Here is a 110,306-nt window from a genome sequence, read left to right on the forward strand (position 1 = left end):
CCGAAAACCCGCCGGGGGCGGGATCATGAGCCTGGCGAACGAACCCCGGCTGATGCCCCTGCCGGGGGCGGGATCATCAGCCTGGCGAACGAACCCCGGCTGATGCCCTTACCCACGGTAGGTGTGGATGTCGGAGGGGTGCGTGGCCAGCGGCGTGACCTCGACCGTCATGTACGCGAACAGCGGGAGGTTCCACAGGATCTCGTGGAGCCGCTCGTTGCTCTCGACGTCGAAGACCGAGATGTTGGAGTACTGGCCAGCACACCGCCAGATGTGCCGCCACTCACCACCGCGCTGCAGGTCCTGGGAGTACGCCTTCTCGCGGGCGAGGGTGGCGTCCCGCTCGGCCGGATCCAGGTCGTGGGGGATCGCGACGTCCATCTTCACGGCGTACAGCATGGTGTGCTCCTTGGTGCAGGTGGTGGGTGGTGGCAGGGTCGAGGCTGGCTCAGGCGCGGACGGGGTCGATCACGAAGTCGTAGTCCACGACCTTGCCCTGGCCGTCGGCGGCCGGCCTGGGGTCGAGCATGAGCTCGGGCTTGACGGACGTGGCGATGTCGTCCTCGTTGTGGGGGTCGCCGGGGAAGTAGAGCTGCGCGGTGAGCAGCTCGTGGTCGGGCGCCGAGACCTTGAGGTGCATGTGGGCGGGGCGCCAGGCGTGCCAGCCCGCGGCGGCGATCAGCTTGCCGCAGGCGCCGTCGGTGGGGATCTGGTAGGGAGCGGGGATGATCGAGTGGATCTCGAAGCGGCCCTCGTCGTCGGTGGTGAAGGTGCCTCGGAGGTTCCACTCGGGCAGGCCGGGAGCATACTGGCTGTAGTAGCCGCCCGCGTCCGCGTGCCACAGCTCGACCTTGGCGTGGGGGAGGGCGGAGCCGTCGGTGGTGCGCACCTGACCTTGGAAGGTCAGGGCCTCGCCGGGCTCGTCGTCGCGCATCGGGATGGTGCCGTGCGAGCCCTGCTCCGGGGAGTCCGGGACGTAGTACGGACCCTCGATGGAGCCCTTGTTGCCCTGGCGGTGATCGGTGTTGACGTCCTCGACGACGTGCTCGAACCACACGTCGAGAAAGAGCGGCCACTCGCCGTCCTCGCCGACCTGGATCAGCCAGGACTTGAGGACGTCGTACTCCTCGTAGGTGAGGCGGTGCTTGCGGATGACCTCGTGGAGGGCCTCGATGGCCTCGGTGGCGATCGCGTCGACGCGCTCCTGCGGCACCTCGAGGGTGCGCTGCTTCTTGCGGAAGGCGGCGGTGGCGTTGGCGCCGGAGTCGGCGGCGCGCGCCTCGAGCGTGGTCGGGGTGGGCTGGGTGGTGTCGGTGCTCATGATCTCTCCTTGGGGTGGCATCGGTGCCACCGGTCTGTGGTGTGCGGTGCGGGTCGTGCTGGCGGGTGGCGGCGGGGCGGTGGTGCCGTGCGGTCAGAGGCCGTATGGCGCCCCGCCGTCAGAGGTCGACGCGGTAGTGCTGGAGCTTGTCCTCGTCGACGGTGACCCCGATGCCGGGGCGGCCGCTGACGGCGAGGGTGCCGTCGTGGATCTGCAGGGGCTCGGCGAGCAGGTCGTCGCTCATGTCGAGGAAGTTGGACAGCTCGCCCGCGCGGCGGGTCGTCGCGTCGTAGGCCGAGCCGAAGGCGACCGCGCACGCGGTGCCCAGCTGCCCGTCGATCTGGTTGCCGATCACGACCTCGACCCCGAGGCCCTGGCACTGGTGCAGGACGCGGCGGGAGTCGGTGAAGCCGGTACGGGCGGTCTTGATGCTGATGGCGTTCGCGGAGCCGCCGAGCAGCTCGCGCGTCACCTCTCCGGGGGTGGTGGCGCTCTCGTCGGCGACGGTGGGGATGGTGGTGCGGGACGCCAGCCAGCGGCGACCGAGCACGTCGTCGGCGGGGCACAGCTCCTCGGCCAGGGTGAGGTCGAGGTCGGCCATCGCGTCCAGGGCGCGGGCGGCCTCGGACGGGGTCCATCCGCGGTTGCCGTCGACGTAGAGCTCCACCGCGTCGCCGAAGTGCTTGCGCAGGGCCCGGCACACGTCGACGTCCAGGCGGAAGGGGCGACGCCCGACCTTGACCTTGAAGGTCGTGATGCCGTACGTCGAGCGCATGCGCTCGGCCTCGTCGACCATGGCCGCCGGGTCGGCGAAGCCCAGCATATGACTCACCCGCATGCGGTCGGCGTAGCCGCCGAGCAGCTCGGTGACCGGGCGCCCGAAGGCCTGGCCCACGACGTCCCACAGGGCCATGTCCAGGGCTGCCTTGGCCGTGGGGTTGCCGACGGTCCGGCGCAGCCGGGCGTGGATCCGCTCGCGGTGCAGCGCGTCGGTCCCGACGACGGCCGGGGCAAAGATCTGGGAGATGACGGCGACGATCGAGGCCTGGGTCTCGCCATACGTGAACGGACGAGATGGAGCCTCGGCCACGCCCACGAGGCCGCCCGCGGTGCGCACCCGGACGAGCACGTGCTCGGCGACGCTCACCGACCCGCTGGCAAAGGCCAGGGGCTTGCGGTAGGGGATGGCGAAGGGAATGGTCTCGACCTCGGTGATGGTGAGGTCGGCGCTGCTGGCGCCGGGCGCAGTGGACGCAGTGGCCGGGAGGGCGGTCATCGGGGGTCCTTCCGATCGGGGGCGGCCTGCAGGAGGTCGTGCTCCTCGAGGGTCTGCACGAAGGCCTCCACCAGGGGGTTGGGCTGGTCGGCGCGCCACGCGAGCGCCAGGTCGACGGTCGCGGTGCCGGGCAGGTCGGCAAAGGTCACGCCCTCCAGGCCGGAGGCGCGGGTCGAGGCCGGGACCAGGGCGATGCCGAGGCCGCCGGCCACGAGGGACAGCAGGGTCGACATCTCGGTGACCTCGTGCTCGATGGTGGGGTAGAAGCCGGCGTCCAGGCAGGTGCGGACCACGGCGTCGGTCACCACGGAGCGTGCGCTCGGCGCCAGGACGACGAAGGACTCCTCGACCAGGGCGTCGACGGTGACCTCCGGGTCGTCGACGAGGCGGTGGCCCGACGGCAGAGCGAGCACGAGGGGCTCGCGGGCGACCAGGCGAGTGGTCAGGCGGTCGTCGCGGACGGGCAGGCGCAGGACACCGACGTCGATGCGACCCGCGTCGAGGTCGTGCACCTGCTGCGGCGTGAGGCGGTCGGTCTGGAGCTGCAGGCCGACCCCCGGCATACGGGCCTTGACCAGGGCAGCCATGCGGGGGAGGTAGCCGTAGGTCGCCGACCCGGTCAGCGCGATCCGCAGGACCCCCACCTGGCCGCGGGCGATGCGGCGGGTGCGCTCCACGGTGTCGTCGAGCGCCGCGAGGATGCGCCGGGCGTCGGCCACGAAGACCTCGCCGGCCGGCGTCAGCGCGACGGTGCGGGTGGTCCGCTCGAACAGCTCGACCTGGAGCTCGTCCTCGAGCTGGCGGACGGCCTGGGACAGCGGCGGCTGGGAGATGTGCAGCGAGCGCGCGGCGCGGCCGAAGTGACGTTGCTCGGCCACGGCGACGACGTAGCGCAGGTGACGCAGCTCCATCGGTGACCTCCTCGTCGGTGAGGGCAGTGCGTTCGCTCCCTCGCCACGGTAGGGCGGCCCGATTGATCTACACAAATACCCGTTCACGCCTCATTGATAGGCCGCAGGTTTCAATAGCACCCTGGGTCAACCCTGAGCAGATGACCGGGGCGAGGCCCCCGGACAACGGCGGCAGTGGTGGAACGCCCCGAGGAGGGCGTCTACCCCGCGAACCGGGCGATCTCCACCGGCGAGGAGCTGTTCGAGCTCGAGATGAAGCACTTCTTCGAGGGCGGCTGGATCTACCTCGCCCACGACTCGCAGGTGGCCAACCCCGGCGACTACTTCACTACCTACAGGGGTAGGGGAGGAGGGGACAGGGGTAGGAGGGGCGCTCAGACCAAGGAGGCGGTGCGCGAGGCCGCCGCGGCAGCGAGCTCCGCGGCGTGCGCAGCGGCCACGGCACCCTCGTCGCGCTGCTCGCGCCACCAGCGCTGCCCGCTCTCGGGGAGGGTGTAGATCGGGTCGTAGTAGGCGTAGTCCGTGCTGGTGACGTCGACCTCCTCGCCCTCGATCGACGTGCGGTAGTTCTTGCGCCACAAGGAGATCCCGCGCTCGCGGTCGTACTCCTCGACCTGGTGCACCCACCGCTTGCCGACGAACGGCACGTCGCAGACGATGCGCGGCGTCGCGAAGCCGGGCAGGTATCCCATGACCGCGTGCTGCAGCTGCTGGGCCTCGGCGAGCGACAGCCGCCAGTGCTCGCTGAACGGGATCATGTCGCACATGTAGAAGTAGTAGGGGTTGATCGCCGCCTCGTCGCGCATCGTGAAGCACAGGTCGAGCAGGGCCTCGGGCGAGTCGTTGATGCCGCGCATCAGCACGCCCTGGTTGCGGATCGACCGCACCCCGGCCTCGTGCATCAGCCGGGTGGCGTGGGCCACCGAGGGCGTGAGGGACTGGGCGTTGTTGATGTGCGTGTGGACGGCGAGCCCGACGCCGCGGCAGGCGGCGGTCCACGACACCCGTCCGAGGCCCTCGACCACGTCGGGCGCCGACCAGTGCTGGGGCAGGCCCATGAGCGCCTTGGTGGCGAGGCGGATGTCGCGGATGTTGTCGATCTCCAGCAGGCGCATGAGGAAGGACTCGAGGTTCTTCCACGGCATGTTGGCGACGTCGCCGCCCGAGACCACGACGTCGCGGACCTGCGGGGACCCCTTGAGGTAGTCGATCATCGCGTCGAGCCGGTCGACGGGCTTGCCGGCGAGCTTGAGCTTGGTGACCTGCGCCGTGGAGTTGCCGACGAGGTCCATGCGCGTGCAGTGGCCGCAGTACTGCGGGCAGGTGGGCAGCAGCTCGGCGAGCACCTTGGTGGGGTAGCGGTGGGTGAGGCCCTCCGCCACCCACATGTCGGCCTCGTGCAGGGAGTCCCGCGAGGCGTGGGGGTGGCTCGCCCAGTCCGTGCGCCGGTCGGAGTACACCGGGAGCATGTAGCGGCGGACCGGGTCTGCGAGGAACGCGGCGCTGAACTCCGCTCCCGCCGCCGGCATGGGGGCGTCGACGGCCGGGACCATGGTGTTGAGCATCTGCGGCGGCACCAGCATCGACATGGTGGCCCGCTCGGCCTGGTCGCGCTCGAGGTCGGCGTAGACCTCCTCGGTGAGCAGGTCGCCCATGAGCTCACGCAGCTGCCGGACGTTCTTGACGCACCGGGTGCGCTGCCACTGGGCGCTCGCCCACTCCTTGTCGGTCACGTCGCGCCAGCCCGGCAGCCGCCTCCAGTCGGGCTCCACGAGCTCGCGCCGACGGTAGACGTATGGTTGCTCCATCGAACTCATGACCCCTACGGTAGCGGAGAGTTTGCGGCCTGCAACAGTATGGTCAACAGGTTTTGCACCATCACCCATCTCAGAGTGGAGAATCGGTATGCACAATGCGCACGTCACGCGTCCCCGCGCAGCTGCCGCCACGCCCCCTGCGACCGGCGCCTCGCCATTCGGCCTGCACCGGGTGATCCTCGGCCCCGGCGAGCGACCCGCACTGCCGCAGGCCGCCCGGCGGCTCGACGACCGGCCCGAGATCTGGCCCGACGAGGTCCGCGTGTGCGTGGAGACCCTCAACCTCGACGCCGCGAGCTATCGCCAGCTCCGGGGGTCGTATGCCGGGAGCGCCCTGCGCCAGGCGGTGCTCGACATCGTCGGCGAGCGCGGCAAGATGCAGAATCCCGTCACGGGGTCCGGCGGCATGCTGATCGGCACGGTGGACGAGGTCGGCCCAGAGAGCCCGCTCGGGCTGCGGCCGGGGGACCGCGTGGCCACCCTGGTGAGCCTGTCCCTGACGCCGCTGCGGATCACCGACGGGCTCGCCCGCTGGGACGGCGAGGACGAGCGGATCCCGGCCGAGGGCCACGCCATCCTCTTCGGCCGCTCGATCGCCGCGGTCCTGCCCGACGACCTCGACCCCGAGCTCGCGCTCATGGTCATGGACGTCTGCGGCGCCCCCGCGCTCGTGGACCGCGTGGTGCGGGAGCACCGGTCGCGCACGGGGGCGGCGCCGGACGTGCTCGTCCTCGGCGGCGCGGGCAAGTCGGGCTCCCTGTCGCTCGCCGCCGCACGCCGGGCCGGAGCAGCCCACCTCACCGCGGTCGTCCCCGTCCAGGTGGAGGCGGACCTGCTGTCGGGCACGACGCTCGCTGACGACGTCGTCCTGGCCGACGCGCGAGACCCCCTCGGGCTCCTCGATGCCGTCGAGACCGCCCACGGCCCGGCCGACGTCACGGTCGTGTGCGTGGACGTGCCGGGCTGCGAGCACCCGTCCATCCTCGTGACCCGCGACGGCGGGACGATCGTCTACTTCTCCATGGCCACCAGCTTCAGCGCCGCCGCGCTCGGCGCCGAGGGCCTGGCGGCCGACGTGCGCATGCTCGTGGGCAACGGCTACACCCCGGGGCACGCGGCCCTGGCGCTCGACCTGCTGAGGTCCGACCCGTCGGTGCGCGCGTTGTTCGAGGGGCGTCTGGCGCCCCGGGCACACTGACGCCATGCGACGACGCACCCTTTACCGCAACGGCCACGTCTACGTCCCCACCCGCGGCTTCCCCACAGCCATGCTGGTGGACGATACGCGGGTGCTCTGGGTCGGCGGCGAGGCCGACGCCGACGGCCAGGTGGACGAGGCCCACCGGGTGGTGGACCTGCACGGGTGCCTGGTGACGACGCCGTTCGTCGACCCGATCCACTTCGTGGCCGAGAGCGCCGAGTGGCGCTCGCTGACCCAGCTGACGGGGGCGCGCTCGCTGACCGAGGCGCTGGACCGGCTGGCGGCCGCCGCACGCACGTCGCAGGGCCCGGTGACGGGCTTCGGCTACGACGAGGGACGCTGGCCCGAGCAGCGCCCGCCGACGCCCGAGGAGCTGGCTCGCGCCGTGGAGGGACGACCGGCCGTCATCCTGCGGGCGGACAAGGGGGCCTGCGTCTGCTCCCCGGCGTTCACCGCCGGCGCCGCGCAGGTGGGGGTGGACACCCGCAGCCTGGCCGACATGACGCGCAGGCCGGGCCTCGGCGCGCTCCTCACGGGGGTCGTGGCGCAGCGGACGCCCGCCCAGCAGCAGGCGATCCTCGACGGCGCCCTGTCGGCCGCGGCGGCCCACGGCATCGGCTGCTTGCACGACCACATCTCCAGCCCGCGGCTCCTGGACGGCTTCACGACGACGCGCCCGCAGCTGCCGGGCCCGATCGTGCAGCGCTACCTGCGGCACGTCTGCCGCCCCGACGAGGACCCCGCCGTGCTCCTGCGGGAGCACGACCTGCACGGCTTCATGCTGCAGGTCGACGGGCCGGTCAACAGCCACCAGGCGGCCCTGCACGAGACCTACATCGACCTGCCGGGCCAGGTCGGCCCCGACCCGATGCCCGCCGAGACGATCGCCGAGCACCTCGTCGCCGCATCGCTCGCCGGGATCCGCACCAGCCTCGTCGCGATGGGGGACCGGGCGGCCGACGCCATGATCGACGGCATGCGCACCGCGGTGCGGACCGTGGGGCTGGACCGCTTCCGCTCGCTGCGCCACCGCACCATGACCCTGGCCCTGGCGGACCCGCGCGTGCTGGGCACGCTGATCGACCTCGGGGTGGTCGTGGTGCGCGTCCCCCAGGTGGACAGCCGTTGGGGAGGGCCGGAGGGGGACTTCACGCGGGCCCTCGGCACCGTCCGGGCGCGCGAGATGATGCGCTTCGGCTCGCTCGGCGTCGACGGCCTGCTCACCGCACTCGCCAGCACCTCGCCGTGGCTGGACCTCGACCCGTGGCAGACCCTGCGCTCCGCCCGCTGGCATCGGTTCGAGGAGGAGCGGGTCTCTGTGGGAGAGGCCTTCCGCGCCCACACGGTGGGCGGCTGGCACGCCTCCGGCCACGACACCCGCGGCTACCTCGGCGTCGGGCTCCCGGCCGACTTCGTGGTGTGGGAGGTGCCGCCGGGCGAGCTCGGCGAGGGCCCGCACTCCCAGCTCGAGACCCCCGGCCTGCCGCGGCTGCGCCCGGAGGCCCCCACCCCCCGAGCCCTGCTGACGGTCGTCGGCGGACGCACGATCCACGAGAGCGAAGGAGCTCTGCCATGACCCGCACACCCGCGCCGGGTGCCCGCGCCCACCTCGACCTGGACCCGCAGGTCGTACGTCGCGCGAGGAGCCTCGCCCGCCGGGCGGGACGCCCGGTCGTCCGCCTGGCGCAGGAGCACACCACGGTCTCGGTCGAGCGCGCCACGCTGCGCCTCGCGGGGCTGGCCGGCGCCGACCACGAGCGCGTCCCGTGGGTCAACCACCTGGTGGCGGGCGTGCGCGACCAGGTCGGGCTCGAGGGCGGGGTCACCACGCCGGTGCACGACGCCCTGGCGCGCGGCGAGGCCCCCGACCTGCTCACCCTGGCGCAGAAGGCCGCTGCGGGCGCCGTGACCTTCCGTGTGCCGGAGGGCAAGGACCGCACTGCCGCCCAGCGCCTCGCGAGACGTGCCGTCACCCAGGGGATGACGCGCATCGACCGCCAGCGCGCAGCCCGGGAGCGCCTGATCGCCAAGGTCGGCGACGCCCCCGCCCGCCCGTGGGTCTACCTCATCGTGGCGACCGGCGACATCTACGAGGACATGCCGCAGGCCCAGGCCGCGGCCCGCGGGGGCGCGGACGTCATCGCCGTCATCCGCTCGACCGGCCAGTCGCTGCTGGACTACGTCCCGGAGGGCGCAACCCGCGAGGGCTACGCCGGGACCTACGCGACGCAGGAGAACTTCCGCCTGATGCGGGCCGCCCTCGACGAGACCAGCAAGGAGCTGGGCCGCTACGTCCGGCTCACCAACTACGCCTCCGGGCTGTGCATGCCGGAGATCGCCACGCTGGCGGGCCTCGAGCGGCTGGACATGATGCTCAACGACTCGATGTACGGCATCCTCTTCCGCGACATCAACCCCATCCGCACCTTCGTCGACCAGCGCTTCTCCCGGCAGGTCCACGCCCGCGCCGGCATCATCATCAACACCGGCGAGGACAACTACCTGACGACCGCGGACGCCGTCGAGGCGGCGCACACGGTGACGGTCAGCCAGCTGCTCAACGAGTACTTCGCCAAGGAGGCCGGGCTCGAGGACTGGCAGCTCGGCCTCGGCCACGCCTTCGAGATCAACCCGGACCTGCCCGACTCGTTCCGCATGGAGCTGGCGCACGCCATGCTGGCCCGCGACCTGTTCCCCCGGGCGCCGCTCAAGTGGATGCCCCCCACCAAGCACATGACCGGTGACGTCTTCCGCGGCTACCTGCTCGACGGCTTCTTCAACCTCGTCGGGGGCCTCACCGACCAGGGGATCCTCTTGGTCGGGATGATGACCGAGGCGGTCGTCACGCCGTTCCTGTCCGACCGCGACCTGGCCCTGCAGAACGTCCGCTACGCCCTCGAGGCCGGGCGCGGCCTGCGCGAGGACTTCCGGCCGCCGCCCGACGGCTTCGTCCAGACCAGGGCCCGCCAGGTGCTCTCCGAGGCCGTGGACCTGCTCGACCGGATCGTCGACGACACCCTGCTGGACGCCATCGCCGACGGGACCTTCGGCCTCATGAAGCGGCCCGCCGACGCCGGCAAGGGTCTGGACGGCGTCATCCGCAAGGGCCCGGACTACGACAACCCCGCCATGACCCTGCTCGAGGAGGGTGCGACGCGATGAGCGAGATCATCAGGCCGTATGGCGACACCACCGGCGACGGCATGATCCAGGTGTCCTTCACGCTGCCGGTGCCGCACGACAAGCGCGCCGAGGGCGCGGCGCTGCAGCTCGCCGACAAGATGGGGATCAAGCCCGCCCTGCTGGTGCACGCCCGGGCGATCGGCCCGGACTTCACCTTCTTCGTCGTCTACGGCTCGGTCACCCACCTGGTGGACCTGCGGGACGTGCACGTGGTCGAGCGCGACTACCCGCTCCTGCCGGCCAAGGACGTCAACGCCGCCATCAAGCGACAGCTGCGCCGCCCGCTCGTCGTGGTCGGCGCCTGCATCGGCACCGACGCCCACACGGTCGGCATCGACGCGATCCTCAACATCAAGGGCTTCGCGGGCGAGAAGGGGCTGGAGTACTACTCCGAGATCACCGTGGTCAACCTCGGCGCCCAGGTCCTCGTGCCCGAGCTCGTCGAGCGGGCCCGCGCCGAGCAGGCCGACGCGGTCCTCGTGTCCCAGGTCGTCACCCAGCGGGACGCCCACATCACCAACACCCAGGAGATGTCGGCGGCCTTCCGCGAGGCCTATCCCGCAGGCACCGCACCGCTGCTCGTCGTCGGGGGACCCCGGTTCGACGAGTCCGCCGCCGCCGAGCTCGGCGTGGACCGGGTCTTCGGCAAGGGGACGACGCCCGGCGAGGTGGCGTCATACCTCGTCCACGCCATCTCCCACCGCCGCACCGCCGACCCCAGCACCGCCGACCCCAGCACCGCCGAGGAGCCAGCCCGATGACCATCCCAGCCACCCCGACCCTGCCGTCGTCTCCGCCCGAGGTCGGCGCCACCGTCGTCCACCGGCGCTACGTCCCCTACAGCCACGCGCACTACGCGGGCAACCTCGTCGACGGCGCCTACTCGCTGGCTGCGTTCGGCGACGTCGCGACCGAGATGTGCATCCGCACCGACGGCGACGAGGGCCTCTTCGCGTCCTACAGCGACGTGCAGTTCTGCGCGCCCGTGCGGGCGGGGGACTGCCTCGAGATCACCTGCACCCTGGTGCGGGTGGGCTCGCGGTCCCGCGAGATGGACTTCGCGGTCCGCGTCGTCGCCCGGGGCATGCCGGACCGAGGGGCGTCGGCCGCCGAGCTGCTGGACCCGCCCGTGGTCGCCACGACGGCTCGCGGAGTGGTCGTGGTGCCGGAGCGTCGCGACGTCTGACAGACGCGATCACCCTCGCCCAGGCTCAGATGGCGCACCGTCATCTGGTCCACTCGTTCGGCCGAACACGCGATCATCGTCCGGATCCTGGCGACACGCCGTAGTCACCCGACTTTTTTCGACGCAGGCTCAGGCCCCTGACCAGCGGTTCTCCCCATCGTCGCAGGTCAGAGGGTGTTTGACAGCGACTGTGGTTGAGGCTCTAGGTTGACGGAGGTTGTCCGACCACTGGAGTGGGGTCCGATTCGGGTCCCCCGTCGTGGACGGTGGTGATCACTCCCTGGGGAGCGCCCGATCGGGTGAATCCGGGTCATCGTCCGTGCTCGGCGGCGCCGCTCAGCGATCACCGCACCTCGGACAGCAGCACGACCCGCACGCCTAGTAGATAACGGCGCAGACCCGGCATCCGGTCGGGTCCGCGTCGGCCCCAACGGCCTGCGGGTCGTGCTGTGCCTCGTCCTGCGTCTCGCCCCCCTCCCACACACGGGGCTACCCGGCCGTACGGCTAGGGTGACGCCGTGCGTCGACTCCTCCTGGCCCTGCCGCTCGCGATCGGCGCCGGCCTGGCCCTGTGGCTGTCCTGGCCGGACCACGACCTGTGGTGGCTCGCGCCCCTCGGGATCGGCCTGCTCGCCGTGGCGGCGCACGGAGCCGGCGCCCGACGTGGTTTCCTCCTGGGCCTCGTGACCGGCCTCGCGGCCTACCTGCCCGCCCTGCACTGGTCGGGCATCTACGTCGGCGACCTGCCCTGGGTCGCGCTGTCCGTGCTGCAGGCGCTCTACGTCGGGATCACCGGCGCCCTCTGCGGGCTGCTGTCTCCCACCCGTACGAGCCCCCGAGGCGGACGGCTGCCTGGACCGCTGCCGGCTCGCCTGCCCTACCCCGTGGTCGTCGCCGCCGCCTGGACCGTGGGGGAGTGGCTGCGCGCCACCACCCCGTTCGGCGGCTTCCCCTGGATCAAGGTCGCCTTCGCGATGGCCGACGCCCCGATCCTGCCCCTGGTGCGGTATGTCGGGACGCCCGGGCTCACCGCCGCGGTAGCGCTCGTCGGCGGCCTCCTCGCGGTGGCCGTCCGCCATGCCGCCGGCGCCCGATCCGCCCGGCGCTCACGGCCGACGGCTCTCCGGCATACGGCCCTGTCCCTCGGCTCCCTCCTCGGGGCCGCCGCCCTCCTGTGGGGCCCGGCCCTGCTGCCCGTGCCGACCGACGGCCGCACGGTCGACGTGCTGGCCGTGCAGGGCAACGTGCCTCGGGCCGGCCTGGACTTCAACGCCGAGCGGCGCCAGGTGCTCGACAACCACGTCGGCGTCACCGTCGAGGCCGTCCGCTCGCGCGCGGCCTCCGGCGTCCCGCGTCCCGACCTGGTCGTCTGGCCGGAGAACGCCTCCGACATCGACCCCGTCCGCAACGCCGACGCCGGGCAGGCCATCACCTACGCCGCCAGGACCGCCCAGGCCCCCGTCCTGGTCGGCACCCTGCGCACCGACGACCAGGCACGCATCAAGAACACCACCCTGCTGTGGGACGCCCAGCATGGCCCGGTCGCGGCCTACGCCAAGCGACACCCTGTGCCGTTCGCGGAGTACATCCCCTACCGCTCCTTCTTCCGACACTTCAGCGACAAGGTCGACCTGCTCACCCACGACTTCACCGCGGGGGACACGGTGGGGGTGATGGACGTGCCCACCCGAGCCGGGTCGGTGCGGGTCGGGCTGGGGATCTGTTTCGAGGTGGCCTACGACGACCTCATGCGCGACGCCGTGCACCACGGAGGCCAGCTCCTCGCCGTGCAGACCAACAACGCCACCTTCGGCTATACCGACGAGTCCTACCAGCAGCTGGCCATCTCGCGCGTGCGCGCCGTCGAGCTCGGCCGCTCGGTGGTACACGTCTCGACGGTCGGGGCCTCCGCGATGATCACCCCCGACGGGGTCGCGCATGACCGGACCGGGCTGTTCACCGCGGCCGCCCTCGACGCCGCCCTGCCCCTGCGCTCCGAGCTCACCCCGGCGGCGCGGATCGGGGACCTGCCGGTGTGGGTGGGGGTGGGGCTGCTCGCACTGGGCCTCGCGCTCCGCCCTCGTCGGGGACGACGGGGACGGTGGGGTCGGCGGCAACGGCCGACGCGGGGGAGCGGCACTAGGCTGACGGAACCATCGGACCCCACGGACGGTTGACTACGACATGCGCACCCTGGTCCTGATCCCGACCTACAACGAGCGGGACAACCTCCCGCTCGTCGTCGAACGCCTGCGCCGCGCCGTGCCCGAGGCCGACCTGCTCGTCCTCGACGACAGCTCGCCGGACGGCACGGGTGCGGTGGCCGACGCGCTGGCCGCCGCCGACCCGCATGTGCGGGTCCTGCACCGGCCCGGCAAGGAGGGCCTCGGGGCGGCCTACCTGGCTGGCTTCGCGCGGGGTCTCGACGAGGGCTATGACGTGCTCGTCGAGATCGACGCCGACGGCTCGCACCCCCCGGAGACGCTCCCCGCCATGCTGGCGGCGCTGGCCGACCCGGCCGTGGACCTCGTCATCGGCTCCCGGTGGGTCCCGGGCGGCGGCATCGTCAACTGGCCGCTGCACCGCAAGGCGCTCAGCCTCGGCGGCAACCTCTACATCCGCTTCCTGCTCGGCATGCCCGTCCGTGACGCGACGGCCGGGTTCCGGGCCTATCGCGCCACGACCCTGCGCAGCATCGGCCTGCAGGACGTCGAGTCCCTCGGCTACTGCTTCCAGACCGACCTCACCTGGCGGACCGTGCACGCGGGGCTGACCATCCGGGAGGTGCCGATCACCTTCGTGGAGCGCGAGATCGGAGACTCCAAGATGAGCGGGGACATCGTCCGCGAGTCCATGCTGCGGATCACCCGGTGGGGCCTGACCTACCGGCGGGCGCAGGTCCGCGAGCGGCTCGCCGCCCGCCAGGTCGAGCGGTGGGAGTCCCTGTGAGCACCCCGACGCGACGGCGCCCGCGCTGGACGTGGATCGCGTTCGTCCTGCTCCTGGTCGTCCCCGTCGCCGAGATCGCCGTCATCATCGGGGTCGGCAAGGTGATCGGGGGTTGGCCCACCATCGCGCTGCTGCTGGTGGAGTCCGCGCTCGGCGCCTACCTCGTCAAGCGTGAGGGGCGCGCCGCGTGGACGGCCCTGCAGCGTGCACTCACCGGCGGACGCATGCCGGCGGGCGAGCTGTCCGACGCCGCGCTGGTGCTCGTCGGCGGCACGCTGCTGCTGGCGCCGGGGTTCCTGACGGACGTCGTGGGCTTCTTCTTCGTCCTGCCGTTCACCCGCCCGCTGGCCCGCCGGCTGCTGACGACGGTCATCACCCGACAGCTCCTGGCGAGCGGTCCAGGGGTCGTGCTGTGGGGAGCCGGTATGCCGCCGCCGGACCGGCAACCGGGGCCTGCACCAGGGGGCCGGACGTGGCAGCAGCAGCCTCCCCGTCGAGGTGACAAGGACGACGACGTCATCGAGGGCGAGATCCTCTGAGCCCCACCCCTCAGCATCGCCAGTGCGGGGTCCAGGACGGTTGGACGAAACCCTCCCATCATCGAGAGGGGGGCGGCGACGCGACGAGGCCCGCGTCCCCCATGAGGGGAGGCGGGCCTCGTCGTCTCGACGTCCGACGCTGCTCAGGCGCTGCGCTTGGGGCGCGGCTTCTCCCCACGTGACTGACGCAGCAGGGTGAGGCGCTCCTCGAGGAGCTCCTCCAGCTCCTTGACGGAACGGCGCTCGAGCAGCATGTCCCAGTGCGTGCGCGCTGGCTTGGCGGGCTTCTCCTCGGGGGCGTCGCCGCCCTGGAGCCGGCCCAGCTCGCCGCAGCGGCACTCCCACGTCGCAGGCACCTCGGCCTCGATGGAGAAGGGCAGCTCGGTCACGTGCCCCTGCGGGCAGGTGTAGGACACGATCTGGCGCTCGCTGGGGACGACGCCGTCATCGGTCTCCATGCTGAAGGACCCGAGTCGCGAACCGCGAAGTGAACGCTCGGCCATGTCTGATCCCCTTTCGTCGACACCGCGAGCCTCGTTGGTGACTGGCTCACGGCATACCCCCATCAACGTCGGCTGAACCGGGGGATGTTCCCGGGCGCGGTGGTCGGCGCCCAAAGACTCCATCCTAGACGACGGAGGGCGCCTCGTTGCCCGCCGCGCGGATCCCCTCCCGGACGTCGACCCGCGCGAGGAGCACGCCGCCGACGACGAAGAACGCGACCAGCGCCACGATCGACAGCCGGTAGGAGTGGGTCAGCTGGTGCACGACGCCGAAGATCAGCGTCCCGAACCAGCTGGTCCCACGCTCCATGGCCTGGTAGAGGCTGAAGAACTCCGACTCACGGCCGCGCGGCACGAGCTGGCTGTAGAGCGATCGGGTGAGTGCCTGCGTCCCGCCCATCACCAGGCCGATCAGGATCCCGAGCGCGAGGAAGGCCGCGAACACCCGGGCGGGCACGAAGTAGGCGACCCCCACGACGAGGGTCCACACCACCAGCCCGCCGAGGACGGTGCGCCAGGCGCCGAACCGGGCAGCCACGCGGCCGAAGAGCAGGGCTCCGCCCACGGCGACCAGCTGGACCACGAGGAAGGTCAGCAGCACCTGGCTCTGGGAGATGCCGAGCTCCAGGGAGCCGTAGAGGCTGGACGAGCCGATGACCGTCTGGATGCCGTCGTTGAAGAACAGGTAGGCGAGCAGGAACAGCAGCGTCTGGGGATAGCCCCGCAGCTCGGTGAAGGTGTCATGCAGCTGAGCGAAGGCCCCGCGCACCGCCCCGCGCTCTGGCGCCGCCTCGGGAGGGAGGCCCTCGGCCAGCTCCCGGGGAGGCAGGTCGCGCAGACCGACCACCGGTATGACGGTGAACAGCCCCCACCACAGGCCCGCGCTCAGCAGGCTGATCCGCACGGCGGTCTCCGTGCCGATCCCCACCCGGGGCCCGAGATTGAGCAGCGCGAAGTTGGCGGCCAGCAGCAGCCCGCCGCCCACGTAGCCCAGCGCCCACCCGCGCGACGACACGCGGTCGCGGTCGTCGGGTGGCGCGATGCGGCACAGGATCCCGTCGTAGACGACCATCGAGGCGCCGAGGCACAGCGAGGCGATCATGACCAGGACGACGCCGAGCTGCCAGGCCGTTCCCTGCACGAGGACCATCGCGCTCGCCGCCAGGGCGCCCACGCCCGCGAACCATCCGAGGAGCCGCTGAGGGCGCGGCGCGCGGTCCGCGACGGCACCGACCACGATCAACAGCAGCGCCGACAGCACCGTGGTGACGGTGGTGACGTAGGGATACAGGGAGCCCGGGGAGACCTGCAGGCCAAGCACCGACAGGTGCGCGGTGCAGCTCTGGGAGGCCGGCTGGCCCGGGCAGGCGGCGCGGTTGGCGACGGTCGTGAGGTAGGGGCCCATCAGCACGGTCGCGGTGGTGGTGACGTAGGCCGAGTTCGCCCAGTCGTACCAGTACCACGCGCGCTGGTGGCGGGTGCTGCGGCGGCGGGGCTCGACGCCGCTGGCGGGGGTCGTGGGCATGCGATCTCTCCTCGGCCTGGACCTCGCCGTCGAGGTCGCCGGGGCCGAGCCTACTGGCCGGTCGAACCCTTCACGGCGCGCCTACACGACGTGGCACCGGGGCATGATGGCCTCATGCGCCTCCTCGGACCTCATGACCTGCTCACGGCCGCCATCACCGTCAAGGACGGGGTCACCGATGCCGCGGACCTGTGGCCTCGCACCCTCGACCTGATCGACCGCGTCGAGGCCATGGTGGGCCGGGGGGAGGCGTTGCTGGAGCTGGCGGAGGACCTGCTCGCGCAGGCCGCCCTCACCCGGGCGCACGTCGACGAGGTCGCCGACGCCGCGGCCGAGACGTCGGCGCGGGCGTCGGCGCTGGTGGCCAGGGCCGAGGCCCTGACGGCGGTGGGGGAGGCGTCCCTGCCTCGGCTGCAGCCCTTGGTCGAGCCGCTCGCGCAGCTGGCGGACAAGGCCCTGCCGATCGCCTCCGAGGTGGTGGCGAGCGTCGAGCGCGACGAGGTCATGTCCCTCGTGGCCATGATCGACCGCCTCCCGGAGGCGCTCGCGCAGATCGACCGGATCGCCCCGGACGTCCACGAGATCCTCGACTCCGTGACCGATCTGGCGCACGCGGCCCAGGGGCTGCCCGGCATGGGGTCGCTCATCAGGCGGGGCGAGCGCAAGGACGACGACGGCTGATGGGTGACGGGCACCGTCGCGCCCCGTGGTGGATCGCTGCGGGTGCCGCGACCCTGCTCGCGGCCGCCTGGGGGCGGCTCAACCCCACGTGCTCCCTGCTGGTCCACGAGCTCCTCGACCACCCCGTGGTGCTGGGGCTGGCTGGCTACCTGCTGCTGGCGTGGGGGATGTCGTCGATCGCCCGCGACCCGCAGCGTCGGCTCGTGGTCCGCGTCCTGCTTGCGGCGCTCGGCGCCACGGCCTTCGGCCTGGTCGGGGTGGTCCTCAGCGTGGGGGTCAACCCCGGTCGTGACGAGCTGGTCCTCCCCGCGCCGGCTCGAGCCGGGGTCGAGGCCTACGAGGCCGACATCGTCAGTGACGGCGACCTCGTCTCACCCCTGACCACGGTGGTCGTGCGGCACCGCGGCTGGGGGCTGTCCGCGCGCTGGTGGCCGGCCGCCTGCATCAACGGTGAGTACGCCGGAGGCACCATGACCTCGGCCAGGTGGACCGGCCCCACCGAGCTGGTGGTGGTCCTCGACGGTGGTCGGGAGGTGGCCGTGTCCGTCGAGCCGGCGACGGCGGAGCCGCGCGAGGTCGTGCGGCTCGGACGTCGTTGTGGCGCCGCCTCGTCCACAGGTTGACGCGTTCCCGCCGCTGTCGTCCACAGCCTCCGACGGAGCCTTGGTCGTATGCCGTCCCGCTGCCACCGTGGTCCTCGACCCGCCATCGGCGGGAGCAGGCATCAGGTGAGGAGCGGAGATGACGCAGATGGGGCGGCTGGACGTGGAGGCGGCGGAGGGCGAGGGCGGGCACGACACGGGCGGGCACGACACGGGCGGGGGTGATGAGGTGTGCAACGAGGTCCGGCTGCGAGGGAGGGTGAGCGCCGAGCCCGAGCTCAGGGCGCTGCCGAGCGGGGTGCTCCTCGTGAGCCTGCGCGTGGTCGTGCCTCGGCCGCCGGACCCGCGGGCGGCCGAGGAGGGCCGGCGGGCGGCGACGGTGGACACCATCGACGTGGCCTGCTGGCCCGGCGACGCGCAGGAGCAGGCGGTGGACCTCGCCGCCGGCGACCACGTGGAAGTGCGCGGGGCGCTGCGGCGACGCTTCTACCAGACACCCGGCGGCGCGCAGTCCCGCTACGAGGTGCAGGTCGAGACCATCGCGCTCCTGCATCGCGACGGCGGGGTCGTCACCGATCACGAACGGGCCGGCCGGACGTAGCCTGGGCGCAAGGAGGTGCACCACGGGGACCTCGTCGAGCGGGCCCGCTGCCCCCGTCCGCAGGAGCGAGCTCACGCGGTCGGACTGGACGACAGGCGCCGCCATCGTGTGGTTCCTGGCGCTGCCGTGGGCGCGGCCCTCACCGCTGCGCGCCCTGGTTCGGGATCGAGGGCCCGGCGGTGATGGCCGGGGGGAGGCTGTCCTGCGGCGACCCTCGTGACTACAGTCATGTCATGGCGAACCGACCGGAGAAGTTCGACGTCGTCGTCTCGGCCGTGATCCGCAGCGGGCCCCGCGTGCTGCTGACCCGGCTCGAGGACCATGACTACTGGTTCCTGCCCGGCGGCCCGGTGACCCTGGGCGAGTCTGCCAAGGACGCGCTGCACAAGGACATACTCGAGGAGCTCGGGCTCGAGGCCAAGGTCGCCGACCTGATAGCCGTGGTGGAGAACGCCTTCGAGCTGGACGGTGTGGCCCACCACGAGATCAACCTCGCCTTCGAGGCCAAGGTCGACCGCACCTCCTCCGAGGCGCTCGTGCCGGGGATGGAGTTCCGGTGGTTCGACTCCGAGGCGCTCTACGACCTCGACATCCGGCCACCGAGCCTCGCGACGGTCGTCCGCTACGGCCCCGACGCTGCGCGACTTCCGTTGCAGAGCAACGGTCTCGGTCACTGACGAGCATCCCTGCAGCACCGGGCGGGGCCATCGCTGGAGGCTCAGCCGACTCGGCTCACGCGCTCGGACAGCCGGTGCAGCTCCAGGGCCAGGCCCAGCTCGAACGTCCGCCCGGGCTCGCGCCAGCGCTCGCCGAGCAGCTCGTCGATCCGGTGCAGCCGCTGGTAGAGCGTGTTGGTGTGCACGCCGAGACGCGCAGCCGTCGCGGCGTGCGACCGCCCCGAGCCGAGATAGGCCGCGAGCGTCCCGACGAGGTCGCTACCGGTGTCGGCGTCGCGGTCGAGCAACGGACCGAGCTGCCAGCGCACGTGCGCCGCGCCGGAGCCCTCGCCCGCGCTGGTGAGCACCGCCGCGAGGATGCCGAGGTCCTCGGACCGCACCACCGCGGCGGGCCTGCCCAGCGCCGCGAGGACGCCGACCCCTCGGTCAGCCCGCCGCCAGGCCGCCGCGACGGCTGACGCGACGGGTGACGCGCTCGCGGGCCCCGGTCGCCCCAACCCTCGGCCTGCCTCCACCACCGGGCGCACCGCCACCGCTCGACCGTCCCCATCGACGTCTGGCCTCTCGACGGCGGCGACGACGACGTGGTGGGCGACGGAGGGGCCGAGGGCGATGGTCGCCTCGTCGGCGGTCTGGGTGAGCAGCGCCACCGTGCGCTCGCCGACCTGGCCCGCCCAGGACCTCGGCGCCCGCGCGAGGACCCGCGCGACCACCCGCTCCGCACCTGTGGCCGTCCCCTTCCTGTTCGGCGCGGTCGCCATGGTCGTCAACGGCCACCACTCCGACCGGGTGGGGGAGCGGCGCTGGCACGTCGCCGTCCCGGCCGTGATCGCCGGGCTCTCGATCCCCGTCGCGCTCTACCAGCACTCGCCGCTCGCCGTGATGGTCGCCATCACCTTCACGGCCATCGGGTTCTGCGCCGCTCTGCCGGTCTTCTGGTCGCTGCCCAGCGCCTTCCTCACGGGCGCCGGTGCCGCCGCCGGCATCGCCCTGATCAACTCGCTCGGCAACATCTCGGGCTTCGCGGCGCCCTTCGTCACGGGCTTCAGCATCGACCTGACCGGCAGCGCCAAGCCCGCCCTGTGGATGGTCGGCGCCCTGCTGGTCGGGGCGGCCGTCGTCACCCTCAGCCTGGGTCATGCACCCCGGCGCACCGACGAGCAGGCACCCGCAGTCGAACGGACGGGGAGCACCACGCCCTGAGCCGCACCGCACCCGCGTGCCCGCGACCGGTCCCCCTTGCCGGCCGCGGGCACGCGCGTCACCCGGCCGTGCGGCGTACCCTGGGCGAACCAGCACCGACGCACCGGCGCGTGGGTGCGAGCACGAGAGTGGGTGGCAGCGATGAGGCGCGACCACGACGAGCCCGACGCCGCGAGGCAGACGGACCTGCCCTTCTCCGAGCGGCTGGCCCGGGCCTCGCACGACCAGCACGAGCCCTGGCCGGACGACGAGTACGTCCCCCACGACAAGGCCAGGGGCCGCAACGCCGCCGCCCGGGCAGCGGCGACCGGAGCGATGCTGGGCGGCGGCGTCCAGCACCTCTGAGGCGCCGATCGTCCGGACGGCGGCGCTGCGGCATACGGGCTCGGACCCGGCCAGGCGGCAGACCGCCGGACCGGTCTCGGTCCACGATGGCCCCGGCGACCTGAGGCCGCAGGCCCGACGAACGGAGACCCGATGACGCAGCACGCCACCGACCACCACGACCTGATCCGCGTGCAGGGTGCGCGGGAGAACAACCTCAAGGACATCAGCGTCGAGCTGCCCAAGCGCCGGCTGACCGTATTCACGGGGGTGTCGGGGTCGGGCAAGAGCTCGCTGGTCTTCGCGACCATCGCGGCCGAGTCGCAGCGGATGATCAACGAGACCTACAGCGCCTTCGTGCAGGGCTTCATGCCGTCGCTCGCCCGCCCGGACGTCGACCACCTCGAGGGGCTGACGACCGCCATCCTCGTCGACCAGGAGCGGATGGGCGCCAACCTGCGATCCACCGTCGGGACCGCCACGGACGCACACGCGATGCTGCGAGTCCTCTTCTCCCGCATCGGATCTCCTCACGTCGGTTCGCCGCAGGCGTTCTCCTTCAACGTGCCCTCGGTGTCGGGTGCTGGCGCCGTGACGATCCAGACGGGGGCTAACAAGGGCAAGAAGGAGAAGCGCACCTTCTCGATCACCGGCGGCATGTGCCCCGAGTGCGAGGGCACCGGCCGGGTCTCGGACTTCGATCTCGCCGCCATCGTCGACGACTCGAAGTCCTTGGCGGACGGGGCGATTCTCGTCCCGGGCTACTCGATGGACGGGTGGTACGGCCGGATCTTCTCCGGCTTCGGCTTCGACATGGACAAGCCGGTGCGGAGGTTCACCAAGGCCGAGCGGGAGGTCCTGCTCCACAAGGAGCCGACCAAGATCAAGGTCGAGGGGATCAACCTCACCTACGAGGGCATCATCCCGCGGATCCAGAAGTCGATGCTGTCCAAGGACCGCGAGGCGATGCAGCCGCACGTGCGGGCCTTCGTGGACCGGGCGGTGGTGTTCAAGCCATGCCCCGCGTGCGGTGGCACCCGGCTGGCGCCGCACGCCCTGGAGTCGCGCATCGACGGCGTCAACATCGCCGACTGCTGCGCCATGCAGATCACCGACCTCGCGGCCTGGGTGCGGGGGCTGAAGCATCCCGAGGCTGCCCCGCTGCTGACCGGGCTGCTGCACCTGCTCGACTCGTTCGTCGAGATCGGGCTGGGCTACCTGTCGCTGGACCGGCCCGCGGGCACGCTCAGCGGGGGAGAGGCCCAGCGCACCAAGATGATCCGTCACCTGGGGTCGTCGCTGACCGACGTCACCTACGTCTTCGACGAGCCGTCGATCGGGTTGCACCCGCACGACATCCAGCGCATGAACGAGCTGCTCGTGCGGCTGCGCGACAAGGGCAACACCATCCTCGTCGTGGAGCACAAGCCCGAGATGATCGCGATCGCCGACCACGTCGTCGACCTGGGACCGGGCGCCGGAGCCGCAGGAGGCGAGGTGTGCTTCGAGGGCACCGTCGCCGGGCTGCGGCGCAGCGGCACCCTCACCGGTCGCCACCTGGAGGACCGGGCGCAGCTCAAGGCGACGGTGCGCGAGGCGTCGTCGGCGTTCCCCATCCGCGGCGCGTCGACCCACAACCTGCGGGACGTCGACGTCGACGTGCCCCTCGGCGTGCTCTGCGTCGTCACCGGGGTCGCCGGGTCGGGGAAGTCGTCGCTCATCCACGGGTCGCTGCGCGGCGACGACGTCGTGGTCATCGACCAGGGCGCCATCAAGGGCTCGCGGCGGTCCAACCCGGCGACCTACACCGGGCTGCTCGAGCCGGTGCGCAAGGCCTTCGCCAAGGCGAACGGCGTCAAACCCGCTCTCTTCTCGGCGAACTCCGAGGGCGCCTGCCCGAGCTGCAAGGGCGCGGGCGTGATCTACACCGAGCTGGGCTTCATGGACACGGTGTCCACGCCGTGCGAGGTGTGCGACGCCAAGGGGTTCCAGCCCGAGGTGCTGGACCACCACCTGGGTGGCAAGGACATCGCCGAGGTGATGGCCATGTCGGTGGCGCAGGCGCGCGCGTTCTTTGGCGAGGGCGAGGCGCGGATCCCCGCCGCGCACAAGGTCCTGGAGCGGCTCGAGAACGTCGGGCTCGGCTACCTCACCATCGGGCAACCGCTGACCACGCTGTCCGGCGGCGAGCGCCAGCGCCTCAAGCTCGCCGCGCAGATGGGGGACAAGGGCACGACATACGTGCTCGACGAACCCACGACCGGCCTGCACCTGGCCGACGTGGGCAACCTGCTCGGTCTGCTCGACCGGCTCGTCGACGGCGGCAAGTCGGTCGTCGTGATCGAGCACCACCAGGCGGTCATGGCGCACGCCGACTGGATCATCGACCTCGGTCCGGGCGCAGGGCACGACGGCGGGCGCGTCGTCTTCGAGGGCACCCCAGGCGAGCTCGTGAGACGGCGGGACACGCTCACGGGCCAGCACCTCGCCGAGTACGTCGGCGCCTAGGCTCGATCCATGGACAGCCGCAGCAAGCAGCAGGTGAAGGACGACTTGCTCGCGCACCTCCAGGAGCGCCTCGCCTCCAGCACCTCGAGCACGGCGCAGCAGGGGGCGGGCGGCGCGGGCGCCCCGGACCAGCGGCGGGTCGACGACGACTCCCAGCGGGACGAGGCGGGGGACCTGCACGACATCTTCGGCCGAGCCGACGCGCAGGAGCGGCTCGACCTCAAGGAGGCCAGAGCTCTCGACGTCTCGCCCCGGGACGTCGTGGAGCCGGGGGCGATCATCGAGCTCGACGGCCGCCACTACGTCGTGGGTGTGCCCACGGACGAGTTCGTGTCGGGCGGCGTGGCCTACGAGGGCATCGCCACGGACGCGCCGATCTACGACGTGATCCACGGGTTACGCGCCGACGACACCTTCAGCTTCGGCGGCCAGGACCAGATCATCACCTCGGTCGACTGAGACGCGGTGGAGGCCGCCCTGCATGTCGGCCTAGCCAGCGGCTCACGGGGCGACGTCGGTCATGCCTCGCAACTGGGCAGGTCGACCGGGCGGCGCAGCTCATTGCGAGCGGGAAGGCGACACCCGCCACGCGCCGCAAGGGAAAGCGCCGGCCTACGCGCGTACGACGCGACACACTGTGCCGCCGCAATCGCGATCAACGACGACCACCTGGTCGCAGCCACAGGCGCCCGGCGCCTACTCGCCGCGTGGCACGCCGAGGGCCTCGCGACGTGGAACCCCAACGGGTGACCTAGCGCCGATAATCTACATTATGTCATTTATGAGTCTGCGTCGTGCATCGGATGAGTCACCAGCGCCTCCCAGACACACACCCCCCTTCCCGGTCATGCTGCCGCCAGTTCCCCTTCCCGTTCCCTGCCGTCCGCCCCGGCGCGCGGCCTACACTCGGCGCATGGGCAGGCTGCGGCTGGAGGACCTACCGGCGACCGGGACCTGCGACCTCACGACGACGGGTCGGCGCACCGGGGCTGAGCGCACGGTGGAGATCTGGTTCGTCCAGGTGGACGGTGCCGTGCACGTCGTGGGCACCCCCGGACCCCGGGGCTGGATCGCCAACCTGCGAGCCCACCCGCGAGCGTCGCTGTCGTTCGAGGGCAACGAGTTTCGCGTCATCGCGACCGAGGTGACCGCCCCCGCTGCCCGTGAGCACGTCGCGCGCAGCGCCTGGCGGGTGCAGCCCTGGTATGCCGGCCAGGGGCACAGCATCGAGGACTGGGTGGCCCGCTCCCCCATGATGCGTCTGACGCTCGCGACATGACCATCCCAGAGCCGCCCCGCGCAGGCCCACCTCGAAGAGCGGTGCTGGCGACCGGCGCGGTGACGGTGCTGGGCGTCGCTGCGGCCTGGGCGGCTCGAGATCCCTTGCAGGAGAGCGTGGATCAGCTGATGCAGGACGATCCGTCGTTGCCGTCCACCGACCCCACGGCCGTCGCGTCAGAGCAGCTTCACCGCGTCGATCGCCTTGCCGACGCGCGCCTCTACTACGAGATCTCCGGCACGCCGACCGGGTTCCGGATCGAGCCGGCCTTCGCGCAACGTCTCTCCGCGACGCTGGCCCGGCACTGGACCTACCTCGCGGCACCACCGCCGACCCAGCTCTGGTCGTATGGCGCCTGGGTCAGGCTCGAGGACCGTCCGCGCCTCTCATGGCACCACGCCGGACGCGCCTTCGACCTTGGGCGGGTCCGAGCCGGGGACGGCACGGACCGGGTGAGCTGTCGATATGACCTGTGGCAGAACAGCTCTGGCGCCCAGCGCGCTGCTCTCGAACGCGCCTACTGGCGGCTGGCCGCGAGCCTTCACCACGACTTCGCCTCGGTCCTGACCTATCTCTACGACGAGGCCCACCACAACCACATCCACGTCGACGACGGGCGCTCCGGTCCAACCGGCAGCACCTTCTCCCCCGGGTCGCGCATCCAGGTCCAGGCAGTGCAGGCGATGTGCCGACACGTGTGGGGTTTCGACATACGACCGAGCGGGTCCTGGGACGACGACACGCGATCGGCCACCCAGGAGGTGCTCGCGCGGGCGGGCGCGGGCGGGCGGCTCACGCAGGGTCGACGTCACTGGCGAGCCTTCCTGGACGCGACGGCCCGGCAACCATGATCCCGCAGGCGGTCACACCTGAGGCGGCGCGGGAGCCACTACCCGTGACGGACCACGTGATGGGAGGGTGACCACCATGGATCGGACGGACGACTTCGAGGCGCGACTGTGCCTGGACCGACTCCGGGCCCGCATTCCCCTGCCCGTCGACGCCGTCGAGCCGCCGGGCACCGCACCGGACCCGGCGAACTCGCTCCAGCCCTCGGGCCACGACGCGTCTGCCGGACTAGGGTGGCCTTGGCCAGACTCACCACGACGAACGGCACCCACCATGGCGGATCACGTCGACACCCCTCCCCTGACGTCCTTCACCCGTGACGGGCTGACCTTCGAGGTCGTCGACGGCGGGCCGCGCGCCGGCGAGGTGGTCGTGCTGCTGCACGGCTTCCCGGAGGACGCGTCCGCGTGGACAGCGGTCTCGGAACACCTGCACGACAACGGTTTCCGCACCCTCGCACCCGACCAGCGCGGCTACTCCCCCGGCGCGTCGCCGACCGGCACCGATGCCTATCGGGTCACCCAGCTCGTGCGCGACGTCCTGGCCCTCGTCGACGCCTCCGGGGCCGAGCGGGTGCACCTCGTCGGCCACGACTGGGGCGGCGCCGTCGCGTGGGCCACCGCACTGTCGTCGCCCGAGCGCCTGCTGTCCCTGACCGTCCTGTCGACACCCCACCCCACTGCGATGGCGCGCGCCCTGCGGACGCCGGACCAGGCGCGCCGCAGCTGGTACATGTTGGCCTTCCAGGTCCCGGGGCTGCCCGAGCGGGTCCTGTCCCGGTCGATGCGGCGCTTCCTGACCAGCGCGGGGCTCCCGGCGGACCATGCCGAGCGGTATGCCGCCCGCTTCGCAAGCCCGGCGAGCCTGCACGGCCCAATCGGGTGGTACCGCGCGAGCGGCCCCTGGCGGTCGCTCTCATCCCGCGGCTCCGGCAGGAGGACCGGTGGCAGTGCGCCGAAGGGTGCTGGTGCGCAACGGTCCTCGCAGGTCCGGGTCCCGACGACCTATGTGTGGGGGCGGCACGACGTGGCGCTCGGCCGCGCGGCTGCCGAGGGGACGGCCGACCTCGTCGACGCGGACTACCGGTTCGTCGAGCTCGACGCCGGGCACTGGTTGCCCGAGTGCCACCCGGACGAGGTCGCCGAGGCCATCACGGAGCGGGCCCGGAGGTCATGACGGTGACCACCTCCGGCATACGGGCTGAGACCGACTCCTGCTGATCCTCAGGGCATCTCGAGCTCACCGAGCTCGTCCCACCCCTTGCCGGGCTTCTCGAACGAGATGACCTTGGGGCGGCTGGCGGCGTACCGACCCTGCACCTTCATGGCGTCCTTGAAGTGGCCGGACTCGACGTGCTCCTTGCCGGCTTGCGCGACGGTGATCGTGATCATGGCTCCTCCACGGAAAGTCGGGTGCTGTCCGCCCCATTGTCGGGGAGACTCGCGCCCATGACGCACCACTCCCCCGCAGACCTGCTCAGGATGTATGACGCCCAGCTGCGCGACGAGGCCGAGCTCGTCTCCGCCGACAGCCGCGAACGTCACGGACCCGTCCTGTGGGGGATGTATCGCGGGGCGCGGGGATTCGTCACCTACCGAGACCTGGGCGGGCTCGACGCGGACGGGATCGACCGGCTGGTCGAGGAGACCCTCGACCACTATCGGTCAGACCCGCGGATCACCAAGGTGGAGTGGAAGACTCGCGGCCACGACGCGGCGCCGGGCTTGCACGAGGCGCTCGTCGGTCGGGGTTTCGTGCGGGGCGAGGACGAGTCCGTGATGATCGGGGAGGCAGCGGTGCTGGCCGCTGAGGTGCCCGTGCCCGAGGGCGTGGTCGTCCGGCGGGTGAGCGCCGAGGAGGACGTGCGGCGGATGTGCGCGAGCGCCGACGAGGCCTTCGGGGAGGCGGTGCCGGGGATGGCCGACGAGCTGCTCCACCGCCTGTCCCTCGGGCGAGACGACCTGGAGCTGTGGGTCGCCGAGGTGAACGGCGAGATGGTGTGCACGGGGCGACTCGAGCCGGTGGCCGGCACCGACTTCGCGGGGCTGTGGGGTGGGGCCACGCTGGAGGGCTGGCGTCGGAGGGGGATCTATCGAGCGCTGACCGCCGAGCGCGCGAGGTCCGCCGTGCGGCGCGGGATCCGGCTGCTGCAGAGCGACTCCACCGAGCACTCCCGCCCGATCCTGGAGCGCTCCGGCTTCGTGAAGGTCACGACGACGACGCCGTACGAGTGGCACCGGTCCTGACCTGGCCACTGGGGTCATGGTCCTGACGCCTCGAGGCCTGCTGATCGCAGAGTGTTGACGCGCTCTACGCTGGGTTAAATACCGGCTATCATGGTCAAACCACATGGATTTTCGAGTTTCTGTTCGATATCCTAATTGTATGTCGTACGCCGACGTACTCGCAGCCAGGGGCACCCTCGACGGGGCCCTGCAGGCGCTGCGCGTCCTCGGTGCCGGGCTGAGCTCGGTCCAGTCCATGGACCTGGCAGGTCTGGCCGTGACGGCGACCGAGGTCGCCGCCGCGGCGCGCGGTCTGGCGTGCGCCGTCACCATCGAGGCCGGCGAGCGGGGTGTCATCCGCGAGTCCGGGTCGACCAACGCGGCCGCCTGGCTGACCGACGCGGGCGCCGCGCTCACCGAGACCGATGCGCACGCCATCCGCCGGGCCATCGACACGACGACCCGGCCGGCTCTGACCGGTCTGCGCGACGCGCTCGCGACGGGCGAGGTGACGCCGAGCGACGCCGGTCGTGCCGCCTCCGTCTTCGACGAGCTGCGGACGGCCACGGACCCCGCGATGCACGGCGAGATCGCCGAGGCCGCCACGACCCTCGCCCGTCAGTGCACCAGCCGACGATCGCTGGCCCGGTTCAAGACCGAGATGCTCGCCCGCTACGGCACCCTCGACAGCGAGGAGCGCACGCGCAAGCACCACGAGGCGCAGCGTGGACTGTCCACCTGCACCGAGATGCCGGACGGTCTGTATCGCCTCGAGGGCCTGCTGGCCCCCGACGACAAGGCCACCTTGGACGCGGTCATCACCGCGTTGTCCGCGCCGGCACCCGACCCCGAGACGGGCCAGGTCGACACCCGGCTCCCGCGTGAGCGCCGCCTGGACGCCCTCATGCGCATGGCCGAGCTGGTCGGCGCCTCCACGCAGACCGGCCCCATGGGTGCCGGCACCCGGGTCAACCTCGCCATCCCGTTGGCTGCCCTCGCCCGGCCGTGCGAGCACCGAGCGCAGGACGCCTTCGGGCTCTGGCGGCCCACCGGGGAGCCCTGCGACTGCCCCACGCCCGTCGCCGCCGTCGACGACCTCGGCACGCACCTGCTCCCTGCGTACGCTCGCGAGCTGGCGTGCGACGCCGAGGTGACCCCGGTCTGGCTGGGTGAGGACGGTCAGCCCCTGGCGCTCGGGCGGACGGAGCGGCTGGCCAGCAAGGGTCAGCGACGTGCGCTCGAGGTGCGCGACGGCGGGTGCACCTTCCCGGGTTGCGGCAACCCCGCCTCGTGGTCACGCGTCCACCACATCATCCACTGGGCCGACGGGGGCGCGACCGACGCCGTCAACCTGGCGCTCCTGTGCGGGCACCACCACAGATTCGTCCATCAGCACGACATCAACGGGCGCGTCACGCCCGACGGGACACGGGTCGAGTGGGATGTCGTCAACGTCATGGGCAGCTGGCGACCGGCGCCCCGAGCATCCGACGCGTCCGGGCCACCGGAGCCGGCGCCATCGACGAGCCTGCCAGGGTCGCCCCAGCCACCGGACCCGCCAGACCCCGCGAACTCGTCGGACTTGTCGGACCCCACGGATCCCACGGACCCCACGGACCCCGCGGACCCGTCGGGACCAGCGCCCGATCCGCCAGACGACCACGGTCTGGCCGTCTAAGCGCAGACGGGGGCGGGCGGAGCCGTGCACCGGGCCCGTCTGCGCAGCCATGCGCCCTCGGATCAGACGGCCGTGCCCACGCACAGCTGCCAGGTGACGCCGTAGCGGTCACCCACCCAGCCGAAGTACGGCGTGAACCCGTAGTCACCGCGCGGCATGTAGACCTGCCCACCGTCGGCCAGGACCTCCCAGACCCGGTCGAGCTCGGCCTGGTCGGCGCAGTCCACCCACAGCGAGATGGACGGGGTGAGGCCGAACGCGTGCGGGACGCCTGAGTCCACCACCATGAGACGGTGGCCCTTGAGCTCCGCCGACGCGTGCAGGACCGGTCCGGTCGCCGGCCCCAGATCCCCGTCGCGCAGTGACACCGGGCCAGGCGCCCAGTCCTCGCCGAAGGCCCGGGCATACAGCGCCATCGCGTCCTGCGCCGCCCCCTCGAACATGATGAACGTGGCAGCGGCCTGGTTCGTCGTCATACGGCCAGGGTAGGAGGACGACCCACCCGAGGCGAGGCAAGATGGACCGGTGCCGTCCCACTCCCCCCTGCCGCCCCGCCACGGGCTGCAGGCGGCGTGGGTGCGGACCCCGGACCGCGACCCCGAGCAGCCTCCGCCCTGGGCGACGATGCGGGAGTGGCTGCGCCACAAGCTGCCTGATGAGGTCGACGTCGAGTCCATGCTGGCCGCAGGGCGGTTCGTGGACGACGCCGGCACCGCCTGGACTGGGCAGGAGCCCTACCGCCCGCACACCTTCGTGTGGTTTCATCGCGACCTGCGCGAGGAGCCCGTCGTGCCAGGGGAGCTCGCGGTCCTGCACCAGGACGAGCGGATCGTCGTGGTGGACAAGCCGCACTTCCTCTCGACCATCCCACGCGGCCGCCACGTCGCGCAGTCGGTGGTCGTGCGGGCCCGCGCCATGCTCGGGATGCCCGAGCTCGGGCCCGCCCACCGGCTCGACCGCCTGACCGCCGGCGTGCTCGTGCTGACCACCGAGCGTCGTTGGCGCACGCCCTACCAGCGCATGTTCGAGCAACGGGTCCCCGTCAAGACCTACGAGGCGATCGCCCCGCACCGGGCGGACCTCGCGCTGCCGACGACCATGCGCAGCCACATCGTCAAGGACCGCGGGGTCCTGACGGCTCGTGAGGTCCCCGGCCTGCCGGCCAATGCCGAGACCTTCGTCGAGCTGGTGGAGACACGCGGCGGCTTCGCCCGCTACCGGCTGCGTCCCCGCACGGGGCGGACGCACCAGCTGCGGCTCCACCTGGCCTCGCTCGGTGTCCCCATCGTCGGGGACCCGCTGTATCCCGTCGTCCTGCCCGACGCCGTCGACGACTTCACCGAGCCGCTGCGGCTGCTCGCCCGCACCCTGGAGTTCGTCGACCCCGTGGACGGGTCGCGGCGCCGGTTCGACAGCGGGCGGAAGCTCGCCTGGCCTGGCTGCCCGTAGCCTTGCGGCCATGCAGTGCGACTACTTCGACGCGGGGCGCTGCCGCTCGTGCACCCTCATGGGTGTCCCCTACCCCACCCAGCTCGCGGACAAGCAGCGCGCCGTCGCGGACGTCTTGGCTGACCACGTCACCGCTGACGCGTGGCTCGACCCGCAGGCGAGCCGCGAGGAGGGGTTCCGCAACAAGGCCAAGCTCGCCGTGGCGGGCACCACGAGCGCCCCGACCTTCGGCATCCTGGACGCCGGCGGGGAGGGGGTGGACCTGCGCCGTTGCGGCCTCTACGAGCCCGGCCTGCACGAGGCCGTGCTCGCGCTCGCCGAGGTCGTGCCCGCTCTCGGGCTCCAGCCGTATGACGTGCGGGCCCGTCAGGGCGAGCTCAAGCACCTGCTCGTGACCCACTCCCCCACGGGCGAGCTGATGGTGCGGTTCGTGCTGCGGTCGACCAACCAGCTGGGACGCCTGCGCCGAGGTCTCCCCACGATCCTCGCTGCCCTCCCCCGGGCCCGCGTGCTGTCGGCCAACGTCCAGCCACGGCACGCCGCGGTCCTGGAGGGCGACGACGAGGTCGTGCTCACCGACGCGGACACCCTGCCGATGCACGTGGCCGGCATGACGCTCCACCTCGGGACACGCAGCTTCTTCCAGACCAACACCTCCGTCGCGGACGCGCTCTACACGCAGGCCGGCGACTGGATCCTCGCTGCCCGACCCACCGACCTGCTCGACCTGTATTGCGGGGTGGGCGGATTCGCGTTGCACGCGGCCGTGCGCGCACGTGCGGCCCACCGATCGCTCCGGACGACGGGGGTCGAGGTGTCACCAGAGGCGATCAGCAGCGCCCGCCGCAGCGCGGACGAGCTGGGGCTCACCTCGGCACTCTTCGTCGACGGCGACGCGACGTCCCATGCCCTGCGGCCCAGCTCGGGCCCGGACCTGGTCGTGGTCAACCCACCGCGTCGGGGCATTGGCACGGGGCTGGCCGACCGGCTCGAGCGGTCCTCCGCCAGCACCGTGATCTACTCCAGCTGCAACCCCGCGACGTTGGCCCGCGACCTCGCCGACATGCCGTCGTGGCGGGTCGCCGCGGCCAGGCTGTTCGACATGTTCCCGCAGACCACCCACGCCGAGATCCTCGTGCACCTGCAGCGTCGCTGACTCACCTACGATGATCCCCTCATGACCGTCATCCGACCCCTCGAGCTGTCGGACGCCCCGGCCCTCACCGAGCTGGTCGCCGCCAGCCGCGAGCACCTGGAGCCGTGGGAGCCGGCACGGCCCGAGCGCTTCTACACCCTCGGCGGGCAGCAGGAGTTGGTGCGTCTCGCCCTGTCCGAGCGCCGGGGCGGCCGCATGGGCCCCTATGTCGTCCTGGACGAGCAGGGCTCGCCGGCCGGCCGCATCACGCTCAACAACATCGTGCGGGGTGCCGGCCAGTACGCGAGCGTGGGCTACTGGCTGGGCGCCGGGCAGACCGGGCGTGGCCTGGCGACCCGGGCCCTGGCCGAGCTCGTCGACCTCGCGTTCGGCGAGTGGGGACTGCACCGCCTGGAGGCCGGGACCCTGCTGCACAACACCGCCTCGCAAAGGGTGCTGGAGCGTAACGGTTTTCAGCCCTACGGGCTGGCCCGCAAGTACGTCATGATCGCCGGCACCTACCAGGACCACCAGCTGTGCGAGCTGCTCTCGCCCGACCTCCGCTAGTGCCGCGGGCCACCCCTGGTAGCGCCCGATCGAGCATGTATACAGTGTTCACATGATGAGCATGGACGCACCCCAGCTGATCTCCTCCTACGAGCGGGCGGTCGCCTCGATCGACGTCGACAGGCTCCTGGACCTCTACGCCGAGGACGCGCGGGTCTTCGACGGCACCTCGGCCTGGCAGTACACCTCACGCGACGAGTGGCGGGCCGCCGTCGACATGTGGTTCCGCCACCTCGCGGGCAACGGGGCGTGCGAGATCCGTGAGCCGCGGGTCGCCGGGTCCGACACCATCCTCGTCCTCTCCGGACTCGCCTGCTACGGCGCCGACGACCGCGAGGGTGGGCGCACGGAGGTCGTGTCGCGCTTCACCCAGGTGTGGGAGCCGGGCGACAACGGCCCTCGCATCACGCACGAGCACACGTCCCTCCCCCTCGACGACGCGTGCGAGCGCCCCCTGCCGCAACCGGGGTCCTGACGCAGGCCCGACAGCCGTCTCCCGACAACCGTCTCGCGACAGGCGCACCAGCCCACCCGCGGGGCGACCGTCCAGCGCTGGGCGTCGGCGCAGTGCGACGTCCCGCCGTCGCGGGAACGTTCTACACCCTCGACGAGCACGGGATCGTCCAGGCGCGGATCACCGACCTCGACACCGGCTGCAGCCAGACCTACGCCTTGCGGGCGGACGTCTGGACCGCGGTCAGACCTCGCCACACCAGTGCTGCTGGTCGAGATGCACCCGCCGTCCTCGAGACGGGGGCGGGGGTCCTGACCGTGCCAGGTCCCCCGCCCCACTCACCCCCGGTGGCACGTCACTTCAGGCGCTTCAGCACCGCCTTGGCGACGCTCTGCGCGCTCTGGGGGTTCTGTCCGGTGATGAGGTTCTTGTCCCGCACGACGTTGTCCTTGAAGGGCAGGAGGGCCTTGGAGTACTTGGCTCCCAGCGCCTTCAGCTCCTCGTCCAGGCGGAAGGGGACCGCGTCCTGACGCTTGGCGAGCTTCTCCTCCGGCCAGGAGAACCCTGTGACCTTGCGTCCGGCGATGACGGGGGTGCCGTCCTCGCGGCGCGCGGCCAGCAGCCCCGCAGGGCCGTGGCACACCGCGGAGACCACCTTGCCCTGGGCGTCCAGGTCGGCGATGAGGGCTCCGAGCGCCTGGCTGGTGGGGAAGTCGAACATCACGCCGTGTCCCCCGGTGAGGTAGATGGCGTCGAAGTCCTCCGCCGCGACGTCCGCGACCCGCACCGTGTCGTCCAGCAGGGACATGAAGTCGGGGTCGGCGTAGCGCTCCCCCGTCCCCCCGCTCTTGAGCATCGGCGCGGACAGGCTCTCGGGGTCCAGCGGTACGGCGCCTCCGTCGATGCTGGCGATGGTCACGTCGTGGCCCGCCTCCGTGACCACATCGTAGAAGTGGGTCAGCTCCCCCAGCCAGAGCCCGGTGCGGTAGCCGGCGGTGGTGTAGCGGGGGGTGTTGGTGACGACGATCAGAATCCTCTTGGGCGTGCGTGTCATGAACTTCGACATACCCACCGACCTCAGGGCGCAGTCCCGGGCCCGTGCGCCGTCCCCTGCGCCAGGTGGCGGTCGTCGCCCGTGAGCGCTGCCAGGATCCGCCGCTGCGTGGCGGCCTCCGCGCCCAGCCCCTGGCGTTCGAGGGTGCGCGCGAGCAGGAGCCGGACGTAGTCGTCCGTCGGGGCCCGTTCGACGAGCTCGGTCAGCTCGTCCCGCGCGCGGCCGAGCTGCGCCGAGTGGTAGTACGCCCGAGCCAGGAGCAGGCGCACGGCGACGTTGTCCGGCTCGGTCCCCAGCAGATCGGCGAGCGAGTGGGCGGCCGCGGCGTATCTCTTCTGGTCGAACAGGTGCTGGGCCATCGACAGCTGCAGGTAGCGCAGGTCCTCCACGGATGCTCCTTCGGTCAGGGCGATGTCGGCCTAACACGTCTGCGGCGCATGGCATTCCCCCGCCCACCAGTTGCGCTGCGCGAGACGCCAGAGACGGCACGGCTGGGTGGAGCCCGCCCGGACCTCCAGGCAGTGGCCGACAGAGGCGATCGGACCGTCCCAGGCGACCGCCAGCGCGCGGGGCTCCACCTCGTAGGCCCGCAGCTGCAGCTCGCAGTCGCACGACGCGCCCCGGACCCCCAGCCGGCGTTCGAGGCGGGTCGCCCTGGGCGCTCGCTGCTCCCGCCACGTCTGCACCCACCGCCAGGACCCGTCGCAGTCGAACCGCTGCACCATGCGCCCCACGTAGCACACGACGCACTCGTGCGGGTGCGCACCCATCAGCTCGCGAACGACCTCTGAGGGGTCGGTCCTCGTCGCCGTCATGTCGGCCCTCCTCCTTCACCGGGGCCCAGTGTGTCCCGCGGCGGGTTCGGTGGCCGGACGCAGTGCAGGGCCTGTGGACGACGGTCGGGGAACACGCCGTCCTGTGGACAACTCGCCGCTCAGACGCGGACCACGGCCACCGGCGCGTGCGAGGACTGCAGCACCTGCCTGCTGGTCGACCCCAGCAGCATGCCGGCGAAACCACCACGCCCGCGGCTGCCCACGACCACCAGCGAGGCGGTGCGCGAGGCCTCCGCCAGCACCTTGACCGACGAGCCGCGCAGGGTGCGGGTCTCGACGACGACGTCCGGGTGCTGCTCGCGTCCGTGCTGCAGCACGTGCTCGACCAGCTCGGTGTGGCGCCGGCTCATCTCCGCGTGGGCCGACGACCCCTCCTCGGTCGGCACCACGCCGCCCTCGAACTCCATCGTCCAGGCCCGGACGGCGACCAGGGGCAACCCGCGACCGTCGGCCTCGCCGAAGGCGAACAACGCGGCGCGGTGCCCCTCGGCCGAGTCGTCGACGCCGAGCACCACCGGGCCGTCCGCGGGCGCGCCCGCGGCCCGGTCAGGCACGACGACGACCGGGCAGTGTGCGTGCGCGGCGACCGCCCCGGAGACGCTGCCGAGCAGCAACCCCTCCCACCCGCCCGCGCCGCGGCTACCGGTCACCACGAGCTGACCGTGGCGCGATGCCTCGATCAGCGCGGCGGACGGGCTGCCCCACACGGCCTGCGTCGCTACCTCCAGGCCGGGGTGGGACGCGCGCACCGTGGCCTGAGCCTCGTCCAGGACCCGCTCGGTGCCCTGCTGGACCAGCTCCTCGAGCCCGTAGGACCACCCCAGCTCGTGCGGAGCGGGCTGGGCGACCTCCTGCGCCATCACGAGCAGCAGGGAGGCCCTGCGCCCGTCCGCCTCTCGGGCCGCCCACTCCAGGGCCGGGCGAGCGAGCGCCGAGCCGTCGACGCCGACGACGATGCGGTCGCTGGGGATGGTGTCGTGGGTCATGACAGGCTCCTTCGCTCGTCGGCGGAGCCCGCGTCATGGGATCACTCTGCGTCCGGTCGCACCCGCTCCCGGCGAGGCTCCTCACCTGACACGATGTTAGCGACCGGTGTCCCGACCTCGACGGTGCGCCCCACCGTGCAGAGCCGGTCGTGCGACCGACGGATCGCGTCAGGCAGCACCCGGCGGGCCTCGTCGCCCGCAGGACCGTCCGGGAAGGTCACCTCCCAGGTCACGGTCAACCCCTCCAGCCGGGCCTCGCCGTCGACCTTGACCTTGTCTCCCCCGACCTCGACCGAGAACCTCACCGGCTCGGCACGCCGAGACGTGAGGTGGTCGACGTCGACCATCGTGCAGCCCCCGATCGCGGCCAGCAGGGCCTCGACGGGAGTGAACGCCGCGTCCTCGCCGGTGCCCAGCTCCAACGTCCCGCCGCGGGCGTTGGTGGCGGCATACCGCCCCAGGCTGGTCCGCCGGAGCTGGACGGAACGGTGATGCTCAGGCTGCTGGGCGGTCGACATGACCGTTAGCCTGCCACCGTGAGCAACGACACCGGTAGCCCCACCCAACGCCCCGTCCCCGAGGGCCGGCTGGTCCTGATCCGGCACGGCGAGACGGAGTGGTCCAAGGCCATGAAGCACACGGGCACCACGGACCTGGACCTCACCGAGCACGGGGAGGAAGCCGCTCGGCGCACGGCTGCGCTGCTGGAGGAGTTCGACTTCGCCCTGGTCCTGTCGTCCCCCATGCGGCGAGCGCGACGCACGGCCGAGCTGGTGGGTCTCCCCGAGCCGGACATCGACCCCCACCTCGTGGAGTGGGACTACGGCGGCTACGAGGGACGCACGACGGCCGAGATCCGCGAGGAGCTCGGCTACGACTGGACCGTCTGGGAGGACGGGGTCGTGCCCGGTGACACCCCGGGCGAGTCGATCGAGCAGGTGGCGGCCCGGGCGCGTGCCGTCATCGACCGCGTGATGCCCGTCCTCAAGGAGGGCAGGGACGTCGTCCTGGTGGGGCACGGCCACACCACCCGCATCCTGACGAGCGTATGGCTGCGCACGGAGCCGAGGTTCGGGGCGCAGCTGGAGCTGCACGCCGGGTCGATCAGCGTCCTGGGCTACGAGCGGGCCTTCCCGTCGATCCAGCGCTGGAACCAGCCCGCACCACGCTGAGCACCGCGCACCTCGGTCACGCCCAGCCGCTGACCAGGTCGCAGGACCCGGTCAGCGCGGCAGGGACCACGTGTGCACGGGCTCACCCTCGTGCATGTTGTCGATGTAGCGGTGCAGCATCCGCCGCAGGGCCTCGTCGCGGTTCGCGCCTCGCTCCTGCAGCCGGTCCACGCAGCGCACCTGCCAGGCTGCTCCGTTCATCTCGGCCTTGCAGCGCTCCTCGATGAGGCCGAGGTAACGGTCTCGCACCGCCGTCGCCACCCCCCACGACTCCAGCCCCGAGTCCGCCAGCGGCAGCAGCTGACGCAGGACCAGCTCGTCCACGGGTACGTCTCCACGCCCGGGCCAGTAGAGGTTGGCGTTGAACCCGCGGCGCGAGCCGGCGAAGAAGTTCTCCTTCGCGGACGCGAAGCTCATCTTGGACCACAGCGGACGCTCCATGCTGACCAGCGCGTTGACCAGGCCGTAGTAGAACGCGGCGTTGGCCACCGTGTCCGCCACCGTGGGTCCGGCCGGCAGCACGCGGTTCTCCACCCGCAGGTGCGGCTTGCCGTCCACGGTGTCGTAGATGGGGCGGTTCCAGCGGTAGACGGTGCCGTTGTGCAGCTTGAGCTCGGACAGCGCGGGGGCCGTGCCCGACTCCAGCACCCCCACCGGGTCCTCCTCGCTGACCTCGGGGATGAGGGCGGGGAAGTAGCGGACGTTCTCCTCGAACAGGTCGAAGATGGAGGTCACCCACCGCTCGCCGAACCACACCCGGGGCCGCACGCCCTGGTTGCGCAGCTCGATCGGTCGGGTGTCCGTGGCCTGGTGGAACAGCTGGATCCGGGTCTCCGCCCACAGCTGGGAGCCAAAGAGGTATGGCGAGTTGGCGCCCACCGCCATCTGCACCCCCGCGATGGCCTGAGCGGCGTTCCAGAACTCCGCGAAGTCCTCGGGTGCCACCTGAAGGTGGCACTGGACCGACGTGCAGGCGGCCTCGGGCGCGATCGTGTCCACGAAGGTGGCCACCCGCTCCCCGCCTCGCCCCTCCATGTCCAGGAGCAGGTCCTCGCCTCGCGCCTCCATGATCGCGTCGTTGAGCCCGATGTAGCGCGGGGTCGGCGTCAGCGCGTCCCGCCCGAGGTGCTCCTTGGTCAGCGTGGGCAGGATGCCGATCGTGACGATGTCGGTGTCACCGGTCTTGTCCCGGGCGGCGCGCAGGTGCTCGCGGAGCGTCTGCTCCAGCGCGTGGAGCCGGTCACCGGCCAGCGGCTCCGGCTCCACGTTGAGCTCGATGTTGAAGCGCGCGAGCTCGCTCTGGAAGAAGGGGTCGTCGATCGCCTCGAGAACCGCCTCGTTGGTCATGCTGGGTCGCAGGTCCTGGTCGACGAGGTTCATCTCGATCTCCAGCCCCGCCATCGGCTCGCTGGTCTCGAAGTCCTGCTGCCCGAGCATGCGCTCCAGCACGTCCAGGCACTGCTGGACCTTCTCGCGGTACCGCTGACGTTGCTCTCGGGCGTTCAGCCCGGCGGAGATCTCCTGACCCATGCGGACTAGGGCACCACACCTGCGGCCGCGGCGCGCACCGTGACCGGTCCGCGGCGCGTCACGTCCCGCGCGTCCGGCTCCCGAGGGCGCGTCCCCGAGGGTCTGTCGGTGGTCGCTCCTAGGGTGTCGACCATGCGGATGCTCCACACCTCGGACTGGCACCTGGGCCGCTCTTTCCACCAGGTCGGGCTGCTGCCTGCCCAGGAGCAGTTCCTCGACCACCTCGTGGACGTGGTGCGCTCCGAGGCCGTCGACGTCGTGGCGGTCGCCGGCGACGTCTACGACCGCGCGCTCCCCGCCCCGCAGACGGTGTCCCTGCTCTCCGACGCGCTGCGCCGCATCACCGACGCGGGCGCCCAGGTGGTGCTCGCGAGCGGCAACCACGACTCGGCGGTGCGCCTCGGCTTCGGTGGTCCCCTGCTGGAACGGGCCGGGGTGCACCTGCGCACCTCGGTCGCCGACCTGGCGCGACCCATCTCGATCGGCGCGACGCGCATCTACGCCCTGCCGTACCTCGAGCCCGCCGTCGTGGCGGACGAGCTCGACGGCGCCGAGCGATCCCACCACGGCGTCATCGAGCGAGCCCTGGCCCGAGTGACCGCCGACGCCGAGCGGCACGCCGGCCCCGTCGTCGTCCTCGCCCACGCCTTCGTCACCGGCGGCGAGAGCAGCGACAGCGAGCGTGACATCAGCGTCGGCGGCGTGGGCGACGTGCCCCTCGCCTTGTTCCGTGAGGCGGACTACGTGGGGCTGGGGCACCTCCACGGCAGCCAGACCCTGGACGAGCGGGTGCGCTACTCCGGGTCCCCCGTCGCCATGAGCTTCTCCGAGGCGCGGCACACCAAGTCCTCGTGGCTGGTGGACCTCGGCGACGAGCGCTCCGGCGCCGTCCGGACCGAGCGGATCGAGGCCCCCGTCCACACGCCCCTGGCGGTGCTGCGAGGCGACCTCGAGGACCTGCTGCGCGACCCCGCGCACCGTGCTGCGGAGTCCGCCTACTGCCAGGTCACGCTGACCGACGCGGTCCGCCCCCTCGACGCGATCGACAAGGTCCGGCGTCGGTTCCCCCACACGCTGTCCCTGCAGCTCGACCCGCAGGGGGTCGAGCCGTCGCAGAGCAGGTCGTATGCCGCCCGCCTGCGCGTCGCCTCCGACCCGGAGCTCGTGGACGGCTTCCTCGAGCACGTCCGCGGCGGCGCGGCCGCTACGCCGCAGGAGCACGCCGTGGTCGTGGAGGCTCTGGAGGCAGTTCGTGTCGCCACCAGCGGGGAGGGATCGTCGTGAGGCTGCACCACCTGCGGGTCACCGCGTTCGGGCCCTTCGCCGGCACGGTCGAGGTCGACCTCGACGAGCTGGGCGCCGCCGGGCTCTTCCTGATCAACGGCCCCACCGGCGCCGGCAAGACCAGCCTGCTGGACGCCGTCTGCTTCGCGCTGTACGGCGACATCCCCGGCGCCCGGCAGAAGGGCTCGCTGCGCTCGGACCACGCCGGCGCGGACGCCGTGCCCGAGGTGGAGCTCGAGTGGTCGGTCGGGTCCCGGCGGTTCCGCACCACCCGCTCCCCGGAGTTCGAGCGCCCCAAGAAGCGCGGCGCCGGCACGACCCGGCAGCAGCACAAGGTCGTCATGGTCGAGCGCGTCGAGGGCGCCTGGGTCGACCGGGGGTCCGGGCGCGCCGACGAGATCGGTGGCATCGTGCGTGAGGTCGTCGGGCTCGGGCTTGAGCAGTTCGCCACCGTGGTCCTGCTCCCGCAGGGGGAGTTCGCGCGGTTCTTGCGGGCCTCGACGGACGAGCGAGCAGGGATCCTGCAGCGGCTGTTCGACACCTCACGTTTCGAGCAGGTGCAGCGGTGGCTGGAGGCTCGACGGCGCGAGGTCGAGGCAGAGGTCAAGGACGCCCGCGCCAGGCTCACGAGCACGCTCACGCGCGTCAACGACGCCGCCGGCCAGGCGTTGGCCGTGGCCGCGGCGGCGCCGTCGCCCGGATCCGCCGGTGGGCCGCTCGCGGACGGGCCAGCAGCCGACGACGGCCCCCCCGAGGCGCCCATCGTGATCGAGGACCTGCTCGTCGACACCTCGTCGTCCGACGCGGTGGCCATCCGGGAGGCACTCACGAGGCTCGCCACTCGGGTCGGCCAGGTGGCCACGTCGCTCGACGCCGCGGCCACCGATGCTGACGCGGCACGCCGACACGCCGCGAGCGCCGACGAGGCGGGGCGCCGGGTGCACGCCCTGCGGGCCAAGGCGGCGACGGCCGCGGCGACCCTGGCCGGCCTCGAGGCGCGGACCGACGAGATGTCGTCCATGCGGGATCAGCTGGGTCGCGCAGCCGCGGCGGCCGAGCTCGTCGCCTACGTCACCGCCGCGTCCCACCTGTCCGCCGCCACTGCCGAAGCGGCTGCAGCCCATGAGCAGGCGGTCGAGGCCCTCCCGGCGGGGCTGTGCGCGGCCCTCGGGCTGCGGGCCGACGGCGCGCGGGCCCAGGGTGCGCGAGCCCAGGATGCGCGAGCCCAGGATGCGCGAGCCCAGGATGCGCGTGGTCAGGGTGCCCGTGGCCAAGCCGGTGCAGGAGTCGGGCTGGGCCCCGCAGACGACCTGGACGAGCAGGTGCTGCGCGACGTCACCCGCCGCGTGGACGCCGTGGCGGACCTGGCCACCCGCATCGCCGTCCAGGTGTCCCACGCGGACGGCGCCCGAGAGGAGGCCGAGACCAGCGCGGCAGCCGTCTCCGGCCACGCCGCCGCGGTGGCGGAGTCACGGACCGGACTGGAGCAGGCTCAGAGCACCCGTGCCGAGCGCGCCGATGCCCTGGCCGCACTGACCGACCAGGCCGAGGTGGAGGAGTCGGCCCGCCTCACGGTGGACCGGCTGCGGGAGGCGGCAGCACGCGTGGAGGCGTTGGCCGAGGACGACGCCCGTGTGGAGGCCTGCGCGCGTGCCGCCGCGGCGGCTTCGGCGTGGCGGGCCGACCGCCAGGAGGACACCGCCGGGCTGCACCGTCGACGCGCCGACGGCCTGGCGGCCGAGCTCGCCCTGAGCCTCCAGCAGGACGAGCCGTGCCCCGTGTGCGGGGCCACCGAGCACCCGGACCCCGCCACCGGCGAGGCCGGGGACCTGGTCACGGCCGACGACGTCGAGGCTGCGGAGCAGGTGCTCGCCGAGGCGAGGTCTGCCGAGGTCGAGGCGCTGTCCGCGCTCGAGTCCGCTCGTGCCACGCGGATCGCGCACGCCGACGAGCTGCGCGAACGCCTCGCTGCGCTCGACGGCCTCCGCGCGGCAGACGTGGGAGCGGCGCTCACGACCGCCCGGGAGCGCCACGCCATCGCCCGACGCGCCGCGGCCGCCCTGCCACAGGCCGAGGCGCGCCTGCGCGAGGCGGACGCCGACATCGAGCGCCGCCGGACCGCGCTCGGCACGGCGGCCGAGCAGCTCGCCGCCGCCCGTTCACGCGTGGAGCTGGCCCGCAGCCGCAGCGAGGTCGAGCGCGCAGAGGCGTGGAGGCTGCTCGACGAGCTGGCCGAGGAGGACGCCCTCGAGCTTGCCCTCCCCCCGGCTGATGCCCCGCAGCGGTCCGACGTGCCCTCTGGAGCCCTGGTCCGCGAGCTCCTCACGACCGTGCGCTCCACCGTCGAGGCCCTGGGCGTGCTGCACGAGACCCGCACGGCGCACGCGCGGGCGCGACGCGAGCTGCGTCGATCCGAGGAGGTCCTGGCGGAGAGGCTGCAGGGCTCGCAGTTCGAGGACGCGCGCCAGGTGCAGGCCGCCGCGCTGCCGGTCGACGAGCGACGCCGGCTCGAGGTCACCCTGACGCGTCACGACCAGGCCGTCCTGCAGGCAAGGACCGTCCTCGACGACCCGGAGGTCGCCGAGGCCATGGCCGCTCCCACCCCTGACCTCGATGCCCTCGCCGTCGCCGTGGAGCGGGCCAGAGCGCAGGCCCGCGACGCCACCGGGTCCGCACGCGTCGCGGAGGACGCGGGTGGGCTCCTCGCCCGGCACACCGCCGAGGCGCTCGGCCTGCTCGAGTCGCTGGCTCCCGCGGTCCGGCGTGCCGACGTCATCCGTGAGGTCGCGGACACCGTGGCCGGGTCCGGGGCCAACAACCTGCGCCGCATGAGCCTGCCCACCTACGTGCTGGCCGCACGCCTCGAGGAGGTCGTCGCGCTGGCCAACGAGCGGCTCGCCGTCATGACCGACGGGCGCTACGAGCTGCGCCACTCCGACCGTCTGGCGGCGCGCGGCGCCCGCAGCGGGCTGGGGCTCGAGGTCGTCGACGCGTGGAGCGGCAAGGCCCGGGACACTACGACCCTGTCCGGCGGCGAGACCTTCATGGCCTCGCTCGCGCTGGCGCTCGGCCTGGGCGACGCCGTGCGGGCCGAGGCCGGCGGCGTCGACCTCGACACCCTGTTCGTCGACGAGGGCTTCGGCACGCTCGACGAGGCGGCTCTGGAGCACGTGATGGAGGTCCTCGACGGCCTCCGAGCAGGCGGTCGCAGCGTCGGCATCATCAGCCACGTCGCCGAGCTCAGGCAGCGAATTCCGGCCCAGGTCAGGCTGATCCGGACCCAGAACGGCTCCTCCCTCGAGGTCCGCGCCCTGCCGGAGGCCGTGTGAGCCGGCCATGTCCGAGGGAGGACGTGGGGCGGCAGGGACCGCCGGGCGAGGATGGCAGCCCCAGGCGTCACCGGCGGAGCGCGACCTCGATCCATGCGTGGCCACCGAGGTCGCTCGTCGACAGGACTCCCACCGTCACGTAGGCCGGGTCCGGCAGGAACCGCACGCTCGTCCCCGTCCCCTCCCCCGCGCACCCTGCGACGTCCGCCAGGGTCGTGGTCGGCACCCCGTGCTCGTAGCGTTGCGACCAGGCGCCCTCCTCCCGGCGGTTGGTGTGCACCAGCCAGCGCGACACGGCGGCCACCGACGACATCCCCACCCGAGGCCGCCTGTCCGCGAGCCTCGGCGCGGACCCGGGATCGGCGAAGCGCACGTCCTGCGTCGCCATCACGGGCTTGCGCACGATCCTCCCGGCGTCGTCGCGGCGGGTGTCCGTCCCCCGTCCGTCGTCGCGGATCTCCACGGACCCGTCCGGGTGCAGCGTGACGACAGCCAGTCCCCGGCGCCCCAGGGCCTCGGCCTCGTCATTCGCGTAGGCCAGCACCTCGAGCACCAGGTGCCGCAGGCTGACTCCCCCGAGCATCAGTGCGCCGCAACGCAGCTCAGCGAGGTGCACGTGGTCGACCGAGGTGCCCCAGTCGTGCGTCGTCGTCCGCCAGTCGTGGACCGGACGACCGAACCGCGCCGTGAGGTGCCAGACCTGCTTGAGGCTCTGCGGATGGTGCAGTCCCGTGCGCGCAGCCTCACCGATGACCGCGGCGTCGAGCAGCCCCTCCCGTGCGACGGCCAGCCCCAGGTCATACGCATCGGGGTCGCGGTAGTGCCGGCGCCGCCCGAGCTCCTCGACCGTCAGCACCCGGCCCTCGTGCCACTCGACCTGGACCCCGAGCCGCGCGGCCGCCGCCTCGACCTCGGTGCCGCGGTATGACGGATCCAGCACCACCGCCTCGACGTCCTCCGCCAGAGCCACGACACCGTGCACGTGCGCCTCGACGTAGTCGTCGAGGATCCCGCCCTGCTGGCCTCCTCCCGCTCGGAGGCGCACGCCGCCGCGGCGAGGTCGAACGCGGCCGACATCCGCAGCAGGTCGAAACGACCGGCGGTCCCGAAGTCCGCCGGCTCGCGGAACGAGTCCGGGAAGCAGAAGGTCGCCCGGTCCAGCACGTGCTCCGCCAGCCGCAGGTGGCAGGACCCGAAGCGCACCGCGCCACCCACTCCCCGTCGGCGGTGGTTCAGCGCGCCGTACCGCGGTCGCTCGGAGGCGGGCGCGTCGTCATACGCACCCCCGAAGATCCGTGATTCCCAACGGAACCGGTCGCCACCAGGGTGCGCGGTGAGCCCGCCGTTGCTGGTGCCGGTCTCGAACTGGTCGCGGTAGATGCCTTCTCGCGCCAGGCGGTCCACCACGGTGTCGCCGGCCGATCCGCGGTCTGGGTGGAAGTTGAGCGTGATCCGCAGCGACCGATCAAGCGGGGCACCGCTGCTCATGCCCTCGACATGAGCCACGGCCGCGCGCGCCCACCGGCTCGGCTCCGTCACGACTTCCGCTCCTCGTCGGCACCGTGCACCTGGGGGACCATAGGACGACACTAGCCAGCCCGCTCACCGGCGTCACCGGGGCAGCCGGTTCCTAGGCGCGGGCCTGCAGCCAGGTCTTGACCTGCGCGACGTACGCGTCGAACTGCGACGCGGCCAGGGGAACGGCGCTCGCCACCAGGTCCAGGTCGACCTGCACGTACTCGTGGATGAGGATGTTGCGGAGGCCGACGCTGGGGCCGAGACGTCTCGCCAGCTCGTCAGTGATCAGTCCGGCTCGCGCAGCCTGGTTGAACGACGCACGGTAGTCCGTGGGCTCGGCGATCCCTGCGACGGCCACGACGTGCGAGTTGACGTCGCTGGCCAGGTCGACCAGCTGAGACAGAGCGCGCTCCACGGCCAGGCGCAGCACGAGGTCGTCCCGCAGCTGCGCCCCGCTGACCTCCCCCTGGCGGGCCAGCAGGTCCACCAGCTCACGGATGGCCGTCAGCCGTCGTACGACCACCTGGTCGTCGAGGTCGCGAGGGGGCATCAGAGCCGCTCCAGCGCGCGATCACGCATCCACTGCGTGTCCCGGTAGGCGCCGACCGCCGCCAGGTGCTGCTCGGCGTAGAGGTGTGGCTCCGCCTCGTGCAGCAGCTCCCCCCGCTGCAGGGCGGCCAGGCGCGCGACCGGGTCGGCACGGCCCAGGTCCATCAGGTCCAGGTGGTCACCCGGCACGAGCTCGTGGAACCGGTTGACCAGGGTGAGCTCGTCCGACGCAGCCCCACCGAGCGTGGCGTAGGCCAGGTCGACGTCGCGGGCCCGGTCAGGGCGCGTCAGCACGGATCCATGGACCACGAGGAGTGCCACCCCGATCTCGCGGCAGGCGCTCGCCAGACTGCCGTCGTCGGCGAGGCGACGCAGCCGGGCGAGGCTGTCCTGGACCGTGATCACGACCTCCACGATAGCCGGGAGCCTACGTCGAGACGCGTCTGCAGCGGCCCCGACGCCCCTGACCAAGGGCTCGTCACCCCGACCGTGTCCCCGGTCGTAGCGGGGCGGGGAATCGCAGGTCCATCGGTCTCCTCGGCCACGGGGCAGGGGCCAGGCGGGCCGCGTGGTCACTTGGCTGGGGCTGCTGGTCGAGGTCAGGCCCGCCACTCGCGGGCGAGCAGGCCGTATGCCGCACCGTCCACCCAGCCGTGGTCGGGGTGCCACGAGTCGCGGACACCGTACTGCTCCAGGCGCATCCCGAGCCCGGACAACAACCGGGCTGATGCCACGTTGTCGGCATACAGGCCGGCGGTCACCCGACGCACCCGGAGCTCGCGGAAGCAGCGGTCCAGGCCGGCAGCGGCGATCTCGCGCCCATAGCCCTGTCCGTGGAACGCCGGGTCGAGCACATAGCCGATCTCCGCCTCGCAGCCCTGCACGGGTCCGCCGGGCTGACCGCTGCCGTCGCGCACCTCGATCGAGCAGCTCCCCACCACACGGTCCCCGAGCCGGGCCACGAACGACCGGTCGCGCTCCCCCGGCTCGAGCCACGCCCGTCGAAAAGCCTCCGGCTCCACCCGTGCTCGCAGCATCCAGCGCCCCACCTCGGGACGGTTCCGGTAGCGCAGGATCTGATCCACGTCGTCCGGTGCGGCGTCGCCCAGGGACAACCTGGCCGTATGCCGCTCGCCGGTCTCCCACGCGACGGCCGGTGGCAGGGCTCGCCGGGGCTGCACGGCCGCCGACGCGTCGCGGATCTCACGAAGGCCACCCACCTCACCCCGCCACTCCTCCGCGAGGATCGCGTAGCCGTAGCCGTCGACCCACCCGTGCTCGGCGTGCCAGGAGTCCTCGACGCCATGCTCCTCGCGCCGCATCCCCGCCTTCTCCAGGACGCGGGAGGAGGCGGGGTTGTCGCGGTTGCAGCAGGCCTTGACGCGCCGCAGCCCCAGGTCGTCGACGGCCGCCGCCACCAAGCCGCGCGCGAGGTCGGTCGCCACCCCCTGACCAGCCCGGCGCGGGTCGACGATGTAGCCGATGACCGCCTCGACGCCGCGCGGTGTCTCCTCGTGCAGGCCGTCGTCCACGATCTCCAGGAAGCCCATGGCCACCACGACACCGTCGCGCTCGGCCACGCACGAGTGGTCGGTGTCGCTACCGGGCGCCGCGGCCCACGAGCGCCGGAACTCCTCGGGATCCACGGAGGTCCGCATCATCCAGCGGTTGACCTCGGGGTCGTTGCGGTAGGTCAGCAGCTGCTCGACGTCACCGGGCGTCGCGTCCCGCAGGACGAGGGAGCCGCTGCGGCGCGGCCAGGGAGAGGGCATGCGACCCACGCTAACGAGCGAGGATCCGCCCGTCGTCCAGGTTTCGCGAGCAGGGGCTTCGCGGGCAGCGACTCAGCCCCAGCTCTTGGCCTCGGTCAGGCAGAACAGGTGCCCGGCCGGGTCGCGCAGCACCCGCCAGGTCCCCTCCTCGTGATCGGCCGGCTGCTCGTCCGGCACGGTCGCACCCAGCTCGACGCAGCGCTGTTCGGCGGCCGCGATGTCCTCCACCGCCAGGTCGAGGTGGAACTGCTTGGCTCCTGCGGTGTCCGGCCAGGCGGGAGGCTGCCATCCCTCGACCTTCCCGAAGCCCAGCGCGTGCGACGGACCCGTCAACATGGCATAGCTCTCGTCGCCGTAGGCCTTGTCCCACCCGAGCACCTCGGCCCAGAAGTCCGCGACCGGACCGGGGTCGGCGCAGTCTAGGGTCACCATCGCGAGGCGCACCACGGGTGTCGGCGGGGAAGGGTCGGTCGAGTCGCTGGTCGTCATGCCCCCACCCTCCTACGATCGAGCGGTGCCGGCTTGGACGAACCCGTCAGCGCCCCCACCCCCGCCGGGCGTGGTGCTGCACCCCCGCGCCCAGGACCGGGTGGCTCCCCCGCGGAGCATCGCGCCCGGCCACGAGCTCGCGCCCCTCGTCGAGCGCCACTGGCTGCTCTCCTGGGACCTGCCTGCTCAGCAGCGCTTCCCCGGCTCGCTCGTCCCCCAGCTCTCGCACAACCTCACCCACGAGGTGGGCTCGGGTCGTCCCGGGATCCCGTATGACGCCGTCGTGGTCACCGGCGTCCCGACGCGGCGGTTCGACGTCGACCTCGCCGGGCGCGGCTACGTGCTGGGCACGAAGTTCCGCCCCGGCGCCCTCGCCGCCGTCAGCGACGTCCCCGCGGGCGCCCTCACCGACCGCACCGTCCTCGCCGACGAGGTGCTGCCGCGCGCGGTCATGGACGCGTATGCCGCCGCCGACGATCCGGGTGACCCCGAGGTTTTCCGGCATACGGTCGAGCAGGCCCTGGTGAGCCTCCTGGACCGCGTCGACCCGGCCTGGGTCGAGGTCCACGAGGCCGTCCTGAACATCGCGACTGACCCCTCCCTGACCACCGTCGCCCGGCTCGTCGTCGAGACGGGTAGCAGCGAACGCACCCTCCAGCGGCAGTTCACCCGCTTCGTCGGCGTCAGCCCCAAGCGCGTCATCAGCCGCTACCGCCTGCAGGACGCCGTCGCCGCCCTCGACGCGCGCACCGACGAGTCGCTCGCCGACCTGGCGGCCCGGCTCGGATTCTTCGACCAGGCCCACCTCGCGCGCGAGTTCACGCGCTTCGTCGGGATCGCGCCCAGCGCCTACCGCGCGGGTCGACCCGTCCGCGGCTGAGCGAGGCCGGGCACCACCGGTGCCCGTCCTCGCTCCTACGTCGCTCGTGTCCTCGCGCGGTCGTCAGTCCTCGAACCCTCTGGTCGGACCTCCTCCGCGCTCCGGGCCTCGCTCCTACGTCGCTCGTGTCCTCGCGCTGTCGTCAGTCCTCGAAGGCCTCGGGGGACGGGCACGTGCAGATCAGGTTGCGGTCGCCGTACGCGCCGTCGATGCGGCGCACCGACGGCCAGTACTTCGAGCGCGGGTCGACCCCCGCCGGGAACGCCGCCGTCGCCCGGTCGAAGTCGTAGTCCCACTCCCCCGCCAGCGACTCGGCGGTGTAGGGCGCGTGCCGGAGCACGGACGCGTCCGCCGCCACCTCGCCGGATCCGACCTGGTCGATCTCGGCCTTGATCGCGATCATCGCGTCGCAGAACCGGTCCAGCTCCACGAGGTCCTCGGACTCCGTCGGCTCGACCATGAGGGTGCCGGCGACCGGGAAGGACATCGTCGGCGCGTGGAAGCCGTAGTCGATGAGCCGCTTGGCCACGTCGTCGACCGTGACGCCGGTGTCGTGCGTGATGCCGCGCAGGTCGAGGATGCACTCGTGCGCGACCAGCCCGTCCTGGCTGTAGAGCACCGGGTAGTGGTCGCGCAGCCGCGCCGCGACGTAGTTGGCGTTGAGCACGGCGGCGAGCGTCGCGCGCCGCAGCCCCTCGCCGCCCATGAGCCGGATGTACGCCCACGAGATCGGCAGGATCGACGCCGAGCCGTACGGCGCGGACGCCGCAGGCCCGGTCGCCGTGTCCGGTCCGGCCTCAGGGGCGAGCGGGTGGTTGGGCAGGTATGGCGCCAGGTGGGACCGCACGCCGATCGGGCCGACGCCCGGGCCTCCGCCACCGTGGGGGATGCAGAAGGTCTTGTGCAGGTTGAGGTGGGACACGTCCGCGCCGAACTTCCCGGGACGGGCGACGCCGACCAGGGCGTTCATGTTGGCGCCGTCGACGTAGACCTGACCGCCGGCCTCGTGGACCAGCTCGCACAGCTCGACGATGGTGTCCTCGTAGACGCCGTGCGTGGACGGGTAGGTGACCATGATCGCGGCGAGCACCTCGCAGTGCTCCTTGACCTTGCCGCGCAGGTCCTCCATGTCGATCGACCCGCCGGCCGTGGACTTGACCACGACCACCTTGAAGCCCGCCATCACCGCCGACGCCGCGTTGGTGCCGTGGGCGCTGGACGGGATGAGGCAGACGTTGCGCTCCTCCTGCCCGTTCGCCCGGTGGTAGGCGCGGATCGCCATGAGGCCGGCCAGCTCGCCGGACGCACCGGAGTTGGGCTGCATCGACACGGCGTCGTAGCCCGTGATCTCGACGAGCCACTGCTGCAGGTCCGAGACGATCTGGCGCGAGCCCGCGGACTGGTCGGTCGGCACGAAGGGGTGCAGCGACGAGAACTCCGGCCAGGTGATGGGCTCGAGCTCGGTCGTGGCGTTGAGCTTCATCGTGCACGAGCCCAGCGGGATCATCCCGCGGTCGAGCGCGTAGTCCTTGTCGGCGAGGCGGCGCAGGTAGCGCATCATCGCCGTCTCCGAGTGGTGCGCGCTGAACACCGGGTGCGTGAGGTACTCGCTGGTGCGCGTCAGCGCCTCGGGCCAGGACGGGGCCAGGTCGCCCGGCACGCCCCCGGAGAAGCTCGCGCCGAAGGACTCGACGACGGCCGCGACCTGCTCCCGGTCCGTCGTCTCGTCGAAGGACAGCTGCACCGTGTCGGCGTCGACGCGCCACAGGTTGAGGTCGCGCTCGAGCGCAGCAGCCATGACGGCGTCGGCGCGCCCCGGCACCGAGACCGTGAGGGTGTCGAAGTGGTGCTGGGTGCGCACGTCCACGGACGATGCTACGAGGGCCTGGCGCGCCGCGGCGGTGTGCCGCTGCACCCGCTCGGCGATGCGCCGCAACCCGTCGGGACCGTGCCAGACGGCATACATGCTGGCCATGACGGCCAGCAGCACCTGGGCCGTGCAGATGTTGGAGGTGGCCTTCTCCCGCCTGATGTGCTGCTCTCGGGTCTGCAGGGCGAGCCGGTATGCCGGAGCGCCGGCCTCGTCGACAGAGACCCCGACCAGGCGCCCGGGCATGGAGCGCTCCAGGCCCTTGCGCACCGACATGAACCCGGCGTGCGGCCCACCGAAGCCCATCGGCACCCCGAACCGCTGGCTGTTGCCCACCGCGATGTCGGCGCCCCACTCGCCGGGCGGCGTCAGCAGGGTGAGGGCGAGCAGGTCGGTGCACGCGGTGACGAGGGCCTTGGCCTCGTGCGCGGCCTCGGCCAGCGCGCGCCAGTCACGGATCTCGCCGTCGGCGCCGGGGTACTGCACGAGGACCCCGAAGACGCCCTTGCCGCCGGACGCCTCGACCAGTCCTTCGGCCGTGGTCACCGACGACAGGTCGATCCGCTCCACCTGGGTGCCGAGCGGCAGGGCACGCGAGGCGATCACGGCATAGGACTGCGGCAGGACCTGCTCGTCGACCAGCAGGACGGCGTCCTTGGCGGCCTTGCTGGACCGCCGCATCAGGGTCATGGCCTCGGCCGCCGCGGTGCCCTCGTCGAGCAGGGAGGAGTTGGCGATGTCGAGCCCGGTCAGGTCGATGACCATCGTCTGGAAGTTGAGCAGCGCCTCGAGCCGGCCCTGGCTGATCTCGGGCTGGTAGGGCGTGTAGGCGGTGTACCACGCGGGGTTCTCCAGCACGTTGCGCCGCACGACGGGCGGCGTCACGGTGCCGTAGTAGCCGAGGCCGATCAGCGAGGTCTTGACCTGGTTGCGGTCGGCGATGGTGCGCAGCTCGTCGGTGACGGCCTGCTCGGTGGGGGCCCCGTCGAGCGCGAGGGCCGGCCCGCCGAGGATGGCGTCCGGCGCGGTGCGGGCGATGAGCTCCTCGACGCTGGGCTGGCCGATGACCTCCAGCATGCGCGCGACGTCGTCCTCGCGCGGACCGATGTGGCGGGAGACGAACTCCGGCACGGTGGTGGTGCTGTCTGCGCTCACGGCAGGCTCCTCGTGGCAGGCGGGCGTAGGTCGGGCTCGCCGTGGCGGCGGGTCCGTCCCCTCCAGTCTGCGACGGGCGACGCATCCAGGGTGCCTGCCCACGTGGTCCGGGTGCCTGAGAGGTTCCGGGGTAGTTGCCCCTTCGGCGCCCCGCGGACGGGCGGCCCGGCGCGACGCCGGATGATCGCGTCGTCGCGTGGCCCTCGCCGCGCAGGATCTCTCCCACGTGAGGTGATCAGCGCTGCAAACCCTAGCAGCAGGGTGAGGTCGGGCCTGCGCGCCCTGGCGCGCGCCGATCAGGTGGGTCAGCCGGCGGAGCGGGTGCGTCGTCGGGCGGTGAGCTCGTCGCCGGGGAAGTCCGGCTGGACCTCGTCCTCGAAGCGCTCGCTCGGCAGCGAGGACAGCTCACCCTCGATCTCGCGCCAGACGCGGCCCACAGCGATGCCGAAGACACCCTGCCCGCCCTGCACGAGGTCGATGACCTCGTCGGCGGAGGTGCACTCGTAGACCGACGCGCCGTCGCTCATCAGCGTGATCTGGGCGAGGTCCTCGACCCCGCGCTCGCGCAGGGTGGAGATCGCCACGCGGATCTGCTGGAGGGAGACACCGGTGTCGAGCAGCCGCTTGACGACCTTGAGGACCAGGATGTCCCGGAAGCCGTAGAGCCGTTGCGTGCCCGAGCCGGTGGCGCCGCGCACGGACGGCTCGACGAGCCCCGTGCGGGCCCAGTAGTCGAGCTGGCGGTAGGTGATGCCCGCGGCCCTGCAGGCGGTGGGTCCGCGGTAGCCGATGTCCTCGGACAGGTCGGGCAGGTCGTCGGTGAACAGCAGCCCCTGCGAGGCGGTCGGCACGACCGGGCGGTCGGTGTGCTCCGGACCCACGGCCCCTCCCCTTCGCGCTGCTCGACTCGGCTGTAGGGCGCCCCGCGCGATCGCGGGACGTGGTGCCGGGCTCGTGATCGACGGTACGTCCCGGCCCAGGGGTCGTCAATCACATCAGCCCGCAGCCGGGGCGTGTGTCGGGCGGCGCCACCGGGGCGTGCGGGACCCCCCCCACCCGAACGGCCTAGGACGCCGACGCGCCCTCAGGCCTCGTGGGGGCCCTCGCCCGGGCCGCCCTCGAAGTCCTCGGGGGTGACGTGGTCGAGGAACTCGCGGAAGCGCTCGACCTCGTCCTCGGCCGTCACCTCCCCGCCCTCGCCGCCCTCCCCCTGGGTGCCCTCCCCGGAGATGGTCACGCCGGCCTTGTCGAGGATGGCCTCGGTGGTCACGATGCCCGTGCCCGTGCGTAGCGCGATGGCGATGGCGTCGGAGGCGCGGGAGTCCACCTCGACGGTCCCGTCGAAGACGAGCGTCGCCCGGAAGTAGCTGTCCTGCAGCGAGCTGATCCGGATCTCGGTCAGCCGGTGGCCGAGCGCGGGGATGAGGGTGGCGATCAGGTCGTGGGTCAGCGGCCTCGGCGGCTCGACCCCCTGCTGCGCGTAGGCGATGGCGGTGGCCTCGGCCGCCCCCACCCAGATGGGCAGGAAGCGGGTGCCGTCCGTCTCCTTGAGCAGGACGATGGGCTTGTTGGTGGGCATCTCGACCCGGACCCCGAGCACCTCTAGTGACCTCACCCCGCCACGGTACCCCGACTGCGGCGGCTCGTCGCGTGTCGCGAGGCCCTGATCAGTCCCCGAGGCCGCCTCGGACCAGGGCGGCGTGCAGGGACAGACAGGCCCGCAGTATGTCGACCGCGGGGTCGTCGTCACGCCGTCGGGCGGCAGGTCCGCGCACCTGCTCGACGAGCGCCAGCTCACGGTCGGCGGCCGTGCGGAACGGCCGCAGGTGCCGCGGCTCGATCCCGTGGGCGGCGAGCCGGCCCGCGGCACGGGCCACCGCCAGGTCGTCCTCGTCGAAGTGGCCCTGGCGATCGGGGCGCAGGAGGCCGTAGGTCAGCAGACCGCTGAGCGTGGTCTCGTCGATCCCGGCGAGGCGGCGCAGCTCGCGCTCGGTGAGCAGCACCGAGGAGCGGGGGGCGGCCAGGAGCGGGTCGACCGCGTCCACGGCGACGGTCTCGGGCACGGTGGGGAGGCTGGACTCCCCCGGGCCGGAGGGGGTGAGGCCACGGTCGATGGCGTCCAGCGCCTCGCGGATGACCTCGAGCGGCCAGAACCGGTCGCGCTGCGCGGTGAGGATGTAGCGCAGCCGCTCGACGTCCGCCTCGGAGAACACGCGGTAGCCGGACGGGCGGCGCTCGGGAGTGAGCAGCCCCTTGGCCTCGAGGAACCGGACCTTGCTGATCGACAGGTCGGGGAAGTCGTCGACCAGCGCCGCGACGACGGCGCCGATCGTGTAGGTGCTGTGCGAGGAGGGGCCGTCACTCACCGGCATCAGCTGGACGACGGGGCGTAGAACACGAGGCGGAACTTGCCGATCTGCACCTCGTCACCGGCCTGCAGGCGACCGGCGTCGGTGCGCTCGCGGTTGACGTAGGTGCCGTTGAGCGAGCCCACGTCCCGCACCTCGAAGGTGTCCCCCATGCGCACGAAGACCGCGTGCCGACGGGAGACGGTCACGTCGTCGAGGAAGATGTCGCTGTCGGGATGACGGCCGGCGCTGACCTCCTCGGCGTCGAGGAGGAAGCGCGCGCCGGTGTTGGGGCCACGCAGCACGACCAGCAGGGCCGTGCCGGGCCGCAGGGCGTCGACGGTGGCCTGGTCGTGCCCACCCTGGGCGCCGCCGCCCTCGAGGGCGTGATCCAGGTCGGGACCGACACCTTGGAACTGCTGCGTCGACGGACCCTCGGGGAGAGGGCGGCGGCCCTCCTGCTCGGGGTTGCTCATGAGGCAGTCACTCCTTGGCGATCAATCGGTGTCACCCGCCGTGCCCGTCACGAGAACGTGCGGGTCACTGCGGGTGACACCGTATGAGAATTGTGGCCGAGGCACCAGCCTATCGGTCAGTCGAGCTGGGCCTTGTAGGCGCTCACGTCCAGGAGACCGTCGAGCTCGCCCGGGTCGCTGACCCTGACGGTGAACATCCAGCCGCTGCCGTAGGGGTCGGAGTTGACGGACTCGGGCGCGGAGTCGAGCTCTTCGTTGACCTCGACGACCTCGCCGGACACCGGGGAGAACAGGTCGGAGACGGACTTGGTCGACTCCACCTCGCCGCACGAGTCACCCGCCGCCACCTCGTCCCCCACGGCGGGGAGGCTGACGAACACGACGTCGCCGAGGGCGTCCTGGGCGAACGCGGTGACGCCGACCTTGGCAAGGTCGCCCTCGACGGCGACCCACTCGTGCTCGGCGGTGTAGCGAAGGTTCTCGGGGTAGGACAGCTCCGACATGGCGCTCCTTTGTAGGTCGCGGATGACTCCGGCTCCGACAGGCCTCCGTGGGGGTGTGCTACGGAACGGGTCCCGTCGTCGGGGCCGGCACGGGTTGAGCGTGACGTGACTGCGCCGGCGTCGCCTGCGCGTCCACCGTGATGTTATCGGTCCGCGCCACGGTCGCGTCAGCACCCTCCTGCCTCATGCTCTCCACGACGCCGCCGGGGATCCGCATGGCGGCGTCCATGGTGGCCGGGTCACCGATCGCCCTGACCACGTAGGGGGCGCGGAGCGGCTTGCCGTCGGCCCGCAGGGAGCCGTCCTGGGAGCCGAACCACGTGGAGGCCACCACCCGCACGTCCCCGACCTGGATCGCCTCGGCACCCGCGTCCCGCAGCTCCTGCACCACGTCCAGCAGCATGGGCGCCGTGACCTTGCCCTGGGGGTCGGTGATGCGGATCGTGACGCCAGGACCCTTGGCCTTGGCGGTGCCGGCCAGGATGCCCAGCGTGTCGAGGCGCTCGCGGGCCGCGGCGACGGCCGCCTGGCCCTGCTGGGAGCCGTTCACGAGCTCGTCGCGCTGCGCCTGGAGCTGGCGGGCCTCGGCGTCGAGGCGATCGGAGCGGGCGTTCTGGTCGTCGAGGATCCGGACGAGGTCGGTGGTCCGCAGGGACTCCAGGCCGCGGCGGGACTGCGACTGCAGCTGCGTGGCGAGGGCGAAGCCCAGCAGCACCGCGAGGGCGGTCGCGACGGCGTTGGCCTTGGTGAGGCGGGGGCGCCCCACGCGGGCGAGCCGCCGCCATGCGGAGGGGCGAACGGGCTGGGGCTCGGGATCGGGCTGGCGCTCGGGATCGGGCTGGGGCGGGTCCGGGACGCGGGTGCTCATGCGTGGAAGAGGTGCCGGCGGATCGAGGCGACGTTGGAGAAGATGCGGACGCCGAGGACCACGACGACCCCGGTGGACAGCTGTGCGCCGACGCCCAGCTGGTCACCGAGGAAGACGATGAGCGCCGCCACCACCACGTTGGACAGGAACGAGATGACGAACACCTTGTCGTTGAAGATGCCGTCGAGGACGGCCCGCAGGCCGCCGAAGACGGCGTCGAGCGCCGCGATGATCGCGATGGGGAGATAGGGCTGCAGCCACACCGGCACCGACGGGTCGAGGAAGACCCCGATCGCGATGCCGATGAGCAGTCCGAGGGCGGGGATCACGGGTTGGCCTCCGTCGTGCTGGTCGTCGTGCTGGGGACGGGCATCTGGGCTGTGCTGGGGGTCGTGGGAGCGGTGGTGGCGGCGCGGGTGGTCGGTATGCCGGCCGCGGGCGGCACCGATGTCGCGTGGCGCAGGCGGACGCCGCTGTCGCCCTCCAGCACCAGTCGGTCCTGCGCCACGACGTCGTGGCGGATCCCGACCTCGCGCCCGAGGGCATCCAGCCACCGGCCGCCCTCGGTGGCCAGGAACCGCGTGCGCAGCTGCTGCGGGTCCCCGATGGCGTGGATGACGTAGGGGCGGGTCAGGGGGCGGTAGTCCACGAGGATCGCCTCCCCGGCGAAGCGCACCGCCGACGTCGCCGTGAGCCGGTGCCCGTTGACGTCGATCGCCTCGGCGCCCGCCTCCCACAGCCCGTTGACGACGAGCTGCAGGTCGCTGGACTGCACGCGCCCCGGGTCCTGCTCGGACGTGCGGGGGTTGCCGTCGGCGGAGGTCCCGGTGCTCGTGCGCGCGTCGTCGACGGTGACCGCCAGCCCCGGCCCCTGGACCGGGGCGGCCGCCGCCCCGAGCTCGGCCTGCCTCAGCTGCTCCGTCAGGCCCTGCTCGGCCTGGCCGGCCAGGACCTGGTCCTGGACGCGCGCCATCTCGGCCTCCCACGTGGCCATCTGCGCCTGGGTCCGGTCCGCCTCGGCCTGACGGCGCTCGATCTGGGCGACGAGCGCGGACTTCTCCGCGGTGACGGCGGCCTTGGGCTGCCGCAGGGCCATGCCGGCGCTCGCCACGAGCACCCCGATCAGCAGGAGGTAGACGGTGGTGCGCCACGTGCGCCCTGAAGGCGTCGGCGTCAGGCCCGCCGCGACCCGGCGGTCGGCCTCGGCGGCATACCCGGGGTCCAGCGGACGATCCATCATCTCCGTCAGCAGGGTCATGCTCTCGTCCGGACGGCGCGGGCGAGGCGACGTGCTCATCGTGCCTCCTCCCCCGACTCACGGCGCACGACCTGCTGCGCCTGGATGTTGTACATGATCGCCGACAGCCAGTACAGACCGGCCCCCCACCAGGCGAACGCCCAGGCCACGGACCGGACGACGGCCGCGGGGGTGCCCGGCCCGTGCCCCAGCAGCATGAGCGGGAACGCGGTGAGCAGCGCGAAGGTCGCCGCCTTGCCGATGAAGGACACCGGCAGCGTGCGCAGGCCGTGGCGCCGAAGGCGCACCATCTCGATCACCCCCCACAGGTCGCGGGCGAGCAGCAGGACGACGAACCACCACGGCACGACACCGTGCACCATGAGCCCGAGCAGGGTGGTGAGCACGAACAACCGGTCCGCCACCGGGTCGAGGGTCTGGCCCAGCCGGCTCACGAGCCCGTAGCGGCGGGCCACGACGCCGTCCAGCCAGTCCGTCGCCGCCGAGGCCGCCAGCACCCAGAACGCCGCGAGCTCGGCGTGGCGCACCAGCAGCAGCCACAAGAAGACGGGGATCAGCAGCAGCCGCAGCAGCGTGAGGGCGTTAGGCAGCGTGAGCACGCGCGTCGAGACGGCGGGCTCGGATCCGCTCGGCATCCCTGGGTCCTCCACGGGCTCCAGGCTAGGACCTCGCCAGACCGGGCCGGGCTGACGCGCCGACGGGTGGGACGCGTCACCCGCGAGGGTCCGCCCGCCGCTGCGGTGCTCGCCCGGCCTCCCGTGTCAGGATGCTGGCATGACGACGTCGCAGCGCCACGCCGCCCTCACCGACCGGGGGCGCGTCAGCGACCACAACGAGGACGCCTACGCCGTGGAGGACGACCTGTGGGTCGTGGCGGACGGCATGGGCGGGCATGCCGGCGGCGAGGTCGCGAGCCAGGTGGCCGTCGACGCCGTCGTGCGGATGGCCGGTGGTGGCGCGGTGGGCCGCAGCGAGGACGTGCGGGGGCTGCTGGAGGACGCCGTGGCCGCGGCGAGGGGCGCGGTGGTCGACCGGGCCCGCCAGGACCCGGTGACGGCGGGCATGGGCACGACCCTCGTGGTCGCCGCCCGCGGCGCGGACGGGCAGCTCGTGGTCGCGTGGGTCGGGGACAGCCGGGCCTACTTGCTGGTGGACGGGGAGCTGGTGGCGCTCACGAGCGACCACAACGTCGCCCAGGAGATGGTCGACCTCGGCATGATCACGCTCGAGCAGGCGCGCACCCACCCGGGGCAGTACCGCATCACGAGGGCTATCACCGACGACCTGCACGGCGAGGCGACGCCGGGCGTGGCGGTCGTGCCCGCGACCGGTCGGCTGCTGCTGTGCTCCGACGGCCTCAACGGCGAGCTGGACGACGCCCGCATCACTACGCTGCTCGCGGACCAGGACCCCGGCACCGCGACCCGGGCGCTGGTGCACGAGGCCCTCGACGCCGGCGGCCGGGACAACGTCACCGTGGTGGTCGTCGACCTGTGAGCCCCGGGCCCGGTCGTGCCGCCACCGCCGCCACCCTCACGGGGACGCCCGCGATGAGGGCGATAACGGCGCTGACGGCGCTGACGGCGACGACAGCTCTGACGGCCTGCGCGCCGCCGGACCCGACGCCGACGCCGACCCGGCTCGAGATCACCGTGCCGGGCGACACCCCGCCGGCTGCCCGTGACCTCTCGGCGGACTCCCCTGCCGCCTCGGCGCCCTCGACGCCCTCGATGACCTCGGCGCCCTCGACGGCCTCGACGGCCACGGGGTCACCGTCGACGACGGCCGTCCTGCCGGCGGGGCTCGACCCGGCCAACCGCTTCTACGACACGGATCGTTCGCTGCACCGCTCGCCGTGGTTCGCGGGGGCCTGGCCCGTGATGGTGCCCTACGGCTGCACCACCGCGCCCTCCTACCGAGCGGACCCGCGGTGCCCGGGAGGGCAGGGCTTCCACCACGGGACCGATGTGGCCCTGCCCTGCGGCACGGTGATCACCGCCGGCCACGCCGGCACCGTCGTCGATCCGGCGGCCCCGCGACGACCCGGTCCGGCATACGGCCCGCTCGCCCTCCGCGTCCGCTCCGCGGACGGGACCAGGGACACGCTGGTCGGGCACGCGCGACGCCTGCTCGTCTCCCCCGGGCAGCGCGTGGAGCCGGGCACCCCGCTCGCCGAGGCGGGCGACCTGGGTGCGCCGGACGGCTGCCACCTGCACCTCGAGGTGCGCGCCGCGGGAGGTGCGGTCGAGACCGCGACGGACCCCTCCCCGGTGCTGCGGCTCGTCAGCGCGAGCGCCCCGGACGGTGACTGACCCGGTCCCACCGGCCGGCGCGCTGACGCAGCTGGGAGCGCGAGACGCGCCCCACGAACCACGCCCCCCGCGCAATGCCGGACCCGACGACCAGGCCCACGGAGATGGCGCAGATGACTCCGACGGACAGCGCGATCGTGTCCGCCGCGAAGGGGGTGTCCAGGCCGAGCTGGGTCACCGACATGAGCCCCAGCGAGCCGGGGACGAGCAGCCAGAAGCTCGGCAGGAAGACCACCAGGCGCGGCAGCCGGGGACGCAGCAGCTCGACGGCGCTCGCCCCGAGGCTCGCGGCCACCGCACCGAGGAAGGCCCCGAACCACGGGCTCGGCACCAGCGCCTGGCCCAGGACCTGCGAAGCGAACGTCGCGGCGAGGATCAGCAGGACCCACGGCACGAGACGCGGCGGGACGGCCTCCATCAGGCTGATGCCGACGGTCAGCACGACCAGGCCCACGAGGGCCGCCCACCAGCCCAGGTCGTGGCTGCGATCGTTGGCGAGCAGGTCCGGCGGCACCCGCAGCAGGACCGCCGCCGCCCCCACCCCCAGGCCGAAGAGCACGAGCTGGCTCGCGCCGTAGACGAGCCGGGAGGTCCCCGCCACCATGGCACCCGCCGCCAGCTCGGACAGCCCCGTGACGATGAGCGCCCCCGGGAGCAGGACGGCGAGGGGCGGCAGCAGGCTGCGCAACGGGCCGGGCACCCAGCCGTGCTCCCCCGCCCAGAACGCGAGCAGGCTCACGACGAAGGCCGCCACGCTCGGGAACAGGATCGTCAGCAGCCGGTGGCGCCCGCTGACACGCAGGAGCGCGACGACGAGCGGGCTGCAGACCAGGGCGAACAGCACGCTGCGCAGCGACGGCTGCAGGATCAGGGCGATGCCGGCGGCCACGAACGCGCCCCCGGCATACATGCCGGGCACGTCGTAGCGGTGCGGTCGAGCACGCAGGGTGACGAGTCGCTCGAGCGCCTCGGTCGCGGTGACGGTCCCGTCCTCGAGGCCCCGCTGGATGACGTTGACCTCGGCGCTCTGGTCCAGCCGCAGCGAGCCCTCGACGGCCTCGAAGGTCGCCGGCGAGCCGTAGCCCAGCGACAGGACGACACCCGTGGGCAGCGCGGACAGCTGGCAGCCGGACTGGCCCAGCGCCCGCGCGCACCGCCGCACGTCGGCCTCGACCTCGTGGACCGGCATGCCGCCCGCGACCAGGGCCGCCGCGAGATACACCAGCAGCCGGCGCGTCTGACGCTCGTCGGGGGCGCCCGACGGCGCGGCCTGCTCGTGTGGCACGGGGGGCACACTACCGTCGGTGACCGGTCGTTGAACCGAACTGGTCGGCGTTACGCTCGTCGCGCCGAGCCCGCACCCCGCGTGACCGTGGGCGGGACGGCATACGACCTGTCGGAGGGACCCACGGTGAGACTGCGACTGCCCAGGCGACCGGCGACCGAGCCGGATCCAGTGGACGCGCCGGCGTCGTCCGGGCCGACCGGACCGACCGGACAGCCGGTCGTCGAGCGCGCGCCCGAGGCCGACGCGACCCCGGCGGCCACCGTCGTCCTGGACCAGCACTCCGTATGGCGGGCCGCGTGGGTCGTGGTGGCCGTCCTGGCTCTGGCGACGTTCGCGCGATTCGTGCTCGCGGACGGCGCCCCGGTGCTGTTCACCGCACTGATGGCCTTCTTCGCCGCCTCCGCGATGGAGCCAGCCGTCTCGCGCCTGGCCGGGCGGATGCCGCGCCCCATCGCCACCGCGCTGGTCATGCTCGGTGTGGCGGTCCTGCTCGTGGCCTTCTTCCTCGCCTTCGGCGGCATGCTGCGCGACCAGCTGACCAGCCTCGTGACCCAGGCACCCAGCCTGGTCCAGTCCGCCGTCGAGCAGGCCAACCAGCGCTTCGGCCTCGACATCGACCAGAGCTCGATCATGGACCGGCTCAACCTCAGCTCCGAGCGGATCACCGCCCTCGCCGGCCAGCTCGCGACCGGCCTGCTGGGCTTTGTCACGAGCCTGCTGTCCGCGCTGCTCAGCACCTTCGCCTTCCTGCTGTTCACCTTCTACCTGTCCGCGGACGCGCCCCGGCTGCGGACCTGGCTCGCCCGGCTGTTCCCACCGCGCCTGCAAGGGGTCGTCCTCAGCATGTGGGAGATCGGGCTCGTCAAGATCGGCGGCTACGTCTCCAGCCGGCTGGTGCTCGCCGCGATCAACGCCACCGCCATGGGCGTGTTCATGTGGATCATCGACCTGCCCTACTGGCTGCCGCTGGCCCTGTGGACCGGCCTGGTCGCCCAGTTCGTCCCCAACATCGGCACCTACGTCTCGATCGTGCTGCCCGTGCTCGTGGGCGTGGTCAGCAGCGAGCCCCGCGACGGCCTGTGGGTGCTGCTGTACGCGATCGCCTACCAGCAGGTCGAGAACATCTTCGTCGAGCCGCGCATCAGCGCCCGGGCGGTCGACGTGCACCCCGCCGTCGCGTTCGGGTCCGCGATGATGGGCGGAGCGCTGTTCGGCGCCTCGGGAGCGCTGCTCGGCGTGCCCGTCGGAGCCACGATCATCGCCCTGTTCGACCTCTACAAGCGGCGCTACGAGTTCTCCGAGGCCGCCGACGCGGTCGCCGTGGCCGCCGCCGCGGGAGAGCCGGTCGAGGAGGCGGCCCTCGCCGGGCTCGACGACTACCACATCTAGCGGGCGGCACCGGGCAGCGACCGCGTCTGCGGGCGAGGCAGCCTCACGGTCCCCAGGCCTCCGGCATACGGTGGGGGCATGACGAGCACGCGCACCGAACGAGACAGCATGGGCACCGTCGAGGTCGCCGAGGACCGGTACTGGGGGGCTCAGACGCAGCGCAGCCTGGGCAACTTCGACATCGGCCGCGACACCTTCGTCTGGGGCGCCCCCATGATCCGGGCCCTCGGCATCCTCAAGAAGTCCGCCGCCCTGGCCAACGCCGAGCTGGGTCAGCTCCCCCAGGACGTCGCCGACCTCGTGGTCCGCGCCGCCGACGAGGTGATCGCCGGACGGCTCGACGACCACTTCCCCCTCGTCGTCTTTCAGACCGGGTCCGGGACGCAGTCCAACATGAACGCCAACGAGGTGGTCTCCAACCGCGCCATCGAGCTGGCAGGAGGCGTGATGGGCAGCAAGGAGCCCGTGCACCCCAACGACCACGTCAACCGCGGCCAGTCCAGCAACGACACCTTCCCCACGGCCATGCACATCGCCGTGGCCCTCGAGCTGACCGAGCGTCTCTATCCCCACGTCGAGGCGCTGCGGGACGAGCTCGCCCGCAAGAGCGAGGAGTTCGCCGACGTCGTCAAGGTCGGGCGCACCCACCTGCAGGACGCCACGCCGATCACCCTCGGTCAGGAGATCGGCGGCTGGGTCGCGCAGATCGACCAGGCCCTCGACGCCGTCCGTCAGTCCGAGGACCGCGTCCTCGAGCTCGCGATCGGCGGCACCGCCGTCGGGACCGGCCTCAACGCCCACCCGGAGTTCGGCGCCCTGGCGGCCCGCAAGATCGCCGACGAGACCGGGCTGGGCTTCGTCCAGGCCCCCAACCTGTTCGCCGCGCTGTCCGCCCACGACGCGCTCGTCGGCGTCAGCGCGGCGCTGCGCACGCTCGGCGGCGCGCTGATGAAGGTCGCCAACGACGTCCGGTGGCTCGCCTCAGGACCCCGCAACGGCATCGGCGAGATCACCATCCCCGAGAACGAGCCGGGGTCGAGCATCATGCCGGGCAAGGTCAACCCGACGCAGTGCGAGGCGCTGACGATGGTGGCCACGCGGGTCTTCGGCAACGACGCGACCGTCGCGTTCGCCGGCTCGCAGGGCAACTTCCAGCTCAACGTCTACAAGCCCGTCATGGCGCACGCGGTGCTCGAGTCGATCCGGCTGATCTCCGACGGGTGCGAGTCCTTCCGGCTGCACTGCGCCGTCGGCATCGAGCCGCAGCGCGAGCGCATCGAGGCCAACCTCGAGCAGAACCTCATGGTCGTGACCGCGCTCAACCGGCACATCGGCTATGACAAGGCCGCCGCCATCGCCAAGCGGGCCCACAAGGAGGGCACCACGCTGCGCGAGGCCGCGATCGCGAGCGGGGACGTGAGCGAGGGCGACTTCGACCGCTGGGTGGTCCCCATGGACATGACCCACCCCTCCGCCTGACCTCCCGACACCTCACCGCTCCACCGTCTCCACCAGCTCACCGCCGCCACCAGGATCGTGAGGGTTTGGTCCAAGGATGGTGGACCAGACCCTCACGATCATCGAGGGGTGGGAGGGGCTGGTGCGGCGCGAAGCAGCTCGAGCATCTCGGGCAGGGCGAAGAACTCGCAGATCGCCAGCGCCGAGCGCTCCCCGGTCGCGGGGTCGGCCCCGGCACGCAGCAGCGAGCTCACGATCTCGGCGTTGCGGCGAAAGCACGCCGAGGCCAGCGCGGTCTGCCCGTTGTCGTTGACCCGCTCGGTGTCGGCGCCGCGCGCCAGCAGCGCCGACACGAGGGCGTCGTGCTGGTGGTATGCGGCGAGGATCAGCAGCGTGTCGCCCTTGGCGTTGGTGAGGTTGACGGGGAGCCCCTCGTCCACAAGGTGGGCGAGCTGCGGGTCACCGTCGCGCGCCAGGTCGAAGCATCCCTGCAGGAAGGCGAGCTCCTCCTCGGTGAGCTCCGTCATCAGCAGGGCCGGGACTTCGGTGCGCGCGCAGCCGTCTGACCCGGGTCACGCTCGACCACCCCGCCGAGCGCCTCGTCGACCCGTCGCATGATCTCGTCGTCGAGACGCACCCCGGCGGCCCTGACGTTGTCCTTGATCTGCTCGGGCCGGGAGGCGCCCACGAGGGCGGCTGCGACGTTGTCGTTCTGCAGGACCCAGGCGATGGCGAGCTGCGGCATGGTCAGGCCGGCGTCGGCGGCGACCGGCTTGAGCCCCTGGACCGCCTCGAGCACCTCGTCGCGCATCAGGTCCCTCATGGACTGGCCGGCCTCGGAGTGCCCGGCGCGCGTGTCGGTGGACGGCTGCTGGCCCGGGAGGTACTTGCCGGACAGGACCCCCTGCGCCATCGGGCTCCACACGATCTGGGAGATGCCGAGCTCCTCGCAGGCGGGGACGACCTCGGGCTCGATGACGCGCCACAGCATGGAGTACTGCGGCTGGCTGGAGACCAGGGAGATGCCGAGGTCCTTGGCGAGGGCGTGACCGGCGCGGATCTGGTCGGCGGTCCACTCGCTCACACCGATGTAGAGCGCCTTGCCCTGCCTGACGATGTCGGCGAAGGCCTGCATGGTCTCCTCCAACGGCGTCTCCGTGTCGAACCGGTGCGCCTGGTAGAGGTCGACGTAGTCGGTCTGCAGCCGCCGCAGCGAGCCGTTGATCGACTCCATCACGTGCTTGCGGGACAGGCCGCAGTCGTTGTGCCCTCCCGGGCCGGTGGGCCAGTAGACCTTGGTGAAGATCTCCAGCGACTCGCGGCGCTCGCCCTTGAGGGCCTCGCCGAGCACGGTCTCGGCCTTGGTGTTGGCGTAGACGTCGGCGGTGTCGAAGGACGTGATGCCCTCGTCGAGCGCGGCGCGCACGCAGCGCTTCGCGGTCTCGTTCTCGACCTGGGATCCGTGGGTGAGCCAGTTGCCGTAGGTGATCTCACTGATCTTCAGACCGCTGTTGCCGAGGTATCGAAAGTCCATGTCCCTCACCCTAGGCCGCTTCGGCATCTCGCGGGGACTCGCGCTCAGGCGCACCCCACGCAGCGCGCCGTGGTCGGGCGGGCAAGCAGGCGACCGGGCGGGATCGGCCCGCCGCACACCTCGCAGCTCCCGTCCCACCCGCCGTCGAGCCGGGCCGACGCGACGTCGATCTCGGCGAGCCGCGCGCGGGCGTCCCGCAGCAGGGCGGCGGTCTGCTCACGGTCCCAGGCGATGGTCTGACCCTCGGGGTCGTGCTCGTCGTCGGCGTTGCTCGACCTGCTCGCGTCGACGATGCGCGACCGGTCGCGCTCCAGGTCATGGACCCGCTCGAGCGTCTGACGACGCAGGGCGTCCAGGGCGGCGCGCACCTCGGGAGGGACCATCGCAGCATTATGCCGGTCCCGCCCGATTATGCCGGTCCCGCCCGAGACGGGTGCGGCAGCGTGGGGGGCCGCAACGCAGGCGAACGAAGCCCGGCTGATGCCCTTACCCCCGGCGGGATCATCAGCCTGGCGAACGAAGCCCGGCTGATGCCCTTACCCCCGGTAGGGGCAGCCGGTGCGGGTGGTGACCACGTTGCGCAGCGGCTCGCGGGCGACCTGTCGCCGCAGGTCGTCCTCGGGCGGCAGCACCGGCTGTGCCCTGTCATACGGATCGACAATAATCTGCTATTTGCATCATGGCGCCGCTTTTCATCATACTTCTCAGTGGTGACACAACGGGGTGCCCGCACCATGCACACCGACGACAGGAGGTCACCCGATGACGCTCATGAAGACCTGGCTCCGCTCCTTCGACCGCTGGACGCTGGCGGCGTTCAACCCGGAGGTCCCGGGCTACCGGGGTCGCTGACCGACCCCCTCCCCCTCGCACGGCCCCGTCGCGTCCCCCTCGCGGCGGGGCCGTCACCATGCCCGCGCCGTCCCCCAGGGTCGACGGGTGAGTCTCCCGCCGCTGCGGTACCTGTCCGACGCCGAGGTCCAGCACCTGCTGCCCGTGGCCTTCCTCGGCGCGGGGGTCCAGGCGCGGTCGCACCTGCTGGTGCTGGAGGCCCGGGGGTATGCCGAGACCCGGGTCTACGCCCGCCGCCCCGAGGCGCGCGAGGACCTGTCGGCGTGGGCGGCCGAGGCCGTGCCCGACCTGGTGGTCCAGGTCACCGACGACCCGAGGGCCGCGGTCGAGGGCGCCGGCACCGTCGTCTCCGGGCTGAGCATCGGCCGGTCGTCTTCGACGACGAGGAGCAGCTGGCGGCCGTCGCCCCGACGAAGCTCGCCGCCGACTACCCGGCCGCGTCCGGGTGGACCGGCGACGCGATCCGGCGTCCCCGCCCCGACGGGCGGCTCCTCTGCCAGAACCTCGGCATCGCGGCGACCGACGTCGTCTTCGCGGCATACGTCGCGGACCGGGCCGCCGACCGCGGGGCCGGCACGGTGCTCGCCCGCTGACCGCGAGCGTCGAGCGACCGTCGAGTCTTGCGGCTGACAACCTCCCCCCGGGCCACGCGCCCTGGTGGGATGGGGAGCAGCAGCCCCACCACGAAGGAGGCACGACCGTGAAGCGCATCGGCTACTTCCTGTCCTGCGAGGAGTACTCCCCCGCCGAGATCGTCGAGCAGGCCCGCCTCGCGGGCGAGGCAGGCTTCGACGCCCTGTGGATCAGCGACCACTTCCACCCGTGGACCGACGCGCAGGGCGAGTCCGCCTTCGTGTGGTCCGCGATCGGGGCGATCAGCCAGGTCTGCGACCTGCCCGTCACGACCGCCGTGACCTGCCCGACGGTGCGGATCCACCCGGCGATCGTCGCCCAGGCCGCCGCCACCAGCGCGTGCCTGCTCGGCCCGGGGAGGTTCACCCTCGGCGTCGGCTCCGGCGAGGCGCTCAACGAGCACATCCTCGGCGACGTCTGGCCGCACGCCGGCCAGCGGCTCGAGATGCTCGAGGAGGCCATAGGGCTGATCCGCGAGCTGTGGACCGGCGAGGTCGTCTCACACGAGGGCCCCTATTACACCGTGGACACGGCGCGGATCTACTCCCTGCCCGAGGAGACGCCGCAGATCTTCGTGTCGGCCTTCGGGCCCAAGGCGCTCGACCTGGCCTGCCGGGTGGGCGACGGCTTCGTGACGACGATGCCTGATGCCGAAAGCGTGCGGACCTTTCGCCAGGCCAAGGGCACCCACGCCCCGACCCAGGCGGGCTTCAAGGTCGGCTGGGGCTCGGACAAGGAGCAGGCCATCGACGACGCCTACCGCCTGTGGCCCAACGCGGGGGTGCCGGGCGAGCTGAGCCAGGTGCTGCCGAGCCCCCAGCACTTCGAGCAGGCGGCCGAGCTCGTGACCCGCGACAAGATCGCGGGGTCGGCGACCTTCGGCGACTCCGTGCAGGGGCACGTCGACGCGTTCACGCCGTTCGTCGAGGCCGGGTTCGACGACGTCTACGTCGCCAACATGGGGCCGCGCTACGCCGAGATGATCGAGGCGTACGGCAAGGAGGTCCTGCCCGAGCTGCGCTCCCGACACGTGCGCGCCTGATCTCTACGGCCACCCCTTCCCGCCATACCGCCCTCTCCCACCAGGAGTCCTCATGACCAGCGACACCGTCCGCGACCAGCCGACCACCCGACCCCGCACGCCGCTCGCCGCACCCGTGCACGCCATCGAGAGAGCCACCGTCCTCGACCCCGTCGTGACCGTGGGTGACCGCGTCTCAGGCGCGATCGTCGCCGACGACCTGCGGCGCCAGGTGCTCCAGGGCGCCTGGCTCGGCCACGCGCTGCACCCCCTGCTCGTCGAGGTGCCCATGGGCACGTGGATGAGCGCGAGCCTGCTCGACCTCGCTGGCGACGACGCCTCGCGCGACGGGGCCCGCCTGCTGACGGGCGTCGGCGTGCTGGCGGCCGTGCCGGCCGCGCTGTCGGGCTGGTCGGAGTATGCCGAGACCGACACCCGGTCCCGCCGCGTCGGAGTGGTCCACGCCATCGCCAACGGCGCCGGTGCCGGGCTGCAGGTCGCGTCGTGGGTGGCGCGTCGCAACGGCCGGCACCGGCTCGGCGCGGCCCTGGGCCTCGTCGCCCTCGGCGCCGTCGGGGCGGGCGGCTTCCTCGGCGGTCACCTGGCGGCAGCGCGCAAGGTCGGCACGCACGACCCCTCGTTCATCCCCGAGCAGCCCTACCTGAGCTAGTCACGTCGGCCCGCGTGCGCACCGCCGACCGATGTGACGGCCTCACGTGCATCGTCAGGCGATGATCGAGGGCCTGCGTGCTCGGGGCCAGCGTGGCCTGCAGCTAGCCCGAGGAGGCCACGACCCGGACGGCCGAGCGGTACGCCCACGGGACGCGCGCAGCGGCCGTGACCAGGTGCCGTCGCACGACCGTCGAGCGCGTGGCCACCACGAGGCTGCTCGTCAGCGCGCGGGCGGGCATTCCGATGGCGTGCCACCGGGCCTCGTAGCCCCGGGCGTCGCCGACCGCGACGCACTCGACCGCCGCCCTCGCCTGTCTCCACCCGAGCGTCAGCCCCTCACCCGTCAGCGCGTCCACGTAACCGGCGGCGTCGCCGGCCAGCAGCACCCGTCCGGCGACGCGGTGGGCCGCGCGCTGTCGTAGCGGCCCCGCCCCGCGCACCTCGTCCAGCGGTGCGGCGGCCTCGAGACGGCTTGCGAGCCAGGGCATCTCGACGAGCTGCTCGGAGAATCCCCCGACGCAGGCGGTCAGCACGGCCACCCCCACGACGTCGTCCGCGACGGGCGTGACATAGGCCTCGCACGACCGGCCCCAGTGCACCTCGACGTGGTCCGTCCACGGCGCGACCCGGTAGTGCCGTCGCAGCCCGCGCCTCCGCGGCGCCCGCGACGGACGGTCGAGCCCGAGCAGCCGTCGCGTCGGCGAGAGCAGCCCGTCGGCCGCCACCACGTGCCCGGCGCGCACCTCGCCTCCCCCGGCCAGCCCCACCGTGACCCCCCCGTCGTCCTGAGCCAGGTCCACGACTCGATCCTGCACCTGCCGTATGCCGTCCCCCGCCGCCTCCGTGGCCCGGGTCAGGGCGGCGTGCAAGGTCGTGCGGCGCACGCCGAGCCCAGGCTGCGGCCCGACCGGTGCGTCGGCAGATGGGCCGCGTCCGTCGAGGGCACTGCCGTCGACGTACCGGATGCCCCGGATCGGGTGGCCGTCCGGGTGGACCCCGAGAGCCGCGAGCTCGGCCACGCCGGCCGGCATGATGCCCTCGCCGCAGGCCTTGTCCACCGGTGACAGGCGGGGCTCGACGACGACGGCGCTCATCCCGAGCCGCGCCGCGTGCAGAGCCGCGACCAGCCCGACCGGTCCGCCGCCGACGACGACCAGATCCACGTCCGCCCTGGCGTGAGCGTCGGCCCCGGTGCCTGGCGTTCGGGGGTCCCTCGCCACCGTCAGGCCGTCTCGTGCAGCGTGCGCAGCGCCTGCTCCTCGACCCGGATGCGGCGAGCCAGCAGCGCTGCGTTGGCGATCGTGAACCCCGCTGCGGTCCACCGGGATCCGTGCGCCATCGGCAGGGCGACGCCCTCGACGACGACGGCGACGTAGTTGGGGTGGTCGAGCCAGCGGTAGGGGCCGCCCGTGACCCGGGTGGCGCCGGGCACGACGATCACGCGCGTGTTCCACTGCGGACCGAGGGTGCGGATGCACCACCACCGCAGCGCCTGGGCCGCCCCGACACCGGCGAGGGCGACCCATCCCCCGCGTCCGAACCTCCGCTGGCCCCAGTGCATCTCGGCGAGGCACGCCCCGAGCAGCCCGGTGTGCAGGGCCACCATGGCCGGGTAGTGCTCGCGCCCCACCTCGTGCCCACCCTGGGCGAGGGACCAGGCGGCGTTGCGGCGCGACACCACCAGCTCCGCGAGGCGCTCGGCCGCGACGGCGGCGACCAGTCCGGCATACGCGGTCTGGCTCCTCATCGGGCGTCCTCAGGGGCCCGCAGCAGGACCATCTCGAGGCAGAACCCCGGGCCCATCGCGAGCAGCATCCCCAACGACCCGGGCCGGGGCGGGCGGGTGCGGAGGGTGTCGGCGAGGACGTGGAGCACCGACGCCGAGGACAGGTTGCCGATCGCTGCGAGGGAGTCCCAGGTGACGCCGAGGGCGTCGCGGGGGACCTCGAGCGCGTCCTGCATGGCCTCCAGGACCTTGGGGCCGCCGGGGTGGGCGACCCACCACTCGATGTCGTCCCGCGTGAGGTCGTGCAGCGCGAGGAAGCCGTCGACGTCGTCGCGCACGTGCGAGCGCACGAGCTCGGGCACCTCGACGCCCAGCACGATCCGCAGCCCGGTGGCCCCGACGTCCCAACCCATCGCGCGCTCGGTGTCGTCGTAGAACCGCGACCGGGTGTCCAGCACCTGCGGCCGCGTGGACGGGCCCGCCGGGTCTGCCGGCGGCCGTCGGTCCGCGCCGACCATCACGACCGCGGCGGCGCCGTCGCCGAAGAGCCCGCTGGCCACCATGTTGGCGGGAGTGGTGTCCTCGCGCTGGACCGTCAGGCTGCACATCTCGGCCGCGACCAGCACGGCCACGTGGTCCGGGTGACCGACGAGGTGGTCGTGCACGCGGGCGATGCCGGCCGCCCCGGCGACGCAGCCGAGACCGACGAGCGGGACCCGACGGACGTCGGGACGCATCCGCAGGCGGGCAGCGATCCGGGCGTCGATCGAGGGCACCGCCAGGCCGGTCACGGTCGCGCTGACGAGCAGGTCCACGTCGCGCGGCGCGAGACCGGCGTCGGCCAGGGCCGCCTCGACGGCTTCGCACCCGAGGTCGACGGCGGCCTCGATGAAGACGTCGTTGGCCTCGCCGAAGTCCGCCAGTCGCGCGTAGCGCTCGAGCGGCATGGCCAGGTGACGGGTGCGCACGCCCGCGTTGGCGTGCACCTGCTCGAGCATGCGGCGGCGAGGACCAGACGCGGCGCCGGTGAACTCCGCCACCGCGGCGGTGATCTCGTGCTGCGGATAGGTGTGGGTCGGCAGCACGCCGCGGACGGCGACCACCGAGCTGGGCCGTCCGTGCCTCGGTCCGGGGCCTACCGTGGGCTCATGCCCCGTTCCGTCCTGCGCCTGCTGGCGGCCACGTGCCACCCCGGCCCCACCGTCGTCGTGACCGGGCTCGCCACCGCCCTCGCCGCGGGCTGCGGCCTCCCCCGCCGGCGGGTCCTGCTGGTGGGCGCGACCGTCCTGTCCGGTCAGCTGACGATCGGGTGGGGCAACGACCTCGTCGACGCCGGGCGGGACCGGGTCGCGGGGCGCGTCGACAAGCCGCTCGCGAGCGACCCCGCCGCTGCGCGGGTGGTCCGCAGGGCCCTCGGAGTGGCCACGGGTGCCTGTCTGCTCCTGTCGGGCAGGTGCGGTGGTGCTGCCGGAGTCGTCCATGTGGTCCTCGTCGTCGGGTCGGGCTGGGCATACAACGCTGGTCTCAAGCGCTCGACCGCCTCGATCCTGCCGTATGCCGTGGCCTTCGGGGGGCTTCCGCACGTGCCGCATCTGACCGGAGGTGGTCCCCGCCAGGGCCCGGCGCCGCTGTGGCAGACGGTCGCCGGCGCGCTTCTCGGCTGCTCCGCCCACCTGCTGAACGTCCTGCCCGACCTGGACGACGACGCCGCCACCGGGGTGCGCGGCTACCCACACCGGTGGTCCCCGGCGTCGCTGCGGGCCCAGGCCGTGGCCGGGCTGGCCGGCGCCCAGCTCGCCGTGCTGGCCGGGGCGCGCCCACCCGCCCGATCCGCACGCATCGCGGTGGGGCTCGGTGCGGCGCTTGCGTCCGGCGTCCTCGGCGGTCGTGGCAAGGCGCCGTTCTGGTGCGCGGCCGGGATGGCCGTCTGCGACGTGGCGCTGTGGGCGGTGGCGGGGCGAGGATGCGCCGGAGGCACCCCACCGTCGTGGGCGCCACCACCATCGACAGCTCCAGCAGCTGCGCCATCACCAGCAGGACGAGGAGAGATCGCATGAGGTTCACCCAGAGCGGCGGTCAGTCCGCCCCCGGGCCGCAGGACTGGTTCACCGGCACGGTCTACATCGACGGGATCCGCAACCCGGACAAGCAGTCCGCGGTGGGCTGCGCGCACGTGCGGTTCACGCCGGGCGCCCGCACCGCGTGGCACTCCCACCCCAAGGGCCCAGCGCCCCCGACGGGTCGCTGCGCTGCCTGGTCCTGGAAGTGCGCGACGGACTCGTCCGCACCGTCCAGCTCCACGGCAACCCGGCCAAGCTCGGTGCCCTCGACCGGCCGGCATGAGCCGACCCGCGCCCGCGGGACGCAGGCCGACACGACTTCGCAACGCGCCCGCAACATGAGCGTGGAAGCCTCACGCCATGGACAGCTCACGACCCAGCGGGCAGGCCCAGACCCGGCAGTCCCCCCAGACGACGCAGACGTCGCAGCCGCGGACCCGGCCGATCCGCAGGCTGGGGGTCGAGGAGGAGTTCCACGTCGTCGACCTGACCACGCGCCGGCTCGCCGCCAAGGCCCCCGAGCTGCTCGAGGCGCTGGCCGACCGCACGGAGTACGTCGCCGAGCTCCAGCAGTGCGTCGTCGAGGTCAACTCGGCCGTCGTCACCGACCTGGACGAGCTGCGCGACGAGCTGCTCCGCTGCCGGGAGGGCCTGGTGCAGGCGGCGACGCCGCTGGGGCTCGGGATCGTGGCGGCCGGCTCCCTGCCGCTGTCGGCACCCGACGAGATCGACGTGACCGAGACCCCGCGATACCGGCGCATGCTGGCGGACTACCAGCTCCTCACGCGCGAGCAGCTGATCTGCGGCTCGCAGGTGCACGTCGACGTGGCCGACCTCGACGAGGCCTGCCTGGTCGCCGAGCACGTGGCCCCCGACCTGCCCCCGCTGCTGGCGCTGTCCGCGTCCTCCCCCTACTGGTCGGACGGGGACGACACGGGCTATGCCAGCGTGCGGAGCCTGGTGTGGAGCCGCTGGCCCACGACGGGCCTGTCGAGCGGGGCCCGCTCCGCCGCCGAGTTCGACCGGCTGGTGGCCAACCTCGTCGACACGGGCGTGATCAGCGACCCGGGGATGATCTACTTCGACGTCCGGCCGGCCGCGCGCATCAGCACGATCGAGCTGCGGATCTGCGACAGCTGCCCCTCCACCGACACGATCGTGCTGGTCGCCGGCCTGTTCCGGGCCATGGTGGACCGGGCCGTCGAGACGATCGCTGCGGGCGTCCCCCCGCTCGACCTGGCCCCCGTCGTCGGCCGCGCCGCGTCCTGGCGGGCGGCGCGCTCGGGGCTCGAGGGCGACCTCGTGGACCTGCGCTCGGGCCGCACCGCCCCGGCCCCCGAGATCATCCGCGACCTCGTCGCCTCGCTGGAGCCGTGGCTGCGGGCCAACGGCGACTGGGAGCTCGTCGACGGGCTGACCACGGCCGCCCTGCTGCGCGGCAGCTCCGCCGCCCGCCAGCGCCGGGCGCGCCGCCGCCGGGGCCGGCTCACGGACGTCGTCGACCAGCTCATCGCCGAGACCGCCCGTGGCGTCGCGGCCCCGGTCGACGGCACCGAGGACCTGCTCGAGTCCTACCGGCCCCGCGAGGGGGCGGCCCCCGCGGCCTACGACGAGGCCGTCGACGAGACCGGTGCACCGCGCCCGCCGTATGCCGACGTGGTCGCCGCCTTCCAGCGGCTGGGGACCCGGGGGCTGCGCCAGCGCGACTACGCGATCGTCGACCTGCAGCGCGCCGACGGCGTAACCTTCCGCCTGCGCGACCAGCCGCAGCCCCAGGTCTTCCCCGTCGACCTGATCCCCCGCATCGTGTCCGCGTCCGACTGGGAGCACATCAGCGCCGGCGGCGAGCAACGGGCGCGGGCGCTCGACGCCTTCCTGCGCGACTGCTACGGCGAGGGCGCGATCTTCGCCGACGGCGTGATGCCCCGCGAGCTGCTGGACCGGGCGCCGGGCTACCGCTCCAGCGGGCGCCTCGGCGGGCCGGGCGTCCGCAACCACGTCAGCGGCCTGGACCTGGTCAGCGACGGACCCGGACGCTGGCGGGTGCTCGAGGACAACCTGCGCGTGCCGTCCGGGGTCGGCTACGCCATCGCTGCGCGCGCCCTGATGCGCCGGTTCGTGCCCGAGGTGTTCCCCCGCGGCATACGGCCCGTCCGTCCCGTCCCCGAGCTGCTGCGCGACACGCTGTCCGCCGCCGCGCAGGGGGGCGCCGCCGAGCCCGGCGAGATCGCCATCCTCTCCTCGGGCCCCACCGACTCCGCGTGGCCCGAGCACACCGGGCTGGCCGAGGCGATGGGCGTCGACGTGCTCACCCCGAGCCAGGTGTGGTTCGAGGACGGGCGCCTCATGCGGCGGCGGGCCGGACGACCGGCCCAGGTGCGCGTGGCCTACCTGCGCATGGACGAGGACCTGCTGCTGTCGGCGGGAGGCCGCGACGGCCAGCCTCTGGGCGCCGGGGTCATCGAGGCGCTGCACCGGGGCACCCTGACGCTGGCCAACGCCCTCGGCAACGGGGTGGGCGACGACAAGGCCGTCTACACCTTCGTGCCGCACATGGTCCGCTACTACCTGGGCGAGGAGCCGATCCTGGACCAGGTCCCCTCCTGGCTGTGCGCCGACGCGGACTCCCGCGAGCACGTCCTTGGCCACCTGGGCGAGCTCGTCACCAAGCCGATCGACGGGCACGGCGGGCTCGGGGTGCTCATCGGGCCGGACGCCACGTCCGCCCAGGTCGCCGAGCGGCGGCGCGAGATCCTCGCCAACCCCGAGCGCTACATCGGGCAGGAGCTGGTCGACCTGTCCACGCACCCGACCTTCGACGGCAACGCCCTGCGGCCGCGGCACGTGGACCTGCGGGTGTTCGTGCACCTGCGGCGGCGCAGCGGCACCCGCGAGACGGAGGCGATCTCGATGCCGGCCGCGCTGAGCCGGTCCGGGGCCGAGGGCAGCAGGATCGTCAACTCCTCGGCGGGTGGCGGCAGCAAGGACACGTGGATCATGACGGACGGGGAGGAGCGCTGATGTGCGGCATCTGCGGTGAGGTCAGGTTCGGCGAGCGAGGTGCTCGGCCCGCGGACGTCGCGGCGGTCGAGACGATGACCGAGGCGATGGTCGCGCGCGGTCCCGACAACGGCGGGGTCTGGGCCCAGGGGCGGGTCGCCCTGGGGCACCGGCGCCTGTCGATCATCGACCTGTCGCCCCGCGGCTCCCAGCCGATGGTCGACGCCGAGCTCGGCCTGTCGATGGTGTTCAACGGCTGCATCTACAACTACCAGGAGCTGCGCGCCGAGCTCGAGGGTCACGGCTACCGCTTCTTCTCGCACGCCGACAGCGAGGTGATCATCAAGGCCTACCACCGCTGGGGGCCGGACTGCGTCGAGCACCTGACCGGCATGTTCGCCTTCGCGATCACCGACGTCGACACCGGCGTGCTCACCCTGGCCCGGGACCGGCTCGGGATCAAGCCGCTCTACCTCTCGCGCCGCGGCGACCGGCTGCGCTTCGCCTCGTCGCTGCGCGCGATCGTCGACGCCGGCGACGTGGACGTGTCGCTGGACCGGGTCGCGCTGCACCACTACCTGTCCTTCCACTCCGTCGTGCCCGCGCCCCGCACGATGTTCGCCGGCATCCAGAAGCTCCCGCCCGCCACCGTCCGGACCTACCAGCCCGACGGCCGCTACACGGACCGCGTCTACTGGGAGCCGTCGTTCACCCGCTGCGAGGACCGCGCCGACTGGGACGCCCGCGACTGGGGCGACGCGCTGCTGGACTCCCTGCGCACCGCCGTCGAGCGACGCATGGTCGCCGACGTGCCCGTGGGGGTGCTGCTGTCCGGTGGCTTCGACTCCAGCCTGGTCGTCGCGCTGCTCGCCGAGCGGGGGCAGCAGGACCTGCAGACCTTCAGCATCGGCTTCGACTCGGCCGGGGGCGAGTCCGGCGACGAGTACTCCTACTCCGACCTGATCGCCGCCCGCTACGGCACCGACCACCACAAGATCCACGTCGACACCAGCCGCCTGCTGCCGGCCGTCCCCGGCACCCTCGCGGCGATGAGCGAGCCGATGGTCAGCCACGACTGCATCGCGTTCTACCTGCTTTCCCAAGAGGTCTCGCGGCACGTCAAGGTCGTGCAGTCGGGCCAGGGCGCGGATGAGGTGCTCGGGGGCTACGACTGGTACCCCCCGCTCCTGGACGTCCCCCGCGACCGGACGACCGAGGCCTACCGCCGGGTCTTCTTCGACCGCAGCCACGACGCCGTGGGCGCCCTGCTGCACCCGGACTACCGCCTCGACCACGACCCGAGCTGGGCCTTCGCCGCCGCCCACCAGGCCGCCCCCGGCGCGGACACCTCCGTCGACGCCGCCCTGCGCCTGGACACGCAGGTCATGCTGGTCGATGACCCGGTCAAGCGGGTGGACACGATGACGATGGCCTGGGGCCTCGAGGGCCGGGTGCCCTTCCTCGACCACGACTTCGTCGAGCTGGCCGGCTCCTGCCCGCCCGAGCTCAAGCTCGCCGGGGGCGGCAAGGGGGTCCTCAAGGACGCCGCCCGGTCGATCCTGCCGGTCGAGGTCATCGACCGCACCAAGGGCTACTTCCCCGTCCCCGGCATCCGCCACCTCGAGGGCGAGGTGCTCGAGCTGGTCCGCGACACCCTCGGCTCGTCGGCGGCGCTCGACCGCCACGTCTTCGACACCGACGTGCTCGACCGGCTGCTCGCCGATCCCAACACGACCCGCACGACCCTCGGCTCCAACGAGCTGTGGCAGCTCGCGACCCTGGAGCTGTGGCTCCAGACCTTCCGACCGTGATGGAGCTCTCCGGCCGCCCCACCCACGGGGCGTCCGTCGCCCCCGACGGCCGTGCCCTGGCGCACGTCGTCGACGTCGATGGCTATCCCCGAGCGGTGCAGCGCTTCCTCGAGGGGGCGCGCGCCGGCACCTGGCGGCCCGTCCGGCTGCCGGTCGACGGACCGGTCACCCGGGTGCGGCACTCTCCCGACGGTCTGTGGCTGGCCTGCCAGGTCGCGCCGTATGGCGGGTACCGCTCCCAGGTGTGGGTCGTCACGACCGACCCCGGCGACCCGCAGGCGTGGCGCGCCGACGACGATCGCGACGGGTCGGCGGAGCTCGTCGGCTGGGACGGCGCGCGGATCCAGGTCACCGCCGAGCTGGAGGACGGCTCCGGCGAGTCTCGGCTGGTCGACCCGCAGACGCTCGGTGTCGAGGTCGTCGACCGGCGTCCCGAGGGCCGGTTCGTCGACTCGTGGGGCGGCGCGTCGTTGGTGCGGGTGGGCGGTCGCGGCAACCGGTCGCTGCGCCTGCTGTGGGGCGGCGAGGACACCGCGCTGCTGCGCCCGGACCCCGGCTCGGTCACGGACGCCGCCGCGATCCTCGACGACCACCGTCCCCGGCGCCTGCCGTCACGATCGGGCTGGTCGGAGCGGCTGCCCCCGCATACCTCGTGCCCGTCGGAGAGCCGCGAGGGCTACCTGCGCGTCGTGGTCCGCACCGACGTCGGGGGCGACCGGCAGCGGCTGGCGCTGCTCACGGTGACCGGCCGCGGCGTCTCGGAGCGGGTCCTGATGGCTCGTCCGGACGCCGACGTCGAGGAGTTCTGCGTCAGCGAGGACGGCACCCGCGCCGCGGTCCTGTGGAACGTCGACGGCGGCCGCAGCGAGCTCGCCCTCGTCGAGCTGGTCGACGGCACCGTCCAAGAGGCCATCCCCCTGCCCGGCTGGGTCGCCACCGAGCCGAGCCTCAGCGCCGACGGCTCGATCCTGGCCCTGACGGTCGAGAGCCCCGACCGGGACCGGTGCGTCGAGATCCTCGACCTGCGCACCCGCAGCTGGGTCTCGCAGGCGTGGGTCGACGTCGAGGGCGCCACCCGCGACCCGCAGGCCGTCCTGCCGGAGCTGCTTCGCACCACGACGCGTGACGGCACGGAGGTGTCGTCCTGGTGGCACCCGGCGCAGGACCGCCCGGTCGACGGGGGCGGGCCGGTCGTCATACACCTGCACGGCGGGCCCGAGGGCCAGGAGCGGCCCGGCTGGTCGCACCTGTATCCCGTGCTCCTGCGGGCCGGCATCTCGGTCTGCGCCCCCAACGTCCGCGGGTCGGGAGGCTTCGGGCGGGCCTACTCCCACGCCGACGACGTCGGTCTGCGCTGGCGGGGCGTCGACGACGTCGAGGACGTCGTGGCGGACCTCGTCGCGCGCGGCCTCGCCGACCCGGACCGGGTGGCGTGCGTGGGCTGGTCGTATGGCGGCTACCTGACCCTCTCGTGCCTGGCGGCTCGACCCGGGCTCTTCGCAGCCGGGGCGAGCATCGCGGGGATGAGCGACCTCGGCACGTTCTACGCCACCACCGAGCCGTGGATCGCGCGGGCCGCCCTGCCGAAGTACGGCCACCCCGTCCACGACGCCGAGCTGCTGCGGACCATCTCGCCGCTGCGGCTGGCCGACCGGATCGACGCGCCCGTGCTGCTGGTGCACGGCGCCCACGACACCAACGTCCCGCCGAGCGAGTCGCAGCAGCTCGCCCAGGCGGTGCAGGCGGTGGGCGGGACCGCGCGCTGCGAGATCGTGCCCGACGAGGGCCACGAGATCGTCCAGCCCGCCCGGCGTCGCGCGGCGGCCGAGCTGGTCCGGGACTGGACGCTGGCGGCCTTCGCCGCGGCGGTCAGCCCTGCCGGTGCGCCGTCACGAACGGGCAGGCGAACGGGTCCCGGTCACCCAGCCCCACCCGGTTGAGGTGCCGCACGACGATGCCATAGGACTCGAGCAGCCCGGCCTCGGTGTAGGGGACGGCGTGCTCGGCGCAGTGGGCGCGGACGAACGGCGCCCGGCGCACGTTGCCGCTCGGCATGCTCGGGAACAGGTGGTGCTCGACCTGCAGGTTGAGGCCGCCCATGAGCCAGTCCACGGCCGGCCGCCGCGGATATTGCGCGAGGTCAGGACCTGGCAGGAGAGGAAGTCGATCCTCGTGCCCCGCGGGACCGGCGGCATCCCCTTGTGGTTGGGGGCGAAGGTCGCGCCCATGTAGACGCCGAAGACGGCGAGCTGCACGGCGAGGAAGGCTGCACCCAGGCCCGGCCCGAGCAGGGTGAGGACCAGGCCCGGGAGCACGGCCAGCCGGATCGTCAGGAGCACGGCCTAGGTCCCGCGGTGGCTGATCTCGCGGTCCTGGACGACGGTGCGGACCGCGTCGGCGTGCAGGCTGAGGCCCTCGAGGGTGAGCAGGGGAAAGAACAGCCACCCCTGGCGAGCGGTGAGCCAGCCGCTCAGGCCCGTGCGCCGGCGGCGTCGTCGGGGGTGAAGAGCAGGACGCCGGGCCGGATGTCCTCGTCCGCCCCGACCCTGTTGGGGTTGGCGTGGTGGCGGGAGTGCTTGCGCATCCACCACCCGTGGCTCAGCCCCACGACCAAGGTGGCGACCAGGCGCGCGGTCCCTCGTTGGCGGCGCCCGTGACGAAGATCTGCCGAGGCCAGTGGCGAGGCGGGGGCAGTGGCGAGGCGGGGGCAGCAGCTGCTGCGGCGCCGGCCGCGGCAGCGGTCTGGTTCTTGGCCCGGCGCCGGGCCAAGAACCCTGACCGGGTGCCGGCCCACGCGCCGCGCCCGCCCAGCCCGGGGTTGCCCCGGCCAACCCCGGCACGCTCCAGGCGGTACTCCACCTCGGTGTTGACGATGTACGCGTGTCCGTAGACGCTCATGACGGTGCCCTTCTCGGGTGGTGTCGCCGGTCCTTCTGGCACCTCCACACTGGGCTCCTGAGGTAGGCCCCCACATCGGACGGATACCCCATCCCCACCTCCGACCGCCCCTCAGATCCGACTACCGAGGCGCTACAGCAGGACCTGCAACGCTGTCCGGACGGCCGGGACTGTCCGGCTAACGGTGTAAGTGGCGTTTGCATGGTCAGCGGTCCTCCGCCGCGGGCATGCGGTCGGCGAAGGTGATGGCGAACGCGTTCAGTGCTGGCTTCCACCTGGTGACCCATCTTCTCTGTCCGGTGCCCTTGGGGTCCAGTGATCGGGTGACCAGGTAGAGCGTCTTCATCGCGGACTGCTCGTTCGGGAAGTGCCCACGGGCTCGGACCGCGCGCCGGTAGCGGGCGTTGAGCGACTCGATCGCGTTGGTCGAGCACAGGACCTTGCGGATCTCCTCGTCGTAGTCCAGGAACGGGATGAACTCCTCCCACGCGTTGTCCCACAACTTCTTGATCGCCGGGTAGGGCGTGCCCCACTTCTCGGCGAACTCCTCGTACCGTGCCCGGGCCGCCTCGGGGCTGGGGGCGGTGTAGATCGGCTTCATGTCGCGGGCGATCTGGTCCCAGTACTTCCTGCTGGCGTACCGGAAGGTGTTGCGGATCAGGTGGATGATGCAGGTCTGCACGATGGCCTGGGGGAAGGCCGCGTTCACGCTGTCCGGCAGACCCTTGAGGCCGTCGCAGACGATGAAGAAGACGTCCTTGACGCCGCGGTTGCGCAGCTCGGTCAGCACCGCGAGCCAGTACTTGGCCGACTCCCCGTCACCGTCACCGGCCCACATGCCCAGGATGTCCTTGTGCCCGTCCAGGTCGACCCCGATCGCGGCGTAGAACGGGCGGTTGCGGACCTGACCGTCGCGGACCTTGACCATGATCGCGTCGATGAAGATCGCGGCGTAGACCTTCTCCAGGGGTCTGGCCCACCAGGACTGCATCTCCTCGATCACCCGGTCGGTGATCCGCGAGATCACGTCCTTGGACACCGACGCGCCGTACACCTCGGCCAGGTGCGCGGAGATCTCACCGGTGGTCAGACCCTTGGCGTACAGGGACAGGACTAGGTCGTCCAGGTCGGACAGGCGCCGCTGCCGCTTCTTGACCAGCTGGGGTTCGAACGTGCCGTCCCGGTCCCGGGGCACGGTGATCTGCACCGGTCCGCAGTTGTCGGTCAGGACCGTCTTGGTCCGGGTGCCGTTGCGGGAGTTGCCCCGGTTACGGCCCTCGACGGCGTGCTTGTCATAGCCCAGGTGCTCGGACAGCTCCTCATCCAGCGCGGTCTCGATGACCGTCTTCGTCAACGCCTTCAGCAGCCCGTCCGGGCCGGTCAGCGCCACGCCGGCGTCCTTGGCCTGGAGCACCATCTGTTTGATCACGGCCAGCTCGGCCGGCGTCAGCTCCCGCTCCGGACCCGCGTCCGGGATCGGCCCGAACGCCTCCCCGGGCGGTGGACCGCCCGGATCGCCCGGGTCCTGGCTCTTCTTCGGTGAAGGTGGACTCACAGCCACCAGTGTCTCGGTCATGACGACCCTCCTGCCCCAACCGGGGCGCTAGGGCCACTTACACCGTTAACGCGATAGACCCGGACGGCCGGTCGGGCCTTGGGGAGGTTCTCGGCCATCGACAGCAACGTCGCTGGGCTGCTGCCCTGACGCGCCAGCCATCGTCTGAGGGCTGCGTGAGCGAGGTCGGCACCCCAGTCGTGGCGCAACCGGAAGACGTCGAGGATCGTGCGCTCCGGCGAGAACAGCCCGATGCGCCCGCCCCCGGGCAGCGACTGCTGGGTCCGGCCGACCTCGAAGGTGGCCGGGTGGAAACGGTGCCAGCGCACCGTCGAGATCGTGATCCTGGGGGGCTGGCTGCCCCGCGGCAGGGCGATGTCGCTCCTCGTGGGGATCTCGTCCGTCAGGTCGTGGATGGACAGGGCTGACAGCAGGCAGATGGTGGCCTGCGGCTTCTTCGCGGTCGCGGCGATCAGAGCGGCGGTCGTGCCATCCGTCAGCCCTGTCCTGATGAAGGCGCCTGGCGCAACGCGTTCAACCTCCGCCTGCGCCACGAGCTGCTCCAGGCCATGCCGGCTGAGCCCGTGGCGGGACAGGTCGCCATACGCCAAGAAGTCCGGGAGCTGCCGCTCTGCCATGATCACCCACCTCAGCAGAAAGCAGGCCACATCATCCCAGTGTGTACGCGATTCTGCCGCCTGGCTGGGTGCGTGGTCAGTCCTCGACGTGCGCAGAGACACCGTTCCAATGACAAAGGTCCCGGGAACTTAGCGTTCCCGGGACCTTGTGGTCGGGCTGACAGGATTTGAACCTGCGACCCCTTGACCCCCAGTCAAGTGCGCTACCAAGCTGCGCTACAGCCCGTTGCCCACCGCGGTGAGCGACACGTCACCTTAGCGCACGAGCGGCCACGATTCCCAATCGATCCCGCCCACCGCTGCCGCCCCGCAGGAGCGCCCACCCCAACCCTCACGCAACGGGAATGTCTGTCCTCTCCCGGTCGTTGAACGATCCAGGAACCACCGAGAGGAACCCCCATGTCCCCACGCCGCACGAAGGCCTACCTCGACGCCCGCCACCTGCTGCGCAAGCACCAGGAGACCCACGGGGAGCTGCGCGGCGTGATCGCGCGCCGCACCGAGAGCGAGCCCACCGGCCACGAGTGACGCGGGCTAGGCCCACAGACCGGCGCGGATCCACCTCCTACCCCCTTGGAGGTGGATCCGCGCCTTTGTCGTGCGGGGACCGCGGTTGCGAGGAGGTCAGCGCGGCGGGGTGCTGCGCAGGTATTCCTCCAGGCTCGTCGGCCGCGAACCGGTGAGCTCGTGGACGGCACTGCTCACCGTCGCCATCGTGCCGTCGGCGATCGCGGTGTAGGTGCTCACCCAGGCGTCGACCTGCCAGTCGGGGGCGCCGTAGCCGGCCCGGGAGGCGTATGCCTCGTCGAGCGTCTCGTCGTGATAGCTGACGCGCGTCCCCCGCACCGCCAAGATGGTGCTCGCCACCTCGTCGAGGGTCAGCGCCTGCGGCCCCGTGAGGTCATAGGTGCGGTTGGTGTGCGCGGCCGGGCCCGACAGCACCGCGGCCGCCGAGCGCGCGACATCGGCTCGCGCGACGAACGCGCAGGCGCCCTCTCCCGCAGGTCCGCGGATGACCCCGTCCTCGCCCACCAGCGCCTCGGTGAAGTCGAGGTAGAAGCTGTCGCGCAGGAAGGTCCACGCCATGCCGGAGGCCTTGATGTGCTCCTCGGTGGCGTGATGGTCGCGCGCGAGGGTGAAGGTCGCGTCCTGCGCGGCGCCGAGGAAGGACGTGTAGACCACGTGCCGCACCCCGGCCGCCGCCGCCGCGTCGACGAAGGTGCGGTGCTGCGCCAGGCGGTCCGCGCTCTCGGACGCCGACACCATGAGCAGCACGTCGACCCCGGCCAGCGCCCGCGTCGCCGCGTCCAGGTCGCCGAACTCGGCGGCGGCGACGTCCGTGACTGCGTCGTGGGGCGGCACCCGCGGGCTGGACGGGTCACGCACGACGAGGCGGTGCGGCATACCGGCCCGGTCGAGGAGCTGCGAGACCGCGCCCCCGAGCTGCCCGGTCGCCCCCGTGATGGCCAGGGTCGTGCTCGTCATCAGGTCCTCCTCGACGTCGTCGTGGGTCGGGTGCCGTGGGTGCCAGCCCGACTCTCCCCGGCCGTACGCCGGGCGCCTACCGCGACTGGCGGCCGCGCTTCTCGCGCACGCGCACCGAGATCTCGATCGGCGTGCCCTCGAAGCCGAACTCCTCGCGCAGCCGCCGCTCGAGGAACCGGCGGTAGCCGGCCTCGATGAAGCCGGACGCGAAGATCACGAACCGCGGCGGCCGCGTGGACGCCTGCGTCGCGAACAGGATGCGCGGCTGCTTGCCTCCGCGCACGGGGTGCGGGTGCCCCGCCACGATCTCGCCGAGGAACGCGTTGAGCCGCCCGGTGGGCACGCGCGTGTCCCAGGAGTCCAGGGCCGTCTCGAGATAGGGCACGAGCTTGCCGGTGTTGCGCCCGGTCAGCGCGGACAGGTTGACGCGCGGGGCCCACTGGATCTGCACGAGCTCACGCTCGATCTCGCGCTCCAGGTAGTAGCGGCGCTCCTCGTCGACGGTGTCCCACTTGTTGTAGGCGACGATCAGGGCACGCCCCGCGTCGACGACCTGCTGGATGACGCGGATGTCCTGCTCGGAGATCGGCTCGCCGGCGTCGACGAGGACGATCGCGACCTCGGCCTTCTCGAGGGCCGACTGGGTGCGCAGGCTGGCGTAGAAGTCGGCGCCGCGGGTCTGGTGGACGCGCCGCCGGATGCCGGCGGTGTCCACGAAGCGCCACGTGGTGTCGCCGAGGCGGATCAGCTCGTCGACGGGGTCGCGGGTGGTGCCGGCGACGTTGTCGACGACGACGCGCTCCTCCCCCGCCAGCTTGTTGAGCAGCGAGGACTTGCCGACGTTGGGGCGACCGAGCAGCGCCACGCGGCGGGGCCCGCCGCGCTCGTAGGCCCCGCCGACCTTGGACACCTCGGGCAGCACCCGCAGCACCTCGTCGAGGACGTCGCCGGAGCCGCGGCCGTGCAGCGCCGAGACGGGCCACGGCTGGCCGAGCCCGAGGCCCCAGAGCATGGCGGCGTCGGCCTCGGCGCGCTGGTCGTCGACCTTGTTGGCCACGAGGATCACGGGCTTGCCGGAGCGGCGGAGCATCTTGACGACGGCCTCGTCGGTGTCGGTGGCCCCGACGGTGGCGTCCACGACGAACATCACGGCGTCGGCCAGCTCGACGGCGACCTCGGCCTGCTCGGCGACCCGCAGGTGGATGCCCTTGGCGTCGACCTCCCAGCCGCCGGTGTCCACGAGCGTGAACCGTCGCCCGGTCCACTCCGCCTCGTAGGCGACTCGGTCGCGGGTCACGCCGGGCACGTCCTCGACGACGGCCTCGCGGCGGCCGAGGATGCGGTTGACCAGGGTGGACTTGCCGACGTTGGGGCGGCCGACCACGGCGAGCACGGGCAGCGGCCCAGCGTTGTCGTCGTCGTCCTGCGAGCCCGGCTCGGCGTCGATGAGGGCGCGGTCCTCGTCGGACAGCTCGAAGTCCTCGAGCCCCGCCCGCAGCGCCTGCTCGACCCCCTCGTCGAGGGCGCCCTCGGCCGCGGGCCCCACCGGGGTCTCGTCGGAGGTCGGGTTGTCGTGGTCGGTCACGTGAGCGGTCCTTCAGCAGTCCTTGCCGTATGCCGCGGAGCGGGCACCGGCATCCCATTGTCCCTCACGCCCCGCCGCGGCCCGAACGAGTGACGCGACGCGCCCACCTGTCCCGCCGGACGGGCATCCGCGCAGCCACCCTCACCGGGGTCCTGGCCACGAACCCCGGCGACGCGACGCATCCGGACGACCAGGGAGGCCGCCGGCGAGACCTTGCCGGACGCGTAGGTCGACAGCCGCGACGGTGACGTGCCGATGCGCTCGGCGAAGGCCTTGCGCGACAGGCCGCTCGCCGCGACGAGCGCCGTGACCTCGTCGGCCACCGCCGCCTTCTCGGCAGCCTCGGCGGCCGCGCGTGCGTCGGCAATCGAGCGCTGCAGGAGCGGCGTCACGCCATACGGCTGCTCGTAGCTGAAGTAGTCCTCGAGCGAGCGCGCCACCGGGCCCCACGGGTCGGCCTGGACGGCGCGATGGATCCGGCGCCAGTCGGTCAGACCGCCGCGCTCGACGGCGGTGACCAGGCCCTCGTAGGGCCACGACTCGACCGGGTCGCTCGGGTCGGCGTCGACGTTGCGAAAGCTCAGCGCCATCACTCGCCTCCGTCCACCATGGCCGCGGCCAGGTCTGCGCACACCTGCACCACCGCCGACCAGTCGTGCCACCGGGGCAGCAGCCCCTTGTATCGAGGCAGCTCGTCGATCGTGCGGCGGTCGCGGGGGTCGGGCTGGGCCAACCGCTCCACGAGAAGTGTTGACACGGCACCCTGCTCGTCGGATCGGTCCGCGTAGAAGTCGTCGATGGCGAGCAGCGTCGTCACGGCAGGCGCGTGACCCATCGCGTCCGCCAGGGCAGCGACGTCGAGGTAGTCCCGGGTCTGGTTGCGCTGGACCACCAGGTAGGCCTTGACGCGCAGGGTCTCCTCGATCGTCGGCACCACCAGCTCCCCGGCGCCGGCCACCTCGACGCACGCGGTCTCCAGCGGGCGACGCCGTCGCAGCTGTCGAAGCCCTGCCTCGACCCCGTCCAGGGAGCCGAGGATGGTGAACGGCGGGGACGACGCCCGCACGCTGGTGGCCCAGCCGTCGCTCGCCTCGACCGCGTCAAGGACAGCCCCGTAGCGCTCGACCAGGTCGGTCAGGACATGGTCGTGGTCGAAGGACTGGCGGTGACCGGCGTAGTAGGCGGCTGCCGAGCCACCGACCAGCACGGCATCCGGCACCAGCCGCTGGAGCCGGACGGCCGACTGCAGCACCTCCGCGAGCACATCCATGAAATGATCATATCTGATAACGAGCCATGGCCATCATCGGTGGGCGGCGACGTGCTCGCGCAGGTGCTCGTGGATCTGGGACGTCGCGAGGCGGAGGCGCTCGCGACCGGGGACGCCGGCGGGCGCCTCGACGGAGAAGGGTTCGCCGAACGCCACCACCATCCGCGCGCCCGGTCGTGGCAGCGACCCGGCACCTCGTCCGGGAGCGCGCGTGCCGACGCAGGCCACGGGCACGACCTGCGCGCCGGTCTGCAGCACGAGCCAGGCCGCGCCCTGCTGCACGGCGGCCACCTCTCCGGTGCCGCGGGTGCCCTCGGGAAAGACACCGACCACTCCCCCGGCGTCCAGCACCGTGCGGGCCGAGGCCAGGGCACGGCGGTCACCGGTTGTGCGGTCGACGGGGATCTGGCCGAGACGCAGCAGGAGGCGACCGAGGCGGCCGGCATGCACCTCCTGCTTGACCAGGAAGTGCGGGGTGCGCGGCGCGACCGCGGCGACCAGGGGGCCGTCGAGCAGGCCGCTGTGGTTGGCGACGAGGACCACCGGCCCCGACGTGGGGAAGGACGCGCGCCCCAGCACGGACAGGCGGTACATCCGCAGGACGCCGCGCACCACGCGGGCGGTGGCGCCCATGAGGCGGTCGCTCGCGCGTGCGGGATCGAGCTCGGGGCGGGCCTCAGTCACGGATGCGGCCCAGGTCGGACGCGATCTGGTCGAGCACCGCCTCGACCGAGCCCTGCAGGCTGAGGTCGGAGGTGTCGATCGTGGTGACGCCGGGCGCGGCCTGCATGAAGCTCGACACGGTCGAGTCGTCGCGGTCGCGGCGCACGATCTGGTCGCGGGTCGCCTCGACGTTGGCGGTGGAGGCGTTGCCGTGCAGCTCGGTCGAGCGTCGCGCGAGGCGGGCCTCCTCGCTGGCGTAGAGCAGGATCCGCACGTCCGAGTCCGGGGCGACGACGGTGGTGATGTCGCGGCCCTCGGCGACGATGCCACCGCGCTCGCGCCCGACCAGACCGATGATCTCGCGCTGGCGGCGACGCAGCTCGTCGCGGACGTCGAGGTTGGTGGCGACGGCGCTGACCTGGGTCGAGATCTCGGTCGTGCGGATCGGCACGGAGATGTCCGTCCCCCCGACCTCGACGCCCGGCGCCTCCGGGTCGGTCCCGATGGTGAGCGGCATGGCTCGCACCGCGGCGGCCACGCCCTCGGCGTCGGTCAGGTCGACGTGCTGGTCCAGGCACCACCAGGTGGCCGCGCGATACATCGCCCCGGTGTCGAGGTAGCCATAGCGCAGCCGCGACGCTACCGCTCGCGCGACGCTGGACTTGCCCGACCCCGAGGGCCCGTCGATGGCGACGACGACCAGGTCAGGGCCGTTCATGTGGTCGCCTGGCGGTGTCGGTGCGGGGGTCTGCGAGGCGCGGCTGGTCATGGCCGCGAGCCTAGTGGATGCGCCATCCGGTGGACTGCAGGTGGGTGCGCAGGCGGTCGCTCGTAGCGGGCAGCACGGACACCTCGGCCAGCGCCACGGGATGACCGACAGCGTGCTCCAGGTGCAGGTCCTCGATGTTGATGCCCGCGTCGCCGACCTCGGCGAAGAGCCTGCCCAGGGAGCCCGGCTCGTCGGGGATCACGACCGTGACCACGTCGTATGCCGTGGGCGCGCCACCGTGCTTGCCGGGGACGCGGGCACGGCCGCGGTTGCCGTCGTCGAGGAGGCGGGCGAGCACGGCTCGGGCACCCGGCGCGTCCCGCTCCGGGGTGTGGTGATGCGCGGTGGCGGCCTCGTCGGCGAGCGCCCCGAGCGCGTCCAGCGCCGCGGCGAGGTCCGACTGGACGTCGAGCAGCACCTCGCGGACCCCGGCGGCGTTGCCCGCGAGGATCTGGGTCCACAGCTGGGGGTCGCTGGCGGCGATGCGGGTGACGTCCCGCAGGCCCTGGCCGGCGAGGCCCACGGCGTGCTCGTCGCGGTCCCGCAGCCGGGCCGCGGTGAGAGTGGCCATGACCTGGGGGACGTGCGAGACGGCCGCGACGGCGGCGTCATGCTCCTCGGCGGTCATCACGACGACCTCGCCACGGGCCGCCCGAGCCAGGACGCGCACCGTCTCCACGGCCTGCGGGGTCGAGTCCGGCATCGGCACGACGACCCACGCCCGTCCCTCGAACAGGTCGGGCCGTCCGGCGACCGCGCCGGATCGCTCGCGCCCCGCCATGGGGTGGCTGCCGACATACCGCTCCGACGACCCCGGCCCCGCGAGCGCCGCGACGCCGGAGGCGATGGCCCCCTTGACCGAGGCGACGTCGGTCACGACGGCGCCTGGCCAGCGGTCGAGCTGCTCGACCACCACGCCGGCCGCCACGTCCGGGGGCGCGGCGACGACCACCACGTCGGGCGTCTCGTCGTCGATGGTGCCGGCCCCCAGGTCACGGGCCAGGGCCACCGCCGTCGGGGACGGGTCCTGCAGGCTGACCTGCCACCCGGCGGCGCGCAGCGCCAGCCCGACCGACGTGCCGATCAGGCCGGTGCCGACGATCCGGGCACGTCGGGTCGGACCCGGGCTCACAGCTGGGCGGCGTCGTAGAGGGAGGAGACCTCGGCCCGCGTCAGCGCGCGCATCTTGCCGGCCTTGAGGGTGCCGAGGCTGACCTCGCCCACCTTGATGCGCACGAGGTTGAGCACGGGGTGCCCGACGGCCTCGAGCATGCGCCGGACGATGTGCTTGCGGCCCTCGTGCAGCACGATCTCGACCACGGCCTTGCCGGGCGAGGAGTCGACGACCTTGAACGAGTCGACCCGCGCCGGGCCGTCCTCGAGCTCGACGCCCTCGCGCAGCTGCTGGCCGAGGTCGCGTGGCAGCGGCCCGGGGACCTGCGCGAGATAGGTCTTGGTGACGCCGTAGGCAGGGTGCTGCAGACGGTGCGCGAGCTCGCCGTCGTTGGTGAGCAGGAGCAGCCCCTCGGTGTCCTGGTCGAGCCGACCGACGTGAAAGAGCCGCTGCTTGCGGCCCTCGCCGAGGTAGTCGCCGATGTCCACGCGACCGAGCTCGTCGTGCATGCTCGTGACGACGTTGAGCGGCTTGTTGAACGCGAGGTAGACCTTGCTCTCGTCGAAGATCACCCGCTCGCCGTCCACGTGGACCTGCTGGGTCTCGGGGTCGACGCGCACGCCCATGTCGGTGACGACGTGCCCGTCCACCTGGACGTGGCCCTCCGCGATGAGCCGCTCGCAGGTGCGGCGGCTGCCGACGCCCGCGCCCGCCAGGAGCTTCTGCAGGCGGGTGCCCTCGGGGTTGTGGACGTCGACGTAGGGCTCGGAGGAGCGGGGTCGCTGCGGCTGCTGGGCGCGGCGCTGCCCGGCGACCCGCTTGGCGCCCGGGCCCATGCGACGCGGGGCTCCCGGCGTGCTCGAGCGGCTCGTGCCGCCCGAGCCGCTGCGGCGGCCTCCGCCGGCGGACCCGGACGACCGGTTGGACCTGTTCGGCTGCGGACTCATGTCAGCGCCCCTGTTCTGCGATCTCGTCGAGGATGTCGGTGTCTGGCAGGTACGGCGCCAGGGCCGGCAGCTCGTCCAGGCTCGTAAGGCCCATCCGCTGCAAGAAGTAGGGGGTCGTGCCGTAGAGCACGGCCCCGGTGGTCTCGTCGTGGCCGGTCTCGGTGATCAGGCCACGGGTCATGAGGGTGCGGATCACGCCGTCGACGCTGACGCCGCGGACCGCGCTGACGCGGGCCCGGGACACCGGCTGGCGGTAGGCGATGACCGCGAGGGTCTCCAGGGAGGCCTGGGTGAGCTTGGCGCGCTGCCCGTCGAGCAGGAACTTCTCCACGGCCGGGGTGTACTCCGGGCGGGAGTAGATGCGCCAGCCACCGGCGAAGTCCCGCAGCTGGTAACCACGCGAGCCCTCGTCGTACTCCCGGGCCAGGTCGGCCAGCTGCTCGCGCACCTGGTCGAGGGGGACCTCAAGCGCCGCGGCGAGGGTGCTCTCGTCGATCGGCTCCTCCACGACCATGAGGACGGCCTCGAGCGCACCGCGCAGCCCGGCCGGGAAGTCGCGGACATCGAAGACCTCCTCCTCGACCTGAGGTTGCGGCTCGACGGCCTGCACCTCGACCTGAGCCTCAGACATTCGCCTGGCCTCCTTCGTGGTCCTGACCAGCAGGTATGTCGTTCGCTGCCGCCAGGGCGGCCTCCGCCAGGAGGCGCTGCTCCTCGTCGCTGGGCTCCCCCTCGCGCTCGGTCACGGATTCGCCGCCCGCGAGCACGGCGGCGGCGGCCACGTCGGCGGCTGCGGCCATGTCGGCGGCGTCGAACTCCCCCGTGATCTCCACGTCCTCGCGGTCCTCGCCGGTCCACCGCACGTCGAGCTCGCCGAGCGCCTCGGCCTGCTCGAAGGACACGACGGCCTCCTTGAACAGCTCGAGCAGCGACAGGAAGCGAGCCACCACGACCAGCGTCGAGTCGGCGTCGGCGACCAGCGAGCGGAAGGACATGGTGCCGTGCGAGCGCAGCCGGCCCACGACGATCGACGCCTGCTCGCGCACCGACACCTGAGCGGCGTGCAGGTGGGCCAGGCCCACGGTCGGCGCCTCGCGGGGGGTGAGCGCGCGGGCCGCGATCATGGCCAGCTGCTCCGGCGTGACGGCCATGACCAGCTCGGGCAGCAGCCGGGCGAACTGCGGCTCGAGCCCGGCCTGGCGTGCCGTGATGCGGCCGTGCGTCGACATGCGCTCAGCGAAGGCGCCGGCGATCTGCTTGTAGGCGCGGTACTGCAGGAGGCGGGCGAAGAGCAGGTCACGCGCCTCGATGAGGGCGAGGTCCTCCTCGTCGTCGGGCCCCGAGCTGGGCAGCAGGCGCGCGGCCTTGAGGTCGAGCAGGGTCGCCGCCACGAGCAGGAACTCCGACGCCTGGGAGAGGTCCCAGTCCTGCCCGCCCTCGTCCGCGGCCTTCTGGGCAGCGCGGATGTGGGCGATGAACTCGTCGGTGACGGTGGCCAGCGCGATCTCGGTGATGTCGAGCTTGTGCTTGCTGATCAGCCCCAGCAGCAGGTCGAACGGCCCGTCGAAGTTGTCCAGGTGCACCTCGAACGGCGTGACCGCCGCTCGTCGGGTGATGACGCCGCCCGGCGTGGCCTCCGCTGCCCGACCTGGCTCGGTCATGACGCTCAGGCGGCACCGCCGCGGGCGATGAGCTCCCGCGCCAGCCGGCGGTAGGCCTCGGCGCCGCTGTGCGCGGACGCGTAGGTCGTGATCGGCTCGGCGGCCAGGGTGGCGTCCGGGAACTTCACCGTGCGGCTGATGACGGTGTGGAAGACGGTGTCGCCGAAGTGGTCGACCACCGAGCGGACGACCTCGCGGCTGTGCAGCGTGCGTCCGTCATACATCGTCGCCAGGATCCCGTCGATCTGCAGGCGCGGGTTGAGCCGGTCGATGATCTTCTCGATCGTCTCGACGAGCAGGGCCACGCCACGCATGGCAAAGAACTCGCACTCGAGCGGGATGATGACGCCGTGCGCCGCGGTGAGGGCGTTGACGGTGAGCAGGCCGAGGGAGGGCTGGCAGTCGATGAGGATGACGTCGTAGTCGTCCATCACCGGGCGCAGGACGCGCGCCAGGATCTGCTCGCGCGCGACCTCGCCGACCAGCTGGACCTCGGCGGCGGACAGGTCGATGTTGGCCGGGATGATGTCGACGCCCTCGGTGCGGGTCGGCTGGATGACCTCGCGGACGTCCAGGCCGCGCTCGACGAGCAGGTTGTAGATCGTCGTGTCGAGGTCGTTGGTGCGGATCCCGAAGCCGACCGACAGCGCGCCCTGCGGGTCGAAGTCGACCATGAGGACCTTGCGGCCGAGCTCGGCGAGCGCCGCCCCCAGGTTGATGGTGGTGGTCGTCTTGCCGACCCCGCCCTTCTGGTTGCACATGGCGATGACGCGGGCCGGGCCGTGGCTCGCCAGCGGGGCGGGCTCCGGGAACTCCACCACAGGTCGGCCGGTGGGGCCCATCGTGCCCTCGAACACCCCGTCCGTCCCCGGGAGGACGTCGTGGCGCGGCGACTCGTAGGCGCTCGGCTGCTGCTGGGTCTGCTCCGGGTGGCTCACCGGTCGATCATCTCCCACGCTGGTGCGGCGGTCTGCGTCGCGCAGATCAGTCACACGTGACCTTACCGTGACCACGGTGCGTGATCACACTCCGGTCACGTGGCGACCTGTGCGAGCGCGCCGGCGACCTGCAGGGCGACCTCGTCGACCACCTCGGGTCCGGCGTCGCGACCGACGACGCTGGCGCTGCTGCTCTGCGCAGGTCCGTCGAGGGCCCGGGCGTCGACCTCGACCACCGAGCTCCCCCACCGGAACCGCACGAGCCGCGCCTCGAGCACCACCCCCGGCACGTCGTCGACGCTCCCCTGACCGGTGCGGACGACCTGCTCGGCGCACGCCCTCGCCCGCGGGCTCCAGCGCTCGACGGCGGCGTCCTGCTCGCGCCACCCGCGCTCGAGCTCCTCCTCGTCCGGCTCGGGCATCGGGTTCTCCGCCTGCCACCGGGCGAGCTCGTCCTCGGTGAGCGGTCGTTCGGTGAGCGGGACGTATGACGCGGAACCGCGCTGTAGCTCACCGCTCGTCGGCACCATGGGGGCCATCGGCGATCGTCGCCGCAGGTAGCGCTCCGCAGGAGGCAGCGCCCACCACACCAACCACTCGGGCAGCATCACGCCCTCATCCTAGGGATGAGCGCCCTGGTCGCCGCACCCCACCCGCGACCTCAGCGAGCACGAGGGTGGGACTCGGCAAAGACCTCGCGGAGCCGTTGGACGGTGACCTGGGTGTAGATCTGCGTGGTCGTGACGCTGGCGTGCCCCAGCAGCTCCTGCACCACGCGGACGTCGGCGCCGCCGTCGAGCAGGTGGGTGGCGAAGGAGTGCCGCAGCGTGTGCGGCGACAGGTGCTGGTCGAGCCCGGCGCGCCCGGCCGCGACCTGGATGACGGCCCACGCGCTCTGCCGGGACAGCCGGCGACCACGCTGGTTGAGGAACAGGGCGGGTCCCCCGGATCCCTTGGCCGCCAGGGCCGGGCGGGCGCGCACGACATACCGGGCGATCGCGTCACGAGCGAAGGACCCGAGGGGGACGAGCCGCTCCTTGCCGCCCTTGCCGAGCAGCCGCACCACCGCCTCCTCCTCGGGGACGTCGGGGCCGGGCAGGTCGTCGAGGTCAAGGCCCACGGCCTCCGAGACGCGGGCGCCGGTGGCGTAGAGGACCTCCAGCAGCGCGCGGTCGCGCAGCGACTCGGGGGTGTCGCCGACGGAGGCCGCCTCGAGCAGTCGCTCCACCTCGTCGATGTGGATGGCCTTGGGCAGACGAGACCCCACGGTGGGCGGGCGCACCTCGCGCGCCGGGTCGACCTGGGTCACGCCCTCGAGCAGCAGGAACCGGTGCAACCCCCGCACCGCGATCAGGGTGCGGGCGGCCGAGGACGCCGACAGGGCCGTGCGTCCCGGCGCGTCTCCCTCGCCCGGCGCCGACGTGCGCAGGTGCGCGAGGAAGGACGCCACGTCCTCCTCGCGCACCTGCGCGACGTCGGTGATGCCGCGCTGCTCCAGGTAGGCCTGGTAGCGGCGCATGTCACGCCCGTAGGACGAGAGCGTGTTGTCGGACACGCCCCGCTCCACGGTCAGGTGGTCGAGCCACCCACGGATGGCGCGCTCCGGCTTCAGCGCAGCACCTCGTCGACGGGCGTGCACTCCAGGTCGAAGGCCTCGGCCACGCCGGGGAAGGTCACGTGGCCGTCGTAGGTGTTGAGGCCGAGCGCGAGCGCGTCGTCGCCCTCGAGCGCCGCACGCCAGCCCTTGTCGGCGAGCGCCACGGCATACGGCAGGGTCGCGTTGGTGAGGGCGTAGGTGGAGGTGTTGGCCACCGAGCCCGGCATGTTGGCGACGCAGTACATCGTGGAGCCGTGCACCTGGTAGACGGGGTCGGCGTGGGTCGTGGGCCGCGAGTCCTCGAAGCAGCCACCCTGGTCGATGGCGATGTCGACGAGCACCGAACCCGGCCGCATCTGCGAGACGAGCTCGTTGGTGACCAGCTTGGGGGCCTTGGCGCCGGGCACGAGGACCGCGCCGATGACCAGATCGGCCTCCTTGACGGCGTTGGCGACCTCGAGGGCGTTGGAGGTCACCGTGTTGAGGTGACCGTGGTAGATCGCGTCGAGGTAGCGCAGCCGGGCGATGTTGATGTCGAGCAGCTTGACGCGGGAGTGCATGCCCACGGCGATCTGCGCGGCGTTGAGGCCGGCCACGCCGGCACCGAGCACGACGACGTTGGCGCCCTGCACGCCGGGCACGCCACCCATGAGGACGCCGCGTCCGCCGTTGGTCTTCATGAGGTAGTACGCGCCGACCTGCGCGGCGAGACGGCCCGCCACCTCGGACATGGGGGCCAGCAGCGGCAGCGAGCGGTCGGGGAGCTGGACGGTCTCGTAGGCGATGCCCGTGACCTTGCGCTTTATGAGCTCCTCGGTCAACGGGCGGTCCGCCGCGAGGTGCAGGTAGGTGAAGAGGGTCTGGCCCTCGCGCATGCGGTGGTACTCGGCCTCGATCGGCTCCTTGACCTTGAGGATCATGTCGGCGCGGGCCCACACCTCGTCGGCCGAGTCGATGATGGTGGCCCCGGCCGAGGTGTAGTCCTCGTCGGTGATGGAGGACCCCTCGCCTGCGGACTTCTCGACGACCACCTCGTGACCGTGTGCGACCAGCTCGTGCACTCCTGAGGGGGTGATCGCCACACGGAACTCGTTGTTCTTGATCTCGCGGGGGATGCCAACCAACATGTGCTCTCTCCTGTCCACGCCGGGGACGCCATCGGCCCCGTGCTCGACCTGGCCCCGGAGGGATCGCCCCCCGTCGCCCGACACCCGCGAGTCTAGCCAGGGGGTGTCGGGTCCTCCTGCGGGGTGGGGCCCCGGAGACACTGGACCCATGACGCTGTATGCCGCCGCCCCGGCCCGACGCTTCCGACAGGTCCTGGGCGACCTGCTGCTGCTCGCGTGGATCGCCTCGTGGGTGTGGGTCGGGCGCCTGGTGCAGGACACGGTCGTCCGCCTCGCCGAGCCCGTCGTGGGCATCCAGGCGCGCGCCAGCGACCTGGGGCGCACCATGCGGGACGCCAGCTCGTCGGTCAGCGACCTGCCCCTCGTCGGCGACACCCTCAAGGTGCCGTTCGACCGGGCCTCGGGCACGGGTGACGGCATCGCCCGCTCGTCCGCGGACCTCGTCGCCCAGATCCAGCAGATCGGCTGGCTGCTGGGCCTGCTGACCGCGGCCGTCCCGATCCTGCTGGTCACCTTGTGGTGGGTGGCGCGGCGGGTGGCGTTCGTGCGGGCGGCGACGGCGGCGCAGCGGTTCGTCGACTCCGAGGCCGACCTCGACCTGTTCGCCCTGCGCGCCATGGCCCGTCAGCCCCTGGAGCGCCTGACCCGCATCTCCCCCGACCCGGTGGGCGCCTGGCGGCGCGGCGATCCCGAGGTGGTGCACGCGCTGGCCGTCATGGAGCTGCGCGAGCAGGGGCTGCGACCCGCAGCGCCACGCTCCGCACGCTGAGCCCCCAGCGCCATGCGCCGCACCCGAAGGATGGTCGATGCCGCCTCCGGACCGTCAGGAGCGTCGACCGCGGCCGTCAACCCTCCTGACGATCAGCGCCTCGATCTCCCACCGCCGCCCTCACCGAGCGTCGCGCGCCGTCACCCAGCGGCACCGAGGCGGCGCGCTGGGCCCGCGCGCCGAGCTGGGCGAAGGCGTCACGCAGCTCGGGCGGCGAGATCACCTGCACGTCCTCGGCGAGGTTCATGAGATACCACGCGGCCATCGGCAGGTCGTTGGCCCCGACGGTCACGACACAGACGTCCGGCCCGTCCGCCTCGACGGTCCCGGCGGCGGGGGGCAGATGCTCCCGCACCTCCTCCGCCGGGGCGCCGAGGCGCACCACGACGGTCCAGCGGTAACCCCCGGTGCCGATCGACCGCTGCACGTGGCCGGCCGGGTCGGGGCAGGGACGGGGCGTGAACCGCCAGGTCGTGACGTGGACGTCCGAGGTCCGATCGACCCGGAAGACGCGCCAGTCGTCGCGGTCCAGGTCCCAGGCGAAGAGGTACCACCGCCGACCCGCGACGACGAGGTGGTAGGGCTCGACCCGGCGCTCCCCCACCTCGCCCCCACGCTTGACATAGGAGAAACGCACCTGGACGCGGCCCCGCGCCGCGGTGGCCAGGTCGGTGACGGCCCGCACGTCGACCTGCGCCCCGCCTGGCGCCAGCATCACGGTCGTCTCCTGGAGCGCGGCGACCCGCTCCCGCAGGGGTGCGGGCATCACCTGCTCCAGCTTGCCTAGCGCCCGCACCGACGCATCACCGATGCCCTCTACCGTGGCCTGCGTGGCGAGGCGCAGCGACACCGCGAGCGCCACGGCCTCGTCGTCGTCCAGCAGCAGCGGGGGCAGCTCCCGTCCCGTCACGAGGCGGTAGCCGCCACCGGTCCCCGCCGCCGACTCGACGCGGTAGCCCAGGTCGCGCAGACGCTGCACGTCCCGCCGCAGCGTGCGGTCGGTGACGTGCAGCTCGGCGACCAGGTCGGGGCCGGTCCACACCGGCCTGGACTGGAGCAGCGACAGCAGGCGCAGCGCCCGCGCGGTCGTGTCCGCCATACGACACATCCTGCCGGACACCGCGGACAGAAGGTGTCCGCAGGGGAGGCCACCGTGGAGCCATGAGCACCGCCCGGGTCGACCGGACCGACCAGCTCGACACGCCGACCGAGACACCCTGACCGACAAGGAGAGGTCCCGATGTACGCACCCACCACCGACCCCGAGATCCAGATGCTCGCCGCGTATGCCGACTCGCAGGTGGACGCCCTGCGCGCCAGCGCCGCCGACCTGACCGACGACCAGGCTCGCGAACGGCCCGCGCGCAGCGAGCTGTGCCTCGGCGGCCTGATGCGCCACGTCACCTACGTCCTGCGCCAGCACGCCGAGGGCGGGCGCTCGGGAGAGATCGACGAGGCGGGCTATCACGCCTTCATGGACTCGTTCGCGTTCGACGACCAGCACACCCTGTCCGGCGTCCTGGCCGAGCTGGACCACTGGCGAGCCGCCTGCCGCGAGCGCTCGCTCGCCTCCGACCCGGACGAGGAGTCGATGCAGCCGCCGGCGCCGTGGGACGGCCTGCCGGCGATGATGGGGACCCGGCGCTATGAGATGCTGCACCTGATCGAGGAGCTCGCGCGGCATGCCGGGCACGCCGACATCATCCGCGAGCAGCTGGACGGCGAGCTCGTGCCCAACCTCGAGGCCCGCGCCGCCGGCCGGGAGATCTGGGACCCCACGGCGTCCTGACCCGCGGGACCGGCGTGGACGGCCTGGCCGGCCCAGTCGGGTCCCGTCACTCCAGGTCGGGGTCGTCCTCCCGCGGTCGGTAGCGCCCCCCGAGGCCCATCCGGGCCACGACGAGGCCGATCGACGCGAGGAAGCACGCCAGCGTCACCGGGAAGGCCCACCCCGGCACCTCCCCGCCGGGACGGTGCGCGGCGACCCCGATCTGCCCGTCGGCGATGGCCGGCGGCAGCAACGCCGACATCGCCAGCGTGACGCCCCGGCTCGACCACCGGTCGGGGACGGTGCCGCTCGACCAGTGCGTCGGCACGCGTTCCGGCAGCGTGGCGACCAGCCACACCAGCGTCCCGAGCCAGGCCACGGTCGCGAGCCCCAGCGCGACGCGAGACGGCCACGAGGCCGGCTCGCGCGGCAGGGTCCGGGCCTCGCGGGAGACCGCGGTGCGTCGTGCCGCCTGCTCCTGCCACGTTCCCCCGGACATCGTCATACGGCCACTGTAGGCCGCCTGCCCGCCTCGTCGGGTCGCCCCTGCCCCAGGGGCGACCCGACGACCCCGTCAGTCCTCGACGCGCTCCAGCACGGGTCGCAGGTCCTCCGCGGGCGGGGTCCAGGTGGCCGACTCGGCGTCGACCTGCTCGCCGGAGCGGATGTCCTTGACGGAGTCCGAGGCGCCCTCGGCCCCGAGGAACCACACGAAGGGGATCCCGCGCCGGTCGGCGAACCTGATCTGCTTGCCGAACTTCGCTGCGCTGGGCGCGATCTCGGTGGCGATGCCCCGCCCCCGCAGCTCGGCGGCGACGGCCGTCGCGCGCGCCCGGTCCTCCTCGACGCCGAGCGCGACGACCACGCAGGTCGGCGTGGGGCGCGAGGCCCGGACGGCGCCGGTCGACACGAGGCGGGCGAGCAGGCGGGACAGCCCGATGGAGATCCCGACCCCGGGGTAGGTGGTCCTGCCGTCGGAGGCCAGTGCGTCATACCGGCCGCCGGAGCAGACCGAGCCATAGGACTCGTGGCCGACCAGCTGGGTCTCGTAGACGGTCCCGGTGTAGTAGTCGAGGCCGCGCGCGACCCGCAGGTCGGCGACGAGCACACCCGGACGCTGCGCCATCGCGGCCTCCATGACCGCGGTCAGCTCGGCGAGCCCCTCGTCCAGGGTGGGGTGCGAGACGCCGAGGGCGCGCACCCGGTCGGCGAAGGTCGTGTCGGTGGAGGAGATCTCGGCGAGCGAGAGGCACTGCCCGATCTGCTCGTCCGTCGCCCCGGCGGAGGCCAGGAGCTCGGTGACGCCCTCCGGCCCGATCTTGTCGAGCTTGTCCACGATCCGCAGCGTCCCGACGACGTCGGTCAGCCCGAGCCCGAGGTAGAAGCCCTCGGGGATCTTGCGGTTGTTGACCTGGATCCGGTAGTCCCCGATCGGCAGCTTGCTGAAGACGTCGGCGATGACCAGCGGCATCTCCGCCTCGTAGTGCGCGGCGAGCGAGCCGGCGTCGACGATGTCGATGTCGCACTGGGTGAACTCGCGGAAGCGGCCCTCCTGCGGCCGCTCGCCCCGCCAGACCTTCTGGATCTGGTAGCGGCGGAAGGGAAAGGTCAGCTTGCCGGCGTTCTCCAGGACGTAGCGCGCGAACGGCACGGTCAGGTCGAAGTGCAGGCCGAGCGCCTTGTCCGGGTCGGACTGCTCGGCCTCGCCGTCGGGGTCCGCGCCAGACTCGGCGTCGCCCGCGAGGCGGTGCACGCCGTAGATCTCCTTGTCGGCGTCGCCGCCCTTGCCGAGCAGGCGGGACACGGGCTCGACGGCGCGGGTCTCGACCGACACGAAGCCGTGCAGCTCGAAGGTCTCGCGGATGATGTCGAGGAAGGCCTGCTCGACGACGCGCTCGGCGGGCAGCCACTCGGGGAATCCGGACAGGGGGGCGATCCTGGTGCTCACGGGAGGTCAGAGTCCTTTGAGGTAGGGGTTGGCGGCCCGCTCGCGCTCCATGGTGGTCGCGGGGCCGTGGCCGGGGAGGATGAGGGTGTCGTCGGCGAGCGGGAGGACCACCTCGCGCAGGCTGCGGAGCATGGCCTCGTGGTCGCCGCCGGGCAGGTCTGTGCGACCGATGGAGCCGGCAAAGAGCACGTCCCCCGCGAGCACGGTGCGCTCGGCCTCGATGGGCAGGCCGTCGGGGGTGCCGGGGAGCGTGAACATCACCGACCCCTCGGTATGCCCGGGCGCGTGCGCCACGTCGACGCCGAGCCCGGCCAGGTCGAGGTGCTGGCGGTCGACGATCGACTCGACGCGCGGCGGCTCGCGCCAGGACCACGCCCGCCCGAACTGCTGCTCGAACATCGCGAGCAGCTGCGGGTCGAGCGACGCGGCGGGGTCGGCGAGCCGATAGCGGTCGTCGCCATGGATGTATGCCGGAAGGTCGGCGTCATCGCCCGTGGTGCACACCGGGGTCACCGAGTGGACGTGGTCGACGTGCCCGTGGGTCAGCAGGACCGCCGCGGGCTTCAGCCGGTGCTCAACGAGCACGGAGCGCAGCTGCTCGACCACCCCGATGCCCGGGTCCACGACGAGGCACTGCTCGCCGGCGGCCGGGGCCACGACATAGCAGTTGGTGGCGAAGGCCTGCGCGGGGAAGGCGAGTACGAGCACCGCGTCAGCCTACTGGGAGGGCGGACCGGGCCGAGCACGGGACGCCGTCGGCGAGACGGGGCGCGCCGGGCGGGGCCTGTCGGTGGCGTTCCCTACACTCATGCGCGTGACGAGGGAGCAGGAGCGCGCGCGAGCCAGGCGGCGCCACGACAAGGTCCAGGCCGCGCAGCGGCGCAGGGCGGAGCGGCGTGCCCGCACCCGGCGTCTCGTGGCGGTGGTCGCGACGGTGGCGATCGTGCTGGCGACGGTGGTGGGGGTGGCGCTGGCGATGCGGCCGCGCGGGGACTCGGCCGCCGCACCGTCCGGTGCGGCCTCCCCCACCGGCACCGCCGGACCGTCGGGGCGCTGCACGACGCCACCGGCGCTCCAGAGCAAGCCCAAGCAGTTCGGCGAGGTCCCGGACAAGGCGACCGCCGAGGGCGGGACCTGGGTGGCGACGCTGCGGACCACCTGCGGCCCGGTCACGATCGAGCTCGACGGCAAGGCCGCGCCGCAGACCGTCGCGTCCTTCCTGCACCTGGCCCGCGAGGGCTACTGGGCCCCCAGCCCCTGCCACCGCCTGACCACCGGGAGCCTGTCCGTGCTGCAGTGCGGCGACCCGACGGGCACGGGTGCGAGCTCTCCCGGCTACGGCTTCGGCATCGAGAACGCGCCCGCCGACGGCGCCTACCCGCGCGGCGTCGTCGCCATGGCCCGGACGCAGGACCCCAACAGCAACGGCGGCCAGTTCTTCGTCGTCCACCAGGCCTCGAGGCTGCCCACCGACGGAGGTGGCTACTCGATATTCGGCAAGGTCACCGGCGGGATGGATATTGTGGACCAGATCGCCGCGGCGGGGTCCGACGACTCCAACGGCCGAGGCGACGGCCGTCCGAAGACCCCGATCAGCATCCTCGAGGTCTCCGTCACCAAGAAGAAGGCATGACTGTGTCCGATCAGCCCGAGCAGCCGACCACCCAGCCCGTCGACGCCGAGGTCGACGCAGCCGTGTCGTCCGAGGCCCCGCAGGCCGCCCCCGCCGAGACCGGCGTCGAGGCGCCGGTGCAGGGGGCTGCGCCTGCCGACGAGGCGGTCCCCGCGGACACCACCGTCGCGACCGAGACCAGCACCTCGGCGAGCGAGGGCAGCGACGTCTCGGCCGAGGCCACCTCCTCCGCCAGCGAGGGCGTCACGACGGACGAGCCCGCAGCCGCAACCGAGGAGCCGGCGCCCGCCGAGGACTCAGCCCCGGCCGGCCCGAGCCCGGCGCGCGTGCCCACCCCGGCCGCCATGCCCAAGCCCCCGGCGCGTCCGGCGCCCGCGTCCCCGTCGGCCGTGCCGGCCCCGATCGCCCCGCCCGCCGGCCCGCCGAGCAACGCGGCGACCTTCGGACGGGTGGCCGAGGACGGCACCGTCTACGTGCGGACCCCGGACGGCGAGAAGGCCGTCGGGTCCTACCCGGGTGCGAGCAGCGAGGAGGCCCTGGCCTACTTCGCCCGCAAGTACGACGAGATGTGGGCGGCCGCCGAGCTCCTCTACCACCGCGTGCTGCAGACCGGCCTGTCCGCCAAGGAGGCCACCGACGACCTCGCCAAGCTGCGCGAGCACATCGGCGAGGCCAACGTGGTCGGGGACCTGCCCGGCCTGGACGCCAAGGTCGAGTCGATCGCCACCGCCATCGAGGCGCGCCGGCAGGTGGAGGCGACCGAGCGCGCCGCCGCCCGCGACCAGGCCCGCACCGAGCGTGAGGCCATCGTCGCCGAGGCCGAGCAGATCGCGGCCCAGGACCCCGCCAAGACGCAGTGGAAGGCCAGCGGCGCGCGCATCCGCGAGCTCCTCGACGAGTGGAAGAAGCACCAGCGCTCCTCCGTCAAGCTCGACCGCGAGTCCGAGAACTCCCTGTGGCAGCGGTTCAGCGCGGCGCGCAACTCCTTCGACAAGGCCCGGCGCGTCTACTTCGCCGAGCTGGAGTCCACGCAGTCCGAGGCCAGGGCCGCCAAGGAGAAGCTCGTCGCCGAGGCCGAGAAGCTGTCGGCCAGCAAGGAGTGGGGCCCCACCGCGGGTGCCTTTAAGCGTCTGATGGACCAGTGGCGCAAGGCGGGTCGCGCCGGGCGCAAGGAGGACGACGAGCTGTGGGGCCGGTTCAAGGCCGCCCAGGACGCCTTCTTCAACGCCAAGGACGAGGTCTCGGCCGAGGAGGACAAGGAGTTCCGCGCCAACCTGGAGGTCAAGGAGGGTCTGCTCGAGCAGGCCCGGGCGCTGCTGCCGATCAAGGACCTGGGCGCCACGAAGTCCGCGCTGCGCACCATCCAGGACAAGTGGGACGCCGCCGGCAAGGTCCCCCGCTCGGACATGGGGCGCATCGAGGGCGAGCTGCGCAAGGTCGAGCAGGCCGTGCGCGACGCCGAGGACGCCCGGTGGAAGAAGTCCAACCCAGAGGTCAACCACCGCGCCAGCGCCTTCGCCGAGCAGATCGAGCGAGCCCTCGAGAAGGAGAACAAGGCCCTGGACACGGCCCGTGCCTCCGGCGACGACAAGAAGATCAAGGCCGCCGAGGAGTCCCTGGCCTCCCGCCGGGCCCTGCTGGAGATGGTCCACAAGGCCCAGTCCTAGCCCGCCCCGTATGCCGGAACCGCCCGCCTGCCCGATCACCGGGAGGCGGGCGGTTGCGTCATACGACGACGGCTGGGGCACAAGGACCCGGACAACGCAGTTGTTCTAGTTGCACTAGAACAACTAGAGTTATCGCGTGCTCATCATCATCGACCCGGAGTCGACCGAGCCGCTCTACGGCCAGCTCGTGTCACAGGTGCGCGGCGCCATCCTGCGCGGCGACGTCGGGCCCGGAGACAAGCTCCCCAGCGCGCGCGAACTCGCCTCCAGCCTCGGGGTCAACATGCACACCGTCCTGCGGGCCTACACCACGCTGCGCGACGAGGGGGCGCTGGAGCTCCGCCGCGGCCGGGGCGCCGTGGTCACCGCCAAGGGCCTGGACACGGCAGAGCTCGAGCAGGCCGCCCGCACGCTCGTGGAGGTCGGCCGCCGCCACGGCCTCACGCTCCCCCAGCTCCACACTCTCCTCGACCAGGAGGCGACATCATGACCGTCCGCAGCCCTCGACCTCACGTCGACCTGGGGGCCCGCGCCCGTCGGCGCACCCTGCTGGTCACCCTCGTCCCCCTGCTTGCCTGCCTCGCGGTGCCGGGTGTCCTGCTGCTCCTGTGGTGGCCCCGCCTGCCTGATCGGATGGCCTCGCACTTCTCCATCACCGGAGTGCCGGACCAGGTGGGCCAGGCCGCGGCCCAGGTCACCGGCTTCTACGGAGCACTCGCGGCCGTGGCCGTCGTCGGCACGCTCGTGCTGGTCAGCAGCCGGCGCGGTCCGAGACCGGCGGCCCTGGTGGCGGGCCTGGTCGCCGTCGAGGTCGTCCTTTCCTCGGTGTTCGCCCTGGTCCTGCACGCCCACCTCGACCTCACCGACCCGTATGCCGCCCGCCTGCCCGTCCCGTCGGCCGCCGTCGCGGTGGCACTGGGGCTGCTCGCGGGGTGGCTGGCAGCGCGGCTCTGCCCCGAGGGACCGGCCGCCCCGACATCCCCGCCGGCCCCCCGGCTCCGGCAGGAGCTGCCCCCCGGCACGCGCGCCGTCTGGGTCTCCCGCACGGGGCAGCCTCGGTGGATGACCGTGGTGCTGGTCGTCGGGGCCGTGGTGCCCCTCGCGCTCATGCTGCGGGACCGCGCGTGGTCCCTGGCCTGGGTGCCCGCCCTGGTCCTGGTCATCGGCGCGGCCTTCACCGGCTACCGCGTGACCGTCGACGAGGCGGGTCTGCGCTGGCGCGGCCGTCTGGGCCTGCCCCGCGGGCACGTGCCGCTCGAGGACGTCGCCGCTGCCGAGGTCGTCCAGGTGGACCCCGTCGACTACGGCGGCTGGGGCTATCGCCTCTCCCCCGTCCTCGGCCCGGCCCTGGTCACCCGCGGCGGCTCGGCGCTGCGGGTGACCCGTCACGACGGTCGGCGGTTCACGATCACCGTCGACGACGCGGCGACCGGCGCAGCCCTGCTCGAGGCGCTGAGCCGAAGGCCCTGATCCCGGTACGCCACCCCACCACCCACCACCCACCCTTCCCGACGTGCAGCGCACGATGCGCCGCACGTGAGTCCCGCACACCCTGATGGAGGTCCCCGTGGACAGCCGTGCTCTCGCCGCCCTCGCCCCCCTGGCGTTCCTCGCCCTGGCGCTCGTCCTCCTCGACCTGGCACGCAGCCGGGGCGCGCGCCACCTGCCCCGCTGGGCCTGGGCCGTCCTGGTCCTGGCCTCGTTCCCGTTGGGCCCGGTGGCCTATCTGCTCCTCGGCCGTGACCGGGGAGGCCGGGCATGACCGCCGGGATCCGTACCCGCGCCCTCGGCATCGACTTCGGCGGTGGCGTCGGGCTCCACGACCTCGACCTCCTGGGCCGCGGTCGTGGTCGCCTTCACCGTGGGGCTGGGGTGCGCGGTCTACGAGACGACCATGCTCCTCGATGCCCCGACGGTCCCGACCGTCCTGCGGTGCTGGGCGGCGGGGTCGGCATACCTCTCGCTCGTCGTCGCCGCCTCGGCCCTGGCGGCGGTGGTCGCCCGGGGCGTCCTGGCGGGCTTCGCGACGGTGGCCGGCACGCTCATGATCGGGCTCCCGCTGCTGGGGATGGCGCCGGTGCTGCGTCCGTGGGTGCCCACCCCGGCCCTCCCCCGCATCACCGAGACGCTCGCCGGACGGCCCCTGACGTCAGCCCTGGTGGCAGCGGCGTCATGCCTGGCCATCGCTGTGCTCGCCGCGCGCCGCCGCCCCCTCCCACGCCGCTGAGGGTGCGCCCCTGCGGGCGGGCCGGGGAGGTCACGCCAGCGCGGCCGCGGTGAGCTCGGACAGCCGAGACCGCTGCCGCCCGTCCTCGTCGAAGTTGTCGTCCGACAGCCACTGCTCGTAGGCCGGGCGCAGCCGCCGCCACTCCTCGTCGGTCATGGCGTACCACGCGGTGTCGCGGTTGCGACCCTTGTAGACGACGGCGTTGCGGAAGGTGCCCTCGTAGGTGAAGCCGTAGCGCACCGCCGCCCGACGGGAGGGCTCGTTGAGGTCGTCGCACTTCCACTCGAGGCGGCGGTAGCCGAGCTCGTCGATCGCATGCCGCGCCATGAGATAGATCGACTCGGTGCCACCGCGGTGGTGCTGCATCTCCGGGGAGTAGAGGATCGAGCCGATCTCGATGGCCCCGTTGGCGACGTCGGCCCGCAGCCAGGAGGCGGTCCCCACCACCCGCCCGGTCTCGTTGCCGATGATGGCGAGCGGGATGGTCGTGGGGTTGCGCATCTGCTTGTGGACATAGGCGCCGAGCTCGGTCGTGGTGCGGAACGGCCCGGCGGACATGTAGGTCCACAGCGGCTCGTCGCCCTCGCCGCAGGTCAGCTCGAACATGCTGGGCACGTGGTCTCGCGTGAGGTCCACCAGGGTCACCTCATGACCCACCAGGCGCACGTCGCGGGGGAGCACGCGCGGGTGCCAGCCCCACACGTCATCGCCGATGGGCTGGCCGAACTCGTTGCTACGCAAGGTCTTTCCTCACTGCTGCTCGATCTTGCGGGCCCCGCCGACCCGGCTGACGTCGAAGACCCCGTCGACCTTGCGGATGGCCCGCATGACGTGGTCGAGGTGGGCGGGGTCGCCCATCTCGAAGGTGAACCGGAAGGTCGCCACGCGGTTGGTCGTGGTGGACGAGCTCGACGACATGAGGTTGACGTGCAGGTCGGCGAGCACGCGGGTGACGTCGGAGAGCAGTCGGGACCGGTCCAGACCGTCCACCTGGATCTGCACGAGAAAGACCGAGGACGCCGTGGGCGCCCACTGCACGTCGATGAGCCGCTCCGGCTCGGCCAGCAGCCCGGCGGCGTTGGTGCAGTCCCGCAGGTGCACCGAGACGCCGTGCCCGCGGGTGACGAAGCCGATGATGTCGTCGCCCGGCACCGGCGTGCAGCACTTGGCGAGCTTGACCCACACGTCGTCCGTGCCGACGACGACCACACCGGGGTCGGTCGCGCGCACGCGGCGGGTGCGCCGCGACGGCGACACCGTCTCGGCGGCGTCCTCGGTCAGCCCCTCCTCGCCGCCGGCCTGCGCGAGCATCTTGGACACGACGTGCTGGGCGGAGATGGTGCCGCCGCCGACCGCGGCATACAGCCCGCTGATGTCCTGGTAGTGCAGCTCGCGGGCCAAGGCGGTCAGCGACTCGGCGGAGGTGAGCCGCTGGACGGGCAGGCCCTGCTTGCGCATCTGCTTGGCGATCGCGTCCTTGCCGGACTCGATGGCCTCCTCGCGCCGCTCCTTGGAGAACCACCCGCGGATCTTGTTGCGCGCCCGTGCGCTCTTGACGAAGGTCAGCCAGTCGTGGCTCGGACCGGCGTCGGGTGCCTTGGAGGTGAGCACCTCGACGACGTCGCCGTTCTCGAGGCGCGACTCGAGGGGGACGAGCCGACCGTTGACCCGGCCGCCGATGCAGTGGTGACCGACCTCGGTGTGGACGGCATACGCGAAGTCCACGGGCGTGGACCCTGCGGGCAGGCCGACAACCTCACCCTTGGGGGTGAAGACGAACACCTCCTGGGTGTTGATCTCGAAGCGCAGCGAGTCCAGGAACTCCCCCGGGTCGCTGGTCTCCTGCTGCCAGTCGACGAGGGAGCGCAGCCAGGACATGTCGGTCTGGCCGTCGTCGGTGGGGGCGGAGGTGCCCGGGCCGTCCTCCTTGTACTTCCAGTGCGCCGCGACGCCGTACTCCGCGCGCCGGTGCATGGTGTGCGTGCGGATCTGGATCTCGACGGGGTTGCCGCCCGGGCCGATGACCGTCGTGTGCAGCGACTGGTACATGTTGAACTTCGGCGTGGCGATGTAGTCCTTGAACCGCCCCGGCACCGGCGTCCAGCGCGCGTGCATGGCCCCGAGCGCGGCATAGCAGTCGCGCACCGACTCCACGAGGACGCGGACCCCGACGAGGTCGAAGATCTCGTCGAACTCCTTCCCCCGCACGATCATCTTCTGGTAGACGGAGTAGTAGTGCTTGGGGCGGCCCGTCACCGTCGCCTTGATCCGCGCCTGCGCGAGGTCGTGGAGCACCAGCTCGCGGACGCCGGCGAGGTACTCCTCACGCGCGGGCGCCCGTCCCGCCACGAGGTTCTCGATCTCGTCGTAGACCTTGGGGTACAGCGTCGCGAAGGACAGGTCCTCGAGCTCCCACTTGATGGTGTTCATGCCGAGCCGGTGCGCGAGGGGGGCATAGATCTCGAGGGTCTCGCGGGCCTTGCGCTGGGCAGAGCTCGCCGAGACATAGCGCCAGGTCCGTGCGTTGTGGAGCCGGTCGGCCAGCTTGATCACGAGGACCCGTATGTCGCGGGCCATCGCGACCACCATCTTGCGGACCGTCTCCGCCTGGGCGGCGTCCCCGTAGTGGACCTTGTCGAGCTTGGTCACCCCGTCCACCAGGCGGGCGATCTCGTCCCCGAACTCGCGGCGCAGCTCGTCCAGCGAGTAGTCGGTGTCCTCGACGGTGTCGTGCAGCAGCGAGGCCGCGATGGTCGACGGCGGCATGCCGAGGTCCGCCAGGATCGTTGACACGGCGAGCGGGTGGGTGATGTAGGGGTCGCCGCTCTTGCGCAGCTGCCCCCGGTGGCAGCGCTCCGCGACGGCGTACGCCCGCTCGACGACGCTCGTGTCGGCCTTGGGGTGGGTGAGCTTGAGCGAGCGCAGGATCGGCTCGAGCACGGGGTTGGCCGACGTGCGCCCGCCGAAGCGCGCGAACCGGGCCCGCATGCGGGCGGAGCCGGGCAGCAGGACGGTCGGCTCCGGCACCGCGGCGCCGTCGGGTGCGCCCGACACGGCGTCGGCCGGACCGAGGTCCGAGACGGTGGGGTCCGGCTCGGCGCGCAGCGCCGTCACCTCGGCGCCCGGGCCGGCACCCGGCAGGTCCGAACGGCTCCGCGTGTCCTGGTCCCTCATCCCGCCATCCTAGGACGCGCTCAGGCCCGCAGCAGCGATGAGACCACGCGATCCACAAGCTGAGACCGCCCTCCCAGGGCGTCGATCTCCAGCACGAACTCGCACGCCGCGACCGTGGCGCCGCACTGCTCCACGAGGCGGCAGGTGGCCGCGGCCGTGCCGCCGGTCGCGAGGACGTCGTCCAGGACGAGCACCCGCTGGCCGCGGTGCAGGGCGTCCTGGTGCATCTCGAGCGTCGCCGAGCCGTACTCCAGCGTGTAGTCCTCGGTCACGGTGGCGCCGGGGAGCTTGCCTGCCTTGCGGACCGGCACGAAGCCGACGCCCAGGGCGTAGGCGACGGCAGCGCCCAGGATGAACCCGCGCGCCTCCATCCCCACGACGACGTCCACCTCGCCGCGGTGGCGGCGGGCGATGTCGTCGACGACCTGCGCCAGGGCGGCCCCGTCGGACAGCAGCGGCGTGAAGTCCTTGAACAGCACGCCGGGCTGCGGGAAGTCCGGGACGTCCCGCATGAGGGACTCGACGAGCTCGGCGACGCGCTGCTGCTCGCGGTCGGGGTGCGGGCTGGTCGGCATACGGCTCCTATCGCTTGGACCGCGGAACCCGCCGCGGCTGGTTGCGAGGGCCGCCCTGGGTGACGCTCGGGTGCAGGGGCCGACGGCCCTCCCCCGCAGCGGGGTGGGTCGGGCGCCGGGTGGCCGTCGCCCCCGGGGCCGGCCGGGTGGCCGAGGTCGCACCACCCGTGCCCGCCTCTGCGTCCGTGCGCGTCGTGCCGGCAGTGACGCCGGCCGGAGCGGTGGCCGGCGCCAGCTCCGGGTCGAGCATCGAGCTGTGCGTGCCGTGCTGGCCCAGGTCGGCGAGCAGAGTGCCGGAGAAGTTCGCGCCACCTCGCGAGTCCTGGTAGCGGCGGGCCCGCTTGGCCTGCTCCTTCATGGCCGGCTCGTGCTCGCGCAGCATCGCCAGCACCGGAGTGGCGATGAAGACCGAGGAGTACGCACCGACCAGGATGCCCACCAGCAGGACCAGGGACAGGTCGAGCAGCACGCCGGGGCCGATCACGAGCAGCCCGACGATGAGCACGACGGTCACCGGGATCACCGACATCATCGAGGTGTTGATCGAGCGCACCAGCGTCTGGTTGACCGCGAGGTTGGCCGCCTGGCTGAAGGTCTGGCGCCCCGTGTGGCTCGCCGCACGGACGTTCTCCTTGACCTTGTCGAAGACCACGACGGTGTCGTAGAGCGAGTAGGCCAGGACGGTCAGGAAGCCGATCGTCGTCGCGGGGGTGATCTCGAAGCCGAGCAGGGTATAGAGGCCGACCGTGATCACCATGTCGTGCAGCATCGCGATGAGCGCGGCCGCCGCCATCTTCCACGTGCGGAAGTAGAACGCGAGCACGACGGCGACGATGGCGAAGAAGATCAGCAGCGCGCGCAACGCCTGCTGGCTGACCGACTGCCCCCAGGACGGCCCGACGAAGGTGCTGGACACCTGGTCCTTGCCGACCTTGAACTCCTGGCCCAGCGCCGTGCTCACCGCCTGGGTGGGGGCGTCGGCGAGCTTCTCGGTCTGCACCCGGATGGAGTCGTTGCCGACCTTGGTCACGGTGACGTTGCCCGCCTGCTCGCCCGCCTTGGCAGCGGCCGTCTCGACGGTGTCCTTGGCCCGGGTCTCGAACCCGGACGTGTCGGCGATGCTCGACACCCTGAACTCCGAGCCTCCGCGGAACTCCAGACCGAGGTTGAGCCCGCTGAACGCGAGCGACCCGATGCAGACCGCCAGCAGCAGCCCGGACAGGAGGAACCACACCTTGCGACGCCCGACGTAGTCGAGCCCCCGGCGACCGGTGTAGAGGTCGTTACCGAAATCAGCGACCTTGCTCACAGCACGGCCCCGCCTTCCTTGGTGTAGCTGCCCTCGCGCTGCCGCGCTGCGGCGCGCTCGGCGTCCAGCGCCTCGAGCTCGGCGTCCGGGTCGCGGAACCGGCCGCGCCCGATGTAGCGCGCGGGCTTGGCGCCCAGTGCGCCGGGGTCGAAGCCGGAGAGCTTGTGCCCCTGGCCGAAGAACCTCGTGCGGGACAGCAGCGCCAGCATCGGGTGGGTGAAGAAGAAGACGATGATGACGTCGATGATCGTGGTCAGGCCCAGCGTGTAGGCGAAGCCGCGCACGTTGCTGGAGGCCAGCAGGTAGAGGACGACGGCGGCGATCAGGTTGACGGCGTCGGAGATGATCACCGTGCCCTTGGCGCGCTGCCAGCCCGCCTCGACGGCCGCCGGGATCGAGCGCCCCTCGCGGATCTCGTCCCGCACACGTTCGAAGTAGACGATGAACGAGTCGGCCGTCATGCCGATCGACAGGATCAGCCCGGTGACGCCGGCCATCGAGAGCCGGAAGTTCTGCGACCAGCCGAGCAGCGTGATGCACAGGTAGGTCAGCGCGGCGGCCATGAGCAGCGAGGCCACGGTCACCAGGCCGAGCGCGCGGTACTGGACCAGCGCGTACAGCATGACCAGCACGAAGCCGATGGCGCCGGCGAGCAGACCCTTGCTGAGCTGGTCGGCGCCGAGCGTCGGGCTCACGGTGTCCTGCGTCTCGAC

115 protein-coding genes, 1 tRNA gene, 1 pseudogene and 1 riboswitch (1 of these 118 running past the window's edge) are annotated in these 110,306 nt (G+C 72.6%); of the genes and pseudogenes, 50 read left to right on the forward strand and 67 right to left on the reverse strand.

What is annotated here, in order from left to right:
• Window positions 1-108: 108 nt before the first annotated feature.
• The 5 genes from catC to ACF3NS_RS12075 all read right to left on the reverse strand — a co-directional run bounded on the left by catC (window position 109) and on the right by ACF3NS_RS12075 (window position 5,325).
• The gene (gene catC / locus ACF3NS_RS12055; protein WP_154592826.1) at window positions 109-399 is read right to left on the reverse strand and encodes a muconolactone Delta-isomerase; all 291 of its coding nucleotides are present in this window, start codon (window positions 397-399) and stop codon (window positions 109-111) included.
• Between the two features lie 49 nt (window positions 400-448).
• Window positions 449-1,321: a catechol 1,2-dioxygenase gene (catA, locus tag ACF3NS_RS12060; protein WP_288797971.1), complete on the reverse strand. Its 873-nt coding sequence runs from the start codon at window positions 1,319-1,321 to the stop codon at window positions 449-451.
• Window positions 1,322-1,439: 118 nt separating this feature from the next.
• Window positions 1,440-2,597: a mandelate racemase/muconate lactonizing enzyme family protein gene (locus ACF3NS_RS12065; protein WP_288797972.1), complete on the reverse strand. Its 1,158-nt coding sequence runs from the start codon at window positions 2,595-2,597 to the stop codon at window positions 1,440-1,442.
• Complete coding sequence (locus tag ACF3NS_RS12070; protein WP_392466299.1) at window positions 2,594-3,508, reverse strand: LysR substrate-binding domain-containing protein; 915 nt, start codon at window positions 3,506-3,508, stop codon at window positions 2,594-2,596. Before ACF3NS_RS12070 ends, ACF3NS_RS12065 begins: the two co-directional genes overlap by 4 nt.
• A 374-nt stretch (window positions 3,509-3,882) precedes the next feature.
• A complete protein-coding gene (locus ACF3NS_RS12075) occupies window positions 3,883-5,325 on the reverse strand; it encodes a KamA family radical SAM protein (RefSeq protein ID WP_392466300.1) in 1,443 nt (480 codons plus the stop codon).
• Between the two features lie 88 nt (window positions 5,326-5,413).
• On the opposite strand from ACF3NS_RS12075, the gene ACF3NS_RS12080 reads away from it, so the two are divergent.
• The 8 genes from ACF3NS_RS12080 to ACF3NS_RS12115 all read left to right on the forward strand — a co-directional run bounded on the left by ACF3NS_RS12080 (window position 5,414) and on the right by ACF3NS_RS12115 (window position 14,383).
• Window positions 5,414-6,523, forward strand: coding sequence for an L-erythro-3,5-diaminohexanoate dehydrogenase (locus ACF3NS_RS12080; protein WP_154592831.1), 1,110 nt, complete (start codon window positions 5,414-5,416; stop codon window positions 6,521-6,523).
• 4 nt (window positions 6,524-6,527) lie between these two features.
• Complete coding sequence (locus ACF3NS_RS12085) at window positions 6,528-8,102, forward strand: amidohydrolase (RefSeq protein ID WP_154592832.1); 1,575 nt, start codon at window positions 6,528-6,530, stop codon at window positions 8,100-8,102.
• Window positions 8,099-9,688 (forward strand): lysine 5,6-aminomutase subunit alpha, encoded by a 1,590-nt coding sequence (locus ACF3NS_RS12090; protein ID WP_154592833.1) that lies wholly within the window; start codon window positions 8,099-8,101, stop codon window positions 9,686-9,688. Before ACF3NS_RS12085 ends, ACF3NS_RS12090 begins: the two co-directional genes overlap by 4 nt.
• Entirely contained in the window at window positions 9,685-10,470 is a 786-nt protein-coding gene (locus tag ACF3NS_RS12095; RefSeq protein ID WP_154592834.1) for an OAM dimerization domain-containing protein, read from the forward strand. The genes ACF3NS_RS12090 and ACF3NS_RS12095 overlap by 4 nt, the downstream gene beginning before the upstream one ends.
• Entirely contained in the window at window positions 10,467-10,895 is a 429-nt protein-coding gene (locus ACF3NS_RS12100) for a hotdog domain-containing protein (protein ID WP_392466302.1), read from the forward strand. Before ACF3NS_RS12095 ends, ACF3NS_RS12100 begins: the two co-directional genes overlap by 4 nt.
• A 518-nt stretch (window positions 10,896-11,413) precedes the next feature.
• Window positions 11,414-13,072 carry an apolipoprotein N-acyltransferase gene (gene lnt / locus ACF3NS_RS12105; RefSeq protein WP_392466304.1) on the forward strand — a complete coding sequence of 553 codons (1,659 nt, stop codon included), beginning with the start codon at window positions 11,414-11,416 and terminating at the stop codon, window positions 13,070-13,072.
• 7 nt (window positions 13,073-13,079) lie between these two features.
• Window positions 13,080-13,844 carry a polyprenol monophosphomannose synthase gene (locus ACF3NS_RS12110; protein ID WP_392466305.1) on the forward strand — a complete coding sequence of 255 codons (765 nt, stop codon included), beginning with the start codon at window positions 13,080-13,082 and terminating at the stop codon, window positions 13,842-13,844.
• Window positions 13,841-14,383, forward strand: coding sequence for an FxsA family protein (locus ACF3NS_RS12115; RefSeq protein ID WP_392466307.1), 543 nt, complete (start codon window positions 13,841-13,843; stop codon window positions 14,381-14,383). Before ACF3NS_RS12110 ends, ACF3NS_RS12115 begins: the two co-directional genes overlap by 4 nt.
• Window positions 14,384-14,526: 143 nt before the next feature.
• Here the strand turns inward: ACF3NS_RS12115 and ACF3NS_RS12120 are convergent, their stop codons facing one another.
• Window positions 14,527-14,886 (reverse strand): RNA polymerase-binding protein RbpA, encoded by a 360-nt coding sequence (locus tag ACF3NS_RS12120; protein WP_154592837.1) that lies wholly within the window; start codon window positions 14,884-14,886, stop codon window positions 14,527-14,529.
• A gap of 124 nt (window positions 14,887-15,010) precedes the next feature.
• Complete coding sequence (locus tag ACF3NS_RS12125) at window positions 15,011-16,411, reverse strand: MFS transporter (RefSeq protein ID WP_392466310.1); 1,401 nt, start codon at window positions 16,409-16,411, stop codon at window positions 15,011-15,013.
• A gap of 114 nt (window positions 16,412-16,525) precedes the next feature.
• On the opposite strand from ACF3NS_RS12125, the gene ACF3NS_RS12130 reads away from it, so the two are divergent.
• The 4 genes from ACF3NS_RS12130 (at window position 16,526) to ACF3NS_RS12145 (ending at window position 18,972) form a co-directional block, all read left to right on the forward strand.
• Complete coding sequence (locus ACF3NS_RS12130; protein WP_392466312.1) at window positions 16,526-17,092, forward strand: hypothetical protein; 567 nt, start codon at window positions 16,526-16,528, stop codon at window positions 17,090-17,092.
• Window positions 17,092-17,715: a hypothetical protein gene (locus ACF3NS_RS12135; protein WP_288797987.1), complete on the forward strand. Its 624-nt coding sequence runs from the start codon at window positions 17,092-17,094 to the stop codon at window positions 17,713-17,715. The genes ACF3NS_RS12130 and ACF3NS_RS12135 overlap by 1 nt, the downstream gene beginning before the upstream one ends.
• Window positions 17,716-17,833: 118 nt before the next feature.
• A complete protein-coding gene (locus ACF3NS_RS12140) occupies window positions 17,834-18,295 on the forward strand; it encodes a single-stranded DNA-binding protein (RefSeq protein WP_288797988.1) in 462 nt (153 codons plus the stop codon).
• Between the two features lie 233 nt (window positions 18,296-18,528).
• A complete protein-coding gene (locus tag ACF3NS_RS12145; protein ID WP_288797989.1) occupies window positions 18,529-18,972 on the forward strand; it encodes an NUDIX hydrolase in 444 nt (147 codons plus the stop codon).
• A gap of 41 nt (window positions 18,973-19,013) precedes the next feature.
• Here the strand turns inward: ACF3NS_RS12145 and ACF3NS_RS12150 are convergent, their stop codons facing one another.
• Complete coding sequence (locus ACF3NS_RS12150) at window positions 19,014-19,622, reverse strand: PucR family transcriptional regulator (protein ID WP_392466315.1); 609 nt, start codon at window positions 19,620-19,622, stop codon at window positions 19,014-19,016.
• Between ACF3NS_RS12150 and ACF3NS_RS12155 the strand changes: the two genes are divergently transcribed.
• The 7 genes from ACF3NS_RS12155 (at window position 19,609) to ACF3NS_RS12185 (ending at window position 26,311) form a co-directional block, all read left to right on the forward strand.
• Entirely contained in the window at window positions 19,609-20,175 is a 567-nt protein-coding gene (locus ACF3NS_RS12155) for an MFS transporter (RefSeq protein ID WP_392466317.1), read from the forward strand. The two genes, ACF3NS_RS12150 and ACF3NS_RS12155, sit on opposite strands and share 14 nt — an antisense overlap.
• Before the next feature lie 141 nt (window positions 20,176-20,316).
• A complete protein-coding gene (locus tag ACF3NS_RS12160) occupies window positions 20,317-20,520 on the forward strand; it encodes a hypothetical protein (protein ID WP_392466319.1) in 204 nt (67 codons plus the stop codon).
• A 132-nt stretch (window positions 20,521-20,652) separates the two neighbouring features.
• Entirely contained in the window at window positions 20,653-23,007 is a 2,355-nt protein-coding gene (locus tag ACF3NS_RS12165) for an ATP-binding cassette domain-containing protein (RefSeq protein ID WP_392466321.1), read from the forward strand.
• Between the two features lie 9 nt (window positions 23,008-23,016).
• A complete protein-coding gene (locus tag ACF3NS_RS12170) occupies window positions 23,017-23,466 on the forward strand; it encodes a hypothetical protein (protein ID WP_392466323.1) in 450 nt (149 codons plus the stop codon).
• 454 nt (window positions 23,467-23,920) lie between these two features.
• Window positions 23,921-24,286, forward strand: a complete 366-nt coding sequence (locus ACF3NS_RS12175; protein WP_195849131.1) for a nitroreductase family deazaflavin-dependent oxidoreductase — start codon at window positions 23,921-23,923, stop codon at window positions 24,284-24,286.
• A gap of 128 nt (window positions 24,287-24,414) precedes the next feature.
• Complete coding sequence (locus ACF3NS_RS12180; RefSeq protein WP_392466325.1) at window positions 24,415-25,137, forward strand: extensin family protein; 723 nt, start codon at window positions 24,415-24,417, stop codon at window positions 25,135-25,137.
• 271 nt (window positions 25,138-25,408) lie between these two features.
• A complete protein-coding gene (locus ACF3NS_RS12185; RefSeq protein ID WP_392466327.1) occupies window positions 25,409-26,311 on the forward strand; it encodes an alpha/beta fold hydrolase in 903 nt (300 codons plus the stop codon).
• A gap of 47 nt (window positions 26,312-26,358) precedes the next feature.
• Here ACF3NS_RS12185 and ACF3NS_RS12190 read toward each other — a convergent pair whose 3' ends face one another.
• Window positions 26,359-26,526, reverse strand: coding sequence for a hypothetical protein (locus ACF3NS_RS12190; RefSeq protein WP_392466329.1), 168 nt, complete (start codon window positions 26,524-26,526; stop codon window positions 26,359-26,361).
• A gap of 57 nt (window positions 26,527-26,583) precedes the next feature.
• Here ACF3NS_RS12190 and ACF3NS_RS12195 point away from each other — a divergent pair, with 57 nt between their 5' ends.
• Both ACF3NS_RS12195 and ACF3NS_RS12200 read left to right on the forward strand, forming a co-directional pair.
• The gene (locus ACF3NS_RS12195) at window positions 26,584-27,381 is read left to right on the forward strand and encodes a GNAT family N-acetyltransferase (RefSeq protein ID WP_392466331.1); all 798 of its coding nucleotides are present in this window, start codon (window positions 26,584-26,586) and stop codon (window positions 27,379-27,381) included.
• Between the two features lie 139 nt (window positions 27,382-27,520).
• On the forward strand, window positions 27,521-29,038 hold the full coding sequence (locus tag ACF3NS_RS12200) for a DUF222 domain-containing protein (RefSeq protein WP_392466334.1): 1,518 nt from the start codon (window positions 27,521-27,523) through the stop codon (window positions 29,036-29,038).
• 62 nt (window positions 29,039-29,100) lie between these two features.
• Here the strand turns inward: ACF3NS_RS12200 and ACF3NS_RS12205 are convergent, their stop codons facing one another.
• Window positions 29,101-29,514: a VOC family protein gene (locus ACF3NS_RS12205; RefSeq protein ID WP_154592851.1), complete on the reverse strand. Its 414-nt coding sequence runs from the start codon at window positions 29,512-29,514 to the stop codon at window positions 29,101-29,103.
• Between the two features lie 49 nt (window positions 29,515-29,563).
• Between ACF3NS_RS12205 and ACF3NS_RS12210 the strand changes: the two genes are divergently transcribed.
• The 4 genes from ACF3NS_RS12210 to ACF3NS_RS12225 are packed head-to-tail and all read left to right on the forward strand — an operon-like array spanning window position 29,564 to window position 32,664.
• On the forward strand, window positions 29,564-30,487 hold the full coding sequence (locus tag ACF3NS_RS12210) for a pseudouridine synthase (RefSeq protein ID WP_288798712.1): 924 nt from the start codon (window positions 29,564-29,566) through the stop codon (window positions 30,485-30,487).
• Between the two features lie 10 nt (window positions 30,488-30,497).
• Entirely contained in the window at window positions 30,498-31,643 is a 1,146-nt protein-coding gene (locus tag ACF3NS_RS12215; RefSeq protein ID WP_154592852.1) for a methyltransferase domain-containing protein, read from the forward strand.
• Between the two features lie 21 nt (window positions 31,644-31,664).
• A complete protein-coding gene (locus ACF3NS_RS12220; protein ID WP_392466337.1) occupies window positions 31,665-32,189 on the forward strand; it encodes a GNAT family N-acetyltransferase in 525 nt (174 codons plus the stop codon).
• Between the two features lie 52 nt (window positions 32,190-32,241).
• On the forward strand, window positions 32,242-32,664 hold the full coding sequence (locus tag ACF3NS_RS12225; protein ID WP_154592854.1) for a nuclear transport factor 2 family protein: 423 nt from the start codon (window positions 32,242-32,244) through the stop codon (window positions 32,662-32,664).
• 334 nt (window positions 32,665-32,998) lie between these two features.
• Here ACF3NS_RS12225 and ACF3NS_RS12230 read toward each other — a convergent pair whose 3' ends face one another.
• The 5 genes from ACF3NS_RS12230 to ACF3NS_RS12250 all read right to left on the reverse strand — a co-directional run bounded on the left by ACF3NS_RS12230 (window position 32,999) and on the right by ACF3NS_RS12250 (window position 36,037).
• Window positions 32,999-33,697, reverse strand: a complete 699-nt coding sequence (locus tag ACF3NS_RS12230; RefSeq protein ID WP_154592855.1) for a type 1 glutamine amidotransferase domain-containing protein — start codon at window positions 33,695-33,697, stop codon at window positions 32,999-33,001.
• 23 nt (window positions 33,698-33,720) lie between these two features.
• The gene (locus tag ACF3NS_RS12235; RefSeq protein ID WP_311966457.1) at window positions 33,721-34,086 is read right to left on the reverse strand and encodes a tetratricopeptide repeat protein; all 366 of its coding nucleotides are present in this window, start codon (window positions 34,084-34,086) and stop codon (window positions 33,721-33,723) included.
• Window positions 34,087-34,116: 30 nt separating this feature from the next.
• The gene (locus tag ACF3NS_RS12240; RefSeq protein ID WP_154592856.1) at window positions 34,117-34,512 is read right to left on the reverse strand and encodes a DUF2695 domain-containing protein; all 396 of its coding nucleotides are present in this window, start codon (window positions 34,510-34,512) and stop codon (window positions 34,117-34,119) included.
• Window positions 34,513-34,631: 119 nt separating this feature from the next.
• Complete coding sequence (locus ACF3NS_RS12245) at window positions 34,632-35,519, reverse strand: universal stress protein (protein ID WP_154592857.1); 888 nt, start codon at window positions 35,517-35,519, stop codon at window positions 34,632-34,634.
• A 41-nt stretch (window positions 35,520-35,560) separates the two neighbouring features.
• Window positions 35,561-36,037 (reverse strand): OsmC family protein, encoded by a 477-nt coding sequence (locus tag ACF3NS_RS12250; protein ID WP_154592858.1) that lies wholly within the window; start codon window positions 36,035-36,037, stop codon window positions 35,561-35,563.
• Window positions 36,038-36,055: 18 nt separating this feature from the next.
• On the opposite strand from ACF3NS_RS12250, the gene ACF3NS_RS12255 reads away from it, so the two are divergent.
• Window positions 36,056-36,691, forward strand: coding sequence for a histidine phosphatase family protein (locus tag ACF3NS_RS12255; RefSeq protein ID WP_288798720.1), 636 nt, complete (start codon window positions 36,056-36,058; stop codon window positions 36,689-36,691).
• A gap of 51 nt (window positions 36,692-36,742) precedes the next feature.
• Here the strand turns inward: ACF3NS_RS12255 and ACF3NS_RS12260 are convergent, their stop codons facing one another.
• Window positions 36,743-38,221 carry a glutamate--cysteine ligase gene (locus ACF3NS_RS12260; protein WP_392466342.1) on the reverse strand — a complete coding sequence of 493 codons (1,479 nt, stop codon included), beginning with the start codon at window positions 38,219-38,221 and terminating at the stop codon, window positions 36,743-36,745.
• 132 nt (window positions 38,222-38,353) lie between these two features.
• Between ACF3NS_RS12260 and ACF3NS_RS12265 the strand changes: the two genes are divergently transcribed.
• Together ACF3NS_RS12265 and ACF3NS_RS12270 are read left to right on the forward strand one after the other, a co-directional pair.
• Window positions 38,354-39,505 carry an exonuclease SbcCD subunit D gene (locus ACF3NS_RS12265; protein WP_154592860.1) on the forward strand — a complete coding sequence of 384 codons (1,152 nt, stop codon included), beginning with the start codon at window positions 38,354-38,356 and terminating at the stop codon, window positions 39,503-39,505.
• Window positions 39,502-42,834 carry an AAA family ATPase gene (locus ACF3NS_RS12270; protein ID WP_392466345.1) on the forward strand — a complete coding sequence of 1,111 codons (3,333 nt, stop codon included), beginning with the start codon at window positions 39,502-39,504 and terminating at the stop codon, window positions 42,832-42,834. The genes ACF3NS_RS12265 and ACF3NS_RS12270 overlap by 4 nt, the downstream gene beginning before the upstream one ends.
• 67 nt (window positions 42,835-42,901) lie before the next feature.
• Here the strand turns inward: ACF3NS_RS12270 and ACF3NS_RS12275 are convergent, their stop codons facing one another.
• The 6 genes and pseudogenes from ACF3NS_RS12275 to ACF3NS_RS12300 all read right to left on the reverse strand — a co-directional run bounded on the left by ACF3NS_RS12275 (window position 42,902) and on the right by ACF3NS_RS12300 (window position 47,162).
• The gene (locus tag ACF3NS_RS12275) at window positions 42,902-43,879 is read right to left on the reverse strand and encodes a DUF3626 domain-containing protein (RefSeq protein WP_392466348.1); all 978 of its coding nucleotides are present in this window, start codon (window positions 43,877-43,879) and stop codon (window positions 42,902-42,904) included.
• A gap of 95 nt (window positions 43,880-43,974) precedes the next feature.
• Window positions 43,975-44,322, reverse strand: a pseudogene (locus ACF3NS_RS12280) (DUF3626 domain-containing protein); the annotation flags it as partial.
• A gap of 142 nt (window positions 44,323-44,464) precedes the next feature.
• Window positions 44,465-44,902, reverse strand: a complete 438-nt coding sequence (locus tag ACF3NS_RS12285) for a DUF86 domain-containing protein (RefSeq protein WP_154592862.1) — start codon at window positions 44,900-44,902, stop codon at window positions 44,465-44,467.
• Window positions 44,902-45,306, reverse strand: coding sequence for a hypothetical protein (locus ACF3NS_RS12290; protein WP_154592863.1), 405 nt, complete (start codon window positions 45,304-45,306; stop codon window positions 44,902-44,904). The genes ACF3NS_RS12285 and ACF3NS_RS12290 overlap by 1 nt, the downstream gene beginning before the upstream one ends.
• 194 nt (window positions 45,307-45,500) lie before the next feature.
• Window positions 45,501-46,673 (reverse strand): GNAT family N-acetyltransferase, encoded by a 1,173-nt coding sequence (locus ACF3NS_RS12295; RefSeq protein ID WP_392466351.1) that lies wholly within the window; start codon window positions 46,671-46,673, stop codon window positions 45,501-45,503.
• Window positions 46,674-46,745: 72 nt separating this feature from the next.
• Window positions 46,746-47,162, reverse strand: a complete 417-nt coding sequence (locus tag ACF3NS_RS12300) for a VOC family protein (RefSeq protein WP_392466354.1) — start codon at window positions 47,160-47,162, stop codon at window positions 46,746-46,748.
• A gap of 25 nt (window positions 47,163-47,187) precedes the next feature.
• Between ACF3NS_RS12300 and ACF3NS_RS12305 the strand changes: the two genes are divergently transcribed.
• Window positions 47,188-48,042, forward strand: coding sequence for a helix-turn-helix domain-containing protein (locus ACF3NS_RS12305; RefSeq protein ID WP_392466357.1), 855 nt, complete (start codon window positions 47,188-47,190; stop codon window positions 48,040-48,042).
• Window positions 48,043-48,184: 142 nt separating this feature from the next.
• On the opposite strand, the gene gcvP is transcribed toward ACF3NS_RS12305, so the two are convergent.
• The 10 genes from gcvP to ACF3NS_RS12355 all read right to left on the reverse strand — a co-directional run bounded on the left by gcvP (window position 48,185) and on the right by ACF3NS_RS12355 (window position 57,155).
• Window positions 48,185-51,133 (reverse strand): aminomethyl-transferring glycine dehydrogenase, encoded by a 2,949-nt coding sequence (gcvP, locus tag ACF3NS_RS12310; protein ID WP_392469128.1) that lies wholly within the window; start codon window positions 51,131-51,133, stop codon window positions 48,185-48,187.
• A gap of 27 nt (window positions 51,134-51,160) precedes the next feature.
• Window positions 51,161-51,302: riboswitch (glycine riboswitch) on the reverse strand.
• Window positions 51,303-51,372: 70 nt separating this feature from the next.
• Window positions 51,373-51,948, reverse strand: a complete 576-nt coding sequence (locus ACF3NS_RS12315; RefSeq protein WP_392466360.1) for a MerR family transcriptional regulator — start codon at window positions 51,946-51,948, stop codon at window positions 51,373-51,375.
• Between the two features lie 203 nt (window positions 51,949-52,151).
• On the reverse strand, window positions 52,152-52,682 hold the full coding sequence (locus ACF3NS_RS12320) for a bifunctional nuclease family protein (RefSeq protein ID WP_392466361.1): 531 nt from the start codon (window positions 52,680-52,682) through the stop codon (window positions 52,152-52,154).
• Window positions 52,683-52,734: 52 nt separating this feature from the next.
• The gene (locus tag ACF3NS_RS12325; RefSeq protein WP_288798084.1) at window positions 52,735-53,433 is read right to left on the reverse strand and encodes a MerR family transcriptional regulator; all 699 of its coding nucleotides are present in this window, start codon (window positions 53,431-53,433) and stop codon (window positions 52,735-52,737) included.
• Window positions 53,434-53,438: 5 nt separating this feature from the next.
• Window positions 53,439-53,891 carry an FHA domain-containing protein gene (locus tag ACF3NS_RS12330; protein ID WP_154592868.1) on the reverse strand — a complete coding sequence of 151 codons (453 nt, stop codon included), beginning with the start codon at window positions 53,889-53,891 and terminating at the stop codon, window positions 53,439-53,441.
• 116 nt (window positions 53,892-54,007) lie between these two features.
• Window positions 54,008-54,394, reverse strand: coding sequence for a glycine cleavage system protein GcvH (gcvH, locus tag ACF3NS_RS12335; protein WP_154592869.1), 387 nt, complete (start codon window positions 54,392-54,394; stop codon window positions 54,008-54,010).
• 58 nt (window positions 54,395-54,452) lie between these two features.
• Window positions 54,453-55,262, reverse strand: coding sequence for a DUF881 domain-containing protein (locus tag ACF3NS_RS12340; protein WP_392466363.1), 810 nt, complete (start codon window positions 55,260-55,262; stop codon window positions 54,453-54,455).
• On the reverse strand, window positions 55,259-55,591 hold the full coding sequence (locus ACF3NS_RS12345) for a small basic family protein (RefSeq protein ID WP_288798079.1): 333 nt from the start codon (window positions 55,589-55,591) through the stop codon (window positions 55,259-55,261). Before ACF3NS_RS12345 ends, ACF3NS_RS12340 begins: the two co-directional genes overlap by 4 nt.
• Window positions 55,588-56,559, reverse strand: a complete 972-nt coding sequence (locus ACF3NS_RS12350; RefSeq protein WP_288798078.1) for a DUF881 domain-containing protein — start codon at window positions 56,557-56,559, stop codon at window positions 55,588-55,590. Before ACF3NS_RS12350 ends, ACF3NS_RS12345 begins: the two co-directional genes overlap by 4 nt.
• Complete coding sequence (locus ACF3NS_RS12355) at window positions 56,556-57,155, reverse strand: CDP-alcohol phosphatidyltransferase family protein (RefSeq protein ID WP_392466366.1); 600 nt, start codon at window positions 57,153-57,155, stop codon at window positions 56,556-56,558. The genes ACF3NS_RS12350 and ACF3NS_RS12355 overlap by 4 nt, the downstream gene beginning before the upstream one ends.
• A gap of 139 nt (window positions 57,156-57,294) precedes the next feature.
• On the opposite strand from ACF3NS_RS12355, the gene ACF3NS_RS12360 reads away from it, so the two are divergent.
• Window positions 57,295-58,017: a PP2C family serine/threonine-protein phosphatase gene (locus tag ACF3NS_RS12360; RefSeq protein ID WP_154592873.1), complete on the forward strand. Its 723-nt coding sequence runs from the start codon at window positions 57,295-57,297 to the stop codon at window positions 58,015-58,017.
• Window positions 58,018-58,070: 53 nt separating this feature from the next.
• Window positions 58,071-58,832 (forward strand): M23 family metallopeptidase, encoded by a 762-nt coding sequence (locus tag ACF3NS_RS12365; protein WP_392466368.1) that lies wholly within the window; start codon window positions 58,071-58,073, stop codon window positions 58,830-58,832.
• Here the strand turns inward: ACF3NS_RS12365 and ACF3NS_RS12370 are convergent.
• Window positions 58,804-60,117, reverse strand: coding sequence for a threonine/serine exporter family protein (locus ACF3NS_RS12370; RefSeq protein WP_311966464.1), 1,314 nt, complete (start codon window positions 60,115-60,117; stop codon window positions 58,804-58,806). The genes ACF3NS_RS12365 and ACF3NS_RS12370 overlap by 29 nt on opposite strands.
• Window positions 60,118-60,243: 126 nt before the next feature.
• Between ACF3NS_RS12370 and ACF3NS_RS12375 the strand changes: the two genes are divergently transcribed.
• Both ACF3NS_RS12375 and fumC read left to right on the forward strand, forming a co-directional pair.
• Window positions 60,244-61,509 (forward strand): AI-2E family transporter, encoded by a 1,266-nt coding sequence (locus tag ACF3NS_RS12375; protein WP_288798071.1) that lies wholly within the window; start codon window positions 60,244-60,246, stop codon window positions 61,507-61,509.
• Between the two features lie 78 nt (window positions 61,510-61,587).
• Complete coding sequence (gene fumC, locus ACF3NS_RS12380; RefSeq protein WP_154592876.1) at window positions 61,588-62,988, forward strand: class II fumarate hydratase; 1,401 nt, start codon at window positions 61,588-61,590, stop codon at window positions 62,986-62,988.
• A gap of 98 nt (window positions 62,989-63,086) precedes the next feature.
• Here fumC and ACF3NS_RS12385 read toward each other — a convergent pair whose 3' ends face one another.
• From ACF3NS_RS12385 to ACF3NS_RS12395, 3 genes are read right to left on the reverse strand one after another with little or no spacing between them, the layout of a single operon-like run.
• Window positions 63,087-63,494, reverse strand: coding sequence for an ankyrin repeat domain-containing protein (locus ACF3NS_RS12385; protein ID WP_288798069.1), 408 nt, complete (start codon window positions 63,492-63,494; stop codon window positions 63,087-63,089).
• Entirely contained in the window at window positions 63,494-64,501 is a 1,008-nt protein-coding gene (locus ACF3NS_RS12390; protein ID WP_392466373.1) for an aldo/keto reductase family protein, read from the reverse strand. The genes ACF3NS_RS12385 and ACF3NS_RS12390 overlap by 1 nt, the downstream gene beginning before the upstream one ends.
• 44 nt (window positions 64,502-64,545) lie before the next feature.
• A complete protein-coding gene (locus tag ACF3NS_RS12395; protein WP_392466376.1) occupies window positions 64,546-64,884 on the reverse strand; it encodes a TraR/DksA family transcriptional regulator in 339 nt (112 codons plus the stop codon).
• 613 nt (window positions 64,885-65,497) lie between these two features.
• Between ACF3NS_RS12395 and ACF3NS_RS12400 the strand changes: the two genes are divergently transcribed.
• From ACF3NS_RS12400 to ACF3NS_RS12410, 3 genes are all read left to right on the forward strand, one after another.
• A complete protein-coding gene (locus ACF3NS_RS12400; protein WP_392469130.1) occupies window positions 65,498-65,983 on the forward strand; it encodes a hypothetical protein in 486 nt (161 codons plus the stop codon).
• Window positions 65,984-66,053: 70 nt separating this feature from the next.
• Window positions 66,054-67,028, forward strand: a complete 975-nt coding sequence (locus ACF3NS_RS12405) for a TIGR03557 family F420-dependent LLM class oxidoreductase (protein WP_392466378.1) — start codon at window positions 66,054-66,056, stop codon at window positions 67,026-67,028.
• A 52-nt stretch (window positions 67,029-67,080) separates the two neighbouring features.
• Entirely contained in the window at window positions 67,081-67,677 is a 597-nt protein-coding gene (locus ACF3NS_RS12410) for a DUF2231 domain-containing protein (protein ID WP_392466380.1), read from the forward strand.
• A 103-nt stretch (window positions 67,678-67,780) separates the two neighbouring features.
• On the opposite strand, the gene ACF3NS_RS12415 is transcribed toward ACF3NS_RS12410, so the two are convergent.
• From ACF3NS_RS12415 to ACF3NS_RS12425, 3 genes are read right to left on the reverse strand one after another with little or no spacing between them, the layout of a single operon-like run.
• The gene (locus ACF3NS_RS12415; protein WP_392466382.1) at window positions 67,781-68,842 is read right to left on the reverse strand and encodes an NAD(P)/FAD-dependent oxidoreductase; all 1,062 of its coding nucleotides are present in this window, start codon (window positions 68,840-68,842) and stop codon (window positions 67,781-67,783) included.
• Between the two features lie 59 nt (window positions 68,843-68,901).
• Window positions 68,902-69,426: an isoprenylcysteine carboxyl methyltransferase family protein gene (locus ACF3NS_RS12420; RefSeq protein ID WP_154592880.1), complete on the reverse strand. Its 525-nt coding sequence runs from the start codon at window positions 69,424-69,426 to the stop codon at window positions 68,902-68,904.
• Entirely contained in the window at window positions 69,423-70,508 is a 1,086-nt protein-coding gene (locus ACF3NS_RS12425; protein WP_311966467.1) for a 3-oxoacyl-[acyl-carrier-protein] synthase III C-terminal domain-containing protein, read from the reverse strand. The genes ACF3NS_RS12420 and ACF3NS_RS12425 overlap by 4 nt, the downstream gene beginning before the upstream one ends.
• 45 nt (window positions 70,509-70,553) lie before the next feature.
• Here ACF3NS_RS12425 and ACF3NS_RS12430 point away from each other — a divergent pair, with 45 nt between their 5' ends.
• From ACF3NS_RS12430 to ACF3NS_RS12450, 5 genes are all read left to right on the forward strand, one after another.
• Window positions 70,554-71,462: a UbiA family prenyltransferase gene (locus tag ACF3NS_RS12430; RefSeq protein WP_392466385.1), complete on the forward strand. Its 909-nt coding sequence runs from the start codon at window positions 70,554-70,556 to the stop codon at window positions 71,460-71,462.
• Window positions 71,463-71,607: 145 nt separating this feature from the next.
• A complete protein-coding gene (locus ACF3NS_RS12435) occupies window positions 71,608-71,748 on the forward strand; it encodes a hypothetical protein (RefSeq protein ID WP_154592882.1) in 141 nt (46 codons plus the stop codon).
• A gap of 77 nt (window positions 71,749-71,825) precedes the next feature.
• Window positions 71,826-74,486: a glutamate--cysteine ligase gene (locus ACF3NS_RS12440; RefSeq protein WP_195849138.1), complete on the forward strand. Its 2,661-nt coding sequence runs from the start codon at window positions 71,826-71,828 to the stop codon at window positions 74,484-74,486.
• Window positions 74,486-76,276, forward strand: a complete 1,791-nt coding sequence (locus ACF3NS_RS12445) for an N-acetylglutaminylglutamine amidotransferase (protein ID WP_154592883.1) — start codon at window positions 74,486-74,488, stop codon at window positions 76,274-76,276. Before ACF3NS_RS12440 ends, ACF3NS_RS12445 begins: the two co-directional genes overlap by 1 nt.
• Entirely contained in the window at window positions 76,276-78,216 is a 1,941-nt protein-coding gene (locus tag ACF3NS_RS12450; protein WP_392469131.1) for an alpha/beta hydrolase family protein, read from the forward strand. Before ACF3NS_RS12445 ends, ACF3NS_RS12450 begins: the two co-directional genes overlap by 1 nt.
• On the opposite strand, the gene ACF3NS_RS12455 is transcribed toward ACF3NS_RS12450, so the two are convergent.
• The 5 genes from ACF3NS_RS12455 to ACF3NS_RS12475 form a co-directional block, all read right to left on the reverse strand.
• Window positions 78,146-78,721: a fatty acid desaturase family protein gene (locus tag ACF3NS_RS12455; protein ID WP_392466389.1), complete on the reverse strand. Its 576-nt coding sequence runs from the start codon at window positions 78,719-78,721 to the stop codon at window positions 78,146-78,148. The two genes, ACF3NS_RS12450 and ACF3NS_RS12455, sit on opposite strands and share 71 nt — an antisense overlap.
• A gap of 153 nt (window positions 78,722-78,874) precedes the next feature.
• Complete coding sequence (locus tag ACF3NS_RS12460; protein ID WP_392466392.1) at window positions 78,875-79,174, reverse strand: hypothetical protein; 300 nt, start codon at window positions 79,172-79,174, stop codon at window positions 78,875-78,877.
• Between the two features lie 205 nt (window positions 79,175-79,379).
• Window positions 79,380-80,591: an IS256 family transposase gene (locus ACF3NS_RS12465; protein ID WP_392469078.1), complete on the reverse strand. Its 1,212-nt coding sequence runs from the start codon at window positions 80,589-80,591 to the stop codon at window positions 79,380-79,382.
• Between the two features lie 155 nt (window positions 80,592-80,746).
• Window positions 80,747-81,367, reverse strand: a complete 621-nt coding sequence (locus ACF3NS_RS12470; RefSeq protein WP_392466393.1) for a hypothetical protein — start codon at window positions 81,365-81,367, stop codon at window positions 80,747-80,749.
• A gap of 149 nt (window positions 81,368-81,516) precedes the next feature.
• Window positions 81,517-81,593, reverse strand: a tRNA-Pro gene (locus ACF3NS_RS12475).
• 173 nt (window positions 81,594-81,766) lie between these two features.
• Between ACF3NS_RS12475 and ACF3NS_RS12480 the strand changes: the two genes are divergently transcribed.
• Window positions 81,767-81,895: a hypothetical protein gene (locus tag ACF3NS_RS12480; RefSeq protein ID WP_019285733.1), complete on the forward strand. Its 129-nt coding sequence runs from the start codon at window positions 81,767-81,769 to the stop codon at window positions 81,893-81,895.
• A gap of 96 nt (window positions 81,896-81,991) precedes the next feature.
• Here the strand turns inward: ACF3NS_RS12480 and ACF3NS_RS12485 are convergent, their stop codons facing one another.
• The 14 genes from ACF3NS_RS12485 to ald form a co-directional block, all read right to left on the reverse strand.
• A complete protein-coding gene (locus tag ACF3NS_RS12485; protein ID WP_392466396.1) occupies window positions 81,992-82,852 on the reverse strand; it encodes an SDR family oxidoreductase in 861 nt (286 codons plus the stop codon).
• 76 nt (window positions 82,853-82,928) lie between these two features.
• Entirely contained in the window at window positions 82,929-84,437 is a 1,509-nt protein-coding gene (gene der / locus ACF3NS_RS12490; protein ID WP_392466398.1) for a ribosome biogenesis GTPase Der, read from the reverse strand.
• Window positions 84,434-85,027 carry a helix-turn-helix domain-containing protein gene (locus ACF3NS_RS12495; RefSeq protein WP_392466401.1) on the reverse strand — a complete coding sequence of 198 codons (594 nt, stop codon included), beginning with the start codon at window positions 85,025-85,027 and terminating at the stop codon, window positions 84,434-84,436. Before ACF3NS_RS12495 ends, der begins: the two co-directional genes overlap by 4 nt.
• Window positions 85,027-85,707, reverse strand: coding sequence for a hypothetical protein (locus ACF3NS_RS12500; protein WP_392466404.1), 681 nt, complete (start codon window positions 85,705-85,707; stop codon window positions 85,027-85,029). The genes ACF3NS_RS12495 and ACF3NS_RS12500 overlap by 1 nt, the downstream gene beginning before the upstream one ends.
• A 33-nt stretch (window positions 85,708-85,740) precedes the next feature.
• Window positions 85,741-86,391, reverse strand: a complete 651-nt coding sequence (locus ACF3NS_RS12505; RefSeq protein WP_392466406.1) for a lysophospholipid acyltransferase family protein — start codon at window positions 86,389-86,391, stop codon at window positions 85,741-85,743.
• On the reverse strand, window positions 86,384-87,088 hold the full coding sequence (gene cmk / locus ACF3NS_RS12510) for a (d)CMP kinase (RefSeq protein ID WP_288798388.1): 705 nt from the start codon (window positions 87,086-87,088) through the stop codon (window positions 86,384-86,386). Before cmk ends, ACF3NS_RS12505 begins: the two co-directional genes overlap by 8 nt.
• Before the next feature lie 61 nt (window positions 87,089-87,149).
• Entirely contained in the window at window positions 87,150-88,271 is a 1,122-nt protein-coding gene (locus ACF3NS_RS12515) for a prephenate dehydrogenase (RefSeq protein WP_392466408.1), read from the reverse strand.
• Complete coding sequence (locus ACF3NS_RS12520; protein WP_392466409.1) at window positions 88,268-89,200, reverse strand: pseudouridine synthase; 933 nt, start codon at window positions 89,198-89,200, stop codon at window positions 88,268-88,270. The genes ACF3NS_RS12515 and ACF3NS_RS12520 overlap by 4 nt, the downstream gene beginning before the upstream one ends.
• Window position 89,201: 1 nt before the next feature.
• Entirely contained in the window at window positions 89,202-89,831 is a 630-nt protein-coding gene (gene scpB, locus ACF3NS_RS12525) for an SMC-Scp complex subunit ScpB (RefSeq protein WP_392466411.1), read from the reverse strand.
• A complete protein-coding gene (locus tag ACF3NS_RS12530; RefSeq protein ID WP_392466414.1) occupies window positions 89,824-90,861 on the reverse strand; it encodes a segregation and condensation protein A in 1,038 nt (345 codons plus the stop codon). The genes scpB and ACF3NS_RS12530 overlap by 8 nt, the downstream gene beginning before the upstream one ends.
• Before the next feature lie 5 nt (window positions 90,862-90,866).
• The gene (locus tag ACF3NS_RS12535) at window positions 90,867-91,703 is read right to left on the reverse strand and encodes a ParA family protein (protein WP_154592937.1); all 837 of its coding nucleotides are present in this window, start codon (window positions 91,701-91,703) and stop codon (window positions 90,867-90,869) included.
• 191 nt (window positions 91,704-91,894) lie between these two features.
• Window positions 91,895-92,410 (reverse strand): hypothetical protein, encoded by a 516-nt coding sequence (locus tag ACF3NS_RS12540; protein WP_392466416.1) that lies wholly within the window; start codon window positions 92,408-92,410, stop codon window positions 91,895-91,897.
• A gap of 50 nt (window positions 92,411-92,460) precedes the next feature.
• Entirely contained in the window at window positions 92,461-93,438 is a 978-nt protein-coding gene (gene xerD, locus ACF3NS_RS12545; RefSeq protein ID WP_392466418.1) for a site-specific tyrosine recombinase XerD, read from the reverse strand.
• Window positions 93,408-94,523: an alanine dehydrogenase gene (ald, locus tag ACF3NS_RS12550; RefSeq protein WP_154592894.1), complete on the reverse strand. Its 1,116-nt coding sequence runs from the start codon at window positions 94,521-94,523 to the stop codon at window positions 93,408-93,410. The genes xerD and ald overlap by 31 nt, the downstream gene beginning before the upstream one ends.
• Window positions 94,524-94,671: 148 nt before the next feature.
• On the opposite strand from ald, the gene ACF3NS_RS12555 reads away from it, so the two are divergent.
• On the forward strand, window positions 94,672-95,292 hold the full coding sequence (locus ACF3NS_RS12555) for a hypothetical protein (protein ID WP_392466421.1): 621 nt from the start codon (window positions 94,672-94,674) through the stop codon (window positions 95,290-95,292).
• 76 nt (window positions 95,293-95,368) lie between these two features.
• Here the strand turns inward: ACF3NS_RS12555 and ACF3NS_RS12560 are convergent, their stop codons facing one another.
• Complete coding sequence (locus ACF3NS_RS12560; protein WP_154592896.1) at window positions 95,369-96,391, reverse strand: YafY family protein; 1,023 nt, start codon at window positions 96,389-96,391, stop codon at window positions 95,369-95,371.
• Window positions 96,392-96,532: 141 nt separating this feature from the next.
• On the opposite strand from ACF3NS_RS12560, the gene ACF3NS_RS12565 reads away from it, so the two are divergent.
• On the forward strand, window positions 96,533-97,081 hold the full coding sequence (locus ACF3NS_RS12565) for a DUF664 domain-containing protein (RefSeq protein WP_392466423.1): 549 nt from the start codon (window positions 96,533-96,535) through the stop codon (window positions 97,079-97,081).
• A 46-nt stretch (window positions 97,082-97,127) separates the two neighbouring features.
• Here the strand turns inward: ACF3NS_RS12565 and ACF3NS_RS12570 are convergent, their stop codons facing one another.
• From ACF3NS_RS12570 to ACF3NS_RS12580, 3 genes are all read right to left on the reverse strand, one after another.
• On the reverse strand, window positions 97,128-97,565 hold the full coding sequence (locus tag ACF3NS_RS12570; protein ID WP_392466425.1) for a DUF1648 domain-containing protein: 438 nt from the start codon (window positions 97,563-97,565) through the stop codon (window positions 97,128-97,130).
• A 69-nt stretch (window positions 97,566-97,634) separates the two neighbouring features.
• Window positions 97,635-99,008, reverse strand: a complete 1,374-nt coding sequence (gene hisS, locus ACF3NS_RS12575) for a histidine--tRNA ligase (RefSeq protein ID WP_392466427.1) — start codon at window positions 99,006-99,008, stop codon at window positions 97,635-97,637.
• 6 nt (window positions 99,009-99,014) lie between these two features.
• Window positions 99,015-99,716: an MBL fold metallo-hydrolase gene (locus tag ACF3NS_RS12580; protein ID WP_288799097.1), complete on the reverse strand. Its 702-nt coding sequence runs from the start codon at window positions 99,714-99,716 to the stop codon at window positions 99,015-99,017.
• A gap of 100 nt (window positions 99,717-99,816) precedes the next feature.
• Here ACF3NS_RS12580 and ACF3NS_RS12585 point away from each other — a divergent pair, with 100 nt between their 5' ends.
• The 6 genes from ACF3NS_RS12585 to ACF3NS_RS12610 all read left to right on the forward strand — a co-directional run bounded on the left by ACF3NS_RS12585 (window position 99,817) and on the right by ACF3NS_RS12610 (window position 104,535).
• The gene (locus ACF3NS_RS12585; protein WP_392466428.1) at window positions 99,817-100,641 is read left to right on the forward strand and encodes a peptidylprolyl isomerase; all 825 of its coding nucleotides are present in this window, start codon (window positions 99,817-99,819) and stop codon (window positions 100,639-100,641) included.
• Window positions 100,638-102,308: a DUF349 domain-containing protein gene (locus ACF3NS_RS12590; protein WP_392466431.1), complete on the forward strand. Its 1,671-nt coding sequence runs from the start codon at window positions 100,638-100,640 to the stop codon at window positions 102,306-102,308. Before ACF3NS_RS12585 ends, ACF3NS_RS12590 begins: the two co-directional genes overlap by 4 nt.
• 136 nt (window positions 102,309-102,444) lie before the next feature.
• Entirely contained in the window at window positions 102,445-102,798 is a 354-nt protein-coding gene (locus tag ACF3NS_RS12595; RefSeq protein ID WP_288799587.1) for a GntR family transcriptional regulator, read from the forward strand.
• Window positions 102,795-103,778, forward strand: coding sequence for a DUF1648 domain-containing protein (locus ACF3NS_RS12600; protein WP_154592899.1), 984 nt, complete (start codon window positions 102,795-102,797; stop codon window positions 103,776-103,778). The genes ACF3NS_RS12595 and ACF3NS_RS12600 overlap by 4 nt, the downstream gene beginning before the upstream one ends.
• A 97-nt stretch (window positions 103,779-103,875) precedes the next feature.
• Window positions 103,876-104,070, forward strand: a complete 195-nt coding sequence (locus ACF3NS_RS12605; RefSeq protein ID WP_195849139.1) for a PLDc N-terminal domain-containing protein — start codon at window positions 103,876-103,878, stop codon at window positions 104,068-104,070.
• A 42-nt stretch (window positions 104,071-104,112) separates the two neighbouring features.
• A complete protein-coding gene (locus ACF3NS_RS12610; protein WP_154592901.1) occupies window positions 104,113-104,535 on the forward strand; it encodes a hypothetical protein in 423 nt (140 codons plus the stop codon).
• 30 nt (window positions 104,536-104,565) lie between these two features.
• Here the strand turns inward: ACF3NS_RS12610 and ACF3NS_RS12615 are convergent, their stop codons facing one another.
• The 5 genes from ACF3NS_RS12615 to secD form a co-directional block, all read right to left on the reverse strand.
• Complete coding sequence (locus tag ACF3NS_RS12615) at window positions 104,566-105,276, reverse strand: GNAT family N-acetyltransferase (protein ID WP_154592902.1); 711 nt, start codon at window positions 105,274-105,276, stop codon at window positions 104,566-104,568.
• Between the two features lie 9 nt (window positions 105,277-105,285).
• Entirely contained in the window at window positions 105,286-107,523 is a 2,238-nt protein-coding gene (locus ACF3NS_RS12620; RefSeq protein ID WP_230082760.1) for a bifunctional (p)ppGpp synthetase/guanosine-3',5'-bis(diphosphate) 3'-pyrophosphohydrolase, read from the reverse strand.
• Window positions 107,524-107,729: 206 nt separating this feature from the next.
• On the reverse strand, window positions 107,730-108,284 hold the full coding sequence (locus ACF3NS_RS12625) for an adenine phosphoribosyltransferase (protein WP_154592904.1): 555 nt from the start codon (window positions 108,282-108,284) through the stop codon (window positions 107,730-107,732).
• A gap of 7 nt (window positions 108,285-108,291) precedes the next feature.
• A complete protein-coding gene (secF, locus tag ACF3NS_RS12630; protein ID WP_392466436.1) occupies window positions 108,292-109,593 on the reverse strand; it encodes a protein translocase subunit SecF in 1,302 nt (433 codons plus the stop codon).
• Window positions 109,590-110,306 carry the final stretch of a protein translocase subunit SecD gene (gene secD / locus ACF3NS_RS12635; RefSeq protein ID WP_392466438.1) on the reverse strand. The gene runs 1,221 nt beyond the window's last position, so only the last 717 of its 1,938 coding nucleotides appear in the window; the start codon falls outside the window, past its right edge — the gene reads right to left on this strand; its stop codon occupies window positions 109,590-109,592. Before secD ends, secF begins: the two co-directional genes overlap by 4 nt.

The sequence above is a fragment of the Arsenicicoccus cauae genome, from assembly GCF_043162025.1.
GTDB lineage: Bacteria > Actinomycetota > Actinomycetes > Actinomycetales > Dermatophilaceae > Arsenicicoccus > Arsenicicoccus cauae.

What these genes read in the sequence shown, in the direction of transcription:
- ACF3NS_RS12570 (WP_392466425.1), bottom strand. Translation starts at nt 97,565, where the DNA reads ATGACGATGTCCGGGGGAACGTGGCAGGAGCAGGCGGCACGACGCACC.
- catC (WP_154592826.1), bottom strand. Translation starts at nt 399, where the DNA reads ATGCTGTACGCCGTGAAGATGGACGTCGCGATCCCCCACGACCTGGAT.
- ACF3NS_RS12065 (WP_288797972.1), bottom strand. Translation starts at nt 2,597, where the DNA reads ATGACCGCCCTCCCGGCCACTGCGTCCACTGCGCCCGGCGCCAGCAGC.
- ACF3NS_RS12625 (WP_154592904.1), bottom strand. Translation starts at nt 108,284, where the DNA reads ATGCCGACCAGCCCGCACCCCGACCGCGAGCAGCAGCGCGTCGCCGAG.
- ACF3NS_RS12170 (WP_392466323.1), top strand. Translation starts at nt 23,017, where the DNA reads ATGGACAGCCGCAGCAAGCAGCAGGTGAAGGACGACTTGCTCGCGCAC.
- catA (WP_288797971.1), bottom strand. Translation starts at nt 1,321, where the DNA reads ATGAGCACCGACACCACCCAGCCCACCCCGACCACGCTCGAGGCGCGC.
- ACF3NS_RS12485 (WP_392466396.1), bottom strand. Translation starts at nt 82,852, where the DNA reads ATGACGAGCACGACCCTGGCCATCACGGGGGCGACCGGGCAGCTCGGG.
- ACF3NS_RS12495 (WP_392466401.1), bottom strand. Translation starts at nt 85,027, where the DNA reads ATGGCGCTGAGCTTTCGCAACGTCGACGCCGACCCGAGCGACCCGGTC.
- ACF3NS_RS12240 (WP_154592856.1), bottom strand. Translation starts at nt 34,512, where the DNA reads ATGACGGCGACGAGGACCGACCCCTCAGAGGTCGTTCGCGAGCTGATG.
- ACF3NS_RS12200 (WP_392466334.1), top strand. Translation starts at nt 27,521, where the DNA reads ATGTCGTACGCCGACGTACTCGCAGCCAGGGGCACCCTCGACGGGGCC.
- ACF3NS_RS12295 (WP_392466351.1), bottom strand. Translation starts at nt 46,673, where the DNA reads ATGCCCTCTCCCTGGCCGCGCCGCAGCGGCTCCCTCGTCCTGCGGGAC.
- ACF3NS_RS12385 (WP_288798069.1), bottom strand. Translation starts at nt 63,494, where the DNA reads ATGACGGAGCTCACCGAGGAGGAGCTCGCCTTCCTGCAGGGATGCTTC.
- cmk (WP_288798388.1), bottom strand. Translation starts at nt 87,088, where the DNA reads ATGAACGGCCCTGACCTGGTCGTCGTCGCCATCGACGGGCCCTCGGGG.
- ACF3NS_RS12500 (WP_392466404.1), bottom strand. Translation starts at nt 85,707, where the DNA reads ATGGATGTGCTCGCGGAGGTGCTGCAGTCGGCCGTCCGGCTCCAGCGG.
- ACF3NS_RS12420 (WP_154592880.1), bottom strand. Translation starts at nt 69,426, where the DNA reads ATGAGGAGCCAGACCGCGTATGCCGGACTGGTCGCCGCCGTCGCGGCC.
- ACF3NS_RS12360 (WP_154592873.1), top strand. Translation starts at nt 57,295, where the DNA reads ATGACGACGTCGCAGCGCCACGCCGCCCTCACCGACCGGGGGCGCGTC.
- ACF3NS_RS12350 (WP_288798078.1), bottom strand. Translation starts at nt 56,559, where the DNA reads ATGAGCACGTCGCCTCGCCCGCGCCGTCCGGACGAGAGCATGACCCTG.
- ACF3NS_RS12365 (WP_392466368.1), top strand. Translation starts at nt 58,071, where the DNA reads ATGAGGGCGATAACGGCGCTGACGGCGCTGACGGCGACGACAGCTCTG.
- ACF3NS_RS12555 (WP_392466421.1), top strand. Translation starts at nt 94,672, where the DNA reads ATGACGCTGTATGCCGCCGCCCCGGCCCGACGCTTCCGACAGGTCCTG.
- ald (WP_154592894.1), bottom strand. Translation starts at nt 94,523, where the DNA reads ATGTTGGTTGGCATCCCCCGCGAGATCAAGAACAACGAGTTCCGTGTG.
- ACF3NS_RS12135 (WP_288797987.1), top strand. Translation starts at nt 17,092, where the DNA reads ATGGGTGACGGGCACCGTCGCGCCCCGTGGTGGATCGCTGCGGGTGCC.
- ACF3NS_RS12220 (WP_392466337.1), top strand. Translation starts at nt 31,665, where the DNA reads ATGACCGTCATCCGACCCCTCGAGCTGTCGGACGCCCCGGCCCTCACC.
- ACF3NS_RS12085 (WP_154592832.1), top strand. Translation starts at nt 6,528, where the DNA reads ATGCGACGACGCACCCTTTACCGCAACGGCCACGTCTACGTCCCCACC.
- ACF3NS_RS12120 (WP_154592837.1), bottom strand. Translation starts at nt 14,886, where the DNA reads ATGGCCGAGCGTTCACTTCGCGGTTCGCGACTCGGGTCCTTCAGCATG.
- scpB (WP_392466411.1), bottom strand. Translation starts at nt 89,831, where the DNA reads ATGTCTGAGGCTCAGGTCGAGGTGCAGGCCGTCGAGCCGCAACCTCAG.
- ACF3NS_RS12395 (WP_392466376.1), bottom strand. Translation starts at nt 64,884, where the DNA reads ATGGTCCCTCCCGAGGTGCGCGCCGCCCTGGACGCCCTGCGTCGTCAG.
- ACF3NS_RS12465 (WP_392469078.1), bottom strand. Translation starts at nt 80,591, where the DNA reads ATGGTGCTCCAGGCCAAGGACGCCGGCGTGGCGCTGACCGGCCCGGAC.
- ACF3NS_RS12225 (WP_154592854.1), top strand. Translation starts at nt 32,242, where the DNA reads ATGATGAGCATGGACGCACCCCAGCTGATCTCCTCCTACGAGCGGGCG.
- fumC (WP_154592876.1), top strand. Translation starts at nt 61,588, where the DNA reads ATGACGAGCACGCGCACCGAACGAGACAGCATGGGCACCGTCGAGGTC.
- ACF3NS_RS12285 (WP_154592862.1), bottom strand. Translation starts at nt 44,902, where the DNA reads ATGCCCCCTCGCGACCTCGACGACCAGGTGGTCGTACGACGGCTGACG.
- ACF3NS_RS12565 (WP_392466423.1), top strand. Translation starts at nt 96,533, where the DNA reads ATGTACGCACCCACCACCGACCCCGAGATCCAGATGCTCGCCGCGTAT.
- ACF3NS_RS12180 (WP_392466325.1), top strand. Translation starts at nt 24,415, where the DNA reads ATGCAGGACGATCCGTCGTTGCCGTCCACCGACCCCACGGCCGTCGCG.
- ACF3NS_RS12080 (WP_154592831.1), top strand. Translation starts at nt 5,414, where the DNA reads ATGCACAATGCGCACGTCACGCGTCCCCGCGCAGCTGCCGCCACGCCC.
- ACF3NS_RS12245 (WP_154592857.1), bottom strand. Translation starts at nt 35,519, where the DNA reads ATGACCCACGACACCATCCCCAGCGACCGCATCGTCGTCGGCGTCGAC.
- ACF3NS_RS12620 (WP_230082760.1), bottom strand. Translation starts at nt 107,523, where the DNA reads ATGCGGGCCCGGTTCGCGCGCTTCGGCGGGCGCACGTCGGCCAACCCC.
- ACF3NS_RS12480 (WP_019285733.1), top strand. Translation starts at nt 81,767, where the DNA reads ATGTCCCCACGCCGCACGAAGGCCTACCTCGACGCCCGCCACCTGCTG.
- ACF3NS_RS12600 (WP_154592899.1), top strand. Translation starts at nt 102,795, where the DNA reads ATGACCGTCCGCAGCCCTCGACCTCACGTCGACCTGGGGGCCCGCGCC.
- ACF3NS_RS12470 (WP_392466393.1), bottom strand. Translation starts at nt 81,367, where the DNA reads ATGGCAGAGCGGCAGCTCCCGGACTTCTTGGCGTATGGCGACCTGTCC.
- ACF3NS_RS12075 (WP_392466300.1), bottom strand. Translation starts at nt 5,325, where the DNA reads ATGAGTTCGATGGAGCAACCATACGTCTACCGTCGGCGCGAGCTCGTG.
- ACF3NS_RS12095 (WP_154592834.1), top strand. Translation starts at nt 9,685, where the DNA reads ATGAGCGAGATCATCAGGCCGTATGGCGACACCACCGGCGACGGCATG.
- ACF3NS_RS12230 (WP_154592855.1), bottom strand. Translation starts at nt 33,697, where the DNA reads ATGACACGCACGCCCAAGAGGATTCTGATCGTCGTCACCAACACCCCC.
- ACF3NS_RS12560 (WP_154592896.1), bottom strand. Translation starts at nt 96,391, where the DNA reads ATGGCGGACACGACCGCGCGGGCGCTGCGCCTGCTGTCGCTGCTCCAG.
- ACF3NS_RS12430 (WP_392466385.1), top strand. Translation starts at nt 70,554, where the DNA reads ATGCCCCGTTCCGTCCTGCGCCTGCTGGCGGCCACGTGCCACCCCGGC.
- ACF3NS_RS12260 (WP_392466342.1), bottom strand. Translation starts at nt 38,221, where the DNA reads ATGGGTCAGGAGATCTCCGCCGGGCTGAACGCCCGAGAGCAACGTCAG.
- gcvH (WP_154592869.1), bottom strand. Translation starts at nt 54,394, where the DNA reads ATGTCGGAGCTGTCCTACCCCGAGAACCTTCGCTACACCGCCGAGCAC.
- ACF3NS_RS12165 (WP_392466321.1), top strand. Translation starts at nt 20,653, where the DNA reads ATGACGCAGCACGCCACCGACCACCACGACCTGATCCGCGTGCAGGGT.
- ACF3NS_RS12440 (WP_195849138.1), top strand. Translation starts at nt 71,826, where the DNA reads ATGGACAGCTCACGACCCAGCGGGCAGGCCCAGACCCGGCAGTCCCCC.
- ACF3NS_RS12460 (WP_392466392.1), bottom strand. Translation starts at nt 79,174, where the DNA reads ATGAGCGTCTACGGACACGCGTACATCGTCAACACCGAGGTGGAGTAC.
- ACF3NS_RS12450 (WP_392469131.1), top strand. Translation starts at nt 76,276, where the DNA reads ATGGAGCTCTCCGGCCGCCCCACCCACGGGGCGTCCGTCGCCCCCGAC.
- ACF3NS_RS12250 (WP_154592858.1), bottom strand. Translation starts at nt 36,037, where the DNA reads ATGTCGACCGCCCAGCAGCCTGAGCATCACCGTTCCGTCCAGCTCCGG.
- ACF3NS_RS12265 (WP_154592860.1), top strand. Translation starts at nt 38,354, where the DNA reads ATGCGGATGCTCCACACCTCGGACTGGCACCTGGGCCGCTCTTTCCAC.
- ACF3NS_RS12110 (WP_392466305.1), top strand. Translation starts at nt 13,080, where the DNA reads ATGCGCACCCTGGTCCTGATCCCGACCTACAACGAGCGGGACAACCTC.
- ACF3NS_RS12410 (WP_392466380.1), top strand. Translation starts at nt 67,081, where the DNA reads ATGACCAGCGACACCGTCCGCGACCAGCCGACCACCCGACCCCGCACG.
- ACF3NS_RS12445 (WP_154592883.1), top strand. Translation starts at nt 74,486, where the DNA reads ATGTGCGGCATCTGCGGTGAGGTCAGGTTCGGCGAGCGAGGTGCTCGG.
- ACF3NS_RS12100 (WP_392466302.1), top strand. Translation starts at nt 10,467, where the DNA reads ATGACCATCCCAGCCACCCCGACCCTGCCGTCGTCTCCGCCCGAGGTC.
- ACF3NS_RS12185 (WP_392466327.1), top strand. Translation starts at nt 25,409, where the DNA reads ATGGCGGATCACGTCGACACCCCTCCCCTGACGTCCTTCACCCGTGAC.
- ACF3NS_RS12160 (WP_392466319.1), top strand. Translation starts at nt 20,317, where the DNA reads ATGAGGCGCGACCACGACGAGCCCGACGCCGCGAGGCAGACGGACCTG.
- ACF3NS_RS12175 (WP_195849131.1), top strand. Translation starts at nt 23,921, where the DNA reads ATGGGCAGGCTGCGGCTGGAGGACCTACCGGCGACCGGGACCTGCGAC.
- ACF3NS_RS12330 (WP_154592868.1), bottom strand. Translation starts at nt 53,891, where the DNA reads ATGAGCAACCCCGAGCAGGAGGGCCGCCGCCCTCTCCCCGAGGGTCCG.
- ACF3NS_RS12195 (WP_392466331.1), top strand. Translation starts at nt 26,584, where the DNA reads ATGACGCACCACTCCCCCGCAGACCTGCTCAGGATGTATGACGCCCAG.
- ACF3NS_RS12140 (WP_288797988.1), top strand. Translation starts at nt 17,834, where the DNA reads ATGACGCAGATGGGGCGGCTGGACGTGGAGGCGGCGGAGGGCGAGGGC.
- ACF3NS_RS12090 (WP_154592833.1), top strand. Translation starts at nt 8,099, where the DNA reads ATGACCCGCACACCCGCGCCGGGTGCCCGCGCCCACCTCGACCTGGAC.
- ACF3NS_RS12190 (WP_392466329.1), bottom strand. Translation starts at nt 26,526, where the DNA reads ATGATCACGATCACCGTCGCGCAAGCCGGCAAGGAGCACGTCGAGTCC.
- ACF3NS_RS12585 (WP_392466428.1), top strand. Translation starts at nt 99,817, where the DNA reads ATGCGCGTGACGAGGGAGCAGGAGCGCGCGCGAGCCAGGCGGCGCCAC.
- ACF3NS_RS12340 (WP_392466363.1), bottom strand. Translation starts at nt 55,262, where the DNA reads ATGAGCACCCGCGTCCCGGACCCGCCCCAGCCCGATCCCGAGCGCCAG.
- ACF3NS_RS12590 (WP_392466431.1), top strand. Translation starts at nt 100,638, where the DNA reads ATGACTGTGTCCGATCAGCCCGAGCAGCCGACCACCCAGCCCGTCGAC.
- ACF3NS_RS12125 (WP_392466310.1), bottom strand. Translation starts at nt 16,411, where the DNA reads ATGCCCACGACCCCCGCCAGCGGCGTCGAGCCCCGCCGCCGCAGCACC.
- ACF3NS_RS12300 (WP_392466354.1), bottom strand. Translation starts at nt 47,162, where the DNA reads ATGACGACCAGCGACTCGACCGACCCTTCCCCGCCGACACCCGTGGTG.
- ACF3NS_RS12535 (WP_154592937.1), bottom strand. Translation starts at nt 91,703, where the DNA reads ATGGGCCCCACCGGCCGACCTGTGGTGGAGTTCCCGGAGCCCGCCCCG.
- ACF3NS_RS12145 (WP_288797989.1), top strand. Translation starts at nt 18,529, where the DNA reads ATGGCGAACCGACCGGAGAAGTTCGACGTCGTCGTCTCGGCCGTGATC.
- ACF3NS_RS12530 (WP_392466414.1), bottom strand. Translation starts at nt 90,861, where the DNA reads ATGACCGAGCCAGGTCGGGCAGCGGAGGCCACGCCGGGCGGCGTCATC.
- ACF3NS_RS12355 (WP_392466366.1), bottom strand. Translation starts at nt 57,155, where the DNA reads ATGCCGAGCGGATCCGAGCCCGCCGTCTCGACGCGCGTGCTCACGCTG.
- ACF3NS_RS12070 (WP_392466299.1), bottom strand. Translation starts at nt 3,508, where the DNA reads ATGGAGCTGCGTCACCTGCGCTACGTCGTCGCCGTGGCCGAGCAACGT.
- ACF3NS_RS12520 (WP_392466409.1), bottom strand. Translation starts at nt 89,200, where the DNA reads ATGAGTCCGCAGCCGAACAGGTCCAACCGGTCGTCCGGGTCCGCCGGC.
- ACF3NS_RS12130 (WP_392466312.1), top strand. Translation starts at nt 16,526, where the DNA reads ATGCGCCTCCTCGGACCTCATGACCTGCTCACGGCCGCCATCACCGTC.
- ACF3NS_RS12205 (WP_154592851.1), bottom strand. Translation starts at nt 29,514, where the DNA reads ATGACGACGAACCAGGCCGCTGCCACGTTCATCATGTTCGAGGGGGCG.
- ACF3NS_RS12215 (WP_154592852.1), top strand. Translation starts at nt 30,498, where the DNA reads ATGCAGTGCGACTACTTCGACGCGGGGCGCTGCCGCTCGTGCACCCTC.
- ACF3NS_RS12390 (WP_392466373.1), bottom strand. Translation starts at nt 64,501, where the DNA reads ATGGACTTTCGATACCTCGGCAACAGCGGTCTGAAGATCAGTGAGATC.